The 115343-nt window shown below is 53.1% G+C and carries 108 protein-coding genes and 1 tRNA gene (1 of these 109 cut by a window edge); 43 read left to right on the plus strand and 66 right to left on the minus strand.

Annotation, left to right across the window (positions count from 1 at the left end; all coding sequences use genetic code 11):
- Window positions 1-350: 350 nt before the first annotated feature.
- The 3 genes from JSS75_05090 to JSS75_05100 form a co-directional block, all read right to left on the minus strand.
- Entirely contained in the window at window positions 351-965 is a 615-nt protein-coding gene (locus JSS75_05090) for a hypothetical protein (protein ID MBS1903060.1), read from the minus strand.
- A 551-nt stretch (window positions 966-1516) separates the two neighbouring features.
- The gene (locus JSS75_05095; protein ID MBS1903061.1) at window positions 1517-3823 is read right to left on the minus strand and encodes an OmpA family protein; all 2307 of its coding nucleotides are present in this window, start codon (window positions 3821-3823) and stop codon (window positions 1517-1519) included.
- Between the two features lie 209 nt (window positions 3824-4032).
- Complete coding sequence (locus tag JSS75_05100) at window positions 4033-5916, minus strand: OmpA family protein (GenBank protein MBS1903062.1); 1884 nt, start codon at window positions 5914-5916, stop codon at window positions 4033-4035.
- Window positions 5917-6284: 368 nt separating this feature from the next.
- On the opposite strand from JSS75_05100, the gene nuoE reads away from it, so the two are divergent.
- The 6 genes from nuoE to JSS75_05130 all read left to right on the plus strand — a co-directional run bounded on the left by nuoE (window position 6285) and on the right by JSS75_05130 (window position 11833).
- On the plus strand, window positions 6285-6815 hold the full coding sequence (nuoE, locus tag JSS75_05105) for an NADH-quinone oxidoreductase subunit NuoE (GenBank protein MBS1903063.1): 531 nt from the start codon (window positions 6285-6287) through the stop codon (window positions 6813-6815).
- Window positions 6816-6827: 12 nt separating this feature from the next.
- Entirely contained in the window at window positions 6828-8195 is a 1368-nt protein-coding gene (gene nuoF / locus JSS75_05110) for an NADH-quinone oxidoreductase subunit NuoF (GenBank protein MBS1903064.1), read from the plus strand.
- Between the two features lie 376 nt (window positions 8196-8571).
- Window positions 8572-9045 carry a hypothetical protein gene (locus JSS75_05115; protein MBS1903065.1) on the plus strand — a complete coding sequence of 158 codons (474 nt, stop codon included), beginning with the start codon at window positions 8572-8574 and terminating at the stop codon, window positions 9043-9045.
- A 125-nt stretch (window positions 9046-9170) separates the two neighbouring features.
- A complete protein-coding gene (locus JSS75_05120; GenBank protein MBS1903066.1) occupies window positions 9171-9932 on the plus strand; it encodes a hypothetical protein in 762 nt (253 codons plus the stop codon).
- Window positions 9933-9938: 6 nt separating this feature from the next.
- The gene (locus tag JSS75_05125) at window positions 9939-10796 is read left to right on the plus strand and encodes a hypothetical protein (GenBank protein MBS1903067.1); all 858 of its coding nucleotides are present in this window, start codon (window positions 9939-9941) and stop codon (window positions 10794-10796) included.
- On the plus strand, window positions 10793-11833 hold the full coding sequence (locus JSS75_05130; GenBank protein MBS1903068.1) for a S41 family peptidase: 1041 nt from the start codon (window positions 10793-10795) through the stop codon (window positions 11831-11833). The genes JSS75_05125 and JSS75_05130 overlap by 4 nt, the downstream gene beginning before the upstream one ends.
- Before the next feature lie 9 nt (window positions 11834-11842).
- Here JSS75_05130 and JSS75_05135 read toward each other — a convergent pair whose 3' ends face one another.
- On the minus strand, window positions 11843-12361 hold the full coding sequence (locus JSS75_05135) for an adenine phosphoribosyltransferase (GenBank protein MBS1903069.1): 519 nt from the start codon (window positions 12359-12361) through the stop codon (window positions 11843-11845).
- Between the two features lie 398 nt (window positions 12362-12759).
- Between JSS75_05135 and JSS75_05140 the strand changes: the two genes are divergently transcribed.
- Both JSS75_05140 and JSS75_05145 read left to right on the plus strand, forming a co-directional pair.
- On the plus strand, window positions 12760-14517 hold the full coding sequence (locus JSS75_05140) for a succinate dehydrogenase flavoprotein subunit (protein MBS1903070.1): 1758 nt from the start codon (window positions 12760-12762) through the stop codon (window positions 14515-14517).
- Window position 14518: 1 nt separating this feature from the next.
- Entirely contained in the window at window positions 14519-15241 is a 723-nt protein-coding gene (locus tag JSS75_05145; protein ID MBS1903071.1) for a hypothetical protein, read from the plus strand.
- Here the strand turns inward: JSS75_05145 and JSS75_05150 are convergent.
- Complete coding sequence (locus JSS75_05150; GenBank protein ID MBS1903072.1) at window positions 15225-18824, minus strand: UvrD-helicase domain-containing protein; 3600 nt, start codon at window positions 18822-18824, stop codon at window positions 15225-15227. The genes JSS75_05145 and JSS75_05150 overlap by 17 nt on opposite strands.
- A complete protein-coding gene (locus JSS75_05155; GenBank protein ID MBS1903073.1) occupies window positions 18817-19377 on the minus strand; it encodes a hemerythrin domain-containing protein in 561 nt (186 codons plus the stop codon). Before JSS75_05155 ends, JSS75_05150 begins: the two co-directional genes overlap by 8 nt.
- A gap of 103 nt (window positions 19378-19480) precedes the next feature.
- Here JSS75_05155 and JSS75_05160 point away from each other — a divergent pair, with 103 nt between their 5' ends.
- The 4 genes from JSS75_05160 to JSS75_05175 are packed head-to-tail and all read left to right on the plus strand — an operon-like array spanning window position 19481 to window position 24205.
- Window positions 19481-20974, plus strand: coding sequence for a glycoside hydrolase family 3 protein (locus JSS75_05160; protein ID MBS1903074.1), 1494 nt, complete (start codon window positions 19481-19483; stop codon window positions 20972-20974).
- A gap of 3 nt (window positions 20975-20977) precedes the next feature.
- Window positions 20978-21568 carry a hypothetical protein gene (locus JSS75_05165; GenBank protein ID MBS1903075.1) on the plus strand — a complete coding sequence of 197 codons (591 nt, stop codon included), beginning with the start codon at window positions 20978-20980 and terminating at the stop codon, window positions 21566-21568.
- 55 nt (window positions 21569-21623) lie between these two features.
- Window positions 21624-23234, plus strand: coding sequence for an L-glutamate gamma-semialdehyde dehydrogenase (gene pruA, locus JSS75_05170; protein MBS1903076.1), 1611 nt, complete (start codon window positions 21624-21626; stop codon window positions 23232-23234).
- A complete protein-coding gene (locus JSS75_05175; GenBank protein MBS1903077.1) occupies window positions 23231-24205 on the plus strand; it encodes an alpha-ketoacid dehydrogenase subunit beta in 975 nt (324 codons plus the stop codon). Before pruA ends, JSS75_05175 begins: the two co-directional genes overlap by 4 nt.
- 30 nt (window positions 24206-24235) lie before the next feature.
- Here JSS75_05175 and JSS75_05180 read toward each other — a convergent pair whose 3' ends face one another.
- The gene (locus JSS75_05180) at window positions 24236-25210 is read right to left on the minus strand and encodes a hypothetical protein (protein ID MBS1903078.1); all 975 of its coding nucleotides are present in this window, start codon (window positions 25208-25210) and stop codon (window positions 24236-24238) included.
- Between the two features lie 81 nt (window positions 25211-25291).
- Complete coding sequence (gene uvrA, locus JSS75_05185) at window positions 25292-28237, minus strand: excinuclease ABC subunit UvrA (GenBank protein MBS1903079.1); 2946 nt, start codon at window positions 28235-28237, stop codon at window positions 25292-25294.
- Between the two features lie 112 nt (window positions 28238-28349).
- Between uvrA and JSS75_05190 the strand changes: the two genes are divergently transcribed.
- Genes JSS75_05190 through JSS75_05200 form a run of 3 tightly spaced genes read left to right on the plus strand, consistent with a single transcriptional unit; the run spans window position 28350 to window position 34313 of the window.
- Complete coding sequence (locus tag JSS75_05190) at window positions 28350-29273, plus strand: aspartate carbamoyltransferase catalytic subunit (protein MBS1903080.1); 924 nt, start codon at window positions 28350-28352, stop codon at window positions 29271-29273.
- Between the two features lie 3 nt (window positions 29274-29276).
- The gene (locus tag JSS75_05195) at window positions 29277-30560 is read left to right on the plus strand and encodes a dihydroorotase (GenBank protein MBS1903081.1); all 1284 of its coding nucleotides are present in this window, start codon (window positions 29277-29279) and stop codon (window positions 30558-30560) included.
- Between the two features lie 21 nt (window positions 30561-30581).
- The gene (locus tag JSS75_05200; protein MBS1903082.1) at window positions 30582-34313 is read left to right on the plus strand and encodes a hypothetical protein; all 3732 of its coding nucleotides are present in this window, start codon (window positions 30582-30584) and stop codon (window positions 34311-34313) included.
- Here JSS75_05200 and JSS75_05205 read toward each other — a convergent pair.
- The 8 genes from JSS75_05205 to JSS75_05240 all read right to left on the minus strand — a co-directional run bounded on the left by JSS75_05205 (window position 34310) and on the right by JSS75_05240 (window position 42904).
- On the minus strand, window positions 34310-35335 hold the full coding sequence (locus JSS75_05205; protein ID MBS1903083.1) for a bifunctional oligoribonuclease/PAP phosphatase NrnA: 1026 nt from the start codon (window positions 35333-35335) through the stop codon (window positions 34310-34312). The genes JSS75_05200 and JSS75_05205 overlap by 4 nt on opposite strands.
- A gap of 99 nt (window positions 35336-35434) precedes the next feature.
- Window positions 35435-36475 (minus strand): 2-oxoacid:ferredoxin oxidoreductase subunit beta, encoded by a 1041-nt coding sequence (locus tag JSS75_05210; protein MBS1903084.1) that lies wholly within the window; start codon window positions 36473-36475, stop codon window positions 35435-35437.
- A 290-nt stretch (window positions 36476-36765) separates the two neighbouring features.
- A complete protein-coding gene (locus tag JSS75_05215; protein ID MBS1903085.1) occupies window positions 36766-38190 on the minus strand; it encodes a hypothetical protein in 1425 nt (474 codons plus the stop codon).
- A 16-nt stretch (window positions 38191-38206) separates the two neighbouring features.
- A complete protein-coding gene (locus tag JSS75_05220) occupies window positions 38207-39604 on the minus strand; it encodes an aminopeptidase P N-terminal domain-containing protein (GenBank protein ID MBS1903086.1) in 1398 nt (465 codons plus the stop codon).
- Window positions 39601-39882 carry a 4a-hydroxytetrahydrobiopterin dehydratase gene (locus tag JSS75_05225; GenBank protein MBS1903087.1) on the minus strand — a complete coding sequence of 94 codons (282 nt, stop codon included), beginning with the start codon at window positions 39880-39882 and terminating at the stop codon, window positions 39601-39603. Before JSS75_05225 ends, JSS75_05220 begins: the two co-directional genes overlap by 4 nt.
- A 2-nt stretch (window positions 39883-39884) precedes the next feature.
- A complete protein-coding gene (gene prfB / locus JSS75_05230; protein MBS1903088.1) occupies window positions 39885-41015 on the minus strand; it encodes a peptide chain release factor 2 in 1131 nt (376 codons plus the stop codon).
- Between the two features lie 97 nt (window positions 41016-41112).
- Window positions 41113-41961 (minus strand): ABC transporter permease subunit, encoded by an 849-nt coding sequence (locus JSS75_05235; GenBank protein ID MBS1903089.1) that lies wholly within the window; start codon window positions 41959-41961, stop codon window positions 41113-41115.
- Window positions 41962-41968: 7 nt separating this feature from the next.
- Entirely contained in the window at window positions 41969-42904 is a 936-nt protein-coding gene (locus JSS75_05240) for an ABC transporter ATP-binding protein (GenBank protein ID MBS1903090.1), read from the minus strand.
- A 52-nt stretch (window positions 42905-42956) separates the two neighbouring features.
- Between JSS75_05240 and JSS75_05245 the strand changes: the two genes are divergently transcribed.
- The 10 genes from JSS75_05245 (at window position 42957) to JSS75_05290 (ending at window position 52749) form a co-directional block, all read left to right on the plus strand.
- Window positions 42957-43715: an SDR family oxidoreductase gene (locus tag JSS75_05245; GenBank protein ID MBS1903091.1), complete on the plus strand. Its 759-nt coding sequence runs from the start codon at window positions 42957-42959 to the stop codon at window positions 43713-43715.
- Window positions 43716-43770: 55 nt separating this feature from the next.
- A tRNA-Cys gene (locus tag JSS75_05250) sits at window positions 43771-43842 on the plus strand.
- Window positions 43843-43880: 38 nt separating this feature from the next.
- Complete coding sequence (locus JSS75_05255; protein ID MBS1903092.1) at window positions 43881-45434, plus strand: OmpA family protein; 1554 nt, start codon at window positions 43881-43883, stop codon at window positions 45432-45434.
- Window positions 45435-45443: 9 nt separating this feature from the next.
- Complete coding sequence (locus JSS75_05260) at window positions 45444-45935, plus strand: hypothetical protein (GenBank protein ID MBS1903093.1); 492 nt, start codon at window positions 45444-45446, stop codon at window positions 45933-45935.
- A gap of 121 nt (window positions 45936-46056) precedes the next feature.
- A complete protein-coding gene (nusA, locus tag JSS75_05265; protein MBS1903094.1) occupies window positions 46057-47385 on the plus strand; it encodes a transcription termination factor NusA in 1329 nt (442 codons plus the stop codon).
- A 61-nt stretch (window positions 47386-47446) separates the two neighbouring features.
- Window positions 47447-50182 (plus strand): translation initiation factor IF-2, encoded by a 2736-nt coding sequence (gene infB, locus JSS75_05270; protein MBS1903095.1) that lies wholly within the window; start codon window positions 47447-47449, stop codon window positions 50180-50182.
- 7 nt (window positions 50183-50189) lie between these two features.
- Window positions 50190-50561, plus strand: a complete 372-nt coding sequence (gene rbfA / locus JSS75_05275; GenBank protein ID MBS1903096.1) for a 30S ribosome-binding factor RbfA — start codon at window positions 50190-50192, stop codon at window positions 50559-50561.
- Window positions 50554-51312 (plus strand): tRNA pseudouridine(55) synthase TruB, encoded by a 759-nt coding sequence (truB, locus tag JSS75_05280; protein ID MBS1903097.1) that lies wholly within the window; start codon window positions 50554-50556, stop codon window positions 51310-51312. The genes rbfA and truB overlap by 8 nt, the downstream gene beginning before the upstream one ends.
- Window positions 51309-52241 carry a bifunctional riboflavin kinase/FAD synthetase gene (locus JSS75_05285; protein MBS1903098.1) on the plus strand — a complete coding sequence of 311 codons (933 nt, stop codon included), beginning with the start codon at window positions 51309-51311 and terminating at the stop codon, window positions 52239-52241. Before truB ends, JSS75_05285 begins: the two co-directional genes overlap by 4 nt.
- Window positions 52242-52266: 25 nt before the next feature.
- Window positions 52267-52749: a hypothetical protein gene (locus JSS75_05290; GenBank protein ID MBS1903099.1), complete on the plus strand. Its 483-nt coding sequence runs from the start codon at window positions 52267-52269 to the stop codon at window positions 52747-52749.
- 46 nt (window positions 52750-52795) lie between these two features.
- Here the strand turns inward: JSS75_05290 and JSS75_05295 are convergent, their stop codons facing one another.
- The 11 genes from JSS75_05295 to JSS75_05345 all read right to left on the minus strand — a co-directional run bounded on the left by JSS75_05295 (window position 52796) and on the right by JSS75_05345 (window position 62233).
- The gene (locus JSS75_05295) at window positions 52796-53794 is read right to left on the minus strand and encodes an MCE family protein (GenBank protein MBS1903100.1); all 999 of its coding nucleotides are present in this window, start codon (window positions 53792-53794) and stop codon (window positions 52796-52798) included.
- Window positions 53795-53803: 9 nt separating this feature from the next.
- On the minus strand, window positions 53804-54592 hold the full coding sequence (locus JSS75_05300; GenBank protein MBS1903101.1) for an ATP-binding cassette domain-containing protein: 789 nt from the start codon (window positions 54590-54592) through the stop codon (window positions 53804-53806).
- 4 nt (window positions 54593-54596) lie between these two features.
- Window positions 54597-55373, minus strand: coding sequence for an ABC transporter permease (locus tag JSS75_05305; GenBank protein ID MBS1903102.1), 777 nt, complete (start codon window positions 55371-55373; stop codon window positions 54597-54599).
- A 54-nt stretch (window positions 55374-55427) separates the two neighbouring features.
- The gene (locus JSS75_05310) at window positions 55428-57137 is read right to left on the minus strand and encodes a tetratricopeptide repeat protein (GenBank protein MBS1903103.1); all 1710 of its coding nucleotides are present in this window, start codon (window positions 57135-57137) and stop codon (window positions 55428-55430) included.
- A 131-nt stretch (window positions 57138-57268) separates the two neighbouring features.
- Window positions 57269-58135 carry a substrate-binding domain-containing protein gene (locus tag JSS75_05315; GenBank protein ID MBS1903104.1) on the minus strand — a complete coding sequence of 289 codons (867 nt, stop codon included), beginning with the start codon at window positions 58133-58135 and terminating at the stop codon, window positions 57269-57271.
- A gap of 26 nt (window positions 58136-58161) precedes the next feature.
- Window positions 58162-58365 (minus strand): hypothetical protein, encoded by a 204-nt coding sequence (locus JSS75_05320; protein MBS1903105.1) that lies wholly within the window; start codon window positions 58363-58365, stop codon window positions 58162-58164.
- Between the two features lie 83 nt (window positions 58366-58448).
- Entirely contained in the window at window positions 58449-59231 is a 783-nt protein-coding gene (locus JSS75_05325) for an energy transducer TonB (GenBank protein ID MBS1903106.1), read from the minus strand.
- Window positions 59232-59249: 18 nt separating this feature from the next.
- The gene (locus tag JSS75_05330; GenBank protein ID MBS1903107.1) at window positions 59250-59747 is read right to left on the minus strand and encodes a biopolymer transporter ExbD; all 498 of its coding nucleotides are present in this window, start codon (window positions 59745-59747) and stop codon (window positions 59250-59252) included.
- Between the two features lie 71 nt (window positions 59748-59818).
- Window positions 59819-60355 carry a biopolymer transporter ExbD gene (locus JSS75_05335; protein MBS1903108.1) on the minus strand — a complete coding sequence of 179 codons (537 nt, stop codon included), beginning with the start codon at window positions 60353-60355 and terminating at the stop codon, window positions 59819-59821.
- 18 nt (window positions 60356-60373) lie between these two features.
- The gene (locus JSS75_05340) at window positions 60374-61177 is read right to left on the minus strand and encodes a MotA/TolQ/ExbB proton channel family protein (GenBank protein MBS1903109.1); all 804 of its coding nucleotides are present in this window, start codon (window positions 61175-61177) and stop codon (window positions 60374-60376) included.
- A gap of 162 nt (window positions 61178-61339) precedes the next feature.
- Window positions 61340-62233: a LysR family transcriptional regulator gene (locus JSS75_05345; GenBank protein MBS1903110.1), complete on the minus strand. Its 894-nt coding sequence runs from the start codon at window positions 62231-62233 to the stop codon at window positions 61340-61342.
- 90 nt (window positions 62234-62323) lie between these two features.
- On the opposite strand from JSS75_05345, the gene pdxS reads away from it, so the two are divergent.
- From pdxS to JSS75_05365, 4 genes are all read left to right on the plus strand, one after another.
- A complete protein-coding gene (pdxS, locus tag JSS75_05350) occupies window positions 62324-63250 on the plus strand; it encodes a pyridoxal 5'-phosphate synthase lyase subunit PdxS (GenBank protein MBS1903111.1) in 927 nt (308 codons plus the stop codon).
- A gap of 10 nt (window positions 63251-63260) precedes the next feature.
- Window positions 63261-63881, plus strand: a complete 621-nt coding sequence (pdxT, locus tag JSS75_05355; GenBank protein ID MBS1903112.1) for a pyridoxal 5'-phosphate synthase glutaminase subunit PdxT — start codon at window positions 63261-63263, stop codon at window positions 63879-63881.
- Between the two features lie 76 nt (window positions 63882-63957).
- Entirely contained in the window at window positions 63958-64725 is a 768-nt protein-coding gene (locus tag JSS75_05360) for an ABC transporter ATP-binding protein (protein ID MBS1903113.1), read from the plus strand.
- The gene (locus tag JSS75_05365) at window positions 64722-65525 is read left to right on the plus strand and encodes an ABC transporter permease (GenBank protein ID MBS1903114.1); all 804 of its coding nucleotides are present in this window, start codon (window positions 64722-64724) and stop codon (window positions 65523-65525) included. Before JSS75_05360 ends, JSS75_05365 begins: the two co-directional genes overlap by 4 nt.
- 61 nt (window positions 65526-65586) lie before the next feature.
- Here JSS75_05365 and rplQ read toward each other — a convergent pair whose 3' ends face one another.
- The 31 genes from rplQ to tuf form a co-directional block, all read right to left on the minus strand.
- Window positions 65587-66138: a 50S ribosomal protein L17 gene (gene rplQ, locus JSS75_05370; protein MBS1903115.1), complete on the minus strand. Its 552-nt coding sequence runs from the start codon at window positions 66136-66138 to the stop codon at window positions 65587-65589.
- A gap of 23 nt (window positions 66139-66161) precedes the next feature.
- Window positions 66162-67154, minus strand: a complete 993-nt coding sequence (locus JSS75_05375; GenBank protein ID MBS1903116.1) for a DNA-directed RNA polymerase subunit alpha — start codon at window positions 67152-67154, stop codon at window positions 66162-66164.
- A gap of 67 nt (window positions 67155-67221) precedes the next feature.
- Window positions 67222-67854 carry a 30S ribosomal protein S4 gene (gene rpsD / locus JSS75_05380; GenBank protein MBS1903117.1) on the minus strand — a complete coding sequence of 211 codons (633 nt, stop codon included), beginning with the start codon at window positions 67852-67854 and terminating at the stop codon, window positions 67222-67224.
- A gap of 130 nt (window positions 67855-67984) precedes the next feature.
- Window positions 67985-68371, minus strand: a complete 387-nt coding sequence (gene rpsK, locus JSS75_05385) for a 30S ribosomal protein S11 (protein ID MBS1903118.1) — start codon at window positions 68369-68371, stop codon at window positions 67985-67987.
- A gap of 33 nt (window positions 68372-68404) precedes the next feature.
- Window positions 68405-68788: a 30S ribosomal protein S13 gene (gene rpsM / locus JSS75_05390; GenBank protein MBS1903119.1), complete on the minus strand. Its 384-nt coding sequence runs from the start codon at window positions 68786-68788 to the stop codon at window positions 68405-68407.
- 7 nt (window positions 68789-68795) lie between these two features.
- Window positions 68796-68912 (minus strand): 50S ribosomal protein L36, encoded by a 117-nt coding sequence (rpmJ, locus tag JSS75_05395; protein ID MBS1903120.1) that lies wholly within the window; start codon window positions 68910-68912, stop codon window positions 68796-68798.
- A gap of 23 nt (window positions 68913-68935) precedes the next feature.
- Window positions 68936-69154, minus strand: a complete 219-nt coding sequence (infA, locus tag JSS75_05400; GenBank protein MBS1903121.1) for a translation initiation factor IF-1 — start codon at window positions 69152-69154, stop codon at window positions 68936-68938.
- Between the two features lie 73 nt (window positions 69155-69227).
- Window positions 69228-70010, minus strand: a complete 783-nt coding sequence (gene map, locus JSS75_05405) for a type I methionyl aminopeptidase (GenBank protein MBS1903122.1) — start codon at window positions 70008-70010, stop codon at window positions 69228-69230.
- A 9-nt stretch (window positions 70011-70019) separates the two neighbouring features.
- Window positions 70020-71369: a preprotein translocase subunit SecY gene (gene secY, locus JSS75_05410; GenBank protein MBS1903123.1), complete on the minus strand. Its 1350-nt coding sequence runs from the start codon at window positions 71367-71369 to the stop codon at window positions 70020-70022.
- Between the two features lie 53 nt (window positions 71370-71422).
- Window positions 71423-71884, minus strand: a complete 462-nt coding sequence (gene rplO, locus JSS75_05415) for a 50S ribosomal protein L15 (GenBank protein ID MBS1903124.1) — start codon at window positions 71882-71884, stop codon at window positions 71423-71425.
- Between the two features lie 55 nt (window positions 71885-71939).
- Window positions 71940-72119, minus strand: a complete 180-nt coding sequence (gene rpmD / locus JSS75_05420; GenBank protein ID MBS1903125.1) for a 50S ribosomal protein L30 — start codon at window positions 72117-72119, stop codon at window positions 71940-71942.
- Window positions 72120-72136: 17 nt separating this feature from the next.
- Window positions 72137-72652, minus strand: a complete 516-nt coding sequence (gene rpsE / locus JSS75_05425; protein MBS1903126.1) for a 30S ribosomal protein S5 — start codon at window positions 72650-72652, stop codon at window positions 72137-72139.
- A 9-nt stretch (window positions 72653-72661) separates the two neighbouring features.
- On the minus strand, window positions 72662-73024 hold the full coding sequence (locus tag JSS75_05430) for a 50S ribosomal protein L18 (GenBank protein MBS1903127.1): 363 nt from the start codon (window positions 73022-73024) through the stop codon (window positions 72662-72664).
- Between the two features lie 18 nt (window positions 73025-73042).
- On the minus strand, window positions 73043-73582 hold the full coding sequence (gene rplF / locus JSS75_05435) for a 50S ribosomal protein L6 (GenBank protein MBS1903128.1): 540 nt from the start codon (window positions 73580-73582) through the stop codon (window positions 73043-73045).
- A 31-nt stretch (window positions 73583-73613) separates the two neighbouring features.
- Window positions 73614-74000, minus strand: a complete 387-nt coding sequence (gene rpsH, locus JSS75_05440) for a 30S ribosomal protein S8 (GenBank protein ID MBS1903129.1) — start codon at window positions 73998-74000, stop codon at window positions 73614-73616.
- Window positions 74001-74074: 74 nt separating this feature from the next.
- The gene (locus JSS75_05445) at window positions 74075-74260 is read right to left on the minus strand and encodes a type Z 30S ribosomal protein S14 (protein ID MBS1903130.1); all 186 of its coding nucleotides are present in this window, start codon (window positions 74258-74260) and stop codon (window positions 74075-74077) included.
- Window positions 74261-74283: 23 nt separating this feature from the next.
- On the minus strand, window positions 74284-74928 hold the full coding sequence (gene rplE / locus JSS75_05450) for a 50S ribosomal protein L5 (protein MBS1903131.1): 645 nt from the start codon (window positions 74926-74928) through the stop codon (window positions 74284-74286).
- Between the two features lie 47 nt (window positions 74929-74975).
- On the minus strand, window positions 74976-75299 hold the full coding sequence (gene rplX / locus JSS75_05455) for a 50S ribosomal protein L24 (GenBank protein MBS1903132.1): 324 nt from the start codon (window positions 75297-75299) through the stop codon (window positions 74976-74978).
- Between the two features lie 11 nt (window positions 75300-75310).
- Window positions 75311-75679, minus strand: coding sequence for a 50S ribosomal protein L14 (rplN, locus tag JSS75_05460; protein ID MBS1903133.1), 369 nt, complete (start codon window positions 75677-75679; stop codon window positions 75311-75313).
- Between the two features lie 44 nt (window positions 75680-75723).
- Window positions 75724-76005 (minus strand): 30S ribosomal protein S17, encoded by a 282-nt coding sequence (gene rpsQ / locus JSS75_05465; GenBank protein ID MBS1903134.1) that lies wholly within the window; start codon window positions 76003-76005, stop codon window positions 75724-75726.
- Window positions 76006-76029: 24 nt separating this feature from the next.
- Window positions 76030-76242, minus strand: a complete 213-nt coding sequence (rpmC, locus tag JSS75_05470; GenBank protein ID MBS1903135.1) for a 50S ribosomal protein L29 — start codon at window positions 76240-76242, stop codon at window positions 76030-76032.
- A 15-nt stretch (window positions 76243-76257) separates the two neighbouring features.
- Window positions 76258-76695 carry a 50S ribosomal protein L16 gene (gene rplP, locus JSS75_05475; GenBank protein MBS1903136.1) on the minus strand — a complete coding sequence of 146 codons (438 nt, stop codon included), beginning with the start codon at window positions 76693-76695 and terminating at the stop codon, window positions 76258-76260.
- A gap of 26 nt (window positions 76696-76721) precedes the next feature.
- Entirely contained in the window at window positions 76722-77516 is a 795-nt protein-coding gene (gene rpsC / locus JSS75_05480) for a 30S ribosomal protein S3 (protein MBS1903137.1), read from the minus strand.
- A gap of 41 nt (window positions 77517-77557) precedes the next feature.
- On the minus strand, window positions 77558-78013 hold the full coding sequence (rplV, locus tag JSS75_05485; GenBank protein ID MBS1903138.1) for a 50S ribosomal protein L22: 456 nt from the start codon (window positions 78011-78013) through the stop codon (window positions 77558-77560).
- A gap of 18 nt (window positions 78014-78031) precedes the next feature.
- On the minus strand, window positions 78032-78307 hold the full coding sequence (gene rpsS / locus JSS75_05490; protein MBS1903139.1) for a 30S ribosomal protein S19: 276 nt from the start codon (window positions 78305-78307) through the stop codon (window positions 78032-78034).
- A gap of 7 nt (window positions 78308-78314) precedes the next feature.
- Complete coding sequence (gene rplB / locus JSS75_05495) at window positions 78315-79151, minus strand: 50S ribosomal protein L2 (GenBank protein ID MBS1903140.1); 837 nt, start codon at window positions 79149-79151, stop codon at window positions 78315-78317.
- Between the two features lie 47 nt (window positions 79152-79198).
- Window positions 79199-79507, minus strand: a complete 309-nt coding sequence (gene rplW, locus JSS75_05500) for a 50S ribosomal protein L23 (protein ID MBS1903141.1) — start codon at window positions 79505-79507, stop codon at window positions 79199-79201.
- A 17-nt stretch (window positions 79508-79524) separates the two neighbouring features.
- The gene (gene rplD, locus JSS75_05505; protein ID MBS1903142.1) at window positions 79525-80196 is read right to left on the minus strand and encodes a 50S ribosomal protein L4; all 672 of its coding nucleotides are present in this window, start codon (window positions 80194-80196) and stop codon (window positions 79525-79527) included.
- Window positions 80197-80210: 14 nt separating this feature from the next.
- Entirely contained in the window at window positions 80211-80846 is a 636-nt protein-coding gene (rplC, locus tag JSS75_05510; protein MBS1903143.1) for a 50S ribosomal protein L3, read from the minus strand.
- A 72-nt stretch (window positions 80847-80918) separates the two neighbouring features.
- Window positions 80919-81221 carry a 30S ribosomal protein S10 gene (gene rpsJ, locus JSS75_05515; protein ID MBS1903144.1) on the minus strand — a complete coding sequence of 101 codons (303 nt, stop codon included), beginning with the start codon at window positions 81219-81221 and terminating at the stop codon, window positions 80919-80921.
- A gap of 76 nt (window positions 81222-81297) precedes the next feature.
- Complete coding sequence (tuf, locus tag JSS75_05520; GenBank protein ID MBS1903145.1) at window positions 81298-82506, minus strand: elongation factor Tu; 1209 nt, start codon at window positions 82504-82506, stop codon at window positions 81298-81300.
- Between the two features lie 411 nt (window positions 82507-82917).
- Here tuf and serS point away from each other — a divergent pair, with 411 nt between their 5' ends.
- Genes serS through hemH form a run of 11 tightly spaced genes read left to right on the plus strand, consistent with a single transcriptional unit; the run spans window position 82918 to window position 93920 of the window.
- Complete coding sequence (serS, locus tag JSS75_05525; protein ID MBS1903146.1) at window positions 82918-84198, plus strand: serine--tRNA ligase; 1281 nt, start codon at window positions 82918-82920, stop codon at window positions 84196-84198.
- Between the two features lie 4 nt (window positions 84199-84202).
- Window positions 84203-85492: a diaminopimelate decarboxylase gene (lysA, locus tag JSS75_05530; GenBank protein MBS1903147.1), complete on the plus strand. Its 1290-nt coding sequence runs from the start codon at window positions 84203-84205 to the stop codon at window positions 85490-85492.
- Window positions 85489-86508, plus strand: coding sequence for an aspartate-semialdehyde dehydrogenase (locus tag JSS75_05535; GenBank protein ID MBS1903148.1), 1020 nt, complete (start codon window positions 85489-85491; stop codon window positions 86506-86508). Before lysA ends, JSS75_05535 begins: the two co-directional genes overlap by 4 nt.
- A gap of 57 nt (window positions 86509-86565) precedes the next feature.
- Complete coding sequence (gene ccsA / locus JSS75_05540; protein MBS1903149.1) at window positions 86566-87411, plus strand: cytochrome c biogenesis protein CcsA; 846 nt, start codon at window positions 86566-86568, stop codon at window positions 87409-87411.
- A gap of 3 nt (window positions 87412-87414) precedes the next feature.
- A complete protein-coding gene (locus JSS75_05545; protein MBS1903150.1) occupies window positions 87415-88731 on the plus strand; it encodes a glutamyl-tRNA reductase in 1317 nt (438 codons plus the stop codon).
- Entirely contained in the window at window positions 88731-89678 is a 948-nt protein-coding gene (gene hemC / locus JSS75_05550) for a hydroxymethylbilane synthase (protein ID MBS1903151.1), read from the plus strand. The genes JSS75_05545 and hemC overlap by 1 nt, the downstream gene beginning before the upstream one ends.
- The gene (locus JSS75_05555) at window positions 89678-90481 is read left to right on the plus strand and encodes a uroporphyrinogen-III synthase (protein ID MBS1903152.1); all 804 of its coding nucleotides are present in this window, start codon (window positions 89678-89680) and stop codon (window positions 90479-90481) included. The genes hemC and JSS75_05555 overlap by 1 nt, the downstream gene beginning before the upstream one ends.
- Complete coding sequence (locus JSS75_05560) at window positions 90478-91533, plus strand: uroporphyrinogen decarboxylase (protein MBS1903153.1); 1056 nt, start codon at window positions 90478-90480, stop codon at window positions 91531-91533. The genes JSS75_05555 and JSS75_05560 overlap by 4 nt, the downstream gene beginning before the upstream one ends.
- Complete coding sequence (gene hemF / locus JSS75_05565) at window positions 91523-92434, plus strand: oxygen-dependent coproporphyrinogen oxidase (protein ID MBS1903154.1); 912 nt, start codon at window positions 91523-91525, stop codon at window positions 92432-92434. Before JSS75_05560 ends, hemF begins: the two co-directional genes overlap by 11 nt.
- A 5-nt stretch (window positions 92435-92439) precedes the next feature.
- Entirely contained in the window at window positions 92440-92937 is a 498-nt protein-coding gene (locus tag JSS75_05570) for a hypothetical protein (GenBank protein ID MBS1903155.1), read from the plus strand.
- Window positions 92934-93920, plus strand: a complete 987-nt coding sequence (gene hemH, locus JSS75_05575; protein MBS1903156.1) for a ferrochelatase — start codon at window positions 92934-92936, stop codon at window positions 93918-93920. Before JSS75_05570 ends, hemH begins: the two co-directional genes overlap by 4 nt.
- Here the strand turns inward: hemH and JSS75_05580 are convergent.
- Window positions 93912-97364: a hypothetical protein gene (locus JSS75_05580; GenBank protein ID MBS1903157.1), complete on the minus strand. Its 3453-nt coding sequence runs from the start codon at window positions 97362-97364 to the stop codon at window positions 93912-93914. The genes hemH and JSS75_05580 overlap by 9 nt on opposite strands.
- Before the next feature lie 258 nt (window positions 97365-97622).
- Here JSS75_05580 and JSS75_05585 point away from each other — a divergent pair, with 258 nt between their 5' ends.
- Together JSS75_05585 and JSS75_05590 are read left to right on the plus strand one after the other, a co-directional pair.
- Complete coding sequence (locus JSS75_05585; protein ID MBS1903158.1) at window positions 97623-98807, plus strand: hypothetical protein; 1185 nt, start codon at window positions 97623-97625, stop codon at window positions 98805-98807.
- 57 nt (window positions 98808-98864) lie between these two features.
- Window positions 98865-100385: a hypothetical protein gene (locus JSS75_05590; protein MBS1903159.1), complete on the plus strand. Its 1521-nt coding sequence runs from the start codon at window positions 98865-98867 to the stop codon at window positions 100383-100385.
- A 67-nt stretch (window positions 100386-100452) separates the two neighbouring features.
- On the opposite strand, the gene JSS75_05595 is transcribed toward JSS75_05590, so the two are convergent.
- From JSS75_05595 to JSS75_05625, 7 genes are all read right to left on the minus strand, one after another.
- Window positions 100453-100959, minus strand: coding sequence for a hypothetical protein (locus JSS75_05595; protein ID MBS1903160.1), 507 nt, complete (start codon window positions 100957-100959; stop codon window positions 100453-100455).
- Between the two features lie 471 nt (window positions 100960-101430).
- Window positions 101431-103467 (minus strand): FAD-dependent oxidoreductase, encoded by a 2037-nt coding sequence (locus JSS75_05600; GenBank protein MBS1903161.1) that lies wholly within the window; start codon window positions 103465-103467, stop codon window positions 101431-101433.
- Between the two features lie 620 nt (window positions 103468-104087).
- A complete protein-coding gene (gene ruvX / locus JSS75_05605; GenBank protein ID MBS1903162.1) occupies window positions 104088-104519 on the minus strand; it encodes a Holliday junction resolvase RuvX in 432 nt (143 codons plus the stop codon).
- A complete protein-coding gene (locus tag JSS75_05610) occupies window positions 104509-106776 on the minus strand; it encodes a bifunctional (p)ppGpp synthetase/guanosine-3',5'-bis(diphosphate) 3'-pyrophosphohydrolase (protein ID MBS1903163.1) in 2268 nt (755 codons plus the stop codon). Before JSS75_05610 ends, ruvX begins: the two co-directional genes overlap by 11 nt.
- 28 nt (window positions 106777-106804) lie before the next feature.
- Window positions 106805-108580: a YchF/TatD family DNA exonuclease gene (locus JSS75_05615; GenBank protein ID MBS1903164.1), complete on the minus strand. Its 1776-nt coding sequence runs from the start codon at window positions 108578-108580 to the stop codon at window positions 106805-106807.
- A 5-nt stretch (window positions 108581-108585) separates the two neighbouring features.
- A complete protein-coding gene (locus tag JSS75_05620; protein ID MBS1903165.1) occupies window positions 108586-110739 on the minus strand; it encodes a TonB-dependent receptor in 2154 nt (717 codons plus the stop codon).
- A 23-nt stretch (window positions 110740-110762) separates the two neighbouring features.
- Window positions 110763-111227 (minus strand): hypothetical protein, encoded by a 465-nt coding sequence (locus JSS75_05625; protein ID MBS1903166.1) that lies wholly within the window; start codon window positions 111225-111227, stop codon window positions 110763-110765.
- A 185-nt stretch (window positions 111228-111412) separates the two neighbouring features.
- Between JSS75_05625 and JSS75_05630 the strand changes: the two genes are divergently transcribed.
- Window positions 111413-115343 carry the 5' portion of a S8 family serine peptidase gene (locus tag JSS75_05630; GenBank protein ID MBS1903167.1) on the plus strand. Its footprint extends 389 nt past the window's final position, so the window shows 3931 of its 4320 coding nt (coding positions 1-3931); the start codon lies at window positions 111413-111415; its stop codon lies off the right edge, out of view.

Here is a 115343-nt window from a genome sequence, read left to right on the forward strand (position 1 = left end):
TGAAGTGGAGGTGTATTTCACTTCCAATATACAAAACTTTCGGCGAAGCTCCAAAATAATATCCTTGCCGCGCATTGAGGACGATGCCGAGCCTCGAGAACAGTGTGGGTTGGGGGGGGGGGCAACATCTCGTCTGACACAATCTGGTTTGCCTCGTCAATTCCGTAACGCTACCTATTGTCTCAGGGTGACCAACCTCGATGTCCGGACCGTGCCTGCGGTTGTGCAAATTGGCGTGTACACTCCGTTCGGGATGTCCGAGACGTCGGCATGTACTATGGCCGTTCCTTGCCCACCATCCGAATTCGGCGAGCCTGTGTTGAAAGATTTCAGGCCGATGCCGAGATCGTTTACGATCGAGATGTCAACCCGGTCGTGCGCAGCAGTCGGCATTCGTATCTGCACGGCCCGGTTGGAGGGTTCGGAATCAGCGAAAGGTCGTCCGCGACGGCCCGACCGATGGCTTCGACCGCATCTGTTCCATACACCTTACATTCAAGGCTCCAGACCAGATATTTCCCGTCAATGGTATGGAATATGAGGGAATGCGGAAGCTTTCCCACAACATGCGGAGTGAATAAGTACCTGATCACCAGCGAGTCGCCATCTGCGATGGTAATCGGTGCCTTCGAGAGTTCGGTAAACTCGAACTCCGAGAAATCGCCCACCGTATAGATGGAGTCGATGGTCTCTCCGCCGCAGGAGCGAACTTCTACATTTTCATTTACACCATGGTGCTGCGGAGTCGTGGCAATCGCAATCGGAAAGCCACCATTCATTTCGTCGTGCAGCGTATCGGTACGAATTTGTTGGTTGAGATCATAAATCGAAGAGCCGCAACCAAAGTCAATTGTGGTCGAGGTCCAGCCGTACAACCCAATCTCAGGTCTGACAATAGCGTGGCAGAGAACAATCGCAGTTCTGGCGTATGCTCCGTAGTACCCTACGATGCGAAGCGTATCCAAGCCGATATGTTTGGGAGAATAAACTGGGCCTGAACATTGGCCCGCCATTTCCTAAATTAATGGTTCTAATCGTTACGATGTATTGAAAAGCGGATGTGTCGCATTCGTACCGGATCGAATCGACACGGAAGCCGACATCATTTGGGTATAATACATTGGCAATGCCAAAGGTAATTCCTATTTCGTACTGGAGAATGCCATTGCAAAAACAAACCGGTTGCCCAGGATTGTCATAAGGGGTAATATCGAGTTCTCATGGGGACCGACAGATCCCTTGCCCAACGAAGGCGAGCGACAGGAGGGCGTAGAATAGGATGATCGTTCGCTTCACAGTGGTCTCTTTCAAATGAAATGTGATATATGACCTGTACATGCGTAGTCGGGCCGATATTCTCATGCCTCGCAATAGAGTAACCCTTTTTTCAGGCAAAGTTGTACGGGAGAGAGCCGACACGAATGAGTAAAGCCGACGTACATGACAACGGTCCGAAAAATAGAAACGGGCGGCACAAGGCCGCCCGTTTTTCGAATCGTCTAATTGATCCTGAGTGCTATTCGCACGGCTTCACGACGCGCACCGCGATGCGGCGGTTCTGGTGGCGTGCAGCCTCGACCATCTTCGCCGTTACCCTCTTGCTCAGCTTCGGCTCCGGAATAACCGGGCGGCTCGAACCGTACCCGATCGTCCGTGTGATATGATAGGGGTTCACGCCCTGATCGATGAGCCATTTCTTGACCGCAGCAGCTCGCATATCCGAGAGCTCCTGGTTGCGTTTTGCTTCGCCTTCGCTTGACGCATGGCCTTCGATTTCGACCTGAATGCTGTCGCATTGTTCGACAAGCGCTTTGATCTTGTTAAGTGTCTCGAGCGTACCGCCGCCACTCATATCGAAGTTATCGGTATTGACGATGAAGAGAATACCAGGGAAGTTGGTCACCGTATTCACCGGTGCCTTCGGCGGGCAGCCGTCGGGTGCAACACCGGCAAGCAACGGGCACTTATCGACGCCGTCTTTGAATCCGTCGCCGTCGGAATCCGGATTGAGCGGGTTCGTCTTGGTACGGGTGACTTCGTCGAAGTCGCTGAGTCCGTCATTATCGGTATCTTTCTTCGTCGGGTCGGTCTTGTACGTCTTGACCTCGTCGCCGTCGCTCAATCCGTCACCGTCGGAATCACGTTTTATCGGGTCGGTGTGATAGACCTTCACTTCGTCTCCGTCATTCAGGCCATCGGCATCCGAGTCGGCCTTGAGCGGGTCGGTGTGGTAGGTGCTGATCTCCTCGCTGTCGGTGAGCCCATCACCGTCGGTGTCGATCTTTAACGGATCGGTATGGTAGGTATTGATCTCGTCGGCATCCGAGAGACCGTCGCCATCGGTATCGGTCCTCTTCGGGTCGGTATGATATTGGTTGACTTCGTCACCATCGCTGAGGCCGTCGCCATCGGTGTCTGCTTTGAGCGGGTCAGTGAAGTACTTGTTGACTTCGTCACCGTCCTTGAGGCCGTCTTTATCAGTATCGGGATTCATCGGATCGGTATGGTACTGATTGAGCTCCTGGCCATCCGACAATCCGTCATCATCCGAATCCGCTTTTGCGGGATCGGTATGATACTTCGTGACTTCGTCGCCATCGCTGAGGCCGTCGCCGTCGCTATCCATCTTGATCGGAGAGGTTGAGTATTTCTTTACCTCATCACCATCGCTGAGACCGTCACCGTCCGTATCCGCTTTTGCCGGATCGGTCTTGTAGGTATTAACCTCTTCGCCATCCTTCAGGCCGTCACCATCGGTATCGGCATTGAGCGGATCGGTATTATACACCTTGATTTCTTGTCCGTCGGAGAGGCCGTCGCCATCGGTGTCGGCATTGAGCGGGTCGGTTTTGTATTTATAAATCTCGTCGTAATCCGAAATCCCATCGCCATCGGTATCGGCCTTGGTCGGATCGGTGTGATATTTTTTCACCTCTTCGCCATCCGGGATGCCATCGCCATCGGTATCCGGATTATTCGGATCGGTGTGATAGATTTCTTTTTCGGCCTTATCGGTCAACCCGTCTTTATCGACATCCTGGTCGCCATAGATATAATAGCTAAATCCGACGCCGAACGTGAGGAAGACGTCCGAAGAAGTAGATGGCGACTTCAGGTCGGGAAGCTGGTAACCGGGGTTGTGCAGCTTCTTGTCGAACTCATCATACGCCGCTTGCGAATAGTCGTCAAGATAATCGGTATTCGGAATATGCATGAGTCCCTTGCCGTTGAAGACGAGATCCTCGTTGACATAGAGTTCGTAACCGAGGCCAAACACCCAGCCGATCGTATTCTTCGAGTATCCGACTGCCGTCTGATAGGGAAGTGCACGGTCCTGGTCCAAATTGCGGGCCTCAAAGTTGAAGATCTCGATACCTCCGATCACATAGGGGACGAATCGCTGCAAGGGAAAGAAATTAATACTCGGCATGATCTGAAAGCCGCCATGCCGTATTTTGTTTTTCTCTTCGCGATTAATATCGGATCCCGTCCCGGTGCCGGGGATGAGATAGACTTTTGAGGTGGACGGCCCGAAATAATCCTGATAGCTCGGGTTCTGGAGCACGTCGTCATTGAGCTTCATTCGCATCTGGCCGCCATTATACGCCACATGCAGAGATAGCCAATCCAGGATATTATACCGCAAAAAGAGATCGCCGGACATCCAAAACTGGTTGTCGCGGAAATTTCCATAGAGTTTGTTCGCCTCATAATCAAAACCGAACGAGACTCGTCCGGCGGTGCTTTGCGCGTTCGTGCGGGCTGTCGAGATCGTCAGTCCGGCAACGATTGCCAGCAGGGTGGTCAGGATACGCTGTTTCATACGTGCAAATAGAATGTGAAAGCGTCTGGGATGTCGTTGGTGCAAAAATACCACCATTTTCCCCAATGTGTATATCTTATAATAAAATCACGGATTAGAGGCGCGATTTGTGACATCCATTTATTGGCTAAGCGCAGAATGCATTTCTCGCATAGCATATATAGAAGAGGGCGGCCCATCAACCGCCCTCTTCTATTCGAGACTCCCCGCTACTTGCAGGGTTGAACGACGCGTATTGCGATCCTTCTGTTCTGTGCTCGTGCTTTCTCTAGCATCTGCTTCGATACATTCTTGTGTCCTTTCGGCTCGGGAATAATAGGCTTCGACGAACCGAATCCTTCGATTCCGGCAATGCGCGTCGAGTCGACTCCCTGATCGGTCAGCCATTTGCGTACGCTTTCTGCGCGTGCTTCGGAGAGGACTTTATTACGGTCTTCTTTTCCTTCGCTCGAAGCATGTCCTTCGATTACTACTTTGATGTCGGGACATTGGTTAACGAGCTCGCGGATCTTATAGAGATTCTCGAGTGTCGCCGGCTGCGAGAGGTCGAAGTGGTCGGTGTTGACGATAAAGAGTATGCCAGGGAAGTTGGTGACCGTATTTGCCGCTTGTTTCGGCGGGCAGCCGTCCGGAGCCACGCCGGGTGTTAGCGGACATTTATCGACGCCATCGTTGAATCCGTCGCCGTCGGTATCCGGCTTCAGTGGGTCTGTTTTGGTCTTATTGATCTCATCATAGTCACTGAGCCCGTCACCGTCGGTGTCTGCTCGTGTGGGATCGGTACGGTATTCAATAATCTCGTCGCGGTCCGAGAGTCCGTCATCGTCTGTGTCCATCTTTGCCGGATTCGTATGATATTTCAATACTTCATCGCCGTCGCCTAACCCATCGCCATCGCTGTCGGTCTTCGTCGGATCCGTCCCATAGCGATGAACTTCGTCGCCGTCATTCAGACCGTCACCGTCGGTATCGACTTTCAGAGGATCGGTCTTGAATTTGTTGATCTCGTCGCCATCCGGTAGCAGATCGCCATCGGTGTCCGGTTTGAGTGCATTGGTATGATAGACCTTCACCTCCTGGCCATCGGTCAACCCGTCATCGTCGGTATCTGCGGTCGTAGGGTTGGTGTGGTAGCGCATTAGTTCGTCGGAGTCCGACAAGCCGTCGCCATCGGTGTCTGCTTTTGTGGGGTCGGTATGATAGGTAAAGACCTCATCGCCGTCACTGAGCCCATCGCCGTCTGTGTCCGGGTTATAGGGATCGGTATGATATACCTCGCGTTCGGCACGGTCGCTGAGGCCATCTTTATCGGCATCGAGACTTCCGGCGATATAATAGCTAAAGCCGACACCGAAGGTCAAGAACACATCTTGTGTGGTCGAGGGAGTCCGAGGAGGATTTGCCTTGTACGATCCGCCCGATGTGAGTTGCTTATGGAATTCGTCGTAGGCTTCTTGCGAGAAGTCGTCGAGATAATCCGTATTCGTGAAGTGGACCAGCCCTTTGCCGCTGAATACTAAATTCTCACTAATATAGAGTTCGTAGCCGATCCCAACGACTTCGCCGAAGGTATTACGCGAATAATCGACGGCGGCAAGGTAGGGAAGCGCTTTGTCCTGATCGAGATTTCGAGGCTCGAAGTTCAGCGCCTCGATGCCACCGATGACGTATGGGACGAAGGTCTCTGTGGGGAAGAGGTTCGTGCTGAGCATCAGTTGAAATCCGCTATGGCGGATTTTACTATATGTTTCGCGCGCGATCTCGGAATTCGTGGTTGTTCCGGGAATCGGATAGTAGGCCGCTCCTTTTTGTCCGAAATAGTCGGCGTATGTGTTTAGGTTGTCGTCGTTAACCCGCATTCGCAACTGGCCGGCATTATAGGCGGCATGCAGCGAAAGCCAATCGAGGATATTCCACCGGAAGAAGAGATCACCGGACATCCAGAACTGATTATCGCGGAAATTTCCGTAGAGTTTGTTCGCTTCGTAGTCCAGACCGAATGCGACGCGCCCTGCTGCGCTCTGCGCAAATGTTGCTGTGGGAAAGCTCGAGACTGCAACCAATACCGCCAAACAAACAATGACCCGTTTCATAGTCGGTAGGTATAGATATAACTCGAATGTGTGGAGAAATCGGGTGGGCTGTAATGTCGTGGGGAACCTCCTGACGATCACAGTATGCTCGGGAGGATAACAATAAATGTGCCAGCAGCAAAAGCGTAAAGCTTGTGGAATACGAATGTTAATCGGCACGTACGGGCCGCAGATGGAGGTGAATTGTATTTAACGGCGTAACAAGACTGAGCACCCGTCAGTCCCTCTTTAACGATTTGCGAAATCGAGATGCGTGTTACAACACCCCCATCCATTCTCGTAGAGGAATCGACGCATGATTGTAACTGCAAAATTCTCGATTTTTTGCAGTCGCGGTATCATCGGCTCGTATTTTTGCATATACGAATATGCTGACAGAACAAGATATTTCCGAGCTTCGGGCGCTCAAATCGCGCTACGAAAAACCACAGGCGATTCTGCTGCCCGTCCTATGGCGCATTCAAGAGCGCAACGGCTGGATCGACGATGCGGGGATGAATCTCGCCGCCGAACTTGCCGAATGCACGAAGGCGCACGTTCTCGGCGTCGTGAGCTTCTACACGATGTTCTTCGAGAAGCCGATGGGCCGCCACCATATTCAGGTGTGCACGAATGTAAGCTGCATGCTTCGCGGCGGGAACGCGGTGTACGAGAAGGTGAAGGACTGCCTGCACATCGGCCACATGGAACGAACGCCCGACGGCGTGTTCTCACTTGAGGAAGTCGAGTGTATGGGGGCTTGCGGCGGCGCACCGATGATTGCTGTCGGCGATACCTTCTTCGAGAAGATATCAGCGGACGATGCTGTCTCGATCATCGAAACGATCCGCACGAGCGGGAATGTCCCCGCACCGAAGCGTTTTGCGCAGTTACCTGATCTCACCCGGGAAGCAATTTAATACGAGCGTACGATGTCAGATACTCAACGATTGATCCTGCCGAATATCCCAAACCTGCACGAGATTGACGTGTATGTCAAGAATGGCGGGTATGGCGACTCGATGCGCAAAGCATTCTCGATGACACCGGACGCGGTGACAGACGAGGTAAAGCGTTCCGGCCTGCGTGGCCGCGGTGGCGCTGCATTCCCGACCGGCCTGAAATGGACCTTTATGCCGAAGGGGCCCGATAAAAAACGGTTTCTGCTGATCAACGGTGACGAATCGGAGCCGGGTTCGTTCAAGGACCGACAGATCTTCGAGTTCAATCCGCACCAGATGATCGAAGGCATGCTGCTTGCAGCATACGCAATGCAGGTGCGCCATGCATATGTCTATATCCGTGGCGAATACGGCCATTGGATCAAGATGGTTCAGAAGGCTGTAGACGATGCTTATGCTCGTGGCTTCATCGGGCCAAAGATGCTCGAGACGTTCAAACCGACGGGTGAGGGTGTTCCGTATTCCGTGGATATCACAGTGCACAAGGGGGCGGGTGCGTATATCGTCGGCGAAGAGTCTGCGCTCATGAACTCGCTCGAAGGTCAGCGCGGCTACCCACGCGTGAAGCCGCCGTTCCCGGCAAACTTCGGCCTGTGGGGCAATCCGACGACCATCAACAATGTAGAAACAATCGCGAATATCCCGGCCATCATCAGGATCGGCGCCGAAGCATATTCCCAGATCGGCGAGGCAAAACACCCGGGGACGCTGCTGCTCGGAGTGAGCGGGCATGTCAACCGTCCGGGCATTTACGAAGTACCCAGTGGTACGCTCCTCACCGATATGATCTATAAGTATGCGCAAGGCGTACCGAATGACAAAAAAATTAAGATGGTGATCCCCGGCGGTTCGTCGATGCCGCCGCTTCGTGGCGATCAACTCGAAGGTGTAAAGATGGATGCCGAAAGCCTGAAGGCTGTCGGTTCGTCGATCGGGACCGGTGGCATCATGGTTATGGACGAGGACACCGACATCCCGAGCGTGCTACAGCGTATCTCGAAATTTTATCACCACGAATCCTGCGGACAGTGTACACCCTGCCGCGAAGGAACGGGCTGGCTTGAAAAGATCCTCAAACGAGTCAACGCAGGCCAAGCATCGCAGGCGGATATTCAGTTACTCGAAGATGTCGCCAAGAACATCGAGGGTCGAACCATCTGCGCACTTGGCGAGGCTGCCGCCTGGCCGGTGAAGTTTACGGTACAGCGCTTCCCCGAAGAGTTCGCAAAGAAGGTAAGTGCTACGCGCGAACATCTCGCACCCAACAAAGTACATTCGCTCCGTCAGGGCGGACTCGAACCGGTACAGATCAACGTGCCGCTGATCGAGCGTAACTGAGATTCGGGTTTAAGACCCCTTCGATACAGCCCACTCTTGAGAGAACAGGAGTAATCCTCTGATGTGTGTGGGGTGGCGTATATACATGCAATAAAAAACGATACAAGCAGAGCGGTCCCTTTACTCCTACTTATTAATTGACGATAAATCGTCACATTCGTGTGGTGTATTTCACCGACGGCACCAAAGGTATGATAGCGCCTTTGGGGACTTCGGTCGGAAAGTCTGTTCATTCTGCGCTACGAAATTCCTATATGTCGGTCGCGTTTGCCACGACGCCGGCTGCTTCGGCATCCGTGCGTCCGTGACCGAGCCTCTAATTCACACAACATAACACATTCACAAATGCGGGTAGCACACCTGTAGGAGTACAACCATGAAAACACAACTCATTACCTTCATTGCAACGTGTCTCGTTGCGCTCGTTAGCTGTCAACAGGGAAGTCAGCCGACATCATCGACCGCCGGGCAAAACCCTGTCGGCTCGTTGAAGATGAACCAGGATGACGCGCCGTTCTCTACGACACTCATCAATACTTGCTGTAACGATACCGTGACGATCAGAGGAAACGAGCATATCGTCAGTAATGACGACTTCACGAAGGTACATATCAATCTCAGCGGCCTTTCCGGTACCGGTACGTCGGGGAATACATACCACGGCGGCTTGGTGCTCGAAGAGATCAGCCGCGATACGAACGGATCAGACGGCTGTAATGCTGTTGAGCATTTCGTGATGACAGCGCCGGGTGGTTGCAAGTTCAAGTTGACGATGCACATTCACATGACGGTCGATGCGAACGGCAATCTGCGTGTCGATCGCAACGACTTCACGATCGATTGCTTCTAACGCCCCTACTTGCGTATCAGCAATCGGTTCGGTGACACACGGCAGCGCCTCATCCGAGTCGCTGCCTTTTTTTGCGGCATTATTTTGTGTAAGTCGAAGGTTGGAATGGTGACCAATTCTCGTTCATGCCATTCGTCGGTCATCGAATTCTCCTCGTGTTCTTGATGGGCGCAGTATTCGCTGCGTGTAAATCTCCGTTTGCGACAGAAGCCCCGGTCGAGCTGACACGACGCTCGGTCAATGTGAATGCATCTGTACCAGATATGCTCCCGGCCGAGTTCGAAACATACGATGGGGTATTGCTTGCCTATCGTGCAATAGGAATAGATTCCGTTTCCAGACAGGTGCACGCAGAAGCAACGTTTTTTAACTATCTGGGCAATGGGTATCGCCCGCGACAACCCTTTCACGCACTCTTCGACGGACAACAATTACTCGACACCGTGAATATCCCGGGCGAGTTTACTGCGGTTGTTGCCCCTCCGACACGGTCAGAGTGGGTATGGAATATTCAAGGTGGCCGGGATGCTCCCACGTTCACCGATTCGATCGAAGCGCCGGACGAGGTTACTATCGAATATCCCGATACCGCCCATCGTCTGCCGGTTCCTCGTGAGCAGTTCGCTGTGCAATTTACCACCCCTGGTTCCGATTCCGTCTTTGTTCAGGTGCTAGTCATCGACCCGACCATAGGGATATTTTATTTTCATATTCCGAATACTGGCGTGTTTGAATTCACACCCGATCTTCTTTCGCGAATCCCTCCGGAAGCGAGTCTTGCCATAACCATTTCCTCCGTTAGAACGAAGGTAAGTATCCATGACGGCAAGACAATTCTGCTGCGAGCGGTGTACCCTACGTGGCGCACATTTACTTTTTCCGACTAACCCACCGTGCTGGCAACTACACGATCCTCCATACTCGCTACAGGCATCGGCAGCCTGTTGCTTTGGAGTTCGATGTGTCTTTCCGTCGCTCATGCCCAGAGAATCGATTTCGACACGCTTCGAAGGCATAGCCTTCAGATCGGAACGGGATTTGGTTCGTATGCTACCCACGATCAAATGGGTTCGCCGTTCATCTACTCGGCATCGATCGGACCGTTCTCAGTAGATTACATGTATCGCTCCGGGTATGCGACGCACGATATTCATGTTTGCTTCAGTATCGGAGGGGTAAACGGATCCTTCTTACATGCGCCGGTGCCGAGCGGACAACTTGACAGAGCCTCGTTGTTCACTCTGTTTGACCTCGCATACACGCAGCTTCGCCCATGCGGCAGTTTCGACGACGAACGGCTTCGGATTGCAGTCGGTGGTACGATCGATCTGTGGGGAGCGGCGCGCGCATATCTCTATTCCAGCACCGACATTTCTTCAGAGGATAGAGCCTTCAGTTATGATGCGGCAATGACGCTTGGGGCTTCGGTCCGCGGTTCGTATTCGCTGACAAGCGATCTGGAATGTCAAGCAACCGTTTCGATCCCACTTATCGGCGCTCTGATACGCCCGCCATATAACTTTTTCACCTCCGAACTCACGGCAATCTCGTGGTCTGATGTACATCTGGTTGGCATCGGCGGCTTTGTATCGTGGGATGCTTCGCTCGGAGCCTCCTTTGCTCTGTCGCCGTTGTTTGTGCTGAACGCAGCATTCAATTCTCGATATTTCCGCTACTCCCGAAACAATTGGGAGAGTGCTAACCTCGAACAAGTGATAGCGCTCGGGTTGGAATGGAGGTTTGCACTATGAAGTATGTGCTCCTTCTCGTACTGGTGTTCGTCATGACGGGATGTACCGATCTGTTGCTTGGTCCGCAAGAATCGGCCAAACCCACCGCGGTGTTCGATGCGTTCTGGAAGGAGTTCGACGCACGATACTCTTATTTCGATGTGTTCTCTGTGAATTGGGACTCGTTGTATTCTCTCTACCGCCCACGCATCAGCAACGATATGCCCGACTCGGCACTCGCCGCTACGCTCGACTCGCTTATTGTACCATTACACGACGCTCATGTATCGCTCTACGGTGCAGCAAATGGCAAGCAGTTTTCTTACAACTCCAATCGTCGCGTAAGCGATTCGACATTCGGCTTTTCAGAAAATGTCGTTAGCTCCTATTACCTCGGTCCCAGTGCTCGCCTCGGCGGATATGGAGAGGTCGTTTACGGATCGATCAATGACTCACTGGGATACATGCATATCGGAACATTTATCGATGGTGACGATAGCCGAGGGTGGGCCGACCGTTTTGAATATCTACTCGACTCGCTGCGCGACAAAAAAGCACTCATTGTAGATATCCGAGGAAATGGAGGCGGATCAGTAGGAAACTTCCGAACCCTCGCTTCTGAGTTTATCCCTACGGCCCGTCCGGTGCTTCAGGTACAATTTCGCAACGGGCCAGCTCATTCCGACTTTTCGCAACCCGAACCCGAAGTATTATCCCCGAAGGGGAAGCATCCCTGGACAAAGCCCGTCGCCCTGCTAACCGACCGCTACTCAATCAGTGCCGCCGAATGGTTTACACTTGCATTACGCACCGTCCCGAGCATTATCCAGATCGGGGACACGACGAACGGCTCGTTTTCCGGTCGCCTGGATCGAGAACTCGCCAACGGGTGGTTATACTCCATGTCCATCGAGCGCGTCACCGATGTGAACGGCATATCGTTCGAGGGAAAGGGAATCCCGCCGCATATTGTGGTCGCACGTCCTAAAATCACTACTACTAATCGTATCACCAACGACGTGGTGCTTGATCGGGCTATTGAAGAACTCAGTAAATAGCGAGAGCGCTTAACAGTCGTACACGTGAAGCACCGGCGCAATATCCGTCAGATTCGCCGCTCCATCGTAGTAGTTGATTTCCGCAAGGAACGCGAAGGCTACAACATTGCCGCCAAGTTGCTGGACGAGGTCGGCAGTTGCCCGTGCGGTGACTCCGGTCGCGAGGAGATCGTCGACGATCAGGATATTTTCACCTTTCTTGACTGCATCGCGCATCATTTCGATGCGGTGGGTACCCATTTGTAGCGCATAATCGATTCCGACGACGTCGAGCGGATGATCGCCTGTGCGCTTTCGTGCGACACTCATGCCGATACCGAGTTGCAACGACAGCGGAGCGGCGAAGATCAGACCTTTCGATTCGATACCGACAATACGGTCGATCTTCATGTCGCGAACTTTTAACAACAACGAATCGATCGCATGACGAAAGACGAGCGGGTCCTGCAACACAGGGGAAATATCGCGGTACGTGATGCCGGTTGTAGGGAAATTGGGGATATCGCGGATGTAATCCTTAAGAGTCATGATGAAGTATTGTGTGGATGTTCTTAGTAAGATAAACAGTAAGAATAGGCGCTTGGTGCGAGGAAAGGGAGCAGCACCGTTCAAACGGTCTAAATACAAGTCATTCTGAGCGAAGCGAAGAATCCCTTGATGAAACCTTGTGAGGCTCCGCCACAGGGATTCTTCGCGGGAGTGTACACTGAGCGGAGCGAACGTGCTCAGAATGACAGTACTGCACAATCAAATGGAGCCGTGCCACCGGGGAAAAACTTGAGGGGTGGCTTTCCTGGCCAACCGACGGACAGTGTGCAGAGCCGGGCTTCTCATCGTGGCAGTCATGAATTCCTCAATCTAAGATGCATTTTCCCGAATCGGACGGCATATCTTCCGTATTTTTGTATGTCTAATTAGCTGTAGGTATGATTCATACGTTCGATGTTGTGATCGTTGGAGCAGGCGGAGCAGGTCTTCGCGCTGCTGTCGAAGTCCCGGCCGGGTATTCTTGCGCCGTACTCACCAAAGTCCATCCGCTGCGTTCGCATACGGGGGCTGCTCAGGGCGGCGTCTGTGCCGCGCTTGGCAATCTCGAAGAGGACACGCCGGAATGGCATGCGTTCGATACCGTCAAAGGGTCGGATTATCTCGGCGACCAAGATGCGATCGAGGTGATGTGCAACGACGCACCCCGTGCCATTATCGAGCTCGAACACATGGGCATGCCGTTTTCCCGCACGGCAGAAGGGAAGATCGCGCAACGTCCGTTTGGCGGTCATACGCGCCCGATCGACAAAGCCGACCTCGACTCGAAGCGCATTCCCGTCAAGCGAGCCTGCTATTCCGCAGATCGTACCGGCCATGTCATGCTGCATACGCTGTACGAGAACTGCGTCAAGAACGAAGTCAATTTCTTCTCGGAGTATTTCGTAACCGAATTGCTCTACGAGAATGGCGTCTGTTCCGGTGTCGTCGCGATCGAAATTATCAGCGGCGAAGTCCATATCTTCCATGCCAAGGCTGTGATGTTCGCAACCGGCGGCGCTGGTCGTGTGTGGCGTATCACCTCGAACGCACACGTCGGTACCGGCGATGGATTTATTCTCCCGTATCAGAAGGGCTTGCCGCTTGAGGATATGGAATTCATGCAATTCCATCCGACCGGGCTTTGGAAGCTCGGAATTCTCGTTAGTGAAGCCGCTCGAGGCGAAGGCGGCATCCTACGCAACAAGGACGGCGAGCGCTTCATGGAGCGCTATGCGCCAACGGTGAAAGATCTGGCACCCCGCGACATGGTATCGCGCGCGATCATCCAGGAGATTCGTGAAGGCCGCGGCATCAAGGGATCCGACGGCACATCGTATGTCGATCTCGATCTGACCCACTTGGATCCGAAGATCATCAACGAAAAACTTCCGGAGATAACAGGCTTTGCCCGCACATATCTCGGCGTTGAACCGACCAAGGAAGGTGTGCCGATCCAGCCGACGGCCCACTACACGATGGGTGGTATCCCGACCGATATCGACGGGCGGGTGCTCCAGAATCATAACGGAGACATCGTCCGGGGGTTCTACGCAGCAGGCGAGTGTGCCTGCGTAAGCGTCCACGGTGCGAACCGTCTGGGCACGAACTCGCTGCTCGATCTTATCGTCTTCGGACGTCGAGGTGGGAAAGCGATCGTCGAATTCCTCAAGACTGCCGAGCACGCACCGCTTCCGAAGGATGCCGGCCAGTACACCCGCGCAATCGTCGCCGATATCAAGAGTCGCACGAGCGGTGAGAACGGCGCTTCCATCCGTACCGAGATGCAAGAAAGCATGATGGAAGATGTCGGCATCTTCCGTGACGACAAGGGTTTGAAGCGTACACTTTCAAAGTTAGACGAACTACAGGAGCGGTTCAAGCGCATTAAGATCGACGACAAGGGGATGCAGTTCAATACCGACGTCCTCGAAGCGATTGAGCTTGGCAACCTACTCGAAACCGCCAAGATCGTGACCGCTTGCGCGGAAAACCGTAAAGAATCGCGCGGTGGCCACGCCCGTGAAGACTTCCCGGATCGTGACGACGTAAACTACCTGAAGCACACGATGGCCTATCGCGGTGCGGACGGAAGTGTGAAGATCGACTATAAGCCGGTCGTCATCACGAAGTATCAACCGAAGAAGCGCGTCTATTGATTTGATCCGCGTTCGGCGTCAACGATTGCGGTCGGCCCTCGCCGCGGTCATGCTGTGTGCGGCATTCTCGACCGCACTTGCGCAGCACACTCGATATGAGTTCGGCGCTTCGTTCGCCGCAGGAGGGCAGTATGCCTTTATCAGCGACGGCGACGGTGTGTTTTTCGGTACTCCGTTCATTTGGAATCTTCGTGCTCAGCTCGGGACGAATTATATCCAGTCGATCTCTGCCGTTCTCGAACGTGTTTGGCAAACCTCGTCGCGCCAAGGACTCTGGTCGCCTTCCGGCAGTCTCGTCGATGTGACCGATCCGTATAATGCGAACATCACCGAACACCTGGCGATGTATGCGCTCTATGTCGAGACGATCAGGACCATTGCCCGATCCGATATATTTCGTCTTGGTATCGGGCTTGCCTTTGGGTATGCACTCGGCAGCGCCGATGCAACGGCCGAGCGATTAACGGATCATTCGACACGTTCGTACGATGGCAGCTCACCTTGGACCTCGTTTTATCTCGGTGCCTTCACGCGGGCTCGCATTACAGTCATCGACAACGAAACCTTGGACATCGGCCTGACCGCCACTGCCCGGTATTGGGCGATGCCGACACTTGGACCTGTTGCCGTGTCGGTGAATAGCTATAACGGCCCGAATGTACGGGCTGTCCATGAGGTCGGCTATCTGGCGGGTGTTTCGGTCGGGATCAAAAAATGGAAATAGGCGTCGTGTCCAGCACACAACGCGACACTCCGTCCGGACTGTAGGGGCACTCGGAACAATGCGAACGCTTTTTTTCGATGTCGTCGAACGAACGTGCATCGCGCCCGGCAAGGATCTCCTCAATCGTCCCAATCAACTCGTTCTCGAACCCATGTAAATCGATATCGGAATACACCGCTGATTCGGTCGTACCGGTCGATGTAAAATATAAATGGGTCGCCACCTGAGGAGCATCGAATAGTTTGAACACCAGAAAGGCATAGAGTTTTGTCTGGAATTCGTACTGTCGGATTTTTTCCGGTGTCGGTGTTTTGGTAGTCTTGTAATCGAGAATATGCCACATGCCGTCAGCATCGCAGTAGAGGCGGTCGATGACGCCGGAAAGGACATAGTGCTCTTGCAATGCGAAGCGCACAGGAAGCTCCGTATACGTCTCCGTGGCAGAGCGCAATGCGAGTAGGAGGTCTGACGCAAGCACCCGGCGAATATCGTCCTCCAATTTCCGCTTTGATAGAGCCCGTGCAGATGGCGGCAACTCCACACGAAATGCAAGTGCTTCGAATGCTTCGTCATTAACGGTAAACGTCCCGTCGGCGGCCGGTGCAAAATCGTCTATACGCTCGAACGCTGCGTGTAATAGCTTTCCATAGGTTGCCGCATGTGTTTGGCTGTGCTCGACCGAAGGATCATGTTCATACTCGATCGTCCGTACCTCCGGCAGGCCGAGATTAAAATGCAACACATATTTAGTCGGGCAATCTACATGCGTCTCGATCTGTGTCGGACTATATCGAGTGACACCGCGACGCGGATCTATCGTCCGCAGATCCATATGTACTGTAGGCACGACGTCCGATTGCGCCAACTGTCGCTCACGAGCTGCAAGGGTCCGGACGATCGGTATCGAACCCGTAAGTACCCGCTCGCTCTTGGTTCCGTTCTTATAGACGCTCAACCGTTGAACGAAGCCAATCGTGTCGGATGTGCTAAGTGTACTGCCATCGACGCCGAGGCTATCGAGTACTTGCGAAAGCTGAGACGTTTGGGCAATGGGTTTCTTGCCGTTAATCGTTGCGGAGATGACCAGCTCGTTTTTTGCTCGCGTGAGCGCAACATAGAGAATCCGCAGCTCTTCCTCGCGCTCGGCACCACGTTCGCCGACCGACAGAAGTCCGGAATATGGATGCCGCAGTGCCTCGTTGCCGGAATAATCTTCGAGCACGATATAGGGATAATGCCGACTGACGAGCGCCGAGGACGGACGCTTGCGCCCTTCATCCGATAGGTAGGGGAGATAGACGACCGGGAATTCGAGACCTTTGCTCGCATGGATCGTCATGATATGAACGGCATCGTCCGTCGGCTGAATAGCCTGCTGTTCGCGATCGTCGCGCTCCTGCAGAATCGTACACTGCTCGACAAACTCCCAGACCGGTAGTTCGCTTCGAGCAGCCAGTGAGATAAACTTGCGAAGATTCGATATCTTCTGTTCACCGTCCGGAAATACCAGATACGTTAACTCGATCAGACTATCGGCGATCCCTCGTTCGAGCAAGCGGACAGTATCGAGACGTCCGGTGAAAGCCACAAGTTGTGCGAGCCATGCGATTCGCGAACGAATGCCGGCATCGGTTGTGCTAGCAAGGAGGTGATCCCACAGTGACGGCCGCGGTCGCTTGAGGTTGCGAGCATGGACAAGATTCCAGATCGTGCGGTCGTCGATCCCGACATAGGGTGATCGAAGCAAGGCAACGAGATAGAGATCGTCATTCGGATCGATGAGTACATGCAGGAGAGTAAGTGCATCGATGATCTCCTGCTGTTGGTAAAAGCCCAGTCCGCCGCTGAGCGAATACGGAATATTATAGCGTCGCAGTGTCACTTCGAGAGACCCCAACCGCTTACGGTCTCGAAGCAAGATCGCCATTTCGGCGAAGCGGCACGGTGGATCGGCGGACTGTCGTTCGAGGATGGAGCGGGCAATGAGCTCTTCTTCGCTGAGAGAAGTATTCTCCGTTTCGTGAGCCTCATCAGACACCTCCTCTGCGATCAGCATTGTTACTCTCCCTTCAAACTCATCATCCTTCGCACACACAAGCGGACGATAGAAGTAGCGTTCGCGCAGGGTCGGATCTTCGCCAAATATATGGTCGGTCACCTTGTTCGCGAACGAAAGAGGGAACGGCAGCATGCGGAAACAGACGTCGAGAGTGATGGGCTCGACGCCATGCGATGCCCTCACTAAGTCAGCCACTGCATCGTGAAACACATCGAGATCTGCGTCGCGGAATCGGTAGATCGATTGCTTCGGGTCCCCGACGATTGTTACCAGTACATGATTCGAAAAATGAGCCGTGATCGATCGAAGGAGGCTATATTGTCGCTCGTCGGTATCCTGGTATTCGTCTACAAGGCAGTGCCGTAAGGACTCGGCAATCTCGGCGGCGATATGCGGCTCGGCGAGGAGGCGGACACCATAGTCGATCAGATCGTCGTGATCGAGCAAGCCTTGTCCAAGCTTCGCCTCGGTGTATCGCTCAAAGCTCTCTTCGTAGAGTTCGACCACATGACGCAAATGCGTAAATGTGTGCGGGGCAGAATTGCGCCAGTCCGCATAGGCCTCGAATTGCGGCATCAGATCCATAAGTGGCGCAAGCGCAGATTCGACCAGTCTGGCAACCTCAGGCCTATAATCGTTGCCGCCTTTACGGTGCTTGAATACCTTTTCTCTCGGTCCCCCCTTGTCTGTCAGAATCTTAGCAAAAAATACTGGGATTGCTTCGTAGCGCTGCTGGGGAGTTGTCGAATTCCGAATATCATTCAACGACATACGGGCGTCCTCGGCATCTGCATGAGTAGTAAAATAGGATTCGAGTTTTGCCAGAGCCGTCTGTACGGAAGCAGACATCAGTATTCGTTCTGCGGCATATTCGAATCGCTGCAGCAGCAGTGTGTCGAGCTCTTGGTCGGTGATAGTTCTCAGTGTCTCGGCGGCACGAGCGGCATGGAAGCGGCGGTCGATCATCCCCGCAATCCAGCGATGGATCTTCGCCCGACCGAAGCGAGTAAATGTCGTAAGCATCGGGGATGAAGCCGGTTCGCTGTGCTGATAGATATCGCGCAGGCGATTGTGCAGTACAGCTTCAATCGTTTCTTCGACGAGCAGTGTACGCTCGACCCCCTGCAGAATTCCGAAGGCTGGGTCAATCCCGGCTTCAATCGGGTGCTCGCGAAGCAAACGGGAGCAGAAGCCGTGGATCGTGGAAATCGGTGCAGCGTCAAGTTCGTGCATCGCACGCCAGAGTCGGTCGATCCGGGCAGGGTCTGCTGAAAGCTCCGCAAGTCGCGTTATGCGCTTAGTGATCGCCGCGGTGATCTTTTCTCGCAGTTCTGCTGCCGCATTCTCAGTAAATGTGATGGCCGCAATGGATGCCGGGCTCGTCGAATCGTCCGATTCGAGAATATGAACATAGTGTTCGACGAGCGTAAACGTCTTACCCGACCCGGCGTTCGCGATCAGTACCGTATGCGAATCGGCCTCGATGGCTTGCCGTTGCGCTGGCGTCAGTATAGCGTCACTCATGTGGGTGTTCTTGCTCTTTGAGGCGGCGTTCGAGCGCAAGCATTTCGTTGCCCATCGCTTCGAGCGTCTCGTCGTCGAAGCCATGTTCCGCAACCTCGAAATACACCGTATCCTCCGTGAGAATATGCTGGATAAGATTATGGACGATATGTGAACCCGTCTCGATGATACGTTTTACGCTGACATGCATCGGCACGCGGTCCTCTTCAAAATCACTGACGATCGTGCAAAATTCGTTGAAGTAGTCGCGTAAGAATTCGTGGTCGTAGTTCAAAAAAAGGAATTTCACGCGTCCTTGCGGGACGATCTGCTCCAGCCGTGGGAAAAAGATCTCTTCCTCCTTGACAAGATGGACGTTCAGATGCTCTCGAATAATCTCGCGTGTCCGAAGCAGGGTTGCATAATCGGCCGTTTGGATATGCGCCCGGTACCCATCGCGTTGTAGGCGCTCGATAAGAGTGAGCAATTCATCACATGCAGCACGAAACGCTACATGCTCGGCAAGTAATTGTCGGACGGGGTTTGATGCTCGTTCCAGGTGGTCGTAATTCATATTCGCAACGCTTTGTGAACATTACATTGTTGAGTGGGATTCAATTTTCATTACGGCGATCTCTTCAGAAGCAACACTATCACGAACCATCGGTCGGGTGCTCATGCCAAGGCTGGAATTGCGTCCGTTCGAGACGGATTCAATCTACCGTGCGCGTATCGAGCGTTGGGTAGTCCAAGGTATGGTCTGCGGCTTCTGTATCTTCAACGGTACGGTCGAGCAGGCGAAGCGGATTCTTGCCACGTTGCAGACATTGGCTCTTGCGGAAGGGACTGGGCCGCTACTATTCTCTTGCGATGCAGAGTGGGGCTTGCCAATGCGTCTCTCGACAGGCGGCACCGAATTCCCGCACGCACTCGCTCTGGCACATGCGACAAGGCCAAATTCCGTTCGTGACGCGGCACGAGCCACCGGAGTCGAGATGCGAGCGATCGGACTGCATTGGAGCTTTGCACCGGTGGCGGATGTGAATTCCGATCCGAAGAACCCGATCATTAATATTCGCTCCTTCGGTGAGAATGCGGAAACAGTCTCACACGCTGCGGTAGAATACGCCGCTGGCCTTGCAGAAGCCGGCATTGCTGCATGTGCGAAGCATTTCCCGGGGCACGGCGAGACACGCGTTGACTCTCATCGGGCACTCCCCGTGCTACAGCTTACGCCTGAACATTTCGAGCAGGTGGAATTCCCTCCGTTTCGAGCGTTGATTCATGCCGCGATTCCGTCGGTGATGACCGGCCATTTAGCAGCCCCTCTATTAGCTCGTGCGTTCGGGGCCGATCTTGCTACGGCAGAATTACCTGCCTCGGTTTCGCCTGTTCTGACACAAACGCTGCTGCGTGAGCATCTCGGATACAGCGGGCTCATCGTGACCGATTCGATGGAAATGGGAGGTCTGCGAGGCCTATTTTCAGGCGACGCCGATGCCGCTGAAGCGGCTGTGAGAGCTGGGAATAATCTCGTGCTCATGCCGGGCGATATAGATGAGATTCACGAGCATTTCCTCAGTGTTGCCGCAAGAGATTGCACCTTCGCTCGTATGCTGGAACATTCTGCACGCCAGGTGAGTGGCTTCATGGGACATTGCCACTTCGGAGAGCAAGCACCAATAACCAATTCCGAATTTCATCGATTATTGGCCAAGGATATCGCGGCCTCGGCAATTGATGTAATCGGCGAGATCGGCACTGTTCGCGAAGCGCGATTCTATCATATCGTGGCGGACGACCCTACACTTCAGGCGCAGCATATCCGGGAGCTTCAATCTCTCCTTGCGGAGTCTATTCCGTCGTTGCGAGCGATCTCGGAAGTCGAACTGCAATCGACGCTCGGTGCAGATACCATCGTGTTCGTTCTCGAACGACCTCGAGGAAAGCTTTTGGATGAAACAGGCGAGGGGATGAATGTTCGCCCTGTTGATCGCTTCGCCCTGTCTGTCCGGCAGCAGGGAAGCACGCCCCGATGTATCATTTCCCTCGGAAATCCGTATCTCAACCAATCGTTCGAGTTGGACGTACGGACGTGCCGAATTTTCACCTATAGTGATTCAACGCCGTCGATCGCTGCCGTGGTCGAGAGGCTTCATACTGTCAGGTAACCTATGCGGAGTTCTGTCATACCGTTGGTAATCGTTGGGGCTCTTGTGGCGGTGTCGCTGGCCAGTTGCCAGTCGTCGAAGCAGTCCACGACACAGGTCGTCGCGCAACGCGATACAAGCATCCCGCCGAATGCGATCCCGGCAGCAAAGGTAGATCCTCGTCTGTTGCGTTACACCTTCTATTTCAAGATGTTGGCGTCCGATACGCATCCGGCTGACGAGATATTCATCGACACGAGCGGCCAGATGCGATTTAATACGCATCAACAGATGAAATCGGGAATATGGAAGACCCCGACAGGATTTGCGTATATCGAGCCTGCTGACGACGATACGCTCACGTACTTCGTCCGGAAAGAGTCACTATTTGTGATAGATCCATCGGATGTAAGTCCTGAATGCCCGAATGGAGATATAATGTATATATCATTTTACCGTCCGGACCTCAAGAAAGAGATTCGATTAAAAACTAATACTTGCGCAGAGGAGTATAACCTGTTGACCGGGGAGCAGCGGAAGCTTTTTCCGATGCTATTGGCCTATGTTCAACGCCTGGCGCAGCGATATCGCCCTCTATTCCCGGATTCGCCGTAGGCGGCGAATTCAACTGTGTTTGAAGTTGTTTGCAGTGCCAAGAAAATACCGTACTATGCCAACGAAAAGACTATCTCCGTTCCGAAACGAAACCTACAAAGATTTCTCAAACCCGAAGGAATTCGCCGCTCAGTCCAACGCTATCAAGCAGGCCCGTGCGAATTTTAACCAGGTGTACCCCATCGTGATCGGGAAGGAGAAGATCAAAACAAACGATTTTATCCTCTCGAAGAACCCGGCCCATCCGAACGAAGTCGTTGGCAAGTTCTCGAAAGGCACCCTCGGGCTCGCACAGCGCGCACTCGACACGGCCACCAGGACATTCGAAACCTGGAGCAAAGTACCTGCGACCGACCGCGCCGACATTCTCGTAAAAGCCGCAGCGATCATTCGCCGCCGCCGTTATGAGGTCAATGCTTGGATGATTCTCGAAGTCGGCAAGAACTTTGCCGAGGCAGATGCCGACACAGTAGAGGCGATCGACTTCCTCGAATATTACGCACGCGAGATGTACCGCCTCTCGGGGCCGCAGCCGGTCGTCAAAAACAAAGACGAGAAGGGCTACCTGGAGTATCTGCCGATGGGCGTCGGCGTGATCATTCCGCCGTGGAATTTCCCGTTCGCAATCCTCGTCGGTACGGCAAGTGCCGCCATCGTCACGGGAAATACGATCGTACTGAAGCCATCGAGCGATTCGCCGATGATGGGGTGGCTCTTTGCCGAGATCATGGAGGAAGCAGGCCTTCCGCCGGGGGTGCTAAATTACTTTTCTGCACCGGGCGGCGAGATCGGCGATTTCCTTGTGAAGAGCCCCTTGACCCGTTTTGTCTCATTTACGGGTTCGAAGGAGATCGGCTTACGCATCAACCAACTTGCCGCGGAGCCGCAAAAAGGGCAGAAGTGGATCAAGCGAGTTGTCGCCGAAATGGGCGGCAAGGATGGGATTGTCGTCGCAAAAGATGCCGATCTTGATAGTGCTGCCGACGGCGTCGTCGCGTCTGCATTCGGTTTCCAGGGACAGAAGTGTTCGGCATGTTCGCGAGTGATCGTCGAGCAGCCGGTGTATGATTCCTTTGTACAGAAGGTAAAGGAGCGTGTCGAGAAACTCGAAGTCGGCGATCCGGCGCTCAATAAGTACTCCGGTCCGGTTGTGAACCAGCGTTCGCAACAGAAGATCATGGAGTATGTTGCTATCGGTAAGAAGGAAGGTAAGTTGCTTGTCGGCGGCAAGACCGTCGGCAATGAGGGCTACTATGTCGCCCCGACGGTTTTCGCCGATATTGCACCGACGGCCCGCCTTGCCCAAGAGGAGATCTTCGGGCCGGTCCTCGCAATTATTCCGGTCAAGGATTTCGACGAGGCAATCAAGGTCGCCAACAATACCGAGTACGGCCTTACAGGTGCGATCTACGCCAAGAACCGTTCGAAGCTCGACCGCGCAATGCGGGAGATCATGGTCGGCAATCTCTATGTCAACCGTAAATGTACGGGCGCGCTCGTGGGGGTGCATCCGTTCGGTGGCTTCAACATGAGCGGCACCGACTCGAAGGCCGGCGGACACGATTACCTCCAATTGTTCATGCAAGCCCGTGTCGTTGCAGAGAAGATGCTGACAACGGCTGCGAAGCGCCCGGCCAAGCGTAAGACTGCCGCAAAGGCAAAGTGACCCGGACCTACATCGATGCGATCACCGATGCACTCCGTTTCGAGATGGAGCGCGATCCGAGTGTGTTTTGCATCGGTGAAGACATCGGTCCGTTCGGCGGTGCGTTCAAAGCGACAAAAGGGTTGATTGACACCTTTGGCAAAGAGCGTGTCATCGATACACCTATTGCCGAGTCGGGGATTATCGGCGCTGCCATCGGCGCATCGCTCTGTGGCTATAGACCGGTAGCCGAAATGCAGTTCTCCGACTTTATTACGAACGGCTTCAATCAGGTCGTGACCGTGGCGGCAACAACGGCATATCGCTGGGGGATTGGCGTGCCAATCGTCGTCCGGCTTCCAAGCGGCGCCGGCATTAGCGGCGGCCCGTTTCATTCGAAAAATCCCGAAGTGTGGTTTGCGCATCAACCGGGCTTGAAAGTCGTGTGCCCGGCAACGCCCTCTGATGCAAAAGGTTTGCTTCTTGCAGCAATCCGCGATCCGAACCCCGTGCTCTATTTTGAGCATAAACGATTGTACCGCTCACTCAAGGAAGAAGTGCCGGACGGCGAGCACATTGTCGAGCTCGGTCATGCTCGCATCGCGCGAGAAGGAAGCGATGCAACGATCGTTACCTACGGTGGGACAGTCCCGCTTGCGGTCGAGGTTGCGGATGAATTCATGTCGAGTGGAAAGGGAAGTATCGAAGTGATCGACTTGCGCTCACTCGTCCCGCTCGACGAAGCAACGATCCTCACAAGCATCCGCAAGACTAGCCGCGCACTTATTCTCCACGAAGATAACCTCACCGCCGGCTTTGGTGCCGAGATCACGGCACGCATTACTGAACACGCGTTCGAAACGCTTGACGCGCCGGTGATGCGCCTGGCCTCGGCTGACGTCCCCGTCCCGTTTGCGCCGACGCTTGAGAAGGAAGTCCTGCCGAATACTGCTCGACTCTCCGGCGCACTTCAAACCCTACTGAATTACTAACCGCTGTACAATCTGTACAGCTTCTCCCCGCTACATCTCGGACCACTGGACATTGTCGATCTTCCCGTTAGTGACCGTGATTGTCTGGTTCGTACTATCTGTCTGTCCGATAAAGTTAAACGTGCCGCTGAAGCGTCGGCGGGTCGTATCGTAGGAGGTGATCGTAAGCGTGCCGCTTGTCGAAGTATACCCTGCGCCTGAAAGATCCGAAATCGCCGCTGTACTAATATTTATACCACTCTGACGAAACGGAAATGTACCGACGGAAGGATTTGATATCCTCATTTGTAGGATCTCGCCGAGCGAATTGCTTGCGAATATCCAAATGGACGGGGAAACTTGCGTCTTGAATGCAGTCAATCCGTCATGGGCTACATATTGCTGGCCGTTAATCGTTGCAGAGATGCTCCCTTGCCCGTAGCCACCGACCGTGATCGGGATCTTGTCGAAGTAACCGCCCACGATATGCTTCGTGGCGGGGGCACCCTGTGTCGGTGTCTCGATGACCATATCGAACGTGAATGTGCCCGAGATAGTATTGTTGACCGTATCGAACTCAGTAATCACGATCGATCCTCCAGGTTTCGATTTGTAGTTGAGCGTATCGATCGAGAGCGTGACTTGCGGCAACAGTGGCGCTTCGTCATCGCCAACCGAGAATGTCGCTGGCTTCGGCGTATCGAAGGGGATGGAGAACATCATCGTTTCCGATGTGTAATTTGTCCCAACGATATCCGACACCATAAACTGAATCATCAGTTGGCTCAATCCATTAGGGAGACCAGTGACTCTGTTCGGATAAATAGCAGCAAATCCACTTGACGACAGTGTATAATTTTTGCGATCGATCGTAACGCCGTCACGGATATATCCGAATTCGCCCGCCGCATGCAGCGATGGGATCGTTGTCGACGATGTCGGATTATCGTAGTGATTGCAACCGAAACTGACAAGCAGAGCACCGATACATAGAAGTAACCAATTGGATCGTAGTTGAGTACGCATGGATGATGGATGACGAAGTAATGCTGTTGCAACCCCCAGGGTTAGCAGAAGGATTCCTCAGAAACCCGTCCGGTTGAGGTCTTACTGAGCTAGCTCTTGTTCCAAGAACAGGCCGGTATAACTTCCCGTCTTCTTATGGGTACGGGCAACATCGGCTGGCGTACCTTCCGAGATAATACGACCGCCTCCTTCGCCACCTTCTGGTCCGAGATCGATGATCCAATCTGCCATCTTGATAACGTCCATGTTATGCTCGATGACGACGACAGTGTTGCCTCGCGAGCGCAGCTCGAGTAAGACTGTAAGTAAATGCTTTACGTCTTGGAAATGAAGACCAGTAGTGGGTTCGTCAAGAATATAAAGTGTCTTGCCCGTAGCCACCTTGCTCAGCTCGGTTGCGAGTTTGACACGCTGAGCTTCGCCCCCGGAAAGCGTCGGAGCCTGCTGACCCAGACGGATATAGCCGAGACCGACACTATCCAAGGCATCGAGTTTCCGTCTGATGCGGGGAATATCGGTAAAGACTTCCAGTGCATCGGTGACACTCATGGCAAGAATGTCTGCGATCGAGTGGCCTTTGAAATGGACCTCAAGGGTTTCCCGGTTGTATCGTTTACCCTGGCATGTTTCGCAAGTTACCAGAACGTCAGGGAGGAAGTTCATCTCGATCTTCTTCATCCCGGCACCTTCGCAGTCTTCGCAGCGGCCCCCCTTCACGTTGAAGCTAAAACGACCGACCTTGTAGCCTCGAATCTTCGATTCGGACAGCGCGGCAAAGAAATCCCGAATATGCGTGAACAGCCCCGTGTATGTCGCCGGGTTCGAGCGAGGCGTCCTGCCGATCGGCGTTTGATCGATCTCAATCACCTTATCGATCTTGTCGAGCCCCTCGATATGCGCATACGGGAGCGGGACGACATTCGAATTGAAGAAATGTCGCTGCAGGATCGGCGCGAGGGTTTCATTGACCAACGTCGATTTTCCGGAGCCACTCACACCGGTGATGCAGGTCAGTGTGCCGATCGGGATCTTTAGGTTGGTGGATTTAAGATTATTGCCCGTTGCACCTTGCAGTTCGAGAAATTCCGTACCAACAACCGTCGAATCGCGATCCGGATGAAGAGATTCTCTTCCCGAAAGATACATCGCCGTCGGGGATTCTTCCGTAACAAAAAAGTCACCAGCGGCCACGGCTTCGCCCTGTTTGAAGAGTTCGGGCGTCGCATACGCTACGATCTTTCCGCCATATTCTCCGGCAGCCGGACCGATATCGGCGATAAGATCGGCCGACAGCATCATATCGCGGTCATGCTCGACGACAACTACGGTATTTCCGATATCGCGTAGCTGTTCGAGTGAATGGATGAGGCGTTGATTGTCTCGCTGATGAAGGCCGATGCTCGGTTCGTCGAGAATATAGAGAACCCCCACAAGCTGGGTACCGATCTGGGTAGCAAGTCGAATTCGTTGCGATTCACCCCCGCTCAGGGTCTTGGCCGGACGATCGAGAGATAGATATTCCAGCCCGACGTTGAGCAAGAAATCGACGCGGGTAAGGATCTCGTTGACGATCGGTTTTGCGATCAGGGCAGCGTTGCCTTCAAAGGTCAGTTTCGAGACGTGCTGTTTCAATCGATTCAGCGAATACGTCACCATATCCTGAATATTCTGCTGCTCGATTCGAACGAACAATGCTTCCGGTTTCAGGCGTCCGCCATTGCAGGTAGGGCAAGTTTTGCCTGCCATAAACTGTTCGGCCCATTCGCGCATCGAGTCGGTAGCATCTTTCTCGACAGCTTGCCGCAGCAATGCCATGATGCCGGCAAATTTTATATGATAGGTATGCTCTCGGCCCGAATCACTTTTCCACTCAACCGCCAGCTTCTGATCTCCCGAGCCGTTGATGAGTATATCCTTCAACGATTTTGGAAGCGACTTATAGGGCTTTTCTATCGATGCGTTATAGTGATCGAAGAGAGATTCTACCTGGGCCCACAACCAATTCTTCCGCTTCTTTCCAAGCGGGAGCAGAGCGCCTTCTTCGAGGCTTTGTGTTTCGTCACCGAGAATAAGGGCCGGATCGAAATCGCGAACATCGCCTAAACCATGACAGGTCGTGCAGGCGCCGATAGGGGAGTTGAAGGAGAATGTGTTTGGTTGCGGCTCTTCGTACGAACGTCCGCACTTCGGACAGGAAAGCTTTTCACTGAAGAGCAGTTCTGACGTATATCCTCCTGGCTCTTCGGCAAGCACTGTAATGAGCCCTTTGCCGAGCTTCAGTGCGCTCTCGACCGACTTTGCCAGACGTTCGCTCGATGTATCGGAATGGACGATACGGTCAATGACCAGTTCGATTGTATGGACCTTGTAGCGGTCGACCTGCATGCCGTCGAGCAGATCTTTCAGTTCGCCGTCGATGCGCACCTTTGTAAAGCCCATGCGAAGCGCCTCAGCGAACAGTTCGCGGTAGTGACCTTTTCGGGCTCTGACGTACGTTGCAAGAATCGTGAGCTTTGTACCGGCAGGATTCGAGGCAATTGCTTCGATGATCTGATCGAGTGACTGTCGTTGAACGGGAATGTCACAGTTAGTACAATACTGAGTCCCGAGTCTGGCAAAGAGCAGTCGGAGAAAATCATATATTTCGGTTACGGTCCCGACCGTCGAACGAGGGGAGTTGCCGATCGTTTTCTGCTCGATGGACACTGCCGGAGCAAGTCCTTCGATGGAATCGACGTCTGGCCGTTCCATCATGTCCAGAAATTGCCGGGCGTAGGCCGAAAGACTCTCTACATAGCGCCGCTGACCTTCGGCATAGATCGTATCGAATGCGAGCGACGATTTCCCGCTGCCGGAGATTCCGGTGATCACGACCAATTTCTCTCGCGGTACGACGAGATCGACGTTTCGAAGATTATGGACACGGGCTCCGCGAACGATAATCGCATCCTGCGAAGCCGGAGAGGCCTCCGGTTCGCTCGATACTGGTGTTTTCGCTTTTGTTTTAGCCATTCGCTGCTTGCCCATGACACGCCTTTTTATGCGTATTGAAACGGTATAATCTTATGAAAACAATTTGTAGGTTCCAATTGGTTGCCTGGGGATATTCGCCGTATATTTATTGTTCTAAGGCGATATAATGAACAGAGATCTTCTCGGGATTCGACATCTGGCAGCCGAAGAGATAATGATGATTCTCTCGCGGTCGGAGCACTTCATGTCCCTTCTCGATTCTACCGACCCCTTCCCAGCAATAACGACACTTCAGGGACGCACCTTCGCGAATCTCTTTTTTGAAAATTCAACCCGCACACGATCTTCGTTCGAGTTGGCGGAGCGTCGGCTTGGGGCATCACTCGTATCACTGTCGATGCAGACCAGCAGCCTCTCGAAAGGGGAAACCCTGCTCGATACGGTCAAGGTGATCACTGCCATGAAGATCGATGCCATCGTGGTACGGCATCAGTCGGCCGGTGTTCCGGATCTTCTGCGTCGCCATCTGCCCGACCATATTCGCATCGTGAATGCAGGCGATGGCGCTGGGGAACATCCTACGCAGGCGCTGCTCGATGCAGCGACTCTTGTCGAACGCTTCGGCTCGTTGAAGGGCAAAAAGATTGTGATCGCAGGTGATATCCGGCATTCTCGTGTCGCACGATCGAATATATTCGCGCTGAAGAAACTCGGCGCTTCCGTTGCAGTTGTCGGCCCGACAACACTTCTGCCTGTCGGATTCTCGGAGGTGTTTGGAGTTTCCGTTCATACCGATCTGGAAGAAGCGCTCGCCGGAGCTGATGCATTAATCGCTCTGCGCATTCAGCGTGAACGACAGGATAAGGCATATTTCCCGGATGCCGAAGAATTTCGAACTTTGTACGGCCTCACCGAAGAACGACGATTACGGTACCCGCACTTGCCGATCTTACACCCGGGACCGGTAAATCGTGGGATCGAGTTGGACGACGATGCAATGGATTCAGCTACATCACTGATCTTTCGCCAGGTGCGTCGGGGTGTCGCCGTGCGACTTGCTGTGCTCGAATGGATATTTTCCGATAATTAACCTATGCATATTGTACTGCGCAACTGCAGAATTGTCGATCCGATCACTCAAACCGATCGCTCCGCGATTGACATTGAGATTTCCAACGGCATGATCGTCGCTATCGGCGAATCGCTCTCGGCAGTCGATGCAACAGTGTACGATCTTTCCGGCATGGTGGTTGCGCCCGGCTTTTTCGATATGCATGTGCATTTACGCGAACCGGGGCAAGAGTATAAAGAAACCATCGCATCCGGAACCGCCGCCGCCGCACAGGGGGGCTTTACAGGCATTTGCTGCATGCCGAATACGTCTCCGTCAATTTCCGATCCGTTCGTCGTATCGTACATTAAGGAAAAAGCACACAATAATCTTGTCGATGTCGAGATCTGTGGTACGATGACGAAAAGTCGCAAGGGAGATGAACTGGCTCCTATCGGCTCGCTATCGGAAGCGGGGGTTCGAATGATTTCCGATGATGGCAGCGCAGTTGCAAGTGCCGAGGTCATGCGTCGGGTGCTTGAATATGCGAAGATGTTCGACATGCTCTGTACACAACATTGCGAAGAACATGCAATGACAAAAGGTACATGCATGCACGAAGGCGCAGTCAGCACAAAGCTTGGTCTGCCGGGATACCCATCCGTCGCAGAAGATATTATCGTTGCACGCGATATACTACTCACCGAGTATGTCGGTGGCGTCCGTTATCATGCGGCCCACCTTTCGACGAAGCAATCGGTCGAATTGGTACGTGTTGCAAAACGCAAGGGGATAGCAGTCACATGCGAAGTCACCCCGCACCATTTTGTACTAACGGATGCCGCTGTCGAAACGCACTGGGGTAATGCAAAGATGAACCCTCCGCTTCGCGAACAACATGATATTGACGCGATCATCGAAGGATTGCAAGACGGCACAATCGACTGCATCGCAACGGATCATGCTCCGCATGCTCGAAGCGAGAAGGAGACTGACATGATGACCGCCGCTTATGGCATTATCGGCTTAGAAACCGCCGTCGGTCTTGGTGTAACTCATCTCGTGCAGACCGGCAAACTCACCCTGATGCAGTATATCGAAAAGTGCTCTACGAATCCGCGCAAGATATTACGACTTGATCCGATCACGATCGGCGTCGGTGAACAGGCAAATCTTACGATTATCGACATGGGACAGAAATGGACCTTCCGTGACGAGGATATTCGTAGTAAATCACATAATACGCCGTTTGTCGGCAGCGAGCTCGTCGGCAGACCAGTTGGTGTGATTAATAATGGGAAGTATCAGGGAGCGATATTCTCGTAGCGAGAAGAAGCATCCGCACGTATGGAGACAAACAGTCATTCGTTCGGGACAACTGTTCATCGGCTACGGTCCGACTCGCGTGCGTTTCTGACTGCACATTCGTTATTTCGTAAAACGCTACTCGTGCTGTTGTTACTTGCCGCGGGGGCAAGATTCGTATTATTCGTAGCAGAAGGGATACGCCCGTCGGCCTCACAAGAACGGAAGCGGATTGTAGAAGAACAGACGAAAGACGCACAATTCGAACTTCAGAAAACACATCTGATTTCCGGCTTCCTTTTAGATTCGATCGCAAATGATGGCCTGATCAATTTCTACGTCCAGTACAGCAGCCCGAGCGCTTCCGAAGCGTTTTTGCGCAATCGGGCGAGCCAGTGGCTCAAACAATTTTCTCAGGCCGATGCCAACGGAAGAAAACGGGCCGATGCGGATCTATCGATGGCTCTTTACGATGTCAATGGAAGACTGAGGGCGAGGTACATACCTGCCCTCAACTCTCCCGCTCCCGATACGCTCTTTGCGTCGGGTGCAATACTCGATCGTCGGTCGCGACTTTCGGAGATTGACAGTACAACCCAACTACTGACGTATAGCACCTATCGACGACTCTTCTCGAAACAGGGCATGCCAATCGGGTACGTTCTGATTCGGCGAACATTGGCTTCGCGCACTGTCGATGATTCTATTCTAGAACATGTATGGCATTGGAGCGCAACCCCTTCGCAACCGCACTCATCGGAAGCCGCAGAATTTATTGCAGCAGGGGCCGGTTCGCCCGAGGGCACACTCTATCTTGATTCTAACGAACACAGCACACGAATCGGATACCTTTCTGCTGGCCACATAGACCTTGATCTCCGCTGGCGTAATTCCGAGATCCGTATTGTGTTCGTCTGCATCGAAGCAATTTCAGAGATACTCCTCGCCGTTTTCCTTTTTCTGCTCCTCCCACGTGTCCTCGAACGCTTGACACCCTCGGCGGATGAATATGGTAGTCTTGCTCAAGTATTGGCTATTGCCACTGTTGCAGGATGGCTTATTCTCATCCTCTCGGGGAGCGTTCCCGACTTGGTGCAGCTCGTATTACGCATCACACCGTCGTCAAACGCAGAACATCTGTGGGACACACTGTTTGCACTTCCCAAATGGGGGGTACATTCCGGTGCATTGATCTGGCTCGGTCTGCTTCTTGCTTCGCTCGCAACCCGAGTAACGAAAGAGACAAACGTCGGACGTCAAACCGCACGTTGGGGAGCATTAGTAGTATGGTGCGTTTTGCCCGCAATATTGATTGGAGCACGAGACTTCCTATTTCCGATCCCTGCATCGACTGTTCCTCTTGTCTCGAATAGAATTCTCGAGGTTCTTACTTCCATCGGCATACTGTCACTGTTGTTTGCCTTCGCACAGTATTGTATTCAATTACTACACACGTTTTCGTTTCGTCCGGCTGTTACCAAAGGCATTGCCGCTGCAATCTTTCTTCTTCAATGCTGCGGCATTGCATTGGTGTCGACAGTGATTTGGGCGCCAGAGGTGTATTATTGGGGGTGGATATGCAGTATAGGAATCATAGCAGCCATTCCATTTATTTCAGGCCTTCGGAGCATCCAATGGGTGCGTCAGCGCCTTCATCCCGTCGTTCTTTCCATAGCGCTCTGCGCCTTTGTCTCTCTCGGAGTTCTGAACCACCTGCATACCGACGAACAAGGTCAGACGTCGCTGCAAACACGCAAGCCTCTTCCGTCACCAACGCAAATCCTGGTTGAATATATCGCCGCGACCGCAGACAGTACAACTCGCTCGGCCGCCGAATATCATACGCGAGCCATCGATTTTTGGCGAGAGTATCACCGGCGGACGCCGGAGATCGGCCTTTTCTTCGTTCTGAGAGAACGCATCAGTGGTAGACTGCTTGAGCAAATATCGACGGCAAACTTTCCACTCGGCCTAATACCGACCGGCGATACACAAACGGTCGCCGAATTTGACGATACCGATATCTCGGTACGACACGGCGAATTGACCGACTCGATTGGCGGTATGAGACTTGCACGAATTCTCGGAGCAAACAGAGCACAGTTTCAGTATGACTTGATACTACGGCGAGCGGTAGGCCAGCCTGTGTTTCCTAGTGTTCGTGTCGGTTCGGTAATCTGGGACGGGCATATGGTAGCATCATCGGGGAGCGCCCATTCGCGTCAGCCCCTGCACCAATTCGTCGCACTGCTGTTATGCCTCTCTCTTATTCTGTTTCTTGGTTTTCTGCTCGAACTCGTCGGGCGGTGCGTAATTGACCATACGCTCAGACCCTATGTCAGTCTCCAAGGGCGATTGATCGTTCTGGCAAGTATAGTATTTGCCGGCGGATCGGTTGCAGTATTCATATTATCCCAAGAGGCTCTCAATACGCATAGCGATACCGTAGCGCGGGCAGTATTTGATCGCAACGTGCAGCAGGTTCGCCGTCTGCTGCTCTCGACTCCCCGGATCGACTCGTTAACGGTGATCGATCGACACATCGCCTCCGCTGCAGAGCAACTGAATTGCGATATCGCACTCTATGACGATAATGGCTTGCTCTTATCGACGTCTGCTCCGGAAGCATACCACTATGATATTTTATCGCCGTTACTTCCATCGTCATTAATGACGGTAGATCAACACCAATCCGGGTTAGGCGAACCGGTTCGCGCATCATTGCTCGGTAGGTTTCCGGCATTTGCAGAAGCTGGCAGTATTCGGGTTGCCGGAAAGTACAGAACGATTCGATTCCTTGTCGTCCAGCGGCAATTGACATTCGACCTGCTTCGTTCTGGCGTTTCAATTCCGTTGGTCGATTCTCTTATACTTGGCTCATTGCTACTATTATTCGTAGCATCGTACGCCGCTACCCGGTGGGCCGTTCCGATCCGAGGACTTCGTCGTGCCGCAGAAGAGATCGCTTCCGGCATACCGATCACCATGCTTCCAGCCGCACGCTCTGATGAGATCGGCGACCTTGTGGCATCGTTCGCCAAAATGAATGCGGAGCTGGTGTCACGACGGGAAGAAGTGGCACAAGTCGAACGTGAAGGGGCGTGGAAAGAAATGGCACGTCAGGTTGCCCATGAGATCAAAAACCCACTGACGCCGATGAAGCTCTCGATCCAACATGTTCAACATGCATTTGAACATCAGGACTCGAATTTCCCGAATATCTTTCGGCGCGTGTTGCGCACCATGACCGAACAGATCGACGTGCTGACGAGGATCGCAACGGAATTTGCCCGATTCGGGGAAATGCCCCGTCGTCGATATGCGTTTGTCACGCTTCGAACCGTTGTTGAAAGTGCGGTAGCGCTTTTCGATGCTGAGCGTTCTCATATCCGCTTTGCGATCGACCTGCCAACAAACCTATCCAAGATCTATGCAGACGAAGAAGAATTTCGTCGGGCACTTGTCAACCTGATCAAGAATGCGGTTCAAGCCATTTCTGGGTGGGGGATCATACTCATTAGCGCAGAAGAACGGAGTGGGTTGATCCATATTAAGATCAGCGACTCCGGTATCGGGATGAAGCCGGATACTGTCAGCAAAGCCTTCGACCCGAACTTCTCTACAAAGACCAGCGGGATGGGGCTTGGACTTGCGATCGTCAAGAAAACGATTACAAATATGAGCGGGACGATCCGAGTCGAGAGCGAACTTGGAAAGGGAACAACGTTCTTCATCGAACTCCCCGCACGCGATCCGAACGCAATCCAGGGTTAAGAGATCGGTTTGTTCAGTTCGCGCTCAACGGCAACAAGAACCTCTGCTTTGAGATCGTGATACGATATCTCCCGGAAAATACGTGCCCCTGCGGCATTGAAGTGTCCATTTCCACCAAATTGCTTCGCAACTTCGGCAGCCGAGCGTTTGCCGCGAGAGCGAAAACTGATCTTCCACCCTTCTTTGAGTTCGAGAAAGAAGATCGAGTACTCGATCGTAGCGACCTGAAGAGGGAATTGAACAAAGCCGTCCACCTCTTCGGGTACTGCCGCCGCCTCGGTAAGGTCTGCCTGCGTGATCACTTGCGTTGCCAGTCGTTCGTCGAAGAATAGCTCCAACGAACTGAGACATTTTCCGATCAGCTTTATTCTCGCTACGCGCGCAGTATTGTATGTTTCGTTGTAGCTGCGAACGGGGTCCGCGCCTCTATCAAGCAAGTCGGCAGAAATTCTCAGGATATCGGAATCGGTGCGTGGGAAACGGAAACTACCGGTATCCGTCATGATTGCCACATACAACCCCTGCGCACTTTTCGGCGTGATCGAGCCGCCGAGCGTATTCATGCTATCGGAAACCAACCGATAGATCATTTCACCCGTCGAGGTCGCATCAGTATCGATAAACCGCGCTTTGGCAAATTCCTTCGGTTCGAGATGATGGTCGATCAGAACCGTATTCGGATGTTCTACGAGCAAGGAGGAAAGCGATTTGGAGCGGTCAGGATCGTTGGTATCTAAGAGTGCAAACACATCTGCCTCGAGAACGATGTTTCGATGTTTCGACTCGTCGAATATCTCGATCAACGGACGCTCCGCATCAAGAAACTTATAGTTCTCGGGGATTGGAGAATGATTGAAGATCCGAACGGATTTACCGATGCTCAGCAGCCATTCGGCGAGCCCGATCTCTGAGCCAAGGGCGTCGCCATCCGGATTAATATGGGTCGTCAGCACGAACGAGTGGTTCGCTCGGACGATCTCGGTAAAGGATGCAGGGTTGAATTCGTAGATGCTCTGAGCCATAGGGTGTGGTCAACAGTCCCACAGAAATTGGGGTTCAGGGTCTATCAATAAAAAAGGCACGTAGGGTATACGTGCCTTTCAAAATAACTACGAGGGTGATCAGTTGACCATCCACGTATTGCCGGAAGCAAGGAGCTTCTTTAGATCGCCGACGGACTTTTTCTTCGCCTCGTTTATCTGGGCGGTCATTTCGCTCTCATACGTGGTCCGGTCGATCGAGAGTAGGACGCCAATCGGAACAGGGAAGCCTTCCATCTCGCTCATACGGGCAAGAATGGTCGCCAGTGTTGTGTTGGTTTCGTCATGCTTCAGGATCGTCGAAGCATCGACATCGGCCACTGCCACAACCTTCGGAGTAAAGCCATCAAGCACAAGCGCCTTGTCGTGGTTCTTTCCGAAGATCATCGGTTCGCCATGCTTGAGCTGCAACACATGATCGTCCTTCACATCTTTCTCGGTGAGATCCAGAAATGCGCCGTCGTTGAAGATATTACAATTCTGGTAAATCTCGACGAACGAAGCGCCCTTGTGAGAAGCGGCACGCTTAATGGTTTCCTGCAAGTGCTTCGGCTCACGATCGATCGAGCGGGCGACGAACGTCGCTTCGCTGCCGATGGCGTACAATGCCGGATTCACAGGATGATCGATCGAACCGTAGGGGGTCGACTTTGTCTTCTTGCCATGCTCGGACGTCGGCGAATACTGGCCCTTCGTTAATCCGTAAATACGGTTGTTGAAGAGAAGAATATTCACATCGAAATTGCGACGCAAGATGTGCATCGTGTGGTTGCCGCCGATCGAAAGGGCATCGCCGTCGCCGGTCGCAACCCACACGGAGAGATTCGGATTGGCTGCTTTCACACCGGAAGCGATTGCGGTTGCGCGACCATGGATCGTATGGAAACCATACGTATTCATGTAGTACGGGAAACGCGAAGAGCAACCGATACCGGCAACGAACACTGTTCCGTGACGGGTAACGTTCAACTCCGGCATGGTGCGTTGCACCTGTGCAAGGATGGAATAATCTCCGCAGCCCGGACACCAGCGAACGTCCTGATCCGATGCAAAGTCCTTCGCCGTAAGCGCAAGGACAGGAAGATCTACATGTGCATCGGTGCTCGGTTGCTTGGCCTTCATTGGCGGCGGTGCGACGGTACCAGATGCCTTGAACGGCGGCGGTGTTGCTTTTGGTGTATCAGACATAATTCAGAATTACCTTACCTAACTAATCGGTGTATAAACAACACACAAACCGTCTTCGTTCGTCGAGTTCGGAATGGGTGGTGGATGAGTGTAGAACCGTATAAGAATCGTCATTCTGAGCAAAGTGAAGAATCTCTGAGGCGGAGCCTCACTGCGTTTCATCGAGGGATTCTTCGCTTCGCTCAGAATGACTTGTGCTGAAAGTGAGGAAATGGAGCCTCGACCTATAGTTGAACTCTGAAACTGAGTGCGGCATCCGTTCTGGCGGCACCGCTTTTAAAGATATCCGTTATATGCGCCGAGGCGAGGTCGATCGCGACCCGCTCGAACAGTGTCGTTCCGACTCCAAGCGTTAGGTCACTCGACCCGCTCTGTATGAAATAACCTGCGGCAAGCCGTAGCGAAGCTGTGGATGACGGCGAATTGAGAATTAATCCAAGACCAAGCCGCGGGTGGTTGAGGCTTCCGACGGTAGACGTCAACCCGGCGTCATACTCCATAGACGCAGAGGTCTCGAAGCTGCCGATCTGCATGCCGACTTCATCCATATCCAACCGGCTCGCGATCCGAAGCATTGTCGGAAGTGGAGTTGTGAATGATGCCACATGGTGTAGAACGCCACTGAGTACTTTTAACGAATCGTTGAGCTGGTCGATAGTGCCGCTCGCATAGATTTTTCGCGTAAGATTATCTGCAACACGCTCCGTTGCATTGCTCGTCCAGGTGATAGCGCCAATATCCGTCACACTTGCGGCCACTCCAAGCACAGGGCGGCCAGAGTCCGATGTGATCAGATCGCCGGCAAGACCAAGATCGAAGCCATAGCCCGAACCGGCAGAATTGCTCGTAAGAAAGCCGAGGCTAAAATGGGTTGGTACTTTATTCGGGTCGAATCCGTCTCCGTACGCACTTCGAAAAATATAATTCACCTTGATTGAGGTTCCGCCATTGATAAACGAATACGCAAATGAGTTTGTCGGGTCCAAGCCCACATAGGCTATCCCGACGACATACTTTGCAGCCGCTCCGACGCGAATGGAACGAAGCAGCGGATCGCTCGTCGATCCGGCGTCGACGAGATGTCTGGAATACGAAGCAGAGTACTCGGAATACCACATACCTTGCAAATCAAAATTCGAGAAGGAGCCCTCGAATTGTAATAACTGCGATTCCGCAGTAACGAAAAACTTCAAAAATTCCTGCGGAATGTCGGTGCGTAATGCAACGTGCGTTGTCCAGGTCAGCGCAAATGTCCCAATCGAGGGAGTTTGATAGAGTGCGCCCAAGACTTCGAAATCGGCACGACCGGAGAGTTTCTCATCCAGAAACAGGTTCGTGATCGTTCGACGATCCGAATCCGCGATATTCGCATTTTTAATTGCAAAGACTTTAGAAATATCGGACGAATTGCGAAAGCTTGCCCCAGCCTCCAGGCCAAACGAACTGATGGGAAGTACTCGAAACTCGAAGCGGTTCGAGCCTTCCGGATCCAATAACGCTGGATTTAAACCTACTGCAGAAAGGCCGTGAGAGTTGATCGCATAGGTTCGCCCGGCGCCATGGGCAATCGGCGATAAATGCTCGTATCCTTCCTGCGCGTTTGCGGCAACCGCAGTCAGGATGATAGTCAATGTGACGGTCCAACGCATAGCAAACACTCCCATTTTACTTTCCTTTCTTCATGAGGGCTTCGATCTCTTGGATTCGTCGAGGAGACCCTGACGAGAGAATCTCCGGTCCAGACGCAGTGACCAGAATATCATCCTCGATCCGACATCCGATCTTCCACCATTTGGGGTCGCACGGACTTCCTGCGGGAATATAAATCCCTGGTTCGACAGTGATCACCGCGTTCTCGGGAAGTGGACCGGGCACCCCTGCGTCATGCACATCCAGGCCGAGAAAGTGAGACGTTCCATGCATGAAATATCTGATAGCCTCATTAGGGGTGCTTATGATACCAAGTTTCAAGAGTCCTCGTTGAATCACGGAAAGTGCGGCATAGTGCGCAGCCCGAAACTCGCCGCCTACTGTTACCGCTGCAATGCCCGAATCTTGCGCTTCCAATACTATTTCATAGATGGCGCGTTGTTCCGGTGTGAATGTGCCATTTACTGGAAAGCTTCGTGTCACGTCGGCACTGTATCCATGGTATTCCGCACCGATATCCATTTCAACAAAGTCACCGGATTCGGTCTTGCGGCGATTGGTCTCGTAATGGAGGATTGTTGAATTATTGCCACTGCCGACGATGCACGGATATCCGGTATATTCTGCGCCGTGTCGTTTGAACACATATTCGCCGAGTGCCTGCATTTGATATTCGTACCATCCCGGTTGAACAGTCCGCATGATCTCGTTATGTCCCTCGTTAGAAATCGAGACCGCCTTTCGCATCAACACGAGTTCTTCCGTCGTTTTTACCATGCGAAGCCGTGAAAGAATTGGCAACAACGACCGGATGACAAGCTTCGGGTACCGACGCTCAAGAATTGAGACGACGGTCGATGACAAACCGAAACCGGAGTCGATAGCAGGATCGACGACCTTCATTCCGTAATTCGGGCTGTAATAGAACGTTTCGATGCGCGGTAACAGGGATGAAAGCACACTTGGGAGTGAATCGATTACCTCAGCTTCTTCAAAGCCAAGTATCCGTTTGGCGCCGTCGGTCCCAAGCCGGATGCCCGTCCAAGTTTCGCGGGCCGGATTCTTTGCCTCGACAAAGAGTATCTGACGTACAGCCTGCTCTTTCTCCTTGATGATCAGCAGCGCGGCATTCGGCTGGATGTGTCCTGTCAGATAGTAAAAATTCGGATCCTGATGAAATTCATACGAAACGTCATTGGCACGGTTCTTTTCGACGCCACCGAGAAAGAGCGCGGCGCTATTGGCGCTCATGTGAGCGACCACGGAGTCGCGTCGGGAACGGTGGAACGATGCAGGCAGCCTGTCGCTGTCATATTGGGCATACTGTTCGTTCTGCACCAATGATTGTGCAACCGAGAGCGTCGGCAGACAACAGAAGAGGCAAAGGAGTAGGGTAGGGACGCGTATCGTCAAATCAGCGTATCGATTTGTGAGGCAAGGATAATATCACGGTCTGTCACACCTCCGGCCGAGTGCGTGGTCAGCATGACTCGTACTCGTTTATACGAGTGAAGCAGAATATCGGGGTGATGATCCAACATCTCGGCGACCGGCGCAATCCGACGAATAAACTCAACCGCCGCAACGAAGTTCGAACACTCATACTCGCGGAATATCGAATTCGAATGCTCGTCGAACGTCCAGTTCGCCGGCGCACGTTTGATGATATCCTCGCGAGTAAGGATTGGCATGGCTAATCGAGATCTTCGTCTTCGGTATCCGACACCTTTAACTTTCCACCTTCGAAGAGCAAATACGCCTTCATGAACTCCGTGATCTCGCCGTTCATCACTGCCTGCACATCGGTCTTCGCCAATTTGGTGCGATGATCTTTTACCATTGTGTACGGCTGAAACACATAGGAGCGAATCTGTGCGCCCCACGAGGCTTTCATCTTCTTTCCTTCGATGGCGGCGATACGGGCTTCTTCGATCTCTCGGATGATCGCAGCAATTCGGCTCTTGAGCATCTTCATCGCACGTTCGCCATTCTGCAACTGCGAACGCTCTTCCTGACACGCTGCAACAACGACATGCTCCTTACCGGTAGTATCGGTATACCGATACGTAAGACGAACGGCCGTCTCAACTTTATTGACGTTCTGACCGCCTTTTCCACCGGAGCGATACGTATCGCGTTGCAGGAGTGCCGGGTTCAGGACGATCTCATCGTTGCCTTCTTCGATGACAGGATACGCATACACGCTCGCGAAACTGGTATGACGGCGGGCATTCGCGTCGTACGGGGATATACGGACAAGACGATGGACGCCGTTTTCGGCCTTCAGATACCCGTACGCATTTTCGCCTTTGATCTCGAGCGTCGCGGACTTGATGCCGGCTCCTTCGCCGGCAAGTTCGTCCATCATCGAGACTTTGTACCCGTTCTGCTCGGCCCATCGGGTGTACATACGCTCGAGCATTTCGGCCCAGTCCTGAGCCTCGGTGCCTCCCTGGCCGGCATTGATGGTCAGAATTGCATCTTTATGATCGTCTGGCCCCGCAAGCATGACAGCCACTTCCTGTGCAGCCAGCGTTTCTTCGACGCTTGTCAACTCCTCGTTGACCTGTGGCGCAAGCGATTCATCTTCCTCCGCCATCTCGACCAGTGCTTCCGCGTCGTCGATACGAGACTTCAGAGAAAGGAATTCATCACGTTCTTTTTTGAGACGTGTTAATTCCTGCATCAGGCGCTGGGCAGCGCGTTGATCGTTCCAGAATGTTTCGGAAACAGATTGTTCTTCTAGCGCGGCAATGCGCTTGGCCTTAGACGTAAGGTCAAAGAGAGTCGCCGAGTTCGGCGAGGCGAGCTCGCAGATCGGCAATAGAGATGGCTACAAGTTCTGACATTAAAATCAGTAACAGGCCATCGGTTGGAAATGTCTCAGGAATTGCTCAACGCGCTCCCAACATCACAATGTGTTAGAATTCCTTCTTTTGGAAGGCATATACGGACAGACCGAAATAGACGCAGGTTAGGCCACAGATAAGTCCGATCGGTGCCCAACTGATCGGCTGACCGAGAATCGCATTCTTCATATTATCCCCCATATCCGAAGCTTGCGGAAAGACATAGTATAATACCTCGGCGATTGTCGAAAGAGTAGATTTTCCGCCACCGGAGTTGCCGACGAGATGCTCGACCCCCTTGAGAATCGCAATCAATCCGGAAATAAAAAATAAGCCGATGCCAATGATGATCGAGAGTGCACTTGATCGTGAAAGCACGCTAATCAACACCACAATCGCATAGATACCGGCGAAGCCTAGCATAATAAATACGCTGCTCAGCAGAAACGAAGGATTCCAAATCCCGATCGAGGTAGATACGACCACCCACATACCGAGTATGAAGTACACGGTTTCGATCGCGATGATCGACAAGCTGCCTACATACCGACCAAGCAAATACATCCAACGGGGGACTGGTTTTGATAACAGTAGGTCGATCGTCCCTTTCTCCATTTGCGAAGTGATGAAGCCGGTTGTCGCAAACACCCCAACACAAATCGTCATGAAATAGAGAATTCCAGAGATAACCGTATAGAATATATCTAATACCGTAACCTGTATGACACTCGCCATCGGGCCCCCCTTGCCGCTCATCTTCGTCTCTTGAAACTGATGCATGGCGTCCTGCACCGATGAACTCTGGAATACAAAAAATGTAATCAGAATAATCACTGTGGAAAAAACGAAGAAACCGACAATCGTCTTCTTCGCGCGTGCTTCGCGGTAGGTTTCTTCAATGATCGCAAGAAATTGTTGCATAGGGATATTACGCTTGGGCCCGTTGGACGTCAGAATTACCGATCAGTTGGATGAACATATCTTCCAGAGATGTACGCTTTGCATGGATATCGCGGATGAGGATACCATGAGCTCGTAGCGCGTCGATTGCGGCATTCAGCTCTTCGATCGAAGAACATTCGATTGTAATATGACCATCGGGCGCCGATCCTCCGACAGGGTGCAAGAGAGGAATCGCCTCTTCGTACTGTTCGGCAGTCACAGAGATGTCGTACGTATCCTTCTTTGAAGTGAGCGCATCCACCGTTCCTTCCGCAACGACTTTTCCTTGCCGAAGGATCGCGACGCGATCCGAAACCTGTTCCACTTCGCTCAGGAGGTGAGAATTCAAGAACACCGTTTTCCCGCGCTGCTTCAGATGAATCAGTACGTCGCGAATCTCTTTTCGCCCGACGGGATCGACGCCATCAGTCGGTTCGTCAAGCACGATCAGATCGGGATCATTGATAAGTGCTTGTGCAAGTCCGAGCCGCTGCATCATGCCCTTGGAGTATTTTCGAACCTTCATGTCCCGCCAATCGCTCATCCCGACAAGCGAGAGGGTTTCGTTGATTCTGGTTTCAAGAATGCTGCGGGGCACCATCGAGAGTTTACCGAAATATCGAAGCACCTGCTCTCCCGTTAAATGCAACGGGTATCGATGACTCTCCGGCAGATACCCAATGCGTGCTTTGGCTTGTATGGAGCCGAACGGATGGCCGAGCACATAGCCGGAGCCGGCGGTAGGGAAGACAATCCCGAGCATACATTTGATGAAGGTCGTCTTTCCGGCGCCATTCGGACCGAGGAGCGAATAAATCTCGCCCGGTTGGACTGAAATCGAGATGCCTTGCAACGCTGGTACGGCCTTTGCGCCTCCACCGAAACGTTTTGTAATACTATCGGTTGTAAGAACGTATTCCATGAACGATGGATCGTGATGATTGTGCGTGTAAATATACCATAGATTCGAGCGGATGTTACGAAGGCATGAAGGAAAGGTGGCAGTGATTACCGGGGCGGCAATCGGCAATGGTCGGGCAATGGCCTCGCGATTGGCACGCGAAGGAGCGCAGGTGGTGGTTGCGGATGTGGACGATGCGACAGAGACGTTGAATGAAGTTTCCGCTCAAGGGAATGTCCTTGAACCGTACTATTCACAAACGGACATCACGAATCCGGCCTCGGTCTCGGCACTCGTCGATTCGATCCGTGTGAAGTTCGGCAGGCTCGATATCCTTGTGAACAATGCAGGTGTGTATGAAGAGGAGCCGTTCGAACTGCTGACGTACGAACGCTGGGCGAATATGTTGAATGTGAATCTTAACGGACTCTTTCTGATGTGCAAGGCAGCATTGCCGCTGATGAAGGAACGTCATTTCGGTCGCATCGTCAACCTCTCGAGCAATACGGTGTGGCTTGGTACACCGTACCTGACCCACTATATCGCAAGCAAGATGGGCATTATCGGTTTCACTCGCGCGCTTGCCGGCGAGGTCGGACACTTTGGCGTAACTGTCAATGCCATTACGGTCGGGCTGACCGCGACACAGCGTCCGGCGGATTCCAAACTCGGGAAATCCTCGATGCTCGAGTTCGTTTTGCCGCAGCAGGCCATCGGACAAACCGAGACTCCGGATGACATTGCCAGCGTTGTTTCATTTCTGGCTTCCGACGATTCTGCGATCATCACCGGACAGACAATTAACGTCGATGGCGGTGCCGCGCGGCACTAAGAGGGAACTCTCCAACTTCATTTTCTCTTTTCTGTGTGCTTTTCAAACAAGAAACGGCGCCGTAGCCAAGTGGTAAGGCAGAGCTCTGCAAAAGCTCCATTCATCAGTTCGAATCTGATCGGCGCCTCTCTTCATTGCTCCCCGGTAGTACGCTATACCACTCGCTTGAGATATTCTGTTCTAATCTCGCTACTGATTCTGGGTATCAATACGTCGTTCGCCCAGACGACTCGCCATGACGATCAAGCCCCGAAGCGTAAGAAAATAAATCTCGGACGATTAATCAACGGCAGGTATTCGGAGCTCGCTCCGATTATCGCTCCGAACGGACGCTACCTGTTCTTTACGATGGGCAAAGAACACCCGATGAATATCGGCGACGATCATTTGCAGGACTGCTACGTCTCGAAACTTCTTCCCAATGGACAGTGGTCGGTCCCCAAGAATCTCGGATTTCCGATCAACTCCAGCGGTAACGATGCCATCTCCGGCGTCTCGCCCGACGGCCGAACCCTCTTCATCAAGAACTTCGCATACAATCCGACGAGCGGGCTCTGTTTTGCAAAGATCGATTCGGTCGGGCATTGGCATATTAACCCGATCACCATCGAACATTATTCAAACAGCAGCCATCTTTCGTCTCAATGTATCAGCGTCAATGGCGATTACATCATCGTTTCCATCGAACGCGAGGATGGGTTCGGCACACTCGATCTCTATGTCTGTAAGGTCAAAGACAGAAACAAGAATCTCTATGGTGAGCCTCAGAATCTGGGACCTGTGATCAATACACCGGCAGATGAGTTTGCTCCATTCCTGGCGGCAGACGGGAAGACCCTGTATTTTTCCTCCAGAGGTCGAGGCGGCTACGGCGAGGCCGACGTGTATATTACAAAACGTCTTGACGATTCGTGGGTGAACTGGAGTGCCCCCAAGAACATGGGGCCGGATATCAACACCGATGGGATGGACGCATATTACAGTGTCCCTGCCTCGGGAGATCTGGCATACTTCTCTTCGATGAACGGGGCGAATCAGTTGGATCTCTATAAGATATCGTTGCTCGATGACGAGCGACCTGACCCCGTGATGCTACTTCAAGGGAAAGTGATGAATCGGGCTGGGGATGTGATCCACGCATTGGTGGTCGCGACCGATATGATGCAAAATATGGAGGTAGCATCGTCAGAGAGCTCGGAGGGGTTAGGAGAATTCTCGTTGATCCTGCCTGCGGGCCGATTATATCGGCTTTCTGTCTCGGCACCGGGCTATCTGCCGTATAGCATGCAAATGGACGAAACGAATGCCGAACAATTCTCCGACACATCGATTACGGTACTGCTTGATAGCATCGGGGTCGGTAGTGTCGCCACGATAGAAGACATTTTCTTCGATTTCAACATGGCGACGCTCCGTCCGGAATCGAATTATTCACTGGACGCGCTCGCAGAATTGCTTCTAAGAAATGCGAAATGGACCGTTCGGATCGAAGGCTACACCGACAGCGTTGGCACTGTCGAATCGAACAAAAAGCTCTCGTTCCTTCGAGCACAGGCTGTTTCCCAGTACCTCATTAATAAGGGCATTAAGGAGCGCCGGTTGTCTGTTGAAGGGTTTGGTCCTGACGATCCGGTAGCCGATAACTCGACCGAAGAGGGAAGAAGAAAGAATCGGCGCGTACAATTCAGAATCATGAAGATCGAAAGCGAGGGGGAATAATACTCACAGATGGCAACGAAACTCATTGATACGATACGTCCGGTAGCAGAATCTGCAGCCGCGGAACGTGGCTTGTATGTTCTTCATTGTATCGTCAGAGGGACTGACTCGCGGCCGGTGATCGAGATAACCATCGATGGGGATCGTCTTGTGGGGGTCGAAGACTGCGAAATAGTAAGTAAGGCGTTGCAATCATTTGCCGACGAACAACTCGGTCAGAATGTCAATTACCGACTTGATGTATTGTCCCCAGGCATTGACGAACCAATCATTTACGATTATCAACTTAAGAGAAGTATCGGACGAATTCTTCGAATAAGTTATACAGATGACCTGAGTATTCGTGAGGTAACCGGCAGGCTTGTCGCGTTTAATGAAAGCGAGCTTACTATCGAACAAGAGAAGCTCACTTCAAAGGGTCAATCCCCGAAGAAACTGGGTGCCCTTACAGTACCCCGGGAGTCCATCACGAGTGTCCGACAGATCGCCATGATCCGGTAAATTCTCGAAATTGGTGAATTTTACGGCAAAAACCTCTGTTAGATAGTTTCTCAAAAGCTGTGTTATTAAAGTGTTGCAGACTTTGGGCGCCAAAGTCTGTTTCTGTTTCTACGGTGCTATTATGAATCCACAAATTGTAGAATCCTTCGCGGAAATGGTCCGCGAGAAGGGCATTGACCGCGACATCCTCATGTCTGTCATCGAGGAGACGTTCGCTATGATGGTGCGCAAGAAATATGGCCAAGAGGCCAAGTTCGACATCGTCATGAACATGGATAAAGGCGACATCGAGATCTATCTCGAGAAGCAAGTCGTCGATGTGGTCGAAGACCCGACAACGCAAATATCTGCGGAGGATGCTCGTCTGAAATCCGGTGAAGATCTGGAAGCCGGCGACGAATATGTGGAGATCATCCGCACGACGAAAGACTTCGGTCGCCGCTTGATCATTACCGCGAAGCAGAACCTGAATCAGAAGATCAGGGAGATCGAGAAAGACAACCTCTTTAACGAATACAGCTCGCTCGTCGGCGATATCATTGTCGGCGAAGTGTATCAGCAGCGACGTGGCGATCTCTTTATCCTACACGAGCGCCGCGAGCTATTGCTTCCGGCGAGCGAACAGATCTCGCGTGAACGCTGGCGTAAGGGCGATACCATTCGCGCACTCGTGAAGGAAGTACGTCGGAATTCGGTAAACTCGACGCCGGTCGTCATTCTTTCGCGCACCGATAATCGCTTCCTCGCAAAATTGATGGAGATCGAAGTACCCGAAATCTTCGACGGGTTTATTACGATCAAAGCAATTGCCCGCGAACCAGGCGAACGTGCGAAAGTTGCCGTCGAATCGAACGACGATCGTATCGATCCGGTGGGCGCTTGCGTGGGTATGAAGGGCGTGCGTATTCACTCGATTGTGCGTGAACTCGCAAACGAAAGCATCGATGTGATCCCGTGGGCAGAGGATCCGGCGATGTTCCTCGCTCGTGCGCTCTCGCCTGCAAAGTTGATCTCCGTCGACCTCGACGAAGAACATCACACCGCGACGGCCCTGGTCTCCGACGATCAGGTTTCGCTTGCGATCGGCAAACAAGGACAGAATGTGCGGTTGGCATCCCGCCTAACGGGGTACCAGATCAACCTTGTCAAGGAAGCTCGTGATGAGGAAGATATCGAGTTGATCGAGTTCCGCGACGAACTCGGCCTCGACCTGTACACCGAGTTGATCAAGGCACGTATCGATACGGCTCGTGAATTCCTCGATACGCCGGAAGAAGTGTTGCTCAAGATTAACGGGCTGACGCCTGAGCGAATCGTTCAGGTACGTGGCATCCTCTCGGCAGAACTGCAACAGGCAGATCAAGAACTCGAGAGTATGGCCGAAAAAGCCGGATTTAAGCTCACGACCATGCGCGCCGATGGCGGCGACGCAGATGCCAAGGCCGAGTAAGCGATATGAACTCGGTCGAAATGCAGTTCGAGAACAAATACATTCAGATACGCTCTAACGTATGGCGGTTGAACCGACAGAGAAAGCGAAAAAACAAACAGTCCGTACCCTTGCGACGGAACTCAATATCAGCCATGATACACTGATCGAGTTTCTGCAAAGCAAGGGCTTTACCGGCATCAAGACCATCATGTCGAAGATCGACGAAGATGCTCTTGAGGTGGTGATGAAGCAGTACGGCAAAGAAAAAGACGTTGCCGAAAAACGTCAAAAGAAGGTCGCCGCATTCAAAGAGAAACGGTCAAAGACAAAAGAGGGCGAACCCGAAGCCCCGAAGTCGGCAGAACAGCCGGTTGCAAAAGAGGTCGTTGCGCCCACTCCCGAACCGGAGGAAATCACGCCACAGCCTGAGGTGGTCGAAGTTGCTCCCGCTGAAGCGCCGGTGCTCGAAGAACCCGTGCCCGAGGTTATTCAAGAAGCACCTGTTGTCGAAGAGATTGTCGCTGTAGAACCCGAAGAAGCTGCTCCTGCGGAGGACGCGACCGTCGAAAGCGGAGTTGACGACGGGACGATGGAAGAGGTCGAAGGACCCGACGGAAAGCGGAAGCGCCGGAAAAAGAAAACGACCACACTCTTGATGTCCGCCGGCACCGCGGACACCACGACCATGCCGGGCCTCAAGATCAAAGGCAAGATCGATCTCGACGCTCTCAAGCCGCAAAAGAAGGAAACGCCGAAGCCGCCCGAACTGCGCAAAGCCGGCGAACCGAAGAAGCTGAAATTGAAAACCGGCGATGCCGCCAAACGTGGCAAGGCCGAGTTCGAAGATGCAGAGAAAAAGAAACGCGCCCGTCCGGATAAAACCGTAGATGCCCGCGAGGTCCGCGATGCAGTCCGTCGCACGATGACCGGTCTTGACGAAGGTCGAAGCCTCGCCGGCCGTGCACGTATGCGCAAGATGAAGCGCAGAGAACGCGCCGAGACCGAAGAGAGGAAGTTGCAGGAGGAGATTGCCGAGCAGTCATCGGTGATCCGCCCGACCGAGTTCGTGACCGCCAACGAACTTGCGAACCTCATGAATGTCGACGTCGGACAGATCATCTCGAAGTGTATTGCGCTTGGCCTGATGGTATCGATCAACCAGCGCCTCGACAAGGATACGATTCAGCTCGTTGCCGACGAATTCGGGTATAGTGTCGAATTCCAGGAGGAATATACCACCGACACGCTTGAGGATACTTCGGATGCAGAGGAATCGCTCAAGCCTCGCCCGCCGGTAGTGACGATCATGGGTCACGTCGATCATGGTAAAACTTCGCTCCTCGATTACATCCGCAAATCGAACGTCGTTGCGGGCGAATCTGGTGGAATTACGCAGCACATCGGTGCATACGAAGTGACGCTCGATTCCGGCCGACAGATAACATTCCTCGATACGCCGGGTCACGAAGCCTTTACGGCTATGCGTGCGCGCGGTGCCCAGGTTACGGATGTCGTTATCCTTGTTGTGGCTGCCGATGATAGTGTCATGCCTCAGACCTGGGAGGCTATATCCCATGCGACTGCGGCTGGTGTTCCGTTGGTGATTGCCATCAATAAAGTAGACCGACCGGAAGCAAATCCCGAACGTATCAAACAGCAACTTGCCGATAAGAACATTCTTGTCGAGTCATGGGGTGGTAAGTACGGTTCGGTCGAGATCTCTGCCAAGACCGGCATGAATGTCGATAAGCTTCTGGACCGAGTGCTCCTTGAGGCCGATATTCTCGAGCTCAAAGCAAACCCGGATCGCGAAGCACGCGGTGTAATCATCGAAGCGGAAGTTGACAAGGGGAGAGGTATTCAAGCCACTGTGCTTGTTCAAAAGGGGACACTCAGAATGGGTGACCCGTTTATCGCCGGAATGTATTCGGGCCGCGTTCGTGCAATGTTCGACGAACGAGGAAACCGTGTCGAAGAGGCCCCGCCGTCCCGTCCGGTACAGCTATTGGGCTTTGACGGCATTCCGCAGGCCGGCGATCAGTTCATCGTCGTTGAAAGCGATAGCGTCGCAAAAGACATTTCCACAAAGCGTGTCCAGCTCAAGCGCGAGCAGAACTTCAAGCAGATCCACGGCGTATTGAGCCTCGACGATCTGTCGGCGCAGATCAAAGAAGGTGCTGTGCAGAATCTGCGAATCGTCCTTAAGGGCGACGTGGACGGTTCGGTGGAAGCACTCGCCGACTCGCTCTTGCGGCTTTCTACTGCCGAGGTGAAAGTCGAAATCATTCACCGGGCGGTTGGTGCAATCAACGAGAACGACGTTAGCCTGGCTGCAGCATCGAATGCGATTGTCGTCGGCTTTCATGTCCGACCGAATCTCGATGCCCGAAAGATCGCCGCTGCCGAACATGTCGATATTCGCTTGTACAGTGTCATCTACGACTGTATCAACGAGATCCGCAGCGCTCTCGAAGGATTGTTGGCACCCGAGCAAAAGGAAGAGATCCTTGGCTCTGCAGAGGTGCGCGACACGTTCAAAGTCCCGAAGGTGGGTACGGTGGCAGGTTGTTATGTCGTCGATGGAAAGATCACGCGCAACTCGAAAATTCGAGTCATCCGCGATGGCATCGAGGTCTTTGCCGGATCGCTTTCGTCACTGAAGCGATTCAAAGAGGACGTCCGCGATGTCGATACCGGATACGAATGCGGTATCGGGTTAGAAAACTTCAACGATCTCAAGGTGGGCGATATGATCGAGTCCTTCCGTATTGTCGAAGTCAAGCGCAAACTCGAAACTACCGTCCCCGCTCGCTAAGGCTGCTATGTCAATCCGTACTGAACGGGTCGCAGGGGAGATCCAAAAGGCGCTCGCCGATATCTTCCAGCGCGAGTTTTCCCATTTGTATGAAGGAATCCTGACGGTTACGGCCGTCAGGATCACTCCGGACCTGCGGCATTGTAAGGTCTATCTATCGATCATTACCCGTGGGAGTGAGAACACTCGCGAAATGATGGTTCGCAATATCGAGCGTGAAACACCCCACGTTCGCGCTGCACTTGCCAAAGCCGTGCGGATGCGATATGTGCCGGAACTCCGATTCTATCTTGACGATACGCAAGACGAGGTCGATCGCATCGAATACCTGTTTAAGGAGATCCACCGTCGTGAGGGGAATGCCGGCGGAAGTGAGTGAGGAAACTCCGATCCTGACGGCCGAATCGTTCGCGCTCGACCGCGAAGCTGCGCTTGAGCAGTGCAATTCGCTTTCCGGTGCGATGCTGCTCATCGATAAGAGCTATGGCATTACGTCGTTCGTCCCGGTGTATATCCTCCGAAAAATTCTTACCCGTCTCAGTAGCGATAAGTGGGTGAAAGTTGGCCATGCCGGCACGCTCGATCCGTTGGCAACAGGGCTGCTGATACTCGGCACTCGCCGCGCGACGCGAAGCCTTACCGAATTCCTTGGTTCGGAGAAAGTATATCAGGCAGAGTTACGACTGGGCATCGTATCCCCAAGCTTCGATCTTGAAACGCCGATCACAGTAGAAAGTGACCTTCGCGGCATTACTAACAGCGAAGTGGAAGCTGTGGTACTCGGGCGGGTTGGGGAGCAGATGCAATTTCCTCCCGTCTTCAGCGCCGTCAAACAGGGAGGAAAGCCGGTCTATAAAGCTGCTCGCAAGGGGAAGCCGGTGACGCTTGAAGCAAAACCAATCGAGATCTATGCGATCACCGATCTGGACATATCCTTGCCCTACGTCCGCTTTTCGGTTCATTGCTCCAAAGGCACCTACATACGAAGTCTTGCGCATGAGATTGGCGAAATTCTCGGTACCGGTGCCGTGCTAACCGCGTTGCGGCGTACGCATATTGGGGAGTACTCGGTTCACGATGCCCTTCACTCAGACGAACTTCGACAAACACTCAGTTCGCTCAACGCATGAAAGTAACCTACGGTATCGAAAATATCGTCTCCGTTGCGCACACGGTGAGCACGCTCGGAAGCTATGACGGCCTGCATCTCGGGCACAGGGACATTCTACAGGTGTTGAAGCACAAACGCGATTCCGGAGGCCACGCCCGTGCTGTTGTCCTGACCTTCGACCCACACCCGCAAGAAGTACTCCGACGCAACGATACAACCGTCAATCTCCTGACCACCATCGACGAACGTCTTGCGCTTCTTGCGGAGACCGGCATCGACGAAACGGTCGTGATCAAGTTCGACCGTCAATTCTCGCAAACGCCGTATGCCGACTTCTTTCGGGAGGTGATCGTCGAAGGGCTTGGCACCGACGCCATGGTCGTCGGCTTTAATCATGCATTCGGAAAGAATCGGGAAGGGGACATCGCCCACCTCGAACAACTTGGAGCAGCGAGCGGCGTGGAAATCACAGAAGTCCCGCCTCACATCGTTGATGGCGTCCAGATTAGCTCGACGAAGATCCGACACGCGCTACAGGAGGGCGACGTGCAGACGGCACATTTATTCCTGGGGCGTCCATACGCCGTACGCGGCGTTGTTGTTGACGGCAACAAGATCGGCCGCACACTTGGATACCCGACCGCAAATCTATCGATCGCACCAAACAAGCTCGTCCCGAAAGATGGCGTGTATGCGGCAACAGCCAGACTCTCTTCGGGTACTGTGCGAGCTGCTGTGAGCATCGGCATGCGGCCGACGATCGGCGACGGACTTGCGCGTGTCGTGGAAGCGTTGCTGCTGGATTTCGACGGGGATCTCTACGGAGCGACCCTGGAACTGCAATTACTGCAGCATATTCGTGAGCAAATAGCATTTGCCACCCTCGACGAATTGAAAGCCAAGATCACCGAGGATGTTACGACCGTGCGGTCGTTGGTAACACTCTAACGCGAAACGATTTTAACCACGAACCATGACCATCTCAGGACTGCTAAACGGAGAACTCGCCAAAACCGAAGCGGAAACGGCTGTAGTGTCCGGTCGTGACGGATTACTCGTCATCAAGACCGATATGAGACTGCAAGAGGTCTTTATCGACGGCAAAACCGTCTCTGACGGTAATTCGGTGGCGCAAGTCGAGGTTGAGGTCGAATCCGAGCGCGATCGGATCATACGAGAGCGTTTTCAGTCGGCGCTCACAAACGCAGAAGGCGGACAGACGGGTACCGGCGGTCATGCAAAGGTAGTCAAATCCCCAATGCCTGGACTGGTCAAAGCGATCAATGTTGCTGTCGGAGATCACGTAAAGCGCTCAACGACTGTCATTATCCTCGAAGCCATGAAGATGGAAAACTCAATCGCCGCAGGCGCCGACGGAATCATAAAGAAGCTCTCGGTCACCATTGGAAACTCGATTGAAAAAGGCGCCGCGATCTGTGAGATAGAAGGGCAATAACGCGAGCCATTGCAACTTTACATAATGTATCTATTGACAACAATACTTATTTCTGCGATTGGAGGGCCCGTTGTAAGGTTCGCAGTGAGTCCAGTTTGCGGTCGATTGCCGATTCTAAGTTTCTGACGTCCCAATATCCCTTGTCTTCGAAGTAACCCTTCACGAGAAAATTGTGCTTCAACGCGTCGGTAAATTCCTCGGTATTACCCGCAGACCGACTTAACTTTTCCATGATGTCCTTGACCTCGTATATGGACGATGTCAGCGAATTCATGCTAACCTTCAGGCTCTCGAAAAGCGAACTGTCGTTCAGGAGTTTTGCGACCGATCCGTTGCCGGAGCCCAATTTGGTTAAGATATCGGTCACGGCGGCCGTACTGCGCTGTACTTCGGTCGTCACGGTAACCAATGACTTATTTGCTGTACCGATCGTCCCGGTAATACCTCTCATGAGGTCATTTGTGGAGGCAATCGTCTGCGTTAATTGGTTATACAGATCATCTTTGGTCAACAGACTCCCAAGTGTCCCTTTTCCGGCGTTAATACCTCCGATAAGCTGATTGATATTATGGAGAAATTCATTCGTATTTGTCACGACGCCTGTGACCGTATCGATCATCGCTCCAAGCTCGAATCCCGATTCTCCAATGATCGTACTTTTCGGTGGCATCAACTGCGTATTTGACTTGCCGACGCTGATGGCAATTGCTTTATTACCTACTAATCCCTCGGTAACGACGCTCGCTCTGGAATCCGTATGCAGAAGCGGTAACGCATCCTTTACCACGTAGATACTCAGCAGGACCGAATCCCCGGATCTCTGTGGAAGGTCTATCGTATTGACACTTCCTACATTTATGCCTTGTATTTGAACCTGAGCTCCCTCTTTTAGGCCGCTGATATCTTTGAATTTAACAAAATAAACAAAAGTATTACTGAAAAGCTTCTGTTTATCGCCGATCACGAATACACCGATCACCAATAAGGCGAAGCAGATAATCATGAACAGGCCGGTACGTGCTACAGGTGCTTTCGATAATTTCATGCGTAGATATCAGATCGATCGGTGGATGATCCGCTCGCGTCTGGAACGGTCTAATACAGCCGCTTCGAGAAATTCGTTCAAATGAGAGGTTTCCGTATGTCGCAGATCCTCGATCGGCCCGTCAAAAATCTTTTTTCCTGCATCGAGCACGATCGTCCGGTCGCTAACAGTATACGCCGTAGGCAGATCATGTGTGACGACGATGGAAGCAACCTTTAGCTGCGTCTGCAGGCTCAGTATGAGTTCGGCAATACTGGAGGCCGTAATCGGGTCGAGACCCGTCGTCGGCTCATCATAAAGAATCAGTTTGGGCTGAAGGACGATCGAGCGGGCCAGGCCAGCTCGCTTGCGCTGACCTCCGGAAAGTGAGGCCGGCATCTCATCGAGCTTCTCCGAGAGCCCCACAAGTTCAAGCGCCCGAACGATACGCGCCTCGCGCTCCGGAAGCGTCATTTTTGTGTGCGTGGCGAGCAGCAAATTAAGATTCTCGCCGACGGTCATGGAGTCGAACAGCGCACCGCCTTGAAAGAGGAAGCCGATCTGCTTACGCATTTCGTGCAAATCCGCGTCTTTCATCTTCGAAAGCGGCTGGCCTTGAAAATAGATCTCACCCGTTTCGGGGACTAACAATCGAGCGATCAGCTTCAGGAGCACGCTCTTCCCCACCCCGCTTTTTCCAAGGACCGTAACCGTCTCCCCTTCATGAAATTGCATCGAGACGTCACGCAAGACATCCAGTGGGCCGAATGATTTCGACACATGCTCCACCGACACGATGACATTACCTTGCGTCGCCATGACTCTATTTGGTCGTATCGAAGAGTAACACGGTGATCTTGACGACGAACATGTCGACAATGAGGATCAATAGCGAGCTTATAACGGCCGCATCGGTTGCCGAACGTCCGACACCTTCGGTACCGCCTCTGGAGTTGAACCCTTCGTAACAGCCGACGATACCGATCACAAACCCAAAAATAATTGTCTTCACGAGCCCCGGCACAAAATCGACGAATGAGATGCTGTTCATCACGCTGTTGTAGTACAGCCGGAAGCTCATTCCTGCTTCGATCTTCTGGACAATAGCCGATCCGAAAAGTGCGATCACATCGGCATACATTGTCAGTAATGGCAGCGCCACCATGCAGGCGATTACGCGTGTGGTGACCAGGTATTGAAACGGGTCAAGCGCAGACACCTCCATGGCATCGATCTGTTCCGTCACGCGCATCGACCCCAGCTCAGCCCCGATCCCAGCAGCAACACGACCTGCGACGATCAGAGACACGATTACGGGTGACAGTTCACGGAGGGTACTCACTGCGACCATTGCCGGGACGAACGCCTCGGCGCCGAATTTCAGCATGATCGGGCGGCTCTGCATCGTGAGCACTGCGCCGATCACGATTGCTACCACGGCGACGAGCGCAAACGAACGCACCCCGACGTCATAGATTTGCTTGATCGTTTCCTTCAGCTCGATCGGAGGCCGGAATATCTTAACGAAGAATCGGCCCGCAAAACGACCGATCCCCCCGATCTTGGTCAGGATCTGTTCGATCGATAGCGGCGAGGTCAGATGCAAGGTGTAGTAGTTGCTGAATGTACAATCTGGCTACCGCAGGTCCTTGACTTACTTTTTTCCTTTGACCTGCTTGATGAAGTCCAGCCCTTTTTTGGCATCTTCATCTTTCGGATTGATCTGGAGTGCCTTCTTAAAGGCCTCTTCCGCCTTATCATACTTTTTAAGCTGCAGATATCCGCCGCCGAGCACCTTATAGATATTAATCATGTACGGTGACGAAGCGGAAAGATACTTCTGCGCATGTTGCGATTCGAGCATCAAAATGCAACGATCGAAGTTCTTGGCTGTATAGTATGCTAAGCCGAGTCGGGCATACGCTTCACCGACCATTTCTTGCGACTCTTTTGTCGTCGCCAGCGCTGCAGCTTGATCCAGGAGACTCTCAGCATCCTTGAGCGTGGATTCCTGTGCCATGTCAACATCGGCTAGGCCAATCATACCATTGACGTTCTTCGGATCCTTTTGCAAGACGAGTGTGAACACGCTTCGAGCACTGTCGTACATCTTCCCGAACACGTAGAGCTGGCCGGCTTTAATAAGATTGTCGGAAGAGTGCTCAAGAGTATTTAACTCTTTATACGTCTCCGCTGCGTCGCCCCACCGCTTCATCGAGGAATACAGGCTGATGATCTGCTGGTAGACCTTGGTTTTCTCATCTTTTTTACGGATGGTGTCACCGACAAATGACTCCTTCCACTTCGCAATACCATCGACGGTGTCACCCTTCGAGATCAGCGAATATCCCCAATAGTACAAATCATACGGGGTCAGATTCTTTGCCTGCTTGAATATTTCAATCGCTTTGTCGAATTGACCACTGAAGAAATAACTCCGGGCCAGATAATTCTGCGCAGATCCTTTAAGTGAATCGACACTTGATGACTGTTCCAGATACGGGAGCGCCTTTTGATATTGGCCGCTTTCTGAAAGTGCTTGTGCGGCAAGCCATGTACCGTCCATGTCTGTTGGATCCAACTCATGATACTTTTCGGCATATTTTGCCGCGTTCGCAAACTGGCGTGAGCGGAAGAATATCCAAGCAACTTCATAATAGGCCGGCGAATAAGACGAATCCATCTTTGTGATCTTGATCCATTCGTTGATCGACTCGTCGTATTTCCGTGCTCTGTAATACAGACCCGCAAGTTTTGCAAGCACCGAAATGTCGTTCGGATCGAGTTTCTTGGCCTGCTCGTATTGCTGAATTGCCAGGACGGTAATGCGCTGCTTTTCATACAGCTCGGCAAGTCCAAGATAGGGCCGCACATCGTTGGCGCTTACCCCTTGCGCTTGATAGAGAGTTACCTCGGCCGCCTTCAGGGAATCGACTGCGAGGTAATACCGGGCAAGGGCAAGGTATGTCACGATATTCTTATCGTCAAGCTTTAGTGCGGCGCGAAATTCTTTCACCGCGTCTTCTCGCTTCTCCTGCTTCCCGAACAATTGCCCACGGCCGATCCGAACATAGATACTTTTGCGATCGATATCATATGCAGTCGCGAGTTGCTTCTCAATATCAGGAAGCGGCTTCCCGGCTTCGATCATGGCCATGGAAAGCGCTCCGAGTGCATCGGCACTCTTCGGATTCGCCGCGGCGAGTTGCTGCAGATCAGCAAGGGCTTGTTTCGTGTTGCCAAGCTCGATGAGTTTCAGTGATTTTGAAATCTTGTCGGTTACCGACTGGCTATATGCAGCAGCCGTAATGAGCAAACCTGTGCTCAGAGCGATGATCAGCGTGGAAATTCGAACGATTCTCATGAATAGTGCAGTCTTTCTATAACTGTAGCAAGCAAAAGCTGTGCCGACATCAAACGCAGAAGAAAACAGAGGAATTTCTGCTATTTGAGAATAACGAATGAACTAATTGTAATATAAGAACTTACCACGAACTATTTTGGGGCCGCGATCCGAATAATCTGTGTTCTGGGGAGTACATCATAATGCAAGAACACCCGCTGACCGTCTGCGGACATCGCGTACGCAAGAAATCCACGCGGAATTGTGTTCGGCTGCTCGAAGGTATAGCCGCAAACCCTTGAGACCAATGGGTATAATCCTTGGTACATATATGCAAGATGCAATTGCAGCGGCTCAGGGCTTTTGGATGACGATATCCGCAACGCTCGGATCGTCGAGTCGTGCCGGGTATCCAATTGGTGCAGCCAGGATGAACCGATAAAGCCAATACTCAGCGGATCTCGGCGAACGGCATCGATCACACTGTCCGTCGTTTCGAACCGACGGATTCTTCCGGTAAGTGTTTTCGGCTGAAGTGAGAAAATCGAATCCAGAGCAGATTCCGTGCTCCCGAGGTAGGACGTCGAGTAATATCGCATATCCCACTTCCCTTCGACAAGGCTACGCAACGAGTCTAAGGAAAGAGACCTCATCGAATTGGAATTCGATACAATCGCTGCGATCCCATTGAGTGCGACGTCGAATTCCGGCAGATCGAGACGAATGGAATCGAACAGATGGCGTTCTCGCACGGTCAGTGGCCGGCCGATCAATACGAGACGCGCTTTGTTCTGGATGAGTGCGTCAAGAGCCAAAGCAGCCGATGTATAGCGAACCGAAACGGTAGCATTAGGTGTCTGCTGGTTAAACCCTCGCACAAGGCTATCAATTACCGGGCGTAGCGTTTCGTCCGCTACCAGCTCGAACGATCCGGACGTCGCCGTATCCGATTGCGGCTGCAGAGCCTCCTTCTTCCCGCATCCCGAAACAACGAGAATCAGCAGGGAGAATCCGAGCAACAGGATCGATTGCCTTTGCCGATTCCTCACTGTGCCCCCTGCTGCTTCTTCCGAAGTCCGCCAATGGCAGTAGACAGACGAAATCCGCCATACAACACAAGGATGGCTGCCAGAACGATGCGCATGGTCGGGTTAAGAGCGGAGAGTAAACTCGGGTCTGCGAACATGTAGATACCTACGCCAAGTGCGATCAATCCGAGCAGCAGGAATACTATCGAGATGAGTTTCATAGAGGTAGTGTAACTGATTATACTACAAATATAAAAAATGCGCCGACACTGCGGCGCATTTTCAAGAATCGTAGAGATTTGGATTACTTGCTCAGACGGAAGACGATCGGTACCGTCCACCATACCTGCACAGGATTTCCGTTCTGAATGGCAGGGGTGAAGCGAGCTTTCTTCAAGGCATCAATCGCTGCCTGGTTGAAGATCTCGTTATCCGACTTCTCGATATCCACGCGTTCGACATGGCCATCCTTTGCAATCAATACAGAGGCCGTGACCTTGCCTTCGACGCCAGAGCGTTTTGCAACTTCGGGATACACAACCAATGCCTGAATATTCTGAACCGGTTTCGGTTCGACCTGAACATCGATGAATTCATCTTTGCTCGGGATGTCCTCTTTCACAGGCTCAGCAGGCGGCTCCACATGCACCGGGCCGTTTCCGCTGCCATTGAGCACTACCCCACTGCCGTTACCGTCGCCCGGCGTTGAAGATTGAACGGGCAAATTATTCAGATCGGGCATGGTCTGGTTCGGTGCCTGAATATCCGGTACCGGAACCGGGATACCGAACGTCGGCTTCGCTACATCCACCGTTGGTGCTGGTGCAACCGGAGCAGCTTCCATATTATTGTCTTCCGTCGATGGCGGCGGAGCGAGTTCGGCAAGGCTGCTGATGCGACGCACGTGCGGAATCTTCTTGAGGTCTTCTTTTGCCAAGGCTGTCCAGGCAAAATATAATCCCAACAGGAGCAGATGGATTGCCACGGCAGTGAGAAATCCTCTGATTGTATTCCGCTTGCCGCTTTTTTTGATCTCGATGCCTCCGTAGAGCTCCATCGAGGGCAATGTCAGGTCACTAAGTCCCATGATCGTTTCTCCTAAGAATTAGAGTGAGCCGACTGTTTCGAAATCCTTCTGGTCCATCGTGACGATACTGAAGCGCTTCTCGTTCTGATTCAGCTTCGCTTGCACCAGATTCAGATCGTCAATCAAATCGACGAGTTTCTGATACTTTGCATCGCGATCGATCTTAATCAACGTCGATGTCTTCGGGTTCTGTCGGAGCTGCGTCTCGAGTATCTGGGGAACATCCTTCGACGTGATCTTCACCGGAGGGTTCGTCCCGACATTCCAAAACACCGCTTCGTCTTTGCGTACCATAAGGGTCAACAAGTTCGACTGTGCGACCTCCACATTCACCTTGCTGTCCGGCGGGAGCGAGATCTCCATCACCTGCGGCGTATTGAATGTGGTTGTCAACATAAAGAAGGTTAGCAAAAGGAATGCCACGTCCACCATCGGTGTCATGTCCATCCTCACGCCGACGCGTTTTTTATGTTTTTTGCCTTTTTTTCCGCCTTCGGCTTGTACTACTTCTGCCATTGGGGTCTATGTGACAATCGTGTAAATATTGTATTCTTCAATCCATCGTGCAGAATTCACGGGACATGGAGTTACCGTGATTCCGTGACGAGATTAAAGCGTGTCGCACCGTATTTCTGCATCGACCGCATAATGTCGTCGACGTAGCCATAATTCAGCGCCTTGTCGGCATTAATGGCGTATCGCATTGCGGGATTCTGCAGACGGCTTGCCTTGATGACAGCCTCCATTTCAGACTTCCGTACGATCATCTCCGGCATCTTCATGAGCTGCGCGTCGTCGTACGGCTGGTTCGTCTTCGGATCGACGTGATTGAGCTCTTTAAAGATCTTCACTCGGTCCTTCTCGTTCGCCACACCGTAGTAGATGAGCGTATCGGGTGTTTCGCCGGGATTGACCTGCGACAGACCGATGCTGATTACCGCGATCTGAATATCGGGAAGCTTGGTCGTGTCCGCTTCGGCCACCGGGAGGGTGATCGTCAGCGTGTCGTTATCCGACTTGAACTTCGCCGTGAGCATGAAGAACGTCAGCAATAGGAAGCCGACGTCCACCATAGGCGTCATATCAAGCCGGAAGCCGTGCCGCTTCAGTTTAGCCTTTGCCATGGGCAGTGCTCCTATGTATTAGGCGTGCTGTCCCTTGCCGAGGAAGCGGGTCTTGAGCGTCTCTTGCAGGTTCAACGAAGCCTCGTCGATGAGGTACGTGAACTTGTCGACCTTATTCGTAAAGAAGTTATAGAAGACAATTGCAATAATAGCGCCGCCGATACCGAGAGCCGTGTTCCAGAGCGCTTCCGAGATACCGGTCGACAACTGCGATGCTGCAGCGCCGCCGCCGCTCTCGCCAAGTGCGCGGAACGAACGGATCATACCAAGCACCGTTCCGAGAAGGCCGACCATCGTCGAGATCGAAGCGATCGTCGAGAGAACAACAAGGTTCTGCTCCATGAGCGGTGTTTCGAGCATCGTGACTTCTTCGAGTGTCTTCTTGACTTCTTCGATCTTCATCTCAGGCGTCAACGAAGAATTATTCTGAATCGCCTTGAAACGATCCACGCCGGCACGAAGAATATTTGCAACACTTCCCTTCTGTTGATTGCAGAGGTCAATGACTGCATCGAGGTTGCCGTCGTTGAGATGCTTTTCAGCGCTATGAAGGAAGGTATCGAGATCCTTCTTGCCCTTGGCCTTCGAAAGTGCGAGCAACCGCTCGATCACGAACGTGACGACCATCAGCGAGAGTGAGAGCAGGACACCGACAAGGAATCCACCCTTATACATAAGTGCGAGGATGTTATCTTTTACCGGGTGCTCCTTCGCGGCATCAGTGAAGTTCGATGGTGCGCCAAGTACCATGCTCCACAAGAGGAAGCCGACAATGATCGACAGCACAATCACGATCGCCACAAAGGTGGAATTCTTTTTCATAACGCGGTTTACTAGGTTAAAAAATGAGTTAGTATCGTCTATTACAACATTTAACCACAAGAACACAAATATACGCCTGGTGTTTTACCAAGTGGTTATTTTCTTGAAAAAATCGAACTTCTCCAAACACAGTTTACCCGAATCGAATTTCCGCAAAAACGGTCAATTTCGAGTCCGAAGCACTCGATCGAGCAATTCCCGAGTACGACTTACAAAGAGCGCCCGTGCCGTGTCAACGTGCGGAAGCCGGTCGTCTCTGCGGTAGAGAATTGTAAGGTCGCGATGGACCCCTGCTCCATGGGTTCGCAGCGGACGTACCGCACTTCTAAATCGTTCGTCGAGTAGCATGTGGCCATATACTGGGCCGATATACTCTCCTGAAGCTACCAGTGTCCCAAGGATCGTATAGTCGTCTGATTCAAGGGCAATTATAGGCTTTTTATCAAGTGATCGAATAAGTCGTTCCAGCGGCTTTCTGAGCCGATCGGTGGCCGTCGGCAAGCAGTACCGCCGTCCAGATTCCTCCTTCCTTCCTCGCCCGGCGGTGCCCTTTTCACAGAGCAAGACCGGGTCGCGATAGATCGTCTCGGCAGTGATCGACTTCATCTCGGGATTTGCACCAAATGCAAGGTCGACCCGACCCGTCGCAAGGGCTTCGACGATTTCCGATTGGCCACCGGAAAGTACAAACGATAGATGAATCTCAGGATAGGCCTCCGATAGCGTTCGATGTAATTCGGGGAATACATATTGCATAAATCCCTGCCTACCCGCGACACGAAGGCTGCCTCGATCGTTCGGCGACTCAGACGTCATCGCCAGAATTTCAGACCCAATCCCGATCATTCGCCTCATTAACGGCAGGATCTCTTTCCCCTTGGTGGTTAACTCGACACCACGCCTCGAACGAATGAATAACCGAACGCCGAGCTCGTGTTCCAATGCCGTGATTGCAGATGAGACCGCAGGCTGGGTCACGCCCAGGCTCTCGGCAGCCGAAATAAAAGAACCGAGAATTGCCAACCGGTCGCACATCTCGATCTGCTGAATCGTCATATTATTATTACTTATACATTATATAAATAACATTACTCAATCTTATTATAATTTCGACTGTTTCATATCTATTCATAAACACAAACTTTTATGGCCAGCACAAAAACGTCATCGAACGGAGCAGCGGTCAATACGCCGACAACCGGTTCTGAACTTGTAAAACGGGCGCTTCCAGCAATGCTCAAGGGCGGCGTTATTATGGACGTCGTGAATGCAGAGCAGGCAAAAATCGCCGAAGATGCCGGGGCATGTGCCGTCATGGCACTCGAGCGCGTACCTGCCGATATCCGCGCGCACGGTGGCGTTGCCAGAATGTCCGATCCTGAACTTATTCTCCAGATTATCGAGTCGGTCTCGATTCCGGTGATGGCGAAGGCCCGTATCGGGCACTTTGTCGAGGCGCAGATCCTCCAGGCTCTTGGCGTTGATTGTGTTGACGAGAGCGAAGTTCTGACGATGGCAGACGAAGAAAACCATATCGACAAATCAAAATTTGTGGTCCCGTTCGTTTGTGGCGCCCGTAATCTCGGGGAGGCACTTCGCCGCATCAGCGAAGGGGCGGCTATGATCCGTACTAAGGGAGAAGCCGGCACCGGCGATGTTGTAGAGGCGGTTCGTCATGCCCGCTCGATCCTCGGCGAAATCCGCAAGCTGCAGAATCTTCCTGACGAGGAGCGTTTTTCGTTCGCAAAGAATATTGGAGCTCCGATCACGTTGGTTAATGAAGTCGCCGAGACTGGGAAGCTTCCCGTTGTCAATTTTGCGGCGGGTGGAATTGCAACGCCTGCAGATGCCGCACTCCTGATGCAGATCGGTGTGGACGGCGTGTTCGTCGGTTCCGGTATCTTCAAATCGAATGACCCCGCAAAGCGCGCTGCCGCGATTGTGAAAGCGACGACATACTTCAAAGATGCCGAAGTGCTTGCCGATGTCAGCAAGGGCTTGGGCGAGGCAATGTTCGGCCGTACAGTCTCGTCACTTGCTCCACAAGAGCAACTTGCATCGCGCGGTATTTAATTCAATGTCCATGTCGTACCGGATTGGCATCCTTGCACTGCAAGGTGACTTTGCTGAACACGCCTCCAAACTCCGATCGCTCGGACATGAAGCGATTGAGGTCCGTCGAGTCCCAGAACTCGACGGACTTGATGGTCTGATCATCCCGGGTGGCGAATCTACCACTATTGCGAAGCTCGAGGACGCAGCCTCTCGCTTCACGCTTGCAACACCCGATGCCGTCCCCATCTTCGATGCGATCTCTGCACTGGCGAAAAACGGATTACCTGTGTGGGGGACGTGTATGGGATCGATAGTGCTCGCACAACGGATCGAAGGATCCGCTCAAGGGCGAATCGCGCTGATGGATGTGACGGTGCGTCGCAATGCATTCGGCCCACAACGCAACAGTGCAGAAGTACTCTTAGCAATTCCCTCGCTTGGCAGCGAGCCATTCCCTGCTGTATTTATTCGTGCACCATTGTTTATTGAATCCTCGGCAACTGTTGAGCGACTTGCCGAATATGCCGGCGGGTTCGTGATGGCACGCCAAGGATCGTTACTTATTACCGCATTTCATCCTGAGCTCACAGACGACCCGAGAGTCCACCAGTATTTCCTGCGCATGATAGACCAGGCAAAAGGATCGTAGGGCCGAACACGACACTCCGGTCCTGTGTTGATCGTACTTTCCGTATTCTTGCGCACTGACACTGTTGGAAACCACGATCGACGCACACGAGAGTGACATTGTCCTTGAAGCGAGGGATCTGCACAAATCCTTCGGTTCGACCGTTGCCGTTGACGGCGTATCGTTCGTCGTTCGGCGCAACGAGATCGTTGGCCTTCTCGGGCCAAACGGTGCCGGCAAGACAACGACAATCAATATGGTCCTTGGTGTGCTTGAGCCAACGATCGGCTCGATTCACATCGAAGGAACGGACGTAGTTCGGCATCGTACTGCGGCGCTCGAACGGACAAACTTTGCGGCTGTCTATGCCCCACTCCCCGGCAATCTTACCGTCGAACAGAACCTGCGAATATTCGGCATGCTCTATGATGTCGATGAACTTTCCAAGAGAATCGATGACCTGATCCGTGATTTCGATCTCGAACACCTCCGAACTGACCGCTGTGGTGTACTTTCGAGCGGAGAACAAACTCGCGTCTGTCTGGCAAAGGCATTTCTCAACCGCCCGAATCTCCTCCTGCTCGACGAGCCGACAGCATCGTTAGATCCAGAGCGCGCACTCGATACCAGAACCCGCATACGGCAACTGGCGCAATCGACAAATGTAGGCATTTTATGGACCTCGCATAATATGAATGAGGTCGTGGAGGTATGCGACCGTGTACTGTTCATGTCAAAAGGAAAAATACTGTTGGAGGGAGACCCACGACGTCTGCCTGCTGAGCACGGCCGTGCCTCACTGGAAGAACTGTTCATCGCCGTGGCGCGCGAACCACTGACGCTCATGCAGGAGGAACGTCGATGAAGGTACGCCGTTCTCTTGCGATACTGCTTCGCTATGGCTATCTCCTGCGAGGCAGTACGACGCGCGTCGTCCCGCTGTTCGCATGGAGTGTTATTGATATAGTACTATGGGGATTCATAACAAAGTACTTTGGCACATTCGTATCCGGCGAAGTGCGATTGGTGCCAATGCTCCTGGGAGCCGTTCTCTTCTGGGACTTCTTCACACGCATCATGCAGGGCTTAACGACGACCTTCCTTGAAGATGTCTGGTCCCGTAACTTCCTGAACCTCTTTGCATCTCCGATCTCGGTTTCCGAATATCTCGGAGGGCTGATACTGACGACCCTCTTGACGAGCACCGTCGGATTGATCGCAATGATCTTGTTTGCCACTCTCGGTTTTGGGCTTCCGATGCTTGTCTATGGCTCGATGCTCATTCCATTTATCCTGATTCTTGTACTCTTCGGCATTTCGTTCGGGTTGTTCGCATGCGCGTTGGTACTTCGGCTCGGTCCGGCATCTGAATGGTTTGTCTGGCCGATCCCTGCTATTCTTGCGCCTTTCGCAGGCGTCTTCTATCCAACGGCCACTCTTCCGGTCTGGATGCAATGGTTCTCTCGGTTATTGCCGGCGTCATATATCTTTGACGGGATGCGCGAGGTGGTTCGGCATGGGAGCATGGACCCTGCATCTCTTATTCTTCCTTTTACGATTGCTACCGGATATATCGCACTCGCTTGGTATACATTCTCACGGGTGTTTCGATTGGCGGTGCGAACTGGTTTGATTGCACGATATAGTGCCGAGAGTGTGAGCTAAAAACAAAAGCCCCGCCGGATCGGCAGGGCTTTGTATAGATTCTTCAGACGACGGTTCGTCGTTACTCGGCCGGAGTGTGTGCAGCCTGCTCGGCAGCTTCCTCGATCTGCGTGGTCGGTGCATCCATAACACCCGGTACCGGCTGTACTTTCGGCGTGGTCTTTGCACGACGAGTCGGACGCGGCTTTGCCGCACGCTGACGCGGCGCTCCTGCCTCGTTATAATCGACCAACTCAAGCAATGCCATCTCGGCGCTATCGCCAAGACGACGACCAAGCTTTACCACGCGAGTATACCCACCCGGGCGATTTGCGACTTTCGGAGCGATCTCCGTAAAGAGCGTCTTCAGTACGTCCTTATCTTTGATCGTACGTGCAACCTCGCGTCGTGCATGCACACGCTTTGCCGCAACGATCTTGTCGTCGCCACTGAGCAAATGCGCATTTTTTGCACGAGTGATGATCGGCTCGACGAAGAGGCGAGCTTCCTTTGCCTTTGCGACGGTCGTACGGATCTTCTTGTGCTTGATCAACGAGTTCGCAAGCGACTCGAGTGTCGAAGCACGGTGCGATGCCGTGCGGCCAAGCTTTCTGCCTTTATGACTATGTCTCATGATTGATACACTCCTCTTCCCTATTACCGATTCATTACGTTCTGGCCTTCGGCGTACTTATCGACGTCCATGCCGAAATGCAGGCCGAGCTGTTCGACGATGCGGCCGAGTTCGTCGAGCGACTTACGGCCGAAGTTACGGAACGTCAAGAGCTCGCGCTCGTCACGACGAACCAGGTCACCAATCGTCTTGATGTTCGCTGCACGCAAGCAGTTCTGCGAGCGGACAGACAAGTGCATCGTATCGACATTCGTAGCGAGGATCGCACGAATGCGCTCGGTCTCGGTGTCCTCGATCGGCTTGGGCGGAAGTTCATCTTCCGGTCCACCGAAGCGGACGAACAAATTCACATGGTCACGCAGCGTGCGACCGGCGATCGTGATTGCTTCTTCCGGCGTGATCGAGCCGTCGGTTTCAACATCCAGGATCAGTTTTTCATAGTCGGTCTTCTGTCCGACGCGCGTCGGCTCAACATTGAACCGAACATTTGCAATTGGGGTGAAGATCGAGTCGATCGCGATCGTCCCGAGCGGAGCATCGGCACGCTTGTTCTCTTCTGCCGGAACATATCCACGACCATGACCGACCATGAGCTCGATCTGGACGCGAACATCCTTCGCGACAGTAAACAGATGATGATCCGGATTCAGGATTTCGATTTCGGAAGTAAACTCCTGAAGATCGCCCGCCTTGAATTCTTTCGGTCCCTTCACGTCCACGATCAGACGCGGCTGGCTTTGCATGTCCGATTTAATACGGACACCTTTGAAATTGAGGATCATCTCTGCGACGTCCTCGGTCACACCCTTGACAGCCGAAAACTCATGCTGCACACCATCGACGCGGATGCTGGTGAATGCGCTCCCCGGAATCGACGAGAGCAGGATTCGTCTCATCGAATTGCCCAGTGTCGTGCCGTACCCCTCTTCAAGCGGAGACGCAATGAAGCGGCCAAAGGTCGACGACTTACTGGACTCTTCCAACTCGATCCGATCCGGCATGTGGAGTTTTGTCATACGCTCGCTACCTTACTAAATGTGATTAAATCCTTTGTTTTCCTACAGACAACGATCCAACGCTCGATTACTTCGAGTACAACTCGACGACGAGCTGCTCGTTTGCGTTGAGCTGGATGTCACTGCGTTCCGGAACGCTCAGGAGCGTACCCGAGAGCTCGGCTTTATTGAGCGAGAGCCAATTCGGGATACCTGAATCACCGCGAGTGCGCTTGAGCGACTCGTGGACGGCCTCAAGCTTGCGCGAGCCTTCCTTCACCTGAACCACATCGCCCGGGTTCAACACATACGATGCGATGTTTACCACATTCCCATTGACGGTAATGTGACGGTGTAGTATCAACTGGCGAGCGCTCTTACGCGAAGGAGCGATGTTCAGGCGATAGAGAACGTTATCGAGGCGTCGCTCGAGCAATTTCACGAGGTTATCACCCGTGACACCACGCATGCGTGCCGCCTTCTCAAACGCGGTACGGAACTGCGTCTCGAGCAGACCATACGTACGACGAATTTTCTGCTTCTCACGAAGCTGAACGCCGTATTCGGAGATCTTGGAGCGACGGCCGTTGCCATGCTGTCCCGGCGGGTAGTTACGCTTTTCGATGGGACACTTTTCCGAGAAACACTTCGAGCCCTTCAAAAAGAGCTTTTGCTTCTCGCGACGGCACAATTTACAACTTGGGTCGGTATAACGAGCCATTGATATTTTCGAGTTTAATACGTGTACGTCCCCTCTTCTGGGGGGTTCGGTGTTCGGTCTCGATACCTTCTTCCTCCGCGATGACTCTCGTGGAGTTTACGATCAAACGAGACGACTCAGAAACAATTGCTTAGACGCGGCGCTTCTTTGGCGGACGGCATCCGTTATGCGGCATCGGCGTGATGTCGCGGATCGACAATACGTCGATACCGGCAACCTGCAATGCACGAACAGCTGCCTCACGGCCCGAACCCGGTCCTTTGATAAAGACATCGACCTTACGAAGGCCCATGTCGTACGCTTCCTTTGCGGCCGACTCTGCAGCGACCTGACCGGCGAACGGCGTATTCTTACGCGAGCCTTTGAAGCCCATCTTACCGGCCGAAGCCCACGAGAGCGTATTGCCCTGTGGGTCGGTGAGCGTTACGTGCAAATTATTGAACGTTGCACGAACATGTGCGATCCCCTGCGCTTGCGCGGCGATCTTCTTCTTACGCTTTCCAGCGGGTGTTGCGATTTGCTTAGCCACGATTCGGTCTAACGATTAGTGTTACTTCTTAGCTGCTGCCTTCTTCTTGCCGGCAACGGTCTTACGTTTGCCCTTACGGGTACGTGCGTTCGTCCGTGTGCGTTGACCGCGAACCGGAAGGCTCTTGCGATGACGCAGGCCGCGATACGAGCCGATATCCATCAGGCGCTTGATCGCAAGCTGCTGCTCGCTACGCGCGACTCCCTCGACCTTGTAGTCGTTGGTGATCACCTGACGGATCAGTGTTACTTCTTCTTCGGTGAGATCTCCGATCTTCTTGTCCTCGGAGATGCCAGCCTTTGCTAAGATCTGAGCAGCCGTCGTGCGACCAACCCCATAGATATAGGTCAGCCCGATAACGGAGCGCTTTTGCTTCGGAAGATCGATACCTGCGATACGTGCCATCGTTCTCTTATCCCTGACGTTGTTTATGCTTCGGATTCGACTTGCAGATCACGCGGACAACGCCACGACGGACGATGACTTTGCAGTGTTCGCAACGCTTTTTTACAGATGCTTGTACTTTCATAAGACTGTTGTTCCTTCCAGCGCTTACTTATAGCGGTAGGTGATACGCCCTTTGGTCAAGTCGTATGGAGATAACTCCACCGTCACGCGATCCCCTTCGAGAATCTTGATAAAATGCATACGCATTTTACCGGAAACGTGCGCCAGCACCGAATGTCCATTCTCCAATTTCACGCGAAACGTGGCGTTCGGAAGCGATTCTTCGATCACCCCGTCCACCTTAATCGCTGACTGTTTCGACATTAGTGCCTTAAATTCTACCTACTTATAGCCTGCAGTAAACCACTGCAACGCAAATTCCGTTCCAATTGACCCATTATTGGGTCAATATTTCTCCACCATTTGGCCGAACCACAATGGTATGCTCAAAATGTGCACTGGGTTTCCCGTCGGCAGTCACGATGGTCCACCCATCCGATAGGGTCCGAACCTTCCAGCCGCCGATATTGACCATTGGCTCGATCGCAAGGGTCATCCCCTCTTTGAGCTCGATATTCTTAAATCCTCGGTCAATCCGGCTCGGGACAAAATTGGGCACCTGGGGCTCCTCGTGAAGATGCTGCCCTATCCCATGCCCCACCAGATCACGCACAAGCGAATATCCGTTCGATTCGCAGTATGTCTGGATAGCCTTTGAAATATCATAGATTCGGGCGCCGGCCTTCGCTGCAGCAACCCCCAACATCAGTGACTCGTACGTCACATCGAGCAATTTCTTCACCTCTGGTTTCGGCGTCCCGACTGCGAACGTGTACGCACCGTCGCCGTACCACCCGTCTTTCTCTGCGCCGACATCGACAGAAAGAATGTCCCCGTCACGCAACGGCTCATCGCTTGGTAAACCATGCACGACAGCACTGTTACGCGACATGCACGTCGCGTATTTGTAGACGAGATTACCTACTCTGTAATTCTTGAATGCGGGTCGAGCACCGAAGCTGGTGATGAATGCATCTGCCGCATCATTCAGTGCTGCTGTGGTGGCCCCGGGGACAACCAGGGGCCGCAAATGTTCGATCGTCTGGGCTACGATGTGGGCACTCTCGCGGATCTTCGCGATCTCAGCTTCGGACTTTAACGTCACTCGATGTTCCCACATGCGTTACGATCAGGAGTAGCTTCCGCCGCCCATCGAACGGCTGCGCAACTTACCGGTCTTCATCAAGCCCTCGTAGTTGTGCATCAACAAGTGAGATTCGATCTGTTGCAACGTGTCGAGCGCAACGCCGACTATGATCAGCAAGCTCGTGCCGCCGTAGAACTGTGCAAAGCTCGATGTCACGCCAAGCGCAGAGACAATCGTCGGCAGGATCGCAATGATCGCCAGGAAAATTGCGCCCGGTAGCGTCAGATGTGTCAGGATGTTATCGATATAGTCCGACGTATTCTTTCCCGGACGTACGCCCGGAATGAAGCCACCCTGTTTCTTCATCGTATCGGCGACATCACGCGGGTTGAATGCGATAGCCGTATAGAAATACGTGAAGACGACAATCATGAGACCGAAGATCACAGCATACCCCGCCGAGCGATAGTCGAAGAAATGTGCCAGTGACTGAGCAAATCCAGAGTTTGGGAAAAACTGAAGGACTGTCATCGGTATGAAGAGGATCGCCTGTGCGAAAATAATCGGCATCACACCGGCCGTATTGATACGGATCGGAATATGTTGCGTCACACCTCCGTATACCTTACGCCCGATGACGCGCTTCGCATACTGCACCGGGATCTTGCGAATACCTTGTGTGATATAGACCACAAAGGCGATAATCGCGATCAGAATTGCGAACATCGCTATTTCAATAATGATGTTCTTTCCGGCATCCGTACCGAAGCCATGCAACTCGTCAACGAGTGCATTTGGCAGACGAGCGATGATACCGATAAAGATGATCAGAGAGATACCGTTGCCGATGCCACGCTCGGTGATCTGTTCGCCAAGCCACATCATGAACATCGTCCCTGCGGCAAGACAGAAAATCGTCGAAACGGTGAACATCAACGGGCTCATCCCAGTCGCGACAACACCGGTGCCGAGATTGCGCAAGTGGACGGCAACGCCCAGGGCCTGCAATGCGGCGACCACAAATGTACCGGTACGCGTGAGCTGATTAATGCGTTTGCGTCCTTCCTCGCCTTCTTTTTGAAGCTTTTGGAAGTACGGAACGACGCTTCCCATCAACTGAATGATGATCGACGTCGAAATGTACGGCATGATCCCAAGTGCAAAAATGGCAGCGTTCTTAAACGCACCACCGACAAAGAGATCGTATAATCCAAACAGCGAATTGGCACCACCGCTACCGGCCGAACGCTCGAGGGCGTGAACGTCAATACCGGGCAGCGTGATATGTGCTCCAAGGCGAACAACGACAAGCAGCGCAATCGTATAAATGATGCGCTGCCGAAGCTCTTCGATCTTGAAGATATTCCGAAAACTATCCGTTAGCCTGCTCATTGTGCAAGAATTGACACAAGAAAATTATGACATACGATGAACGGAGCGAAGCGTTACGCAGCGGCGATCACTTCGACCTTGCCACCTGCAGCTTCGATCTTGGATTGGGCACCCTTGGTGACCTTGTGGGCCTGGACCGTGAGCGCAACCGACAATGTGCCGTCACCGAGAATCTTGACCGGAGCATGTCCTCCGGTGATGATTCCAACAGTACGAAGAACAGCCGGAGTGATCGGCTGTCCCTTCGGGAGCTTACCGGCCTTCGCTGCTTCTTCCAAACGAGATACATTCACTTCTGCGTAATCAATGCGAAACGGGGCTTTGAAGCCAAATTTCGGCATGATACGCATTTTCGGCATCTGACCGCCTTCAAAACCGATCTTTGCCTTGTTACCCGAACGTGAACCAGCACCATTCGCACCGCGCGTCGACGTCTTGCCATGGCCGGAGCCATAACCGCGACCGATGCGCTTCATGTTTTTCGTTGATCCCTTGGCGGGACGTGGGTTGCTCATTGTCTCTTGAGTGTGATTTGTTTACTACGCGGGTCTTCCCCGCTCGCATGAAAAATTACAGTTCGGTCACTTCGACGAGATGCTGAACGACACGGATCATGCCACGGATGGCTGGCGTGTCATTCTTCTCGACGACGTAGTTCGGACGACCGAGGCCGAGGGCCTTGATCGTACGCTTCTGATTGACGAGCGTATCGTTGATGCTCTTGGTCTGTTTGATCTTCAGCTTCTTCATTGACGTCCCTTTCGCGATCAACCGTTGAACACTTTTGAAAGCGGAATACCGCGGCGCGATGCAACCGAATGCGCATCCGAGATCTGCTCGAGTGCATGCATCGTCGCCTTCACGAGGTTGTGCGGGTTCGACGAACCCTGTGACTTCGTGAGAATGTCCTGCACGCCGGCGAGCTCGAGCACGGCACGGACGCCGCCACCGGCGATGAGACCGGTACCCGGCGATGCCGGTTTGAGCATGACCTTACCGGCGCCGAACTTGCCGAACACCGTATGCGGGATCGTTCCCTTGCGCAACGGCACGATGCGCACGTTACGCTTCGCGTCTTCCGTCGCCTTGCTGACGGCATCGGTCACTTCGTTCGACTTTCCCAAGCCGATACCGACGTGTCCGTTCCCGTCGCCCACTGCAACGATCGCGTTGAAGCTGAATCGACGACCGCCTTTGACCACCTTCGCAACGCGGTTGACAGCGACCAGCTTATCTTTCAAATTCAACTCGGATGTACGTACTTTCGCCACGATCTTCCTCAGTGGTTATGATTAAAATTCCAAACCGCCTTCGCGGGCTGCATCTGCAAGCGCTTTCACGCGGCCGTGGTAGAGGTATCCGTTACGGTCGAAGACGACCTTGGTAATCCCCTTTTCCTTCGCAAGCGACGCAATCTGCTTGCCGACGGCGACCGACTTATCGGTCTTCTTCAACTTCTCAGCGATCTTCTGCGATCCGACCGATGCAAGGGTAAAGCCCTTGGAGTCATCGACCAGCTGCGCATAAATATCGGCATTCGAGCGGAAGACGACCAAACGCGGACGCTCGCTCGTCCCGCGCACCTTCGCACGGATCGCGTAGCGGCGGCGTACACGACGCGCCGTCTTTGCCTGTAACTGGATCTTCGTTGCCATACGCTGTTCTTCTAACGATTATTTGCCTGCAGTCTTACCAGCCTTGCGGATGATCTTTTCATCGGAATACTTCACGCCCTTGCCCTTATACGGCTCCGGCGGACGGATCGAGCGGATCTTCGCTGCGACAGCACCAACGAGCTGCTTGTCGATGCCACTGATCGTAAGCGACGTCGGAGTCGGGATATCGATCGTAATCTCGTCCGGAGCGCCAAAGACGACCGGGTGCGAGAATCCGAGGCTGAGCTGAATCCACTTGCCGCGCTTCTCGGCCTTGTATCCAACGCCGACCATCTCCAATTTCTTGGTGTACCCTTCGCTGACGCCGACAACCATGTTGTTCGTGAGCGCACGGGCAAGCCCGTGGAGTGCACGGATGCTGCGCTCGTCGCTGGAGCGAGTGAAGGTGATCTCACCGTTCTCGATTTTCGGTGTGATCGAAGCCGGGATCGCCGTAGCCAGCGTACCCTTCGGTCCTTTCACCGTGATCGTGCTGTCTTTCAGCTCGGCGGTGACGCCTTTCGGCAGTGTAATAATCTTCTTTCCGATACGTGACATAGTCGTTCTTCCTACACCTGTTCAGATGAGCTTACCATACGTAGCACAATACCTCGCCACCAACGTTGAGTTGGCGCGCCTGCTTATCGCTCATCACGCCACGGGGCGTCGAGAGGATAGCGATACCAAGCCCTGAGAGTACGCGCGGCGTATCAGTGGCCTTAGTATAGCGACGGAGCCCCGGTGTCGAGATACGACGTAGTCCCATGATGGCCGGAACGCCGTTCTGATACTTGAGCGTGATGCGCAATTCGCCTTGCTTCGAATTCTCGATGCGCTCAACACTATCGATATACCCCTGCTCCTGCAGGATCGTGCTGATCGCATACTTCAGGTTCGACGCCGGTACAATGACGTACTGGTGCCGGGCCTTGATGGCGTTACGCAACCGTGTTAAGAAATCTCCTATCGTATCCATATCAACTCTCTACTGAAAACTATACTGCCCGTCGCAACGGGATGTGAATAGAGTCTGAAGCGTTTCGAACGTTCTTACCAGCTCGCCTTGCGCAATCCGGGGATCTTGCCGTCGAGTGCCAATTCGCGCAAACACAGACGGCACAGGCCGAACTTGCGGTATACGCTATGCGCCCTGCCGCAGCGGCTGCAGCGGGTGTACTTTCTGGTCGAGAACTTCGGCTCGCGCTTCTGCTTGACTCGTAATGCTAATCGTGCCACGTTATTTCTACGTTTGTGAACGGTTACGCTGTTGCCACTGCTTCACCTTCGCGCTTACGGAACGGAAGACCAAAGGCCTTCAGAAGCTCGTACGCTTCTTCATCCGTGGTTGCACTGGTGACAAAACTGATATCCATACCCGTAATACGCGACACCTTATCGACGTCGATTTCCGGGAAGATGATCTGCTCTTTGATCCCGAGCGTGTAGTTGCCACGACCGTCGAACGACTTATCGGGTACGCCGCGGAAATCGCGGATACGCGGGATGGCAAGCGACATCAATCGATCGAGAAACTCATACATACGATCGCGGCGTAAGGTGACGCGTGCACCGATGCTGAGTCCTTCGCGAAGCTTGAAGTTCGAAATGGACTTCTTCGCTTTCGTCACCGCAACCTTCTGGCCGACGATCGCTTCGAGATCGCGAACAGCCGCTTCGAGCTGCTTTGCGTCGGACGCTGCTTCGCCAACGCCGACATTGACCGAGATCTTCGTCAGGCGCGGAACCTGGTTGATGTTCGTGTAATTGAAGCGCTTCATCATCGCCGGGACGACTTCGTTCTTATACTTGTCGTGCAGGCGAGCATGTACACCCTCTACCGCGGGATCCGTCGGAGCCGAGGCTGCGGGTGCTGCTTTTTGCTTTTGTTCTTTTGCTTTTGCCATTGCTGTAGTCGTTCTCGTATTGACGATAGTTGCCGTCAAAACACTTGTTATGCGATCACATCGCCCGAGCGACGCGACACACGCTCATAGACTGCCTTACCGGTGCTGTCGGCGCTGACACGGCGACCGATACGCGTGGTCTTCCCGGATTTCGGATCGACGAGCATGACATTCGATGCATTGATCGGATGCTCGCGCTCGGTAATCCCACCCTGCTGGTTCGCCTGGGTCGGACGTTCGTGCTTCTTCAGGATATTGACCCCCTCGACAAGCACGCGATTGGTTTCATTGAACACGCGCAAGACCTTCCCGCGGCGGCCGCGGTTCTTGCCGGTGATCACTTCCACAAGGTCGTTCTTCTTGATACGCATAGGTGCTCCTCTTAGATGACTTCAGGGGCAAGTGAAACGATCTTCATATACTGACGCTCGCGAAGCTCGCGTGCGACGGGTCCGAAGATGCGGGTTCCGCGCGGCTCGCCTTGGTTGTTGAGCAGTACGACCGCATTCTCATCGAAGCGGATATAGCTGCCGTCGCGGCGACGCGTTTCCTTCTTGGTGCGAACGATCACCGCCTTCGAGACTTCGCCCTTCTTCACCTGGCCGTTCGGAATTGCAGACTTCACACTGACGACGATCACGTCGCCTACACCGGCGTAGCGACGATCATGACCACCGAGGATACGAATGCAACGCACTCGCTTGGCCCCGGAGTTGTCCGCTACTTGCAGATTCGATTCTTCCTGAATCATTACTTCCTCGCTCTAGAAAATGTGCTTCGATTACCGATCCGTACTTATTTCGCGCGCTCGATGACTTCGACCACGCGCCAGCGCTTCGTCTTCGACAGCGGACGGGTCTCCATAATGCGGACGGTATCGCCCGTCTTCGCATCGTCATTCTCGTTGTGCGCAACGAACTTCGTCGTCTTCTTGAAGTACTTTTTGTACTTCGCATGTGCGACCTGGCGCACCTGCTCGACGACAACGGTCTTTTGCATCTTGTCGCTAACGACCTTCCCGATACGTTCCTTGCGTCGGTTACGCGCGGGGCTTGTCATGATCTCGTTCTCTGCCATACGATCGTAGTCTTACTAAGATGGTTACTTTGCACGTGCGGCGTTCTCGCGCTCGCCGATGATCGTTTTGATGCGAGCGTTATCGCGACGCAACGTTGCGATCTGCGCATTGTTGTCGAGATGGCCCGTCATCTTCTGAAAGTTCAGCGCGATCAGGCGCGAATTGTTCTCGCCGATCTGACGCTTCAAGTCGGCGATATCACGGCCGCGAAGTTCTGATGCTTTAGTTGCCTTCATTGGTCGTCCTTTCGCTTACTTACGTACTGCTACTTCTTCGACATGATCCGGACGCGTGACCATCTTGGTCATCACCGGAAGCTTATGCGAACTCAGGCGCAATGCTTCTTCCGCGATCGCCTTCGGTACGCCGCCGATTTCGAACATGATCGTACCGGGTTTTACCACGGCTACCCAGTATTCCGGGGTACCCTTACCGGATCCCATTCGCGTTTCAGCAGGCTTTTTGGTGATCGGCTTATCGGGGAAGATCCGAATCCAGATCTTACCATCGCGCTTCATCGTACGCGAAAGCGTGACGCGAACCGCCTCGATCTGACGGCTGGTAATCCACCCACCTTCGAGCGACTTCAAGCCGAAACTGCCGAATGCAACCTGGGCTCCACGCGTGGCCTTGCCACGAACTCTGCCCTTTTGGCGCTTGCGATACTTAACTCTCTTTGGTAACAGCATTGCCGATTACTCCGAAAAAATCTTGCTTACTCTGCCGATGACGATTCGGACGAACCGCCTTCCTTACCACGCGTACGACCACGGCCGCCGCGACGACGACGGCGCTCGCCGCCTGCCGCGCTCACGATCGGACGACGATCGCGATCCTCGGCGCCATAGACTGCCAACTGTGCCGCAGCCTCAAGTGGCGTTTCGCCGGTAATGTCTCCGGTACACACCCATACCTTCACGCCGATGGCACCGTAGATCGTCTGTGCCGTACCACGTGCAAAGTCGATGTTCGCACGCAAAGTGTGAAGCGGAATACGTCCTTCCTTGTACTGCTCGGTACGCGCAATTTCAGCGCCACCCAAACGGCCCGCGCACATCACGCGTATTCCTTCTGCGCCGGAACGCATGGCGGTCGCGACAGCCATTTTCATGGCGCGGCGGAAGGCGATACGACCCTCGAGCTGCTGAGCGATCTGGTCGGCGATCAACTGTGCGTCGATCTCCGGACGCTTCACCTCGTTGATGAGGATCTTCACTTCCTTGCCCGAGCACACATTCTTCAACTCTTCTTCGAGCTGTGCAATCTCTTTGCCGCTCTTACCGATAACGACACCGGGACGCGATGTGTGGATCGTCAAGACGATACGCTTCGTCGTCCGATCGATCGTCATCTTCGAGATGCCGGCACGGCGCAAACGCTCCTTGATGTACTTACGGATAAGATTATCCTCTTCGAGCTTCTGCGCGAAGTTCTTGTCATCGTACCAGCGCGCATCCCACGGACGCGTCACAGCGATACGGAATCCGACCGGGTTAGTTTTCTGCCCCAAGGTACTTGCGAGTTAAGTGAACGTGAACAGTACTTACAATCTTACTTAGCGGCTGCCTTCTTCTTACGGGCAGGGGCTTTCTTTGCCGGCTTCGCAGGCGCAGCAGCTTGAGCAGCCGATGCAGCAGCAGCGGCACGACGTGCAACCTTCGCAGCCTTATCGCTGACGACGATCGTCAGGTGATTCGAGCGCTTGCGCACACGGTATGCGCGCCCCATCGGAGCAGGCATGATGCGCTTGAGCACCGGTCCGCCGTCGGAGAAACACTCGCTGACGGTCAGATCTTCGACATCGATTCCGCGATTTTCGTCTTTTAACTGAAAGTTCGCGATCGCGCTACGAAGCGTCTGCTCGGCGACGAACGATGCCTTGTTGGTCATGAAGTGCAGAATCGAGAGCGCTTCCGTGACTTTCTTGCCACGAATGTTATCGAGCACCAGTCGCATTTTGACCGGTGAGCTCTGGATGCCGCGTTTACGTGCGATTGCTTGAGCCATTGAGATCGTCTCCCTTTATCAGGCGTTTTCCGATTTAGTGCCCGAGTGTCCGCGGAAGCTCCGCGTCGGTGCGAATTCTCCGAGTTTGTGGCCGACCATATTCTCGGTCACATACACGGGGATAAACTTATTCCCATTGTGTACGGTGAAGGTGTGTCCGACGAATTCCGGCGGAATCGTGCAAGCACGAGCCCACGTCTTGATTACCTTCTTTGCACGAGTAGCATTGAGCGCATCAACCTTGCCCATGAGCTTCTCGTCGATATACGGTCCCTTTTTCAGCGAACGTGACATATGCTACTTATTTCGTGCGACGTTTGACAATGAACTGATTCGAAGCATTCTTCTTGCGACGGGTACGAAGACCTTTGGCAAGCTGACCCCACGGTGACTTCGGATGCTTACGACCACCACCCGACTTCGACTTACCTTCACCACCACCCATCGGGTGATCGACCGGGTTCATCGCCATACCGCGTGTCTGCGGACGAATACCGAGCCAGCGCGAGCGACCGGCTTTGCCGAAACTGATATTGAAGTAGTCGGCATTTCCAACGGTTCCGACGGTTGCGATACAATCGATCGGTACCTTACGCATTTCGCCCGAAGGCATCTTCAGCGTCGCAAAATCGCCTTCCTTTGCAAGCACCTGGCACGAGTTGCCTGCCGAACGAGCGATCTGACCGCCACGACCCGGCTTCATCTCCACGTTGTGGATAAACGTACCGAGCGGCATCGACTTTAACGGAAGCGAATTGCCTGGGGCAATATCGGCATCCTTGCCACTAAGAATCTTTGCACCGACATTCAAACCGTCGGGAGCAATGATATAGCGCTTCTCGCCATCGGCGTAGTGCAGAAGGGCGATACGGCAGTTGCGGTTCGGATCGTATTCGATCGAGGCGACCGTTGCCGGCACATCGAACTTATTACGCTTAAAATCGATCACGCGGTACATCTTCTTATGTCCGCCGCCGCGGTGACGCGAGGTCACGCGACCGGTATTCCCGCGCCCGCCCGAACTCTTGAGCGGCGTCAGAAGCGACTTTTCCGGAGTCGTCTTCGTGATCTCGTCGAACGAAGAGATCGAGTAGTATCTCGTCGCCGGAGTTCTTGGTTTAAGATTTCTGATTGCCATGTCTTGCTATATGCTTTCGATTGACTTCTCGCCTCAATCGGGCTTAATTACTCTGGGGTCTTTACATCCATCGGCGTGAAGACGTCGATCGTCTGTCCGGCCTTGAGTGCAACGACTGCCTTCTTACGACGACTCTTCGCTCCACGAACGACACCGCGACGGGTGAACTGCGAACGCGTACGCGTCGGCATCCACATCGTACGAACTTCTACGACATTCACTCCGAACTGTGCTTCGACCGCATGTGCGATCTGAATCTTATTCGCGCCCGGATTGACTTCGAACGAATAGACTCCGTTCTCACTTGCGAGCGTTGCCTTTTCGGTCAGGAGCGGCTTGCGGATCACTACTTCCATGGTCTTCGTCCTTCCGATTATGCGGTGAGTGAAATATGTGCGACTTCGACATTCGCGCTTCCACCATTAAAGGTTTGTTCGATCACCGGCAATGCCGACTTCTGAACAAGGATCGCACGGTTACGCCAGATGTCGTACATCGAAGCCTTCGAAGCTTCCTGCACCGAGAGCGTCGCGATATTACGACCGCTCTTATAGACGTTCTCGTCGTGCGACGCTGTCAAGAGCAGTGCATTCTTCTCAGTCAGACCGAAGGCCTTGAGCATTTCGCTCATCTTCTTCGTCTTGATTTCCGGGAAGTTAAAATCTTCAACGACATACAATGTGCCGAGCTTCACCTTTTGCGAGAGCGCACTCTTACGAGCAAGCTGCTTCACCTTCTTCGGAAGATCGAGTGAGTACTTGTGCGGCTTCGGGCCGAACATCGTACCACCACCCGGATGGAGCGGGCTCTTGATATCGCCTTGACGAGCACGACCGGTCCCTTTCTGACGGAAGAGCTTCTTGGTCGAACCGGCGATCTCGCTACGGCCCTTGGTGCTGTGCGTACCAGCGCGGCGATTTGCGAGCGTTGCCTTAATAGCAAGCCACATCGAATGCTCGTGCGGCTCGATGCCAAAGATCGCGTCATCGACCGATACGGTCTTACCGCTCTTTGCGCCGGCTGTGGTGTAAACGTCTAACTGCATACCTATCAACGATCTTATCCTTTGACAACCTTCACCAACTGATTCTTAGCGCCGGCAAACGAGCCTTTGACCAAGATCAGGTTCTGCTCAGGGATGATGCGCAAAATCTGAAGATTGCGCGTCGTCACCTGGTTACCGCCCATTCGACCCGCCATGCGCTGTCCTTTGAACACGCGCGACGGATAGCTGGACGCACCGATCGAACCCGGGGCACGCTGACGATCGGACTGACCGTGCGTCTGCTGACCGACACCACCGAAGTGATGACGCTTCACAACGCCCTGAAAGCCGCGACCTTTCGACGTGCTGACCACGTGAATGGTGTCGCCCTCGTGAAACACATCCGAGACATTCAAGACCGCACCCGGCTTCAGCTCCGAGCGCTTCGCGTCGTCGAACGAGCGGAACTCGCTGACATAACGGAGCGACGGAACACCCGCCTTTTCGAAGTGACCCGCGGTCGGCTTATTCACGTTGCGATCCGGCTTCTCTTCGAAGCCGAGCTGCACCGCATCATATCCGTCGGTGGTCTTTGTCTTGATTTGCGTAACGTAGTTCGGACCGAGCTGTACGACGGTCACGGGCACATATTCGCCCGCCTCGTCGAACACGCCTGTCATCCCTACTTTTTTTCCAAGCAATGCGCTCATATCGATCTTACGCAATAAACCCGGCCGGAGCCGGCTACACTCTTGTTAGTACTAATCGGTTATACCCTGAGGTTATACCTTGATCTCAACTTCAACGCCAGCCGGAAGCTCGAGCTTCATCAGTGCATCCACCGTACGGCTATTCGAGTTGAGAATATCAATCAAACGCTTGTGCGCGCGGAGCTCGAACTGCTCGCGGCTCTTCTTATCGACGTGCGGCGAACGATTCACCGTGTAGGTCGACTTACGTGTCGGAAGCGGGATCGGGCCCGAAACAACACATCCGGTCGGCTTCACCGTGCGAATGATCTTCTCCGCCGACTTATCGATCAGGTTATGATCGTAGGATTTCAGCTTGATTCGAATCTTTTGCATCGACTATTGTGCGCTTGACTGAGAAAGAACAGAAGAAGCGCACCCCGCAGGACGAAGTGCGCTTCTTACTATCATGTTACTTCGTGATCTTGTCAACGACACCCGAACCGACCGTACGACCGCCTTCGCGAATAGCGAAGCGCAAGCCTTCTTCCATAGCGATCGGGGTGATGAGCTCAACCGTGAGGTCGATGTTATCACCAGGCATGACCATGTCAACGCCCGAGGGCAACGTCGCAACGCCCGTCACGTCCGTCGTACGGAAGTAGAACTGCGGACGGTAGCCGTTGAAGAACGGCGTGTGGCGTCCACCTTCCTCCTTCGTGAGGACGTACACCTTTGCGCTGAAGTTCGTGTGCGGGGTGATCGAACCCGGCTTGGCGATAACCATACCGCGCTCGATTTCCGTCTTTTCAACGCCGCGAAGAAGAATACCGACGTTATCGCCAGCCATTGCATCTTCCATTTCCTTACGGAACATCTCGACGCCAGTGACGACCGACTTCTTCTGGTGACCGAGACCGACGAGTTCGACTTCGTCGCCGACCTTTACACGACCGCGCTCGACACGGCCCGTACCGACGGTACCACGACCGGTGATCGAGAACACGTCTTCGACGGACATCAGGAACGGCTTATCGACAGCGCGCTCCGGAGTCGGGATGTAGCTATCGACCGCATCCATCAACTCATAGATACACTTCAAACGCGGATCGTCCGTCGTTGCAGCCGGCTCGGAACCTGCGTTCAGCGCCTGCAGAGCGGAACCGCGGATGATCGGGGTATCGTCGCCCGGGAATTCGTACTTCGAGAGAAGCTCGCGAAGTTCGAGTTCGACAAGCTCGAGAAGCTCCGGATCGGCAATATCACACTTGTTCAAGAACACAACGATACGCGGCACACCGACCTGGCGAGCAAGAAGGATGTGCTCACGGGTCTGCGGCATCGGACCGTCTGTCGCAGCGCAGACGAGGATGGCGCCGTCCATCTGGGCAGCACCGGTGATCATGTTCTTCACATAGTCAGCGTGGCCTGGGCAGTCAACGTGCGCGTAGTGACGGTTATCGGTCTCGTACTCGACGTGTGCCGTGGCAATTGTGATACCACGAGCCTTTTCTTCCGGTGCGTTGTCGATCGAATCGAACGAACGAACCTGAATACCGGTCGTCTTCTTCGCAAGGGCCATCGTGATGGCAGCCGTCAATGTCGTCTTGCCATGATCGACGTGACCGATCGTGCCAATATTGACGTGCGGTTTAGTACGTTCAAATTTCTCTTTGGCCATGGTAGTCTCAGTTAAAGTATGATAGTTAAATCATTCACATCGAGGCAGGCCATACGTCTTCCCCGATGCGCAGTTGTTGGAAAACTTGTTCGATTCGTCGGCGAACGAGCCATACTGGCCGTTCTGGTGTCCGCTTGCCTAGCGTTCGGATTGTATTCTTGCGGCACATCTAAGCTGACTTGAATCGCTTATTGTTTGCCGACATACGCTTCCGGATAGCAGAGGCGAACGTGGTAGCTCTTTTTACGGAGCGAGGAGATAACGGGACATGAGTTCAAAGAGTTTCCGGGTATTCATAAATTTCCTTCGGCTTGCACAAAAATCTTCACGATCCCCCACCAGCGTGTCAAAATGTATCTTTTCGGAGCAATACGCACCACATTATTGTTGACCTCGCTCAACCAGTCAACTATGTTAGATATCAAGCTCATCCGGGAACAGCCCGAACTCGTACGCCTTGCCTGCGTGGCTAAGCATTGCGACGACGTTATCGACCAGATCCTCGAACTCGACGCAACACGCCGTGCAATGATCGGCCGTGTCGATGTTCTCAAAAACAAACGAAATACGGTTTCGGACGAAATCGCCCGCCTCAAGCGGAGTAAGGAGAACGCAGACGACGTCATCGCAGAAATGAAGGTCGTGAGCGATGAAATCACCGATATTGACATCCAGCTTCGGGAGGTCGATATTACCCTGTCGGCTCTGCTCGATACAATCCCGAACTTGACGCACGAGAGCGTCCCCTCTGGCAGCGATGCGTCGCAAAACGTCGAAGTGAAACGGTGGGCACCCAATACCAAAAGTCATCCGTACGAAAAGATATCCGGTCTGGACCACTTACAGGTCGCCGAAAAGTACGGCTTGTTTGATTTCGGACGAGGAGCGAAGATCACTGGCGCAGGCTTCCCTATCTATACGGGCCGGGGCGCTGCGCTCGAACGAGCGTTCATAAACTTCATGCTCAACGAGCATACACGAGCGCACGGATATACGGAAGTGCTTCCTCCGTTCTTCGTCAATGAAGCCTCGCTGCGTGGTACGGGCAACCTGCCGAAGTTTCGCGATCAGGCGTACTATATGAACGAGGATGAGCTCTTCGCCATCCCCACAGCAGAAGTACCGGTAACGAACATTTATCGCGACGAAGTACTCAAAGGTGACGATCTAACGATCAAATTCTGCGCCTATAGTGCGTGCTTCCGTCGCGAAGCAGGTTCGTATGGCAAAGACACCCGAGGCTTCCTACGAGTGCACGAATTCAATAAGGTCGAGCTTGTCAAGTTTGCAAAGCCCGAAGATAGCTACGCCGAGCATGAAGCATTGACAGCAGACGCCGAACGGATTCTCGAACTACTCGAAATCCCCTACCGCCGATTGTTGCTTTGCAACGGCGACACCAGCTTTAGCAGCGCGAAAACATACGACCTCGAAGTCTGGGCGCCCGTCGAGGGGAAATGGCTCGAGGCGTCGAGCTGCTCTAACTTTCAAGACTTTCAGGCTCGCCGCGCCAATATCCGATTCAAGCGCGATCCGAAATCGAAACCGGAATTTGTTCATACGCTAAACGGCAGTGGACTCGCCACGAGCCGTTTGATGGTGGCATTTCTCGAGAACCACCAGCAGCCCGATGGGTCGATCAGAATCCCGGAGGTACTGCACCCCTATCTCACCTTCACCACTATCGAGTAACGGGTTGAACCAGACACAGTTCTATTACCGAAACGACGAGCTCTACTGCGAGAAAGTCAGGATCGCCGAGGTAGCCGAGGAATTCGGAACACCGGTATTTGTCTACTCCGCATCTCGACTGAAGGAAAATATCCTTGGGCTTCTGTCTGCAGCCGATGCCGCAAGCGGACGCTGGCGTGTTTCCTATGCGCTCAAAGCGAATTCAAATCCGGAGATACTGAAGGTCATCGCGAGCTTCGGTCTCGGGGCCTCCGTGGTCAGCGGCGGCGAGTTACTCATTGCACTGCGCTCCGGCTTCCCGGCCGATTCTATCACGTTCGACGGTCCCGGAAAAACGGAGCAGGAAATCAGGCTTGCGCTCGATAATAATATTAAAGCGATCGTTGTCGAAAGCGAACAAGAGCTTGAAACAATCGCCGATATTGCCGCCGAACGCGAGAAGCTGGCCCGTGTGTATATCCGCGTCAATCCTCACGTCGACGCCAAGACGCACCCGTACATTTCTACCGGACTGTTGGAGAATAAGTTTGGAATCGCACTGGAGGAAGCCGAACCGCTTATCGCCGGGTGTAACTATCCGTGGGTGAAGCTCGTCGGACTGCATTCCCATATCGGGTCGCAGATTACAGAGTCCGAGCCATTCGCCGAAGCAGCTTCTTCCATTGCAGATTTTGTACGATTACTGCAGAGCAAATACGGTATTGTCATATCTGAAGTCGATCTCGGTGGCGGTATCGGCATTCCGTATCACGGAGTTGTTCGTGACGCCAGATTGCCGGTCGATACAGCATCTGGCAATTCCGATGTTCCGGAGTTTGCTACGTATTTCGAAAAGGCTTCGGCTCCCTTTGCCGGCTTGCAGGTTGAATTAACCACAGAGCCTGGCCGTGCGATCATTGCCGACACATGCGCACTCGTCAGCACCGTACTGTATACGAAGAAAAATAGTGCGCGTACATTTGCGATCGTCGATGCCGCAATGAATGACCTGCTTCGCCCGAGCCTGTATGGCTCGTATCACCAGATCGTCCCAGCGACGATCGATCCGACGCGTCAGCATACCGTCACGAGCGTCGTGGGGCCGATCTGCGAGACGGGCGATTTCCTCGCTCTCGATCGCGAACTCCTGTCGTTGCGACCGAAGGATACGATTGCAGTGCTGTGTGCCGGTGCGTATGGATACGCTCTTTCATCGAATTACAATCTTCGACCCCGCGCTGCGGAGGTCATCGTCTTTGGGAGCGAAAGCGAGATCATTAGGGACCGAGAAACGATCGAAGACATATTACAATGAGAACAGACATTCGACTTGGCGTTGTCGGCGCCACCGGGGCCGTTGGCGCAGAAATGTTTCGAGTACTCGAGCAACGCAACTTCCCGTACGCTTCGTTGCGGGCATTTGCGAGCGAACGCTCGGCGGGCAAAGTAGTCTACTGTAACGGCACACAGATCACTGTCGAAGCAGTGAACGAGTCGGTGTTCACCGGCCTCGACATTGCCCTCTTTAGCGCAGGCAGTTCGATCACCAAACAGTTTCGTGCGGCCGCCAAGGCAGCTGGTTGCCTAATCATCGACAACTCGTCGGCGTACCGCATGGAGCCGGATGTGCCGCTTGTGATCCCGGAAATCAATGGGGATGATTGCCGCATGCATCAAGGACTTATTGCCGTGCCGAACTGCTCGGCAATCGTCATGCTAATGGCGGTTGCACCATTACGCTCGCTCGGTCGGATCAAGCGTATTGTCGTCTCGACATACCAGGCCGTCAGTGGTGCCGGCGCGAAAGCCCTTGCCGAACTCGAAGAACAGACACGCGAGATCGTTGCAGGAAAAGAACCGACCAAGAATGCACTCCCCTATCAAATCGCGTTTAATTTATTCAGCCATAATACCGAGATCAACCCGCAAGGGTACAATGGCGAGGAGTGGAAATTGATCCATGAATCGCAAAAAATACTCCATGACGACTCGATCGCGATTACCGCGACGTGCGTTCGCGTCCCCGTCTCTCGTGCTCACAGCGAAAGCGTAAATATCGAGTTTGCAGGTCCCAGACCAAGCGTCGAAGCAATCCGCGAGGTTCTTTCGAACTCGGAAGGAGTACGCCTCGTCGACGATCGTGCACGCAATTATTTTCCGATGCCGATAGAAGCATCCGGCGGTGACGACATCCTCGTCGGGCGAATCCGCGAAGATATCAGCAATCCAAACGCAATCGATCTCTTTGTCTCTGGAGATCAACTCCGAAAAGGGGCGGCATTAGATGCCGTTCAGATCGCGGAGTATATCTTGACTCACGACCTTCTGTAGATGAGCCAACCGGCTCAAAAACAGAATGTTTGGGCCGATCCGTGTGTTAACAGATAAATGCTTTCTGTTAACGGCATTATCCAGATCGCGCTCCCCATACTCTACGGCTCGCTTGTCGTCTGTGGGTTGCTCGCATTCTTCAAGAACGCGGTTACCGAGAAGATCTTGTATCGGCTGACGATCGCCGTGGCGCTTATCCACGTTGCGTATATCGGAAGCTATACGGTCCAGACCGGTCATTGCCTGCTCACTACGGCCTCGGAAATTTTTTCGCTTATTTCGTTCACGATGATGACGACCTACATCATCGTCGAACTGCGCCCTGTTGGTTCAAAAGCTGGGACAGGTTTAATGGTGATGCTGGTGGCATTTGTGTTCCAGTTATTCTCGTCCCTTGTCACAAAGGGAGTGAATGTTGCTTCGATCAATCCGATTTTTCTTGACCCGGCGTTCAATGTGCACGTTGCAACGATCGTGTTCGGATATGCGGCGCTGACACTTTCGACGATCTATGGCTCGCTCTACCTCTTGTTATATCGTGCCATGAAGCGGAACCAGTTTGGCGCAGTCTTCCAACAATTACCGAGTCTCTCCCGCCTGGAAAAATACGGGATTCGGACACTTGCTGCAGGGTTTGTGTTCCTGAGCATCTCGATCGCGTTCGGGCTCATCCTGATCCGCAGAAGTTTTTCTCCTGAGGAAGCGCAATCCTATTTGACCGATCCGAAAACGATTGCGACGATACTTATTTGGTTCGTCTTCGGCGCAACCCTACTCGTTCGCAAGCTGATGCATGTCGAGGGCCGCAAGATTGTCGTTCTTTGGATGGCGGGATACGCCCTCACCCTTGTTTCTTCCACGATCATCAACGCCTTCGGCACGGAATACCACCACTTCCTGTAGAGAATGCCCTCGAAGCTCATCGCTGTCGGAATTTCCCATCACTCGGTACCGGTCGAGTATCGTGAGATGGTTGCGCTCTCGAGTGACGAGACGCGACGGCTGTTGCAACAGCTCAAGGAGAGCTTTACGGATGAAGCGTTGGTGGTGTCGACATGCAATCGGTCGGAAATCTATATCCGTCCGAACAATGATGAAGTCAATTCCGAATATCTCATCGACCTGCTATTCGAGCTGAAGCGAGTCCCCCACTCGGAGCGTGGAGTTCTGCGCGAACAGTTTACAAAACTTTCCTACTGTGACGCCATCCTGCATCTCTTCGACGTCGTGACAGGCATCGACTCGCAGGTGTTCGGCGACCAACAGATTTTTGCACAGGTGAAAGACTCCTTCCGGCTCGCGGAAGAAGTCGGTTCGGCAGGTACCTTCATGACAAAGTTTGCGCATGCCGCATTCCGGGTTGCCAAACGCGCAAAGACAGAAACGAGTATCGCCGTCGGCGCAGGGACGATCAGCTACGCTGCCGTGGAGTTTGCGCGCCGGGTGTATGACGATCTCAGAGACCACACTGCACTGATCATCGGCGCCGGCGAAACTGCAGAACTGTCCGCTTCCTATCTTATCGAACGCAATATCGGCACCGTCCATGTTGTAAACCGTACGAAAGAAAATGCCAACGAACTGTTGAAGCGCTTGCGGGGCCAGGCTCCGTTGCATCGCTCGCGAACTGCGACACTTCAGGATATCGGCACGCTCCTGCCGCAAGCCGATATTATAATCAGCTCGACCGGAAGCCCGGACTTGGTGCTTCGAGAAGAAGATATGCGCATGGCACTGGCCGAACGCCGCTCTCCCGGTCCGGTTGTCGCGATCGACATTGCGGTCCCACGCGATATCGACCCGAAGATCGGCAAACTACCCAATGTATTTTTAAAGGATATCGACGATCTCTCCGCGATTGTCGATCAGAATCTGGCAAAGCGAAAAGCAGAGATTCCGAAGATCAAAGAGATCATCAATGAGGAATTCGAGTCGTTTCTTTCCTATTTTTCAAAACTTGAAGTAGGGCCCACGATTGCGGAGTTACGACAGAAATTCGAGAGCATCCGGCACGAAGAACTCGAACGACAGAAGGCAAAGCTCAGCCCCGAAGAGTTTGCGCGGCTCGAGGACGTGACCAGAAAGATGTTCAATCGTATTCTTCATACCCCGACAATCATGCTCAAAGAGCCGCGCACCAGCAAGGACGACCTGCAGGCTCGCATTGAGCTTGTTCGCCTGCTCTTCGCTCTCGACGCTCAGCCCCACGACGAACAACACTAATGTCAAACCGCACGAAACAGATTATCATCGGCTCGCGTGGCAGCGAACTTGCGTTGTGGCAAAGCAACCACATCAAGGACCGACTCCATGCGCTCTACCCGGATCACGAGATCGGTATCGAGATCATCCGCACAACCGGGGACCATATTCTCGACTCCCCACTCTCGATGATCGGTGGCAAAGGTCTCTTCACCGCCGAGTTGGAAGAAGCGTTGATCGCGTCTCGGATCGATCTTGCCGTGCACAGCCTGAAAGACCTTCCGACTCAGATCCATCCCCAGTTGGCGATCGCTGCAATATCCGAGCGTGCGGACGTTCGGGATGCCTATGTAGGGAGCGAAGGTGCAAAAACAATCGATAGTATCCCACAGGGGGCGACCATAGCAACCGGTAGTCTTCGTCGCAAAGCCCAACTCTTGGCGATCAGGCCCGACCTGAATATCGTCGACGTTCGTGGAAACGTCCCTACACGTGTACGGAAACTTCGGGAGAATCACTGGGCAGGTATGATCCTTGCCGCTGCAGGGCTTACCCGTTTGGGCATGCAGGCGGAAATCACCCAGCATATTGATCCGTCGATCATGTTGCCTGCACCTGGCCAAGGCGCACTTGCAATTGAAGTGCGAGCCAGTGACGAACGGATGCTCTCGTTACTTGCCCCACTTAACGATCCGGATACAAATCTTTGTGTCAGCGCCGAGCGAGTGGTCCTTGATCGACTCGGAGGTGGCTGTCAACTACCGCTTGGCACGTATGCCCACCCTGTGAACGATCAGTTCGAGCTTACTGCTTGCTTTGCCGATCTTGATGGAACCTCACTGGTTCGTGCATCGATCCGTTCCGAACGCGAGGGCTTGATCGTAGCCGCAGAGAATCTTGCGAAACAATTATTGGATTCAGGCGCCGCCGAGGTGATCGCACGACTCCCATCAACTGCACGCGACTAATGCCGTCTGTTATCCTCACCCGACCGATTCAGCGTCTCGATGCTGACAATACGTTTTCGACACTCCTCAAGGACGCAGGTATTTCGGTGCTCGAATTGCCGATGATTACGATCTCTCTTCCGAAGGCACTCGAGAGCCTCGACACCGCCCTTTACCGACTGGCACAAGCTCAGTACACCTATTGCGTACTCAGTAGTCCTACCGCTATCGAGTTCTTTCATCAACGAGTACTCGAACTTGGACTTTATGAGTCGATCAGTGCGACAATCGGATTCGCAACTGTCGGTGAGAAATCTGCCGCGAAGCTCGAATCGTACGGATATCGCGTTGCGATACCGCTGCCGCATCAGAACGCCGGTGCTGCTGCATTGTTAATTGAGATGAGAAAGTTCGATCTGCGAGGGAAACCCACGCTCCTGCTGCAATCTCAGATTGGCCTCGTCGTGCTCCACCGTGCACTCGAAATGTGCGGAGCGGAGATCGACCGGGTAACGCTCTATGAGACGACGGGCCCGAACCTTCGAGACGCTGCATTGCTTATGCATCACCTGGAAGCTCCGATCGAAGAACGCCCACGAGTAGTAGCATTCTTCTCTCCGTCGGCAGTAGAGTCGTTCGTAACCACGATCGTAGAAATGGGCAGCCAGATCCGTCAGGAATTACCGGCACTTGCCGCCATCGGTGAGACGACTGCCCTTGAAATAAAATTGTTGCTGCGCAGAGACGCAGATATCGTTGCACGCAAAGCGAATCAGGAATCGCTGGCGAATGACATCATCCAATATTTGAGATCCAATTCATGAAGCCGACACTCCAAAACGATCTTCTTCTCCGTGCTGCACGACGCGAGGCGGTCGAACGCCCTCCGGTATGGTTCATGCGGCAAGCAGGCCGCTATCTCCCTGAGTACCGGGCGATCCGCTCGAGACACGATTTCTTGACAATGGTCAAGACCCCCGAACTCGCGGCGGAAGTCACGATTCAGCCCGTCGATCTCGTCGGCGTCGATGCGGCGATCATTTTCTCCGATATCCTTACGGTTCCTGAGGCGATGGGCATGAAGCTTGTCGTCGAAGAAGGCAAAGGCGGTCCGCGCTTCCCCGACCCGATTCGAATGTACACGCAGATACGCGATCTCCGAACCGTCAATGTGCACGAACATCTTGGCTACGTTAGGGATGCAATCTCACTCACGGTCGATCGTCTTGGCGGTCGCGTCCCGCTGATCGGCTTCAGCGGTGCACCGTGGACGTTATTCTGCTATATGGTCGAAGGATCGGGCTCGAAAGATTTTAAGCATTCGAAGCAAATGATCTTCACGAGAGAGGAAGATGCGCATCGCCTTCTGCAGAAAATTGCAGAGGCTGTTGCCGACTATCTCGTGATGCAGATCGAAGCGGGTGCGGATATCGTCCAGATTTTCGACACATGGGCAGGTATCCTCTCGCCGGACGATTTCCGTGAGTTCTCTCTGCAATATATCGGTGATATCGTGCGCAACGTGAAGCAACGGACGAACAATCGTGTGCCTGTCATCGTATTCTGCAAAGGAGCGAACCAGTCGATTGTCGAGATCGCCAATACCGGATGCGATGTCATCGGACTCGATTGGACAATCGATATCGGCGAGGTGAAATCGTTAATCGGCGACCAAGTAGCGCTGCAAGGCAATATGGATCCTATTTTGCTGTATGCGACTCCAGAAGTCATTGAAGCTCGCGTGAACGAGATCGCAGAGAAAATGGGTGATAGCCGAGGCCATATTTTCAATCTCGGACACGGCATTTCTCCGGACGTTGACCCCGACAATGCCCGTGCATTTGTCGCCGCAGCCAAACGTGCATATGATCGCTAACACCAGTCCGCTGCGGGATCGAGTCTCCGACTTCCTGCTTGGGTTGCAGGATGAGATTACCTCTACCCTATCAAGCCTCGATTCCAGCGGCACCTCGTTTCGTGAGGATACCTGGGACCGCCCCGGCGGCGGCGGTGGCCGGGCACGTGTGCTCGAAAACGGGACGATCTTCGAGAAAGCAGGAGTGAATTACTCGGCCGTCTTCGGAACATCTCCGGCGTATCTGACAAGCCGTGATCCCAGTGCAACGGAGTTTTTCGCGACCGGCGTTTCGCTCGTCCTTCATCCGCATTCCCCGAAGATTCCGACAGTGCATGCGAACTTCCGATACTTCGAGCTTTCGAACGGCAATGCCTGGTTTGGTGGTGGGATGGACCTCACGCCGTACTATATTGACGAGACCGATGCAACGAACTTCCACACGAGCATCAAAGCCACATGCGATGCACATAACCCCGAATATTACACTCGATTCAAACAGTGGTGTGACGAGTATTTCTATATTAAGCATCGTGGTGAGACTCGCGGGATTGGAGGGATATTCTACGACAATCTTGGCAGCGGTGAATCGGATCTGGAGCGCTTTTTTCTGTTTCAGAAGGACATCGCACGTACGTTTCTTCCCGCATACGTCCCGATCGTAGAACGTCATCGTCACGAGCCGTTTACCGATGCCGAGCGACATTGGCAACTATTGCGCAGAGGACGCTACGTCGAGTTCAATCTTGTTTACGATAAAGGGACGGTGTTCGGACTTGAAACGGGCGGGCGAACGGAGAGCATATTGATGAGTCTCCCAACTCTCGCCCGATGGGAGTACGATTATCATCCTGCTCCCGGGAGCGAAGAGGACAAGCTTCTTCAAATATTACGTTCGCCCAGGAGTTGGGCTACTAAATAACTTCGATGCAGATTGGCCATTATCTGATCTGTTTTGTTCTGACCGCCGCACTTGTCGTTGCCGCCCATGTGGTATCCGCAAAACGGCTGTCAACCATCGAGTTTCTCCGTTCGCAGCCGACAACCTTGCGGGTCTTCCTCTATGCGCGAATTATCTATTGGTATATTTTCGCGATCCTCATCTCTGCGTTTCTCCTTGGAATGTCTTTGTTTTCAACTGACGGCAATCTGACTCGCCAAATCATTGCGTACAGATCGTTTGGGAAGGATAACGTCCCGACCCTTGTCATTGAACAGATGAGCACTGTGTTTCTGCCTCTGATCTTTCTAACGCTATTCACATCGATGATCGCCCTTGCGGTGCTCGGGCGTAATGTATTGCGCCAGATGCCGACGGATGAGAAGCCAGATGAGCGCTTTACGCGATTCCGATTTACGTTCGTACTGATGGCGCTCTCACTCGTGCTTCCACCGCTTGCATTCGGATCGCTCTTACTACTATGACCTCTTCAAAAATGAAAGCCGTAGTACTTATGCAATTTGGTGGTCCGGATAGTCTCGATGCGGTCGAGCCGTTCTTGTATAATCTCTTTAGCGATCCGGATATCGTCCAGATCCCACTCGGGTTTCTGTTTCAAAAGCCGTTGGCAAAGCTGATTTCTTCTACCCGGTCGAAATCGGTTCGACTCAAGTACGCCGAGATCGGCGGGAAATCTCCCATTGTCGAGCAAACCTTAAAGCAACAACGTGCTCTTCAGCAAGCACTTGATAAGCACTACGGGACCGATAGTGTCTATGTTGGTTTGGCAATGCGTTATTGGAAGCCCTTTACAACCGAGGCGGTGTTGGAATTGAAGCGTCGGGAAATAACCGATGTTGTCCTGCTCCCCCTCTACGCCCAATATAGCGTCACAAACGCTGCATCGAGTTTTAACGAGTGGAACCGGGTGACGAAACAGATGCATCTTCACTTCAACGAGCGGCGGATAGAACAATACTACGACAATAGTCTGTACCTCGACGCCCTCAACGAGCGAATCGATGCAGGGCTCGCTCGGTTTGCAAATCCTCAGTCGGTCCACATCCTTTTCTCTGCACACGGGACACCGGTTGACCTGGTCACAAAAGGCGACCCATACTCGAAACAGATCAAAGAAACGATGGAGTTGGTAATGTCTCGGCGTCCGATGAAGAACCCGTACTCTCTGTCATTCCAAAGCAAAGTTGGTCCGAAGAAGTGGCTTGAACCGGCTACCGACAAGACGATTCAGGAGTTTGGCGCACAAGGAGTCAATCATATTCTTGTGGTACCGATTGCGTTTGTGAGCGACCACATCGAAACGGTGCACGAGCTGAATATCGAAGTTCGAGAGATCGCCGAACACGCAGGTATCCAGCAGTTTGAGGTATGTGAAGGACTTAACGACTCTCCTCTGTTTATCGAGTCACTCTGCCAAATCGCATCAAAGGCACTAGATTTACTGTAGAATCACAAATTTCCCTCGCACGCTTGTAATCCCGTCACCGGTATACCGGAGGACATACGAATATGCTCCGGACGGGAGTGTGTTTGGGTCAATTTTAAATTCACTGAGCCCTGCCTGTCCCACGTGCTTATTGTCGGAAAAGACGCGTCTGCCATATTCGTCGAATACTTCGAAGAGCAAGGTACCCGCCTGCTCTACTGAGTACGGAAAAACAATGGTCGAAGCAGCATTCCCAGGATCAGGGCGTGGGGCCTTCACGAACAATACCCTCTTCGTACGAATATACCCTTGAAGAATTTCATCTCCACACGCAAAGGATACGGTCACACTGAGATCATTCAAGTCGGTCGTCAATACACATCGCTGGTAGAGAGAATCGCTTCCATTGATCGCCACATTGGAAAGGTGAAGATCCGTCTGAGTCGTATCGGTCAGAAAGGTCGCAAGATAGAAGCTAAGGAGCGGCGTGTCTTTCTGTAACACAATATCGGAGTTCGATGTCAAGTGTACAGACAGTTGTTGCAACCCTCCGGGAATATCCACGGGAGTCGTCAGTATGCGATTGTTCGGATTGGATGATAACGTGCTCACATAATGCATCAGGTCATGCACATACTCGAGTGAGAAATCGATTTGACGAAGCCCATTTCCCGGCCAGTCGCGATCCGGCACGATGTCAATACGCGCAGTGTCTCCGGCAATGAGCACAGAGTTGACGAGAGACGGACGCAATGTCAAATGATCTATCGGCTGAACACTCGCCACGTAGTTCACAATCTTCTCAGGAGCGAGATCGTCGTTCGTTACGATAGTTAGCATTCCTCCTCGGCCACCAACTGCAGTCGGTTGCATTTCGACGATTACGGAATCATACGACGCAGCGGGGATTTTGAACGGCACGGTAGGTGCCCAATGGACAAAATAGTCCACGCTGTTAGGGGTGATGCTGCTAACCGTGATCGGTGTGCACCCTTTGTTTTCGATGTATACAGTATCGAATCGGGAAGAACAGAACGGTAGCGTACCAAGATCGACATGATCTCTTCGGGTCTCGGCTAAATGTGGCGCCGGGTTGATCGTGGCGGAGATTTGAATGCTTGTGTCGAATAACGAGCCATTCGGCAGTCGGCATGAAACGAGTAAGATCGCCGTATATGTCCCTGCTCCGGTAGAATCAAGTACCACAGTAACCTGCGAATTACCAGACCCCGGCGCAAGTGTTATCGGCAGTGAGCCTTGAATTGCATATCCAAAAACCGAACCTGAAACCGATGTAAGCGATGCCGAGACGATCTGCATCGAGTCACATCCGGCATTTGAGAATACAACACTTACGGAATCGCCTCGTTCGCACTCCATCCGGTCCGGGAAATGATACGACCCAGAGCCGAGCGACGAACGAAGTAGTGCTGTCCCACTGAGTCCTAAGCCGGCAAGGTATGTAGTGGACCCGGCAGAATCGTTACCGATGTAATAATGATACCGTATCTGCCCCGAACTGCCGATATTGCGCTGCGGATGGAATCTGATCGTCAGTACAAGTACACCGTTCGCGGCAAGCGAGATTGGCGGCTGCAACCCACCGAGAATCTCAAATGCAGGATCGGTGGAAAGCAATGAATCGATGGTGAGCGTTTCGCACGAGTTGTTACGTATCGTTAACGTGGTGTCGAAATATGTACACACAGAAGTGGGTGGCACGCGTGTCGACTGCGACGTCAGGACGCTTAGGGTGCGGTATGCGCTTCCGGCAAGATTGATGATCGTGTCCCGTGTGATTCCAAGCTGTTCGACGGTGAGTGTCAGTTTGTTCGACGACACGCCGCTCATACTCGGGCGGTATCGCAGACGCAAATTGAACAAACTATCCCGTGGAATTGCGATCGGATACGAGAGGGCCGACCCGTCGGCGGCGAATATTTCCCAATCGGTAGTCACGCCCAGCGTTGCGGCATTCAAGAACAACGTGTCGCAACCTCGATTACTCAGCGTGACAATCGTGTCGATCAACCCCATGCAAAGATTGATCGAATCCAACTTGATCGAATTCTGTGAGAGTGTGTATTTAGGGCCGGCCCCAAGCGCCGTGACATCGACATTGAGGATCGTATCCTGAATGACCGAGCTATCGGCAGATACACTATGTATCTTCACCAGGAAAGTGGTCTTTGCAATCGGCCCGCTTAACTTTGCAGGATTCCAGAAAAACTGGATTGTGTCACTTTGACCAAAGTCGAGGAGCGATGGTAACGAAGGCTGCCCTGAGATCGTCAACGCACCGGACCGAATCGCTTCGTCGCTTGAATCGACGAATGAAATATCTTGAATCGTGATCGTTTGACAAGAATTCTGTGTCAAGATACTCAACCCGCTTGCCGTGGTGCATTCATCCGCGACGAGGTTGATCGTTCCCGGTTGTAGGTTCGGATTGCGAACGTCATCATGAAGTGTGCCGTCTCCCCCGTCATCGGTCCTCCAGACCCCGCCATTTTCATCGAATGCGATCACCGTACGGCCATGACAATTTCCTACCCAGAATCTGCAATCGCGGTAATTACTCGGCCCGCCGACCGACAACCACGTAACGCCCCCGTCGGTCGATCGCATTAATCCCGTATAACGGGATGGAAACATGTTTCTCGTCCAGGCCTGTACGTACAACACATCCCCCACACCGGCCACATGGCCTGTGGTTCTCGTCGGGACGACACCAACGACCCGAAAGTTTCTGCCGTAGTTGTCGGAGCGATATACATTCAGTACTTCGACCGATGCTGTCATCTGGTCCTCACCAACTGCGAAAAATGTCGGTGTACCGACTTTCGGGTAAATACTCCAACACTCCATGTAGAGATTGTTCGTATACCACGTCAGTCCCCCATCGCTCGACCATAATCCGTTGGCATACGATTGGCCGCTCCGAAGGCTGAAACCGGTCGCAACTCCGTGCGCTGCATCGACGAACCCGATATCGTTGTATTCATCCGTCCCCGCAGGCATGAATGAAAGTCCCTGGTCCGTCGAAATGCTGATTGGAGGGGTGGAGTATCTCGAAGAGAGTAGTAGTGCAGCGGGTGTCTTGCAGACCGAAGTATACTGTCCGACTCCAGCTTGCATCACCCCCCAAGTAACTCCGCCATCGATGGTGCGCCACAGTCCGCGTGCAGAACCGAACTGATCTTCTACCACCGCATACCCATGGAGAGAATCAACCATAAGGATATCGTTCACCAACCCCTCATACCCCTGTGGAATAGTGCTCTGGCTCCATGTGTTACCGCCATCATACGTTCGCCAAATCCCATTGACTCCATCGATCCCAATGATCCCTCTCTGATCGTTGAAGAAATAGCAGGCATTGACAACCGGAATAAAATGAGGATCAACAGAAGGCATCCGGGCGATCAACTTCCATTTTGCCGAACCGTTCGAAGGCAGACTCATCCCTACGCTCAACATGAGCGCAACGAAGCAAAGACAAAGCCGGATTCCTCTGTGTGTCAAGCGATACTCAGCGACAATACGTGTACGAGTGGCTTATTCCACCGATTATATAAACCGGTTCTCCGGGGTTCTGTTACAAGTATAAACCGCATCAAAATTACAAAGAATTCACAGAATTGTCACCCGCATAGGAGTATCATTTTCACGTGCGCGGCGTTAGAGTTATTGAGCAATGAACACGATTGTAAAGGTGATACAATGTTAAGGATCACATCTGGACTTCTCCTCTCGAGCCTCCTCCTCGGCGGCTGCTATACCGAAGTGAAAAGCACGGGAGATTATTGGGGGTACTCAGGACACCGCCATGCGCGGCGCGTGCTCGTTGAAAGTGACACTGAGTATACACAACCTCAGCAGCCACCCCAGACAGAGGTCGTCGATACGTCGGCGCCTCCACCTGAGTACGCCGAGTCAGGCACGGGAACGACTGTCATTAACAATTACTACGAAGATATCCCCTGGAGCCACCCATACTATTACTATTGGGGTTATTCGGCCCCTCCGGTCGTAGGCTTTTCAGTGACGTTTGGCGACCCATGGTATTGGGGGCCCGCATACCACCACCGCTTGTGGTATGATCGCTCCTACTATGAATACCCGTGGTATTATCCCGACGCATATTACTACTCCGCATGGGATCCGTTTGGATGGTACCCGTGCGTTGTACCGCCTGCGTATCCTTACTGGGGAGGAGGATATTATCCATACTACGGTCATCGCGGGTACTGGCACGACGATCATAGAGGTGCAGGGTCTCCTCCCGGAAGATCAGGAACAGGCCGCATCACCGGCGGAGAGCAACGTTCGGGCCGCAGTGTAATTACATCGGGCAACGCGGTAGGCGGGAGTTCGACAACTCCGTCTGGCGGACGCGCACCTCAGCCAAATGGCGGCGGACGTTCGACGGGTAACTCCGGCTCAAGCACCGGCAGTACAAACACCGGACGCTCCGGAGTCAATACCGTGAAGCAACCCGAGCAAACTAACCAGAACGCAAATCCCGGTCGTTCGCAGGAAGCCGCAAGACCTGCACCACGATCGAACGGAACCGGCCAACAAGCGCCTAGCGGCACAGGAAGAAGTCGCCAGAGCGATGGAGACCAAGCACCGAGAAATTTTAATGCCCTTCCCCGCGGAGCCCGTGCACCCGTTGCATACGGACAACGAAATTCTAACTTCCGGGCCGCTGCCAACCGAAGCTATCCCGTTTCTCGCGTACGGACGGCTCCACCGGCATACAGAGCGTCATCGGGATACTCTGCCCCACGATACTCTGGCGGTGGGCGTGGTGCGGCTTCCGTAAGCGCTCCGCGTCAGCAATCTTCAGGAGGAGGAGGCGGCGGCGGCGCACGCAGCAGTGGGGGCGGCCGTTCTCGTCATTAACACTCCTCTGCTTCGTTCAACAACAATATTATGGTCTCACCTTTATTAATGTTGCGTATGAGACAGTTTATTACATGTTCCTGCATCGTAATCGGTTTGATTCTGTGGTCAACCCAAAGCAAGGCCCAAGGCTTACTCGACGGATTACGGCTTAGTACAAGTGGAACAGGTACGAGTGCACGCGGGCTCAGCATGGGAGGAGCGCTTGTCGGGGCTGTCAACGACTGGTCTGCGTTGGAATACAACCCTGCAGCACTGACCCTTGTCGAGCATAACGAATTCAATGTTGCACTCTATAACCGTTCCTATTCGTCGTCGGCCGACTTCCTTTCTACTAACAGCAGCGACGACATCACAAATACCGTCCCGTACTCATTTGCGTATGCGGCTCCTGTCCCCACCGACCGTGGACATCTTGCCTTCGGGCTCAGTGTCGACCGTATCGCGGATTTTACGTCTACGTATCGGTTCTCCGCAGTGAACCCGAGTTCGTCGTATTTGAATACGAGCGGATTTGTCAATGACCCCGGGTACCGTAGCGGGCTGTTCTCTAATTATCTTTCCTTTTTGGATTCGACGAACATGGCCTGGGCTCTCTACCTGACGCGCCCGTTGGACTCTACGCAGCCGAAATTGACGACTCCCTACTCGGGTGGCATGTTGCAGTCCGGGACCGTTACTCAGGAAGGCGGATTGAATGCCTTTCGGATCGGTGCGGGCGTCGATGTCGCAGAGAATGTGTCAATCGGGGCAACCGTCAATGTCCTGTTCGGTAGTTATGACTATCGCCGTACATATAGCGAGACCGATGTCAACGGCGTGTATAACCGTCCGGATTCGGCACCACCGTATAACTTGAAATCTGCGACCATAACGGATGTTCGCTCTCAGTCGATCAGTGGTGTGAGCCTTAAACTCGCTCTCTATACCGAACCCAACGAGTATCTTCGTTTCGGGTTGACATTTACCACCCCGACAGTATATAGCATCGACGACCATTTCACACGAACAGGCGTTGCGTCGTTCACGAACGGAAGCACCTATCGTTCGTCCGATTGGCCAAATACCGAGCCATCGATCTCTAATTCCTACAGCATCACCAGCCCCGCATCCGTTTCTGTCGGTGGCTCGTTTAGCCATTGGGGACTTACACTCGCCGCATCCGCTTCATACACCGATTACAGTCAATTGCACTTTAGCGGCGACAATGTCGATCTGAGCGACCTCAACGATGCTGCCAGATCATTACTGCACGGTGTCCTTGCCTGGAATGTCGGTGGCGAATATATGATCAATCCTATTGGAGTGCTACTCCGTGGCGGGTTCTCTTCGACACCATCGGCATATAAAGACGACCCGTCGAATTATGGTACGAAAACCTGGAGTACGGGGGTGGGAATACTTTTGAGCAAGTCAACGATCCTTGAGCTCGCATACAGACATTCTTCCTACACCACAGACCATTCGTTGTACAGTGATGTGACTGCGGGACCGAACCCCACATCCGTCTCAGCGAGCATTGATAAAGACGAGATTTCGCTGTCCGAACTTGCGATCTCTTTTAGCTTCCGCTTCTGACGATTTTACAGAGTGAAAAACAAAAGGCTCGGGTGTCCGAGCCTTTTGTTTTTCTGTTAATTTGAAATCAGAGTCCGAAATCGATACCCAACGTAAGGAACGACGCCGAGCTACCCAACATTACGCGACCTGCAAGATTGGGGCTAAAAAAGTAGCGTAAGCCAGCGTGGGCTCCGACTCGAACCCCACTGCCATATCCATAGCCAGATCCATCTTCGCTGACGGACGCATAGTACAATCCGACGCCGAGAAACGGATCAAGATTCCGATCCTCAAGCAAGAAATGGTAGTCACCGAATACGCCGAAATACAACCACGTGACCCCATAGGTCAAATAGTATGTATAGTGATAATAGTTAATGATACCGGCAATGCCGATAATACCCGGACCGGCATCATTGGGATGAGTAATAGGCGCCTCGAACATTCCACCAATGGTGATGGTCCCACCGTACTCACTGAGTCCGATGTGCGGGCCGAGCATATCCTTCCCGTTTTTAAATTGGGCGTTACCGGTGGTAGCGATGAGCAGGAGCGCGCAAACTGCAACTGCGGAATACGATAACTTCTTCATGGCAGTAGATGAATGAGTAACAATAAAGCTGTTCGTTGCTACGAATATACAACACCGGGGGCATAGACTCGCTAAAATGAATGGTTGTTTGCATTAGCAAGGTCGCCTCCGTACACCATACACGAAAAATACTCGCCTCATTCGCAGCAAAAAGCCTGCCCCCACCGCTCCCCTCAAAAACTACTAACTCCGGGAAGCGGAAACTCTCCGGCCCGGACATTGTTGTAGGCTCATTCAATTTTAATCTCTTAACACGAACCTATGCCAAGCGGAAAGAAGCGCAAGCGTCATAAAATGGCGACCCACAAGAGGAAGAAACGTCTTCGCATGAATCGTCATAAGAAGAAAGTGCGCTAACCGTACGTTGCGCTGGATCTCCTTTGCAAGAAAAAGGCCCGCATTCCAAGAGGATGCGGGCCTTTTCCGTTGATATAACGAAGAAGGCCGGGGCGCTTGCCCCGGCCTTCAGTGCTATTCTTCGTCCGGCGTGAATTGGTTACCGATGTTGTCGTTGTCTTGCGACTGATTGAATCGGCGCCCCCGGTTTTGGTCATACCCGCCACCACCTTGGTAACCGCCACCTCCACGCTGGGGTCCGCGGCCATACCCGCCGCCGCCCTGGTTGTAGCCGCCGCCATCCTGCTGGCGAGGACGATATCCTCCACCTCCGCCGCCTTGGTAGCCGCCACCGCCGCGTTGCGGCCCGCGGCCGTAACCGCCACCGCCCTGGTTATACCCTCCGCCGCCTTGATTGTAGCCGCCACCGCCGCGCTGTCCGCCGCCGTAGCCGCCACCCTGATTGTAGCCTGAGTTTCTGGGTTGATAACCACCGCCGCCACCGCGCGGCTGGTAACCTCCGCCACCGCCTTGATTATAGCGTTGTCCATACCCGCCACCACCCTGACGCGGTTGATACCCTTGGTTCGGGTTGTACCCACCGCCGCCCTGACGTGGCTGATATCCTCCGCCACCGCCCTGCTGCGGACCACGATCGTAGTTAGGATTGCGAGTCTGGAATACCGGCACGACACGGCGTGGGCTGCGCTGTTGGTATCCTCCGCCTCCACCTTGCTGGTATCCACCTCCGCCGCCCTGATTGTAGCCACCGCCACGTTGCTGCGGTGCGTACGGACGACGTCCCTGTCCGCCTCCGAAACCTCCCTGACGTGGGCCACCGGGACCTCGTTGCTGGTATCCACCTCCGCCGCGCTGCTGGGGCGGTCCGTTCCAACGGCCACGTTGGAAGGACATCCGCTGCTGCATCTTCTGCATGCGCTTCATCTTCTTGCGCATTGCTTTCACACGCTTGCGGCGCTCCTGCTGAGTCTTCGAATTCGGATCCTTGCTCTGCCCCTTCGGCTTCTTCATCGTCTTCTTCGGGGGCACGACCGGGTACCAGTGCAAGTCATCGACCATTGCCTGTGCACGAGCGGGCTCTGCGATAAACTTTTCGGTATCGACGCCGGCAACTTCATCGGCAAGCAACTTGCCTGCAAGCACCGAGGCAGCAAGCGAAGAAGTACCCATGACATAGTCGTCCGCGAGATAGATATTTGCGCCACCGAGCTTTACCTTCTGCACATCGCCGGACTTGAACGGGGTGTGCTTCAGGATTCCACTATGCCACCGCTTGATTTCGCTATAATTCATCTCGGGCAGCGCGAGGTCGAGCACCTGCTCGAAGACACGCTCGATGACTGCGTAGGCAACATTGTCATCCTTGTCAATGCATTCCTTGCTGGCATCGGCGCCAAGCTGGAGGTAGAACGCATTCTCGCCTTTGTACACGCCGAGTTTGCGCTTCTTCTGCTCGCGAGAGAGCCACATCACCGGCGCGGTCGCGTCGGTCGCATACACTGTAGAAAAACCGATGTTCATTTTCAACCGCGAAACACCGAACACAGCACCAACCGTGGGCGCGTAATCGACGTCGCCAAGCAGCGAACAGAGCTTCTTGATCGTCCGCGACTCCCCTTCATGCGGTTGCAACAGTTTCTGCGCGTCGGAGGCCGGAAGTGCAAGAACGAGGGTCGAAGTCTCGTGTTTCTCTCCGCGCTGGTTCTTCAGCGTAATCGTCTTGTCACCCGGCAGGAGGTGGCTGATACGCGAATGCGTCCGGACCGGGATCTCGTGCACAATCGCTTCAGCGAGCGCCTTCATGCCGCCGTCAAGATAGTACCATTCAGGATCGACACGATGCGCGGTCGCGATCGATCGTCCGTCAAATTCCAGGATGTCGTTCGGGAGCCGCTTCAGTTGCGGCAACGCGCCTCGTTCGGCAAGAATCTTTCGAAGCAATTCCCGCCCCTTTTGTTCGGTCTTGTCCGAAGTCTCTCCGAGTTCGATGCGCTGTGTCCCGATATCGATCGTACGGTATCCGAGGTTATGCGTCGTGGACCGACCGCCGAGCCCTCGGGACCATTCGTAAAGCGTCACGTCTTTGCCCGCTCGATGAAGGAGATATGCAGCGACCAGTCCGGTATATCCGCCGCCTACAATAGTTATCATTTGTGTTCCTTTCACGTTTCCAGTGTGGAATGATGTTCAGTTAGACCCCACGATGTAGCCCGTTAACGTCAGTAGTTGAAGAAGTCCCGGCAACTATGTGTCCATGTGTTTCGACCAATATGACCCTGTATCGCGACGTGTCCCGTCAGCATGTACAGATTCTTCGTTTCACATGTGACACTGTACCAGTGAGTACGGATACGGTGCTTCTTTTCGCTTTCTTGCTTGTCAACGTATCGTCATCCGTGAGAAAGACGACGATGGTTAATAGTGTATGAATACAAGCTCAGAGGTACAATTGCATTTGAGAAAACATACGTGGTTGGCAATACAATAACCCACGTACCAACCCTCTGGCTATCTACATAACCATACGTATTCCCGGCCAGTTTCCCGTAACTTCACTTTTGACGGGAGTTTGCCGAAAAAAAGTGAATGGACTGAAACATTCTGGCACGGAACTTGTAATATTACCCAACATTGTCTCACCAAGACTTCAGTCTCACGTTCTGTGTGTTTCATAGTGACCTCCTGAAAGCCCGCCAGAAGCAATTCTGACGGGTTTTCTCTTTTATGACGTCCCCTTTACTCTACATCTATCCCGCCAGATGTCAGGTGTATCATCCTTGACTATCAAGATACTCTTGGAGGATGATCCGAGCCGCCTCTTCGTCGTGGCGATGCTTTTCCTGTCGTTTGGACTTCGAGAGCCCACTCGAACGGAGGTTATTGGCAGCCATTATGCTCGTGAGGCGCTCATCGTGAAATGCATGCCCTACCCCCACTGCATCTAACCGTTCGAAGAGGCGTTCGCCGAAGGTTCGTACTTCCGTGGTCATTTCGCTGTCGCCGCCCATGAGAGACCGTGGCAGCCCAAGCAGCACGAACCCGACGGCCTCCTTCTCAACAAGGCTGAGAATATCATTGAGGAGTGCCGGAGACTGTGACAACGTGGTAAACGGCCTGGCAAGCATTCGCAACTCATCGCTAATCGCAAGGCCTACACGTTTTGTACCGTAGTCGATCGAAAGAACCCGGGATCTATTCCTCATATCGAACGGCATTTGTCACACCGCGTACCTGTCGGAGCTTCTCCAGTAGACGCGCAAGATGATACGTATTCTTCACGTACACCGTCATTTTCCCGTCGAACATTTGATCGTGTGAGTCGATGCTGAACGAGCGGATATTGGTATTATTGTAGCTCGAAATGACATGGGTAAGATCGCTAATCATTCCCGGTCGGTCCTCTCCTGAAATATGAATCCCGACAAGATAGTCCGCCGTCTCTTCGGTGCTCGGCCATTCGACATCGATCAACCGTGCTTTACGGTCGTCATTCTCAAGTCGTTTGATGTTCTTGCACTCGCGTCGGTGGATTTTTACCCCTTCTCCGACCGTGACCACACCGATCACATCGTCACCAGGCACCGGGCTGCAGCACTTTGCGTAACTATAGAGCAGATCGTCTCTGCGGCCCTGAATAAGAATGCCGGTTTGACGACGAGATTCTTCAAGATATGGCACTTCAAACACTGCACCGCCACCATCATCTTCTTTTCGGGGTTCCCCTCCGGGTTTGAGCCAATCCCGGAGTTTCGAGATGATGTCCTCTGCCTGGACACGTTCTTCGGCCAAGGCAAGATGTAGCTTCCCGATATTTCCGTGGTTCGTAGCCGATGCGAAACGCGCCAGTGTGTCGTCATTTACATGCAACTTCGCCTTGGCAAGTTTCTTATTCAGCAGTTCTTTCCCTTTGGAGATCTTGGCTCGCTGATCTTCATTGATGAACTTGCGAATCTGATTACGAGCCTTATGCGTGGCGACGAAGTGTTCCCAGTCCGGATTCGGACTCTGAGCCTTCGAAGTGATAATCTCAACCTGATCGCCGGAGCGCAATTTTGTGTGCAACGGGACGATCTTTCCATTCACTTTCGCCCCAATGGTGCGGACGCCAACTTGTGTATGGATATCGAATGCAAAATCGACCACGGTAGCTCCCTTGGGTAAAATGCGAAGATCACCTTTGGGAGTGAATACATAAATCTCATCCTGATACAGATTGAGCTTGAAGCTCTCCATCAGGGCCTTCGGAGCATCATCCTCGTCTTCTTCGAATAGGTCACTTACCCATTTGACCCACTCCTCGATTTCCGGGTCGGTCTTGGTGACTTGTTCCTTGTACTTCCAGTGCGCAGCCACGCCCTTCTCCGCTATTTCGTGCATCTGGCGCGTCCGGATTTGAACCTCCACCATTTTTCCGCCAGGCCCGATCACGGTTGTGTGTATCGACTGGTAGCCGTTTTTCTTCGGGACTGAAATGTAATTCTTGAATCGCTCGGGGACCGGCGTGTAGATCGAGCTCACAATGCCATAGACCGAGAAACAGTCGTTGTCGTTCTTTGTGTCGATGATAATCCGAACCGCGAACAGATCGTACAGATCGTCGAAGCGTTTTCCGGTACGGATGAGCTTATTATAAATCGAGAATATGTGTTTCGGCCGACCGACGATCTCAAACTTGAATCCTTCGTGCTGCAACGCATCCCGGATAGGAGCGATCGTCTCGGCGATGTAGGATTCCCGTCCGACGCGCGACTCGGCAAGCGATCGTTTGATTTCATCGTATGCCTCTCGGTTCAGGACTTTGAATGAGAGGTCTTCGAGCTCCCATTTGATCTTCGCCAAACCGAAGCGATGTGCGAACGGTGCATAAATATCGAGCGTCTCTTTCGCCATTCGCATCTGTCGCTCCGTCGAGAGGTACTCGATCGTGCGCATGTTATGCAAACGGTCAGCAAACTTGATCAGCATGACGCGTACGTCATTGACCATCGAGATCAGAAGTTTGCGATACGACTCTGCCTGAGTGATCTCACGCGAGCGGAAGATATCGCTAATCTTGGTGGCCCCATCGACGATTTCTGCGACCGTATCGCCGAACTCTTCTCGGATCTCGTCGATCGTGTACGCGGTATCTTCGACCACATCGTGCAAGAGAGCACACACGACCGAGACGTCGTCGAGCGGGACTTCCCGCACTACGATCATGGCAACCTCGAACGGATGCAGAAAGTATGGCTCACCGGATGCCCGGCGATCGTTTTTATGAGCTTCGTAACAAAGACGGAAGGCTTTCGTGACGAGGGCTGAGTCATAGTGGCGCAGGCTGCCCTTACACGCTGTCAGGAGTTCGTCAAGTTTCTGTTGATAGACGACTTCGGAATTGTCCTCTACTTGCACAGTAGCAGCAGAACCATCACTCGGCGATGGCGGCACCGGCGATGCACTGGGAACTACGGAGGGCATACTATCATGATCCGGTTCCATTTCGTGCTCAGTTTCTCGGTACATGCCACCACCCGAAGTATATCATTGCGCCGACATTCAGATGGGTAAACGTAATAGGATCGCCACCGGTCTGGAAATCGAACTGTGGTTGTTGCTTATCCCCACTGAGCAGGAATGTTGCAGAGATATCGGCAAACGGCGAGAGTATAAAATTATCCCCGAGCTCAAGATCATAACGAGCGCCAAACATCCCCTTGATCCCGCCACGTGTGAACGATGCGCTCACCGTTTTTGAATCCGAATGAACGCCGAGCGAATCGACCGCATAATAGCTCTGCTTGCTTTCGATCGTCGTGCTGTTATACCCAAGTCCGAGATAAAATTTTACCGGAGAGTGAGGGTTGATCACAAAGTGAACATCGAACGCGATATACTTCGTCGTGATATCTTCATGTGTCGGCACGTAGTACGGAAATTTGGTAGGCGGTTTGAGCGGATCGAATTTATCGACGTAGGACGAATCCTCTTGCCTCCACAACCGATCGTTTATAAGGTCGTCCCCGACATTGAATCGGTTGTATGAAATCTGAAAGTCAATTCCCCTCGTAATCGAAGTCCCGATTGATAACGAGGAAGCAAAGACTGATGTTGGAGTAAGTTGCACTCGATTTAGCTGATTGAGCTCCGAGAGATTTCCGATTCCGATTCCCCCACCAATCCCGATCGCTTTCCAGACGATCGGAGTGAGCGCCTTTTGTCGTGCGCGTTCCTCGTCCTGGATGCGTTCGACTGCACGCAAACTATCGCGACGTGTCTGTTCCTGTGCCTCTCGCAGTGCTTGCTGCTGCGCTTCATACGCCGCTCGAATCGAATCTTGACGTCTGACTTCCTGCTCTTTGGAGAGCTGCTCCCGTTGCCGTCTGATCATCTCCTCTGCCTCACGACGCTGCTGCGTCATGACAGAATCCGGCGGACGGCTTCCGGGTTGGGCATGCGATGTCCCTGTCATCGCACATAATAACATCAGTAGGATGACGAGAGCCGGTGGCAAGCTCAGGCGAAATAATTTCTTCGTATTCTCCGTCGTTTGATTCATGATCTCAGATACATCCATATTCTTGAGCGCGGCAATCTTCTCGGCGACCAACCGAACAAGTGCCGGCGTGTTGCGCTTTCCTCTCATCGGCGCGGGCGCCAGATACGGCGAATCCGTCTCTATGAGCATCGCTTCGAGAGGCGTCGCCTGCACAGTCGGTGCAAGCGTCGAATTCTTAAACGTGATATTTCCCGTAAAACTTACAGCAAATCCTAACTCTACAACCTCGGCCGCCTGCTCCGGAGTGCCCGTAAAGCAATGGAATTGACCGAATTGATCTTCCGCGCCTCTGCCCGAGTACTGTTCCCGCACGATGGCAATCGTATCGTCGATAGAATCGCGAGTATGAATAATAATCGGCTTGTGCAACGATTTCGCGAGCTCGATCTGCTCCGAAAAGGCCCGGATTTGAACGTCACGAGGCGAGAAATCATAGTAATAGTCCAACCCAATCTCGCCAACTGCAACGACATTCTCATTTTTGGACGCCAACGCAATGGTATCGCGAACCTCGTCATTCCATTCCGTCGCAGAGTGTGGGTGAATCCCCAGACCGCACCACACATTCGGAAATCGGTTCGCCAGTTCGATCGTCGCATCGAAACTTGCCAGGTCGATCGCAGGCACGATGAATCCGGCAACCCCCTGCTGCATCGCATCCGCGATCACAAGGTCACGATCCGGATCGAACTGATCCGTCTGTAAATGGCAATGCGAATCGATCATGTGGTTCAAAATGCGGTCTCTATACGAACAGAGTAACTTCTGAGGGGGGCTACGTTTCCTACAATCTCTACGTAATAATAATTCAGAAGATTCTCTACCTGAAAGGTCAATTTTGCAGGCAATCCGGTGACATCTTGCATATCTCGGCTAATACGGGCGTCCAGAACGTAGGCATTTACTCGCGCGCCGCCATCCGGCACTTGACGGGAAAGAACGGAGTCGACCGATTCATACTGGCTCACGTACCGGAAATCGGCTGAGCCTTCCCATTTCCCCCATTGCGTCCCTAATCGTGTCTGTAGGAGATGCCGCGGACGATATTCAAGGATTGCGTTGGTCTGACGATTTCGCGGATACACATAGGTATACGCTAGTCGCGCGGAAAGCTCGTCATTAGAAAAAGGATGCCATTCGATCGCTTCCTCGTGCCCGAATATATCTGCATCGGTAATGTTCTGAAACTGGATGTACGAAGCAGATGAGCCGGTTACAAATGTCGGCTCGATCAGATGTTGAAATCGTGTATAAAAGATTGCGGCATCGACAAAAAGATTCTGCCCACGATATGAGCCACCGATTTCCGACGAGAGGCTTCGCTCGGGTACAAGCAACGGGTTTGGCCGTACCGGGAAGACCCCGAACACTTGATCGATATATTGCTCGCTGATCGTTGGCGCACGAAAGCCGCTCCCGATCGATCCACGCATCGAAATATGCTCATCAACGGCATAACTCACGCCGAGCTTCGGTGAGACCTGTGTCAGCCAATTTTGAGCATCATGCCGAATTGCATCCGCACGAAAGCCCGTGGTTACGATCGCGGGGGAAATATGCCATTCGGCCTGGGCATACCCCGAAATCGATACACCGGAGTGATCGGTGAATAGGTCGGAGGTAACACGTTGATACGAGCCGATCGCTCCAGCGGTCAGGTAGAGGCTGCTAAGATCGGTGTTCAGATCATACTCGCCCGTTGTATTCAATGCCGACGAATGCGCACCCGGCTGGCCGCCGGGTACGGAAGGATCCGTTGTAAACTGTGTATGATACAGATCGAGACGGAATGTGTGGGAAACCGCATCCGAGAGCAGTTCAATACTCGACTGCACGTTCTCTTTCGCAGAATGAATACGCCCATTCACTACACCGAGTGAATCTGCAGGAAGCAATGGAGTCGATAATCCCTTCCAGTATAACCATCCCCCATGGTTCTCGTTTGCTGCAAGCAAACTCGTTGTCCAGGTAGCGGCACCACCAAGTGGGACGGATGCCTTTGCAAAACCATTCACCTTATAGGAGTCATCGCCTAAACGGTACCCCTCGTTCCGCCGCACGGCGAGGGTGCCAAGTAACCCAATCTGGCCTACAGTGCCGGAAGCACCGACCTCTCCGGATGCGAACTTCGAGCCAACGGTCGGAACACGCCACTCGCTGTATTTCGGTTGATCGTAGATTCCGCCCAATACGACCGCGCCAATACTTAACGTATCGCTCGTCGGACGAGTGATCACGTTAATTATCCCACCGAGCGCGCTCGATCCGTACAATGCAGAGCCTGCCCCTTTAACAACTTCGATGCGGTCAATATCTAACAACGGGACAACATCGAACTTGATATCGCCATTATCCGCCGCGAGCAGCGGCATGCCGTCAAGCATGAACAATACGCGCGAACCTACCCCTCTGCCATATCCCGATGACCCTCTTATATTTACTTGCGATTCAGTGACGCTCACACCCGGTATCCAACGAAGTGCATCGTCAACGGCGATGCTCCCGCGAGATGTTAGCTCTGCTGCTGTGGCGGTACTCACCGAAACGGGGACGTCTTGCGATAGTGTCGTATGCCGTTGGGCAGTGACGACAACCTCGTCCATTCGGCCACCGACCGGTTGAAGTTCGATCGCCCGGAAGAGAACGTGGCCGATCGCGAAGACGGTATCGGCATAACCGAGACCGGAGATGTGAATATAGGCCGCTCCAATAGAAAGCGGGAAATCATAGCGACCATCTGTTGAAGTGGGTCGAACATGGATTCGCTGGTGGTCGGCGGTTTCAATTGCGACCGTCAACCCCACAACCGGAGCTTTTGTATGTGCGTCGATCACAACACCTTGAATCCGCTCTTGGGCACGTACAAGAGCAGCCGAAATCAACATGAACGATATGATCAACCACCACTTCATTGAATGAATGGTTGTCGAATAAGGGTGTCGAAGCGAACCGTCAGTACCGTTGTGTCGTCCGCCTTGCCGGGAGTCATATTGTACACAATCGCCGAATCGTCGGGAGTATGAGCAAACCCCACGATCCGCCAGTCATGATTAATACTATCCCCGTAGAGCTGCGCGACGCCAAGATATCTGTAGGTAGCCGGAGCAAGTGTAAATACGAACGAGGTATCTTGAAACGAACATGGCGCTAACGAAACGGCAAAGATGGTCTTATTGAAGCCGTTGATGATATCTGCAACCGAGAACGGTGCCCCATGTTGCGATAACACGACAGCAAGTGCCTTTACCGAATCGCATGGCGGCATGACACCGGCAAAATGAACTCGTCCGCTGAGCGTCGAGAATTTGCTGGGTTCAGGCGGAGCAAGCCCACGGTCACAGGAGACAACCGTGAGCACTATTGCTGCAAGCACGAGGCGATATGCGTGGCGTAGTGGAATGATAGGCGCTTAACAGCCTTCTCGCGAGGGGGGTTCAACTCTTTGGGTCCGTTGCTTTTACCCTGCGCATTCCCGAACGCTGAGACATGTCCAGCCGTTACCACTCCTGCATGATTTCTACGCGCAACCGGATCTGTTTCCTACTCATCCTGTCACTGATGCTCCAACATCGCACAGCAATTGCGGGGAGCACCAGCACCATCATTGTTAAATTCAAGACCGTATCGGCGCTGCAATCTCCAAGTGCAGCAGTTCGCGCAGTAATCGCTAGGTTTTCTGCGATTGGTATCGAGTCCGCTCCCAGAATCGTCCCGTCGGTTACTTCGACAAATCTCCTTTCGATCCACTCATGGAATGGACTCGATAGGATCATTGTCCTGCCGCTGCGTAGTGGTATATCACGAGCCCAGGCTGTGGATGCAATTGCGCGACTCGCCGATGTAGAGTACGCCGAAGAGAACCATGTTTATCATATCGATCGCTTCGTGCCACCGAACGACTCGCTATACTCCCAGCAATGGGCGCATGATGCAATGGACGTACCGGGCGCCTGGTCATATACTCAAGGCGATTCGACGGTGAATATTGGGTTTGTCGATACAGGGGTTCAGTGGGACCACCCCGATCTTGTCGGTCAGTTCGCAGTGAACACCGCAGAAGATATTAACCACAACGGACTATTTGATCCGTGGCCCTCAACCGAGACACATCCCGACGCGTACGGGCATCTTGTCACTGGCGATCTCGATGGAATCGACGAAGACGGCAATGGCTATGTCGATGACGTCATTGGGTATGATTTCGTCGATCAATCCAGCATCAACTTTGGTGATGCCTCCGGCCGCGATCCCATCCCCTACGATGAAGAAAGTCATACGCATGGTACGGCGGTCGCGGGGGTCATCGGTGCGAAAGCCAACAACAGAATTGGCGTGGCAGGCGTAGCACCAGGATGCCGTCTTGTCGCATTGCGTGCACTCGACGCACTCGGAAACGGCGAGTCCGACGATATTGCAAGCGCGATTGTATATGCCGCGGACAATGGGGTAAAGGTGTTGAATCTTTCGTTCGGCGATTACTTCCCTTCGATGCTGATGCACGATGCCATTAGTTATGCCACGGAACATGGCGTGTTGGTCGTAGCATCAAGCGGAAATGAAGGCTCAGACGCACGTCATTATCCGTCGGACTTCTCGGAATGCCTATCCGTTGGAATGACAACGCAGGATAATTCGGGACGCGAAGTACTTTCCCCAAACTCTTCCTACGGCGAAGGGATGGACCTCATTGCTCCCGGCACCGCCATTTTAACGACGGCTGCAGACGGTTCATACCAGTCTATTTCGGGCACTAGTTTTAGTGCACCCGCTACGGCAGCAGTGGCGGGCCTATTGCTCTCGCACAACCCTCGTCTTGGTGTCGCTGCTATACGCTCAATCCTCGAATCGACGACTGACAAACTCTCAAAAAGCACCTATGACCATTCGCATGCCAATGGCAGAGTAAATGCAAAACGAGCACTTGCTTTTGTCGGCAGTGCGAACATCAAGATTGCATCACCTCGTACCGACGACGAATTGCAGACGGATTCATCATATAGCATTCTCGGCTCCGCCGTTTCGTCGTTGTTCACTGGGTATTCGGTTTCGTATGCGTCGGGATTAAATCCTGATCATGACATCAACAATCCCCCGTCCTGGACACTCATCGATTCCTCGGCCGAGCAAGTACTCGACGGTACGCTTGCGACGTGGAAACCCGCTGGCCTCACCGCCGGCACCTACACGATTCGTCTTGCGGTGTCTACAACCGATCGACGCTCTGTCGAAGAACGTATCACGGTCAGACTTCGAACACACCAGGCATTCGCAGCCGATGTTCAGGTGGATACAATGTACCAAAATGAGCGAAGAATCCTCCTGATTCATGGCCGAGCCGATTCCCTGAGCCATGCACTGATACGGTACCGGGCTGTAGGCAGCTCGGAATGGTCGGTGGTGAATGACGATCAATATGCACACGGCCATTCGATGCTCCTCAGCACAAACGAGGTGCGGGCCGGGGTGCCGATCGAATTATCATTAGTACTCTTTGATAATGCTAACGACACGGTGACCAGTTCGTTTATCGCAGGTATACCGGATGAGTCGATCTCAGAGTCAGGCTTTCGGGAAAAACCATACGCATTACCGAGCGGCTATTTGCTCGATACGCTCATTGAACGAGGTGGTACACGATATGCCATTCAGAATATTGCAACGAGCGCATCGTCATTCGGCACTGTGGCTGCGTTTAGCTTCGACACGTCTTCACGCTCGTTCATTAAATCAGATTCCGTACAATTACTTACACTGCCTCGATCAATCGGTCGGATCAGTCCGAGTCCCTCTCCTCAGCTACTCCTACAAGGATCCGGCGGAACAACATACATTTTTCAGGGCAACTCCGCACATCCGGTCTTCGGAGACATGGTCTTTGCCGACACGACGTCATCACTCCCCTTCTTTGCTACATCATTGCAAGACATCGATGGCGATGGCATCGACGAATTGATCGGACGTCAAGAAGTGCAAGTTGGAAGCGGGTATCAAGACCGGTATGAAGCGGATAAGATCGTAAATGGTCAGCGAGTAGCATTCGGCAATGTTTCCGATACTACAACGCCTGCCCCACACTATGCATCCAATACCTTCTCGACACCGGATACGAAAGCGATCGCTATCGCCGGCAATGCCCCGAATGGAATTGCGTTTCTCGACGACGATGCCGATCTTATCATTAATAAATACGATCCCTCTCCAGCGTCTAAGTTCATTACGACGTTTGTGGACGAGAATGCAGGATACACAGAAGGGAGAAATTTTGCGATTGGTGATTTTAATGGCGACGGCCTGCCCGACATTGCGCTCGCGTATCACCGGTCATACGATTACAACGACGATCTTGAGATCGAGCCTTCATACTGGACTGTAAAAGTCCTGCTCAACACTGGCACCGGCTCCTTTTTGACCGTCTACACCGATCATTTCTATAATGCACGTAGTAACTCGCCGTATCGTTCGAGCCTTGGTACGATCAAGAGTGTGGACGGTAATGCAGGAGACGATCTTGTGCTTTCGCTCTTCCCAAACTTTTATCTCTTACGATACAATTCCAGTACCGGGACTATTAACCCTGTCTGGCATTTCCCATTGGCGAATTCGCCCCGAGGAGCTTTGTCGTACGACTTTGACAATAATGGAATCCGAGAGTTTGGATTTGACACCGGTGACTCTGTTCGCTTTTTCGAATGGGACGCCTCCACTGTCTCCAGAACTCCATCCCCTGCCGGTCTTGAAGTGATCCCACGTGACACTGGCCGCATCGACCTGCGCTGGAGTGAAGTCTCATCCGTCGATCGGTATGATGTCCTGCGAGCGCTCGACGAGCCGAATGCAACGTTCGAAACGATCGGCTCGACCCAACGTGGCTCGTTCTCGGACACTACGGTTACCAATGACACTCATTATTTGTACTCCGTGAAGGCCCATGATCCGAGTTATACAACCCCACTGAGTTTCCCATGTCCGAGCGTTACTGGATATGCACACCACCGGCCCACGATTATTCGTATAATCTCTCGATCGAATGCGCTTGAACTACAAACGTCAAATCTTCTTGCGACTACCGGACTAAGTGGCGGAGAATTCGTCTGTGATGATACACTTTCGTTCTCAAGTGCTATAGTCGCCGGCGACAGCACAGTAGTGCTGACGCCTATGCGAGAGCCTTTTTCATCGGGCACGCACACGCTTCGTGTTCGATCATTCGGATTACGTGACGTCTGGAATTCCCCCTTCGACACGACTGCCCGCATCACGTGGGAAGAACATCCGATTGTAGCGACAGCAGCATTCTATATTAAACAGTGGAGTTTTCAGAGTGGAAACAGGATACGCGTTCTGTTTTCGATGCGTCCGGATGACAATGCACTGCTCACTTCAAATTATACGCTTTCACCATTCGGAGAGATAGGCTCTGTTACGCGTGACCCAGCCAACGACACAGCCGTGATCTTAACATTGACGCCATCCACACAGTTATCTCCTA

The organism is Bacteroidota bacterium (genome assembly GCA_018266755.1).
Classification (GTDB): domain Bacteria; phylum Bacteroidota; class Ignavibacteria; order Palsa-1295; family Palsa-1295; genus JAFDZW01.

Bases quoted from the DNA above. Each gene is read 5' to 3' on its own strand.
- JSS75_05095 (MBS1903061.1), bottom strand. From the start codon at position 3,823: ATGAAACAGCGTATCCTGACCACCCTGCTGGCAATCGTTGCCGGACTG.
- JSS75_05100 (MBS1903062.1), bottom strand. From the start codon at position 5,916: ATGAAACGGGTCATTGTTTGTTTGGCGGTATTGGTTGCAGTCTCGAGC.
- nuoE (MBS1903063.1), top strand. From the start codon at position 6,285: ATGCTGACAGAACAAGATATTTCCGAGCTTCGGGCGCTCAAATCGCGC.
- nuoF (MBS1903064.1), top strand. From the start codon at position 6,828: ATGTCAGATACTCAACGATTGATCCTGCCGAATATCCCAAACCTGCAC.
- JSS75_05115 (MBS1903065.1), top strand. From the start codon at position 8,572: ATGAAAACACAACTCATTACCTTCATTGCAACGTGTCTCGTTGCGCTC.
- JSS75_05120 (MBS1903066.1), top strand. From the start codon at position 9,171: ATGCCATTCGTCGGTCATCGAATTCTCCTCGTGTTCTTGATGGGCGCA.
- JSS75_05130 (MBS1903068.1), top strand. From the start codon at position 10,793: ATGAAGTATGTGCTCCTTCTCGTACTGGTGTTCGTCATGACGGGATGT.
- JSS75_05135 (MBS1903069.1), bottom strand. From the start codon at position 12,361: ATGACTCTTAAGGATTACATCCGCGATATCCCCAATTTCCCTACAACC.
- JSS75_05140 (MBS1903070.1), top strand. From the start codon at position 12,760: ATGATTCATACGTTCGATGTTGTGATCGTTGGAGCAGGCGGAGCAGGT.
- JSS75_05150 (MBS1903072.1), bottom strand. From the start codon at position 18,824: ATGAGTGACGCTATACTGACGCCAGCGCAACGGCAAGCCATCGAGGCC.
- JSS75_05155 (MBS1903073.1), bottom strand. From the start codon at position 19,377: ATGAATTACGACCACCTGGAACGAGCATCAAACCCCGTCCGACAATTA.
- JSS75_05160 (MBS1903074.1), top strand. From the start codon at position 19,481: ATGCCAAGGCTGGAATTGCGTCCGTTCGAGACGGATTCAATCTACCGT.
- JSS75_05165 (MBS1903075.1), top strand. From the start codon at position 20,978: ATGCGGAGTTCTGTCATACCGTTGGTAATCGTTGGGGCTCTTGTGGCG.
- pruA (MBS1903076.1), top strand. From the start codon at position 21,624: ATGCCAACGAAAAGACTATCTCCGTTCCGAAACGAAACCTACAAAGAT.
- JSS75_05180 (MBS1903078.1), bottom strand. From the start codon at position 25,210: ATGCGTACTCAACTACGATCCAATTGGTTACTTCTATGTATCGGTGCT.
- uvrA (MBS1903079.1), bottom strand. From the start codon at position 28,237: ATGGGCAAGCAGCGAATGGCTAAAACAAAAGCGAAAACACCAGTATCG.
- JSS75_05190 (MBS1903080.1), top strand. From the start codon at position 28,350: ATGAACAGAGATCTTCTCGGGATTCGACATCTGGCAGCCGAAGAGATA.
- JSS75_05195 (MBS1903081.1), top strand. From the start codon at position 29,277: ATGCATATTGTACTGCGCAACTGCAGAATTGTCGATCCGATCACTCAA.
- JSS75_05200 (MBS1903082.1), top strand. From the start codon at position 30,582: ATGGAGACAAACAGTCATTCGTTCGGGACAACTGTTCATCGGCTACGG.
- JSS75_05205 (MBS1903083.1), bottom strand. From the start codon at position 35,335: ATGGCTCAGAGCATCTACGAATTCAACCCTGCATCCTTTACCGAGATC.
- JSS75_05210 (MBS1903084.1), bottom strand. From the start codon at position 36,475: ATGAAGGCCAAGCAACCGAGCACCGATGCACATGTAGATCTTCCTGTC.
- JSS75_05215 (MBS1903085.1), bottom strand. From the start codon at position 38,190: ATGCGTTGGACCGTCACATTGACTATCATCCTGACTGCGGTTGCCGCA.
- JSS75_05225 (MBS1903087.1), bottom strand. From the start codon at position 39,882: ATGCCAATCCTTACTCGCGAGGATATCATCAAACGTGCGCCGGCGAAC.
- JSS75_05235 (MBS1903089.1), bottom strand. From the start codon at position 41,961: ATGCAACAATTTCTTGCGATCATTGAAGAAACCTACCGCGAAGCACGC.
- JSS75_05240 (MBS1903090.1), bottom strand. From the start codon at position 42,904: ATGGAATACGTTCTTACAACCGATAGTATTACAAAACGTTTCGGTGGA.
- JSS75_05245 (MBS1903091.1), top strand. From the start codon at position 42,957: ATGTTACGAAGGCATGAAGGAAAGGTGGCAGTGATTACCGGGGCGGCA.
- JSS75_05260 (MBS1903093.1), top strand. From the start codon at position 45,444: ATGGCAACGAAACTCATTGATACGATACGTCCGGTAGCAGAATCTGCA.
- nusA (MBS1903094.1), top strand. From the start codon at position 46,057: ATGAATCCACAAATTGTAGAATCCTTCGCGGAAATGGTCCGCGAGAAG.
- infB (MBS1903095.1), top strand. From the start codon at position 47,447: ATGGCGGTTGAACCGACAGAGAAAGCGAAAAAACAAACAGTCCGTACC.
- rbfA (MBS1903096.1), top strand. From the start codon at position 50,190: ATGTCAATCCGTACTGAACGGGTCGCAGGGGAGATCCAAAAGGCGCTC.
- JSS75_05285 (MBS1903098.1), top strand. From the start codon at position 51,309: ATGAAAGTAACCTACGGTATCGAAAATATCGTCTCCGTTGCGCACACG.
- JSS75_05290 (MBS1903099.1), top strand. From the start codon at position 52,267: ATGACCATCTCAGGACTGCTAAACGGAGAACTCGCCAAAACCGAAGCG.
- JSS75_05295 (MBS1903100.1), bottom strand. From the start codon at position 53,794: ATGAAATTATCGAAAGCACCTGTAGCACGTACCGGCCTGTTCATGATT.
- JSS75_05300 (MBS1903101.1), bottom strand. From the start codon at position 54,592: ATGGCGACGCAAGGTAATGTCATCGTGTCGGTGGAGCATGTGTCGAAA.
- JSS75_05310 (MBS1903103.1), bottom strand. From the start codon at position 57,137: ATGAGAATCGTTCGAATTTCCACGCTGATCATCGCTCTGAGCACAGGT.
- JSS75_05320 (MBS1903105.1), bottom strand. From the start codon at position 58,365: ATGAAACTCATCTCGATAGTATTCCTGCTGCTCGGATTGATCGCACTT.
- JSS75_05325 (MBS1903106.1), bottom strand. From the start codon at position 59,231: ATGGGACTTAGTGACCTGACATTGCCCTCGATGGAGCTCTACGGAGGC.
- JSS75_05330 (MBS1903107.1), bottom strand. From the start codon at position 59,747: ATGGCAGAAGTAGTACAAGCCGAAGGCGGAAAAAAAGGCAAAAAACAT.
- JSS75_05335 (MBS1903108.1), bottom strand. From the start codon at position 60,355: ATGGCAAAGGCTAAACTGAAGCGGCACGGCTTCCGGCTTGATATGACG.
- JSS75_05340 (MBS1903109.1), bottom strand. From the start codon at position 61,177: ATGAAAAAGAATTCCACCTTTGTGGCGATCGTGATTGTGCTGTCGATC.
- JSS75_05345 (MBS1903110.1), bottom strand. From the start codon at position 62,233: ATGACGATTCAGCAGATCGAGATGTGCGACCGGTTGGCAATTCTCGGT.
- pdxS (MBS1903111.1), top strand. From the start codon at position 62,324: ATGGCCAGCACAAAAACGTCATCGAACGGAGCAGCGGTCAATACGCCG.
- pdxT (MBS1903112.1), top strand. From the start codon at position 63,261: ATGTCGTACCGGATTGGCATCCTTGCACTGCAAGGTGACTTTGCTGAA.
- JSS75_05365 (MBS1903114.1), top strand. From the start codon at position 64,722: ATGAAGGTACGCCGTTCTCTTGCGATACTGCTTCGCTATGGCTATCTC.
- rplQ (MBS1903115.1), bottom strand. From the start codon at position 66,138: ATGAGACATAGTCATAAAGGCAGAAAGCTTGGCCGCACGGCATCGCAC.
- JSS75_05375 (MBS1903116.1), bottom strand. From the start codon at position 67,154: ATGACAAAACTCCACATGCCGGATCGGATCGAGTTGGAAGAGTCCAGT.
- rpsD (MBS1903117.1), bottom strand. From the start codon at position 67,854: ATGGCTCGTTATACCGACCCAAGTTGTAAATTGTGCCGTCGCGAGAAG.
- rpsM (MBS1903119.1), bottom strand. From the start codon at position 68,788: ATGGCACGTATCGCAGGTATCGATCTTCCGAAGCAAAAGCGCTCCGTT.
- rpmJ (MBS1903120.1), bottom strand. From the start codon at position 68,912: ATGAAAGTACAAGCATCTGTAAAAAAGCGTTGCGAACACTGCAAAGTC.
- infA (MBS1903121.1), bottom strand. From the start codon at position 69,154: ATGTCGAAACAGTCAGCGATTAAGGTGGACGGGGTGATCGAAGAATCG.
- map (MBS1903122.1), bottom strand. From the start codon at position 70,010: ATGTGGGAACATCGAGTGACGTTAAAGTCCGAAGCTGAGATCGCGAAG.
- secY (MBS1903123.1), bottom strand. From the start codon at position 71,369: ATGAGCAGGCTAACGGATAGTTTTCGGAATATCTTCAAGATCGAAGAG.
- rplO (MBS1903124.1), bottom strand. From the start codon at position 71,884: ATGAGCAACCCACGTCCCGCCAAGGGATCAACGAAAAACATGAAGCGC.
- rpmD (MBS1903125.1), bottom strand. From the start codon at position 72,119: ATGAAGAAGCTGAAGATCAAACAGACCAAGAGCATCAACGATACGCTC.
- JSS75_05430 (MBS1903127.1), bottom strand. From the start codon at position 73,024: ATGGCAACGAAGATCCAGTTACAGGCAAAGACGGCGCGTCGTGTACGC.
- rplF (MBS1903128.1), bottom strand. From the start codon at position 73,582: ATGTCACGTATCGGAAAGAAGATTATTACACTGCCGAAAGGCGTCACC.
- rpsH (MBS1903129.1), bottom strand. From the start codon at position 74,000: ATGGATACGATAGGAGATTTCTTAACACGGTTGCGTAACGCCATCAAG.
- rplE (MBS1903131.1), bottom strand. From the start codon at position 74,928: ATGGCAAAAGCAAAAGAACAAAAGCAAAAAGCAGCACCCGCAGCCTCG.
- rplX (MBS1903132.1), bottom strand. From the start codon at position 75,299: ATGCGTATCAAGAAGAACGACCTTGTGGAAGTGATCACCGGCAAGAAC.
- rplN (MBS1903133.1), bottom strand. From the start codon at position 75,679: ATGATTCAGGAAGAATCGAATCTGCAAGTAGCGGACAACTCCGGGGCC.
- rpsQ (MBS1903134.1), bottom strand. From the start codon at position 76,005: ATGGCAGAGAACGAGATCATGACAAGCCCCGCGCGTAACCGACGCAAG.
- rpmC (MBS1903135.1), bottom strand. From the start codon at position 76,242: ATGAAGGCAACTAAAGCATCAGAACTTCGCGGCCGTGATATCGCCGAC.
- rplP (MBS1903136.1), bottom strand. From the start codon at position 76,695: ATGCTGTTACCAAAGAGAGTTAAGTATCGCAAGCGCCAAAAGGGCAGA.
- rplV (MBS1903138.1), bottom strand. From the start codon at position 78,013: ATGGCTCAAGCAATCGCACGTAAACGCGGCATCCAGAGCTCACCGGTC.
- rpsS (MBS1903139.1), bottom strand. From the start codon at position 78,307: ATGTCACGTTCGCTGAAAAAGGGACCGTATATCGACGAGAAGCTCATG.
- rplB (MBS1903140.1), bottom strand. From the start codon at position 79,151: ATGGCAATCAGAAATCTTAAACCAAGAACTCCGGCGACGAGATACTAC.
- rplW (MBS1903141.1), bottom strand. From the start codon at position 79,507: ATGGAAGTAGTGATCCGCAAGCCGCTCCTGACCGAAAAGGCAACGCTC.
- rplD (MBS1903142.1), bottom strand. From the start codon at position 80,196: ATGCAGTTAGACGTTTACACCACAGCCGGCGCAAAGAGCGGTAAGACC.
- rplC (MBS1903143.1), bottom strand. From the start codon at position 80,846: ATGAGCGCATTGCTTGGAAAAAAAGTAGGGATGACAGGCGTGTTCGAC.
- rpsJ (MBS1903144.1), bottom strand. From the start codon at position 81,221: ATGCAAAAGATTCGAATCAAGCTGAAATCCTACGATCATAACCTGATC.
- tuf (MBS1903145.1), bottom strand. From the start codon at position 82,506: ATGGCCAAAGAGAAATTTGAACGTACTAAACCGCACGTCAATATTGGC.
- serS (MBS1903146.1), top strand. From the start codon at position 82,918: ATGTTAGATATCAAGCTCATCCGGGAACAGCCCGAACTCGTACGCCTT.
- JSS75_05535 (MBS1903148.1), top strand. From the start codon at position 85,489: ATGAGAACAGACATTCGACTTGGCGTTGTCGGCGCCACCGGGGCCGTT.
- ccsA (MBS1903149.1), top strand. From the start codon at position 86,566: ATGCTTTCTGTTAACGGCATTATCCAGATCGCGCTCCCCATACTCTAC.
- JSS75_05545 (MBS1903150.1), top strand. From the start codon at position 87,415: ATGCCCTCGAAGCTCATCGCTGTCGGAATTTCCCATCACTCGGTACCG.
- hemC (MBS1903151.1), top strand. From the start codon at position 88,731: ATGTCAAACCGCACGAAACAGATTATCATCGGCTCGCGTGGCAGCGAA.
- JSS75_05555 (MBS1903152.1), top strand. From the start codon at position 89,678: ATGCCGTCTGTTATCCTCACCCGACCGATTCAGCGTCTCGATGCTGAC.
- JSS75_05560 (MBS1903153.1), top strand. From the start codon at position 90,478: ATGAAGCCGACACTCCAAAACGATCTTCTTCTCCGTGCTGCACGACGC.
- hemF (MBS1903154.1), top strand. From the start codon at position 91,523: ATGATCGCTAACACCAGTCCGCTGCGGGATCGAGTCTCCGACTTCCTG.
- JSS75_05570 (MBS1903155.1), top strand. From the start codon at position 92,440: ATGCAGATTGGCCATTATCTGATCTGTTTTGTTCTGACCGCCGCACTT.
- hemH (MBS1903156.1), top strand. From the start codon at position 92,934: ATGACCTCTTCAAAAATGAAAGCCGTAGTACTTATGCAATTTGGTGGT.
- JSS75_05580 (MBS1903157.1), bottom strand. From the start codon at position 97,364: ATGAGTCTGCCTTCGAACGGTTCGGCAAAATGGAAGTTGATCGCCCGG.
- JSS75_05585 (MBS1903158.1), top strand. From the start codon at position 97,623: ATGTTAAGGATCACATCTGGACTTCTCCTCTCGAGCCTCCTCCTCGGC.
- JSS75_05590 (MBS1903159.1), top strand. From the start codon at position 98,865: ATGAGACAGTTTATTACATGTTCCTGCATCGTAATCGGTTTGATTCTG.
- JSS75_05595 (MBS1903160.1), bottom strand. From the start codon at position 100,959: ATGAAGAAGTTATCGTATTCCGCAGTTGCAGTTTGCGCGCTCCTGCTC.
- JSS75_05600 (MBS1903161.1), bottom strand. From the start codon at position 103,467: ATGATAACTATTGTAGGCGGCGGATATACCGGACTGGTCGCTGCATAT.
- ruvX (MBS1903162.1), bottom strand. From the start codon at position 104,519: ATGAGGAATAGATCCCGGGTTCTTTCGATCGACTACGGTACAAAACGT.
- JSS75_05610 (MBS1903163.1), bottom strand. From the start codon at position 106,776: ATGCCCTCCGTAGTTCCCAGTGCATCGCCGGTGCCGCCATCGCCGAGT.
- JSS75_05615 (MBS1903164.1), bottom strand. From the start codon at position 108,580: ATGATCGATTCGCATTGCCATTTACAGACGGATCAGTTCGATCCGGAT.
- JSS75_05620 (MBS1903165.1), bottom strand. From the start codon at position 110,739: ATGTTGATTTCGGCTGCTCTTGTACGTGCCCAAGAGCGGATTCAAGGT.